The sequence below is a fragment of the Sphingomonas sandaracina genome (assembly GCF_036663695.1).
Lineage (GTDB): Bacteria > Pseudomonadota > Alphaproteobacteria > Sphingomonadales > Sphingomonadaceae > Sphingomonas.
Genome location: NZ_JAXOJK010000003.1, coordinates 220745 through 332503, shown reverse-complemented (window position 1 = coordinate 332503; position 111759 = coordinate 220745). Strand labels below are relative to the sequence as shown.

The 111759-nt window shown below is 66.5% G+C and carries 113 protein-coding genes, 2 tRNA genes and 1 riboswitch (2 of these 116 only partly in view); of the genes, 57 read left to right on the top strand and 58 right to left on the bottom strand.

Annotated features, from left to right (window positions below; all coding sequences use genetic code 11):
* Positions 1 to 62 carry the 5' portion of a ribose-phosphate pyrophosphokinase gene (locus U1707_RS11025; protein ID WP_093398251.1) on the bottom strand. 877 nt of this gene lie to the left of the window's left edge, so the window shows 62 of its 939 coding nt (coding positions 1-62); its start codon is at positions 60 to 62; the stop codon falls past the left edge of the window.
* Between the two features lie 97 nt (positions 63 to 159).
* Between U1707_RS11025 and gltX the strand changes: the two genes are divergently transcribed.
* The 9 genes from gltX (at position 160) to U1707_RS10980 (ending at position 6827) form a co-directional block, all read left to right on the top strand.
* Positions 160 to 1485, top strand: coding sequence for a glutamate--tRNA ligase (gene gltX / locus U1707_RS11020; protein ID WP_332800116.1), 1326 nt, complete (start codon positions 160 to 162; stop codon positions 1483 to 1485).
* A 120-nt stretch (positions 1486 to 1605) separates the two neighbouring features.
* Positions 1606 to 1953: a hypothetical protein gene (locus U1707_RS11015; RefSeq protein ID WP_332800115.1), complete on the top strand. Its 348-nt coding sequence runs from the start codon at positions 1606 to 1608 to the stop codon at positions 1951 to 1953.
* Positions 1954 to 1976: 23 nt separating this feature from the next.
* The gene (gene ribD, locus U1707_RS11010) at positions 1977 to 2936 is read left to right on the top strand and encodes a bifunctional diaminohydroxyphosphoribosylaminopyrimidine deaminase/5-amino-6-(5-phosphoribosylamino)uracil reductase RibD (RefSeq protein ID WP_332800114.1); all 960 of its coding nucleotides are present in this window, start codon (positions 1977 to 1979) and stop codon (positions 2934 to 2936) included.
* The gene (locus tag U1707_RS11005) at positions 2936 to 3577 is read left to right on the top strand and encodes a riboflavin synthase (protein ID WP_332800113.1); all 642 of its coding nucleotides are present in this window, start codon (positions 2936 to 2938) and stop codon (positions 3575 to 3577) included. Before ribD ends, U1707_RS11005 begins: the two co-directional genes overlap by 1 nt.
* Complete coding sequence (gene ribB, locus U1707_RS11000) at positions 3459 to 4739, top strand: 3,4-dihydroxy-2-butanone-4-phosphate synthase (RefSeq protein ID WP_443025696.1); 1281 nt, start codon at positions 3459 to 3461, stop codon at positions 4737 to 4739. Before U1707_RS11005 ends, ribB begins: the two co-directional genes overlap by 119 nt.
* Positions 4739 to 5161, top strand: a complete 423-nt coding sequence (ribH, locus tag U1707_RS10995) for a 6,7-dimethyl-8-ribityllumazine synthase (RefSeq protein WP_332800112.1) — start codon at positions 4739 to 4741, stop codon at positions 5159 to 5161. The genes ribB and ribH overlap by 1 nt, the downstream gene beginning before the upstream one ends.
* 9 nt (positions 5162 to 5170) lie before the next feature.
* The gene (locus U1707_RS10990) at positions 5171 to 5371 is read left to right on the top strand and encodes a DUF4169 family protein (RefSeq protein ID WP_332800111.1); all 201 of its coding nucleotides are present in this window, start codon (positions 5171 to 5173) and stop codon (positions 5369 to 5371) included.
* 216 nt (positions 5372 to 5587) lie between these two features.
* Positions 5588 to 6403 (top strand): DUF1206 domain-containing protein, encoded by an 816-nt coding sequence (locus tag U1707_RS10985; RefSeq protein WP_332800110.1) that lies wholly within the window; start codon positions 5588 to 5590, stop codon positions 6401 to 6403.
* 25 nt (positions 6404 to 6428) lie between these two features.
* A complete protein-coding gene (locus U1707_RS10980) occupies positions 6429 to 6827 on the top strand; it encodes a hypothetical protein (RefSeq protein ID WP_332800109.1) in 399 nt (132 codons plus the stop codon).
* Positions 6828 to 6834: 7 nt separating this feature from the next.
* Here U1707_RS10980 and U1707_RS10975 read toward each other — a convergent pair whose 3' ends face one another.
* On the bottom strand, positions 6835 to 7323 hold the full coding sequence (locus U1707_RS10975; protein WP_332800108.1) for a hypothetical protein: 489 nt from the start codon (positions 7321 to 7323) through the stop codon (positions 6835 to 6837).
* Positions 7324 to 7406: 83 nt separating this feature from the next.
* Positions 7407 to 8495: an alkene reductase gene (locus U1707_RS10970; RefSeq protein ID WP_332800107.1), complete on the bottom strand. Its 1089-nt coding sequence runs from the start codon at positions 8493 to 8495 to the stop codon at positions 7407 to 7409.
* Between the two features lie 51 nt (positions 8496 to 8546).
* On the opposite strand from U1707_RS10970, the gene U1707_RS10965 reads away from it, so the two are divergent.
* The 6 genes from U1707_RS10965 (at position 8547) to U1707_RS10940 (ending at position 14673) form a co-directional block, all read left to right on the top strand.
* Positions 8547 to 9515 carry a DMT family transporter gene (locus tag U1707_RS10965; RefSeq protein ID WP_332800106.1) on the top strand — a complete coding sequence of 323 codons (969 nt, stop codon included), beginning with the start codon at positions 8547 to 8549 and terminating at the stop codon, positions 9513 to 9515.
* Positions 9512 to 10165: a COQ9 family protein gene (locus U1707_RS10960; RefSeq protein WP_332800105.1), complete on the top strand. Its 654-nt coding sequence runs from the start codon at positions 9512 to 9514 to the stop codon at positions 10163 to 10165. Before U1707_RS10965 ends, U1707_RS10960 begins: the two co-directional genes overlap by 4 nt.
* Before the next feature lie 183 nt (positions 10166 to 10348).
* Entirely contained in the window at positions 10349 to 10624 is a 276-nt protein-coding gene (locus U1707_RS10955; protein ID WP_332800104.1) for a FeoA family protein, read from the top strand.
* Positions 10625 to 10634: 10 nt separating this feature from the next.
* On the top strand, positions 10635 to 12509 hold the full coding sequence (gene feoB, locus U1707_RS10950) for a ferrous iron transporter B (RefSeq protein WP_332800103.1): 1875 nt from the start codon (positions 10635 to 10637) through the stop codon (positions 12507 to 12509).
* An 8-nt stretch (positions 12510 to 12517) separates the two neighbouring features.
* The gene (gene ssb, locus U1707_RS10945) at positions 12518 to 13120 is read left to right on the top strand and encodes a single-stranded DNA-binding protein (RefSeq protein ID WP_332800102.1); all 603 of its coding nucleotides are present in this window, start codon (positions 12518 to 12520) and stop codon (positions 13118 to 13120) included.
* A 14-nt stretch (positions 13121 to 13134) separates the two neighbouring features.
* A complete protein-coding gene (locus tag U1707_RS10940) occupies positions 13135 to 14673 on the top strand; it encodes a sensor histidine kinase (RefSeq protein ID WP_443025695.1) in 1539 nt (512 codons plus the stop codon).
* Here U1707_RS10940 and U1707_RS10935 read toward each other — a convergent pair.
* The 4 genes from U1707_RS10935 to metX form a co-directional block, all read right to left on the bottom strand.
* Positions 14663 to 15049, bottom strand: coding sequence for a response regulator (locus U1707_RS10935; RefSeq protein WP_332800489.1), 387 nt, complete (start codon positions 15047 to 15049; stop codon positions 14663 to 14665). The two genes, U1707_RS10940 and U1707_RS10935, sit on opposite strands and share 11 nt — an antisense overlap.
* A gap of 94 nt (positions 15050 to 15143) precedes the next feature.
* Complete coding sequence (gene metW, locus U1707_RS10930; protein WP_332800101.1) at positions 15144 to 15731, bottom strand: methionine biosynthesis protein MetW; 588 nt, start codon at positions 15729 to 15731, stop codon at positions 15144 to 15146.
* The gene (locus tag U1707_RS10925) at positions 15728 to 16162 is read right to left on the bottom strand and encodes a GNAT family N-acetyltransferase (protein WP_332800100.1); all 435 of its coding nucleotides are present in this window, start codon (positions 16160 to 16162) and stop codon (positions 15728 to 15730) included. Before U1707_RS10925 ends, metW begins: the two co-directional genes overlap by 4 nt.
* The gene (metX, locus tag U1707_RS10920) at positions 16159 to 17280 is read right to left on the bottom strand and encodes a homoserine O-acetyltransferase MetX (protein WP_332800488.1); all 1122 of its coding nucleotides are present in this window, start codon (positions 17278 to 17280) and stop codon (positions 16159 to 16161) included. The genes U1707_RS10925 and metX overlap by 4 nt, the downstream gene beginning before the upstream one ends.
* Before the next feature lie 295 nt (positions 17281 to 17575).
* Here metX and hisC point away from each other — a divergent pair, with 295 nt between their 5' ends.
* Positions 17576 to 18685 (top strand): histidinol-phosphate transaminase, encoded by a 1110-nt coding sequence (hisC, locus tag U1707_RS10915; RefSeq protein ID WP_332800099.1) that lies wholly within the window; start codon positions 17576 to 17578, stop codon positions 18683 to 18685.
* Positions 18685 to 19593: a prephenate/arogenate dehydrogenase family protein gene (locus U1707_RS10910; RefSeq protein ID WP_332800098.1), complete on the top strand. Its 909-nt coding sequence runs from the start codon at positions 18685 to 18687 to the stop codon at positions 19591 to 19593. The genes hisC and U1707_RS10910 overlap by 1 nt, the downstream gene beginning before the upstream one ends.
* Before the next feature lie 135 nt (positions 19594 to 19728).
* Here U1707_RS10910 and U1707_RS10905 read toward each other — a convergent pair whose 3' ends face one another.
* Genes U1707_RS10905 through ftsE form a run of 4 tightly spaced genes read right to left on the bottom strand, consistent with a single transcriptional unit; the run spans position 19729 to position 22536 of the window.
* A complete protein-coding gene (locus U1707_RS10905; protein ID WP_332800097.1) occupies positions 19729 to 20409 on the bottom strand; it encodes a lysophospholipid acyltransferase family protein in 681 nt (226 codons plus the stop codon).
* The gene (locus tag U1707_RS10900) at positions 20406 to 20942 is read right to left on the bottom strand and encodes a YdcF family protein (protein ID WP_443025685.1); all 537 of its coding nucleotides are present in this window, start codon (positions 20940 to 20942) and stop codon (positions 20406 to 20408) included. Before U1707_RS10900 ends, U1707_RS10905 begins: the two co-directional genes overlap by 4 nt.
* Positions 20939 to 21832, bottom strand: a complete 894-nt coding sequence (locus tag U1707_RS10895) for a cell division protein FtsX (protein ID WP_332800096.1) — start codon at positions 21830 to 21832, stop codon at positions 20939 to 20941. The genes U1707_RS10900 and U1707_RS10895 overlap by 4 nt, the downstream gene beginning before the upstream one ends.
* A complete protein-coding gene (gene ftsE / locus U1707_RS10890) occupies positions 21829 to 22536 on the bottom strand; it encodes a cell division ATP-binding protein FtsE (protein ID WP_332800486.1) in 708 nt (235 codons plus the stop codon). The genes U1707_RS10895 and ftsE overlap by 4 nt, the downstream gene beginning before the upstream one ends.
* Before the next feature lie 153 nt (positions 22537 to 22689).
* Between ftsE and U1707_RS10885 the strand changes: the two genes are divergently transcribed.
* The 3 genes from U1707_RS10885 (at position 22690) to U1707_RS10875 (ending at position 23945) form a co-directional block, all read left to right on the top strand.
* Positions 22690 to 23469, top strand: a complete 780-nt coding sequence (locus U1707_RS10885) for an MJ0042-type zinc finger domain-containing protein (RefSeq protein ID WP_332800095.1) — start codon at positions 22690 to 22692, stop codon at positions 23467 to 23469.
* A 159-nt stretch (positions 23470 to 23628) separates the two neighbouring features.
* Positions 23629 to 23715: transfer RNA gene (locus U1707_RS10880), tRNA-Leu, on the top strand.
* 77 nt (positions 23716 to 23792) lie between these two features.
* Positions 23793 to 23945, top strand: coding sequence for a hypothetical protein (locus tag U1707_RS10875; RefSeq protein ID WP_332800094.1), 153 nt, complete (start codon positions 23793 to 23795; stop codon positions 23943 to 23945).
* Between the two features lie 101 nt (positions 23946 to 24046).
* Here the strand turns inward: U1707_RS10875 and U1707_RS10870 are convergent, their stop codons facing one another.
* The 6 genes from U1707_RS10870 to U1707_RS10845 form a co-directional block, all read right to left on the bottom strand.
* Positions 24047 to 24295, bottom strand: coding sequence for a hypothetical protein (locus tag U1707_RS10870; protein ID WP_332800093.1), 249 nt, complete (start codon positions 24293 to 24295; stop codon positions 24047 to 24049).
* 21 nt (positions 24296 to 24316) lie between these two features.
* A complete protein-coding gene (locus tag U1707_RS10865) occupies positions 24317 to 29332 on the bottom strand; it encodes a hypothetical protein (RefSeq protein ID WP_332800092.1) in 5016 nt (1671 codons plus the stop codon).
* Between the two features lie 70 nt (positions 29333 to 29402).
* Positions 29403 to 30518, bottom strand: coding sequence for a hypothetical protein (locus tag U1707_RS10860; RefSeq protein WP_332800091.1), 1116 nt, complete (start codon positions 30516 to 30518; stop codon positions 29403 to 29405).
* 66 nt (positions 30519 to 30584) lie between these two features.
* Complete coding sequence (locus U1707_RS10855; RefSeq protein ID WP_332800090.1) at positions 30585 to 31058, bottom strand: hypothetical protein; 474 nt, start codon at positions 31056 to 31058, stop codon at positions 30585 to 30587.
* Between the two features lie 11 nt (positions 31059 to 31069).
* Entirely contained in the window at positions 31070 to 32071 is a 1002-nt protein-coding gene (locus U1707_RS10850) for a hypothetical protein (protein ID WP_332800089.1), read from the bottom strand.
* A 396-nt stretch (positions 32072 to 32467) separates the two neighbouring features.
* Entirely contained in the window at positions 32468 to 32929 is a 462-nt protein-coding gene (locus U1707_RS10845; protein ID WP_332800088.1) for a winged helix DNA-binding protein, read from the bottom strand.
* A 365-nt stretch (positions 32930 to 33294) separates the two neighbouring features.
* On the opposite strand from U1707_RS10845, the gene U1707_RS10840 reads away from it, so the two are divergent.
* The 6 genes from U1707_RS10840 (at position 33295) to U1707_RS10815 (ending at position 39175) form a co-directional block, all read left to right on the top strand.
* A complete protein-coding gene (locus U1707_RS10840) occupies positions 33295 to 33468 on the top strand; it encodes a hypothetical protein (protein ID WP_332800087.1) in 174 nt (57 codons plus the stop codon).
* Between the two features lie 128 nt (positions 33469 to 33596).
* Positions 33597 to 34697: a type III polyketide synthase gene (locus U1707_RS10835; protein ID WP_443025684.1), complete on the top strand. Its 1101-nt coding sequence runs from the start codon at positions 33597 to 33599 to the stop codon at positions 34695 to 34697.
* On the top strand, positions 34694 to 35389 hold the full coding sequence (locus U1707_RS10830; RefSeq protein ID WP_332800085.1) for a methyltransferase domain-containing protein: 696 nt from the start codon (positions 34694 to 34696) through the stop codon (positions 35387 to 35389). The genes U1707_RS10835 and U1707_RS10830 overlap by 4 nt, the downstream gene beginning before the upstream one ends.
* The gene (locus tag U1707_RS10825; protein ID WP_332800084.1) at positions 35368 to 36465 is read left to right on the top strand and encodes an NAD(P)/FAD-dependent oxidoreductase; all 1098 of its coding nucleotides are present in this window, start codon (positions 35368 to 35370) and stop codon (positions 36463 to 36465) included. The genes U1707_RS10830 and U1707_RS10825 overlap by 22 nt, the downstream gene beginning before the upstream one ends.
* A gap of 31 nt (positions 36466 to 36496) precedes the next feature.
* The gene (gene msrB, locus U1707_RS10820; RefSeq protein ID WP_332800485.1) at positions 36497 to 36907 is read left to right on the top strand and encodes a peptide-methionine (R)-S-oxide reductase MsrB; all 411 of its coding nucleotides are present in this window, start codon (positions 36497 to 36499) and stop codon (positions 36905 to 36907) included.
* A gap of 45 nt (positions 36908 to 36952) precedes the next feature.
* Entirely contained in the window at positions 36953 to 39175 is a 2223-nt protein-coding gene (locus U1707_RS10815; protein WP_443025683.1) for a transglycosylase domain-containing protein, read from the top strand.
* On the opposite strand, the gene U1707_RS10810 is transcribed toward U1707_RS10815, so the two are convergent.
* Genes U1707_RS10810 through U1707_RS10800 form a run of 3 tightly spaced genes read right to left on the bottom strand, consistent with a single transcriptional unit; the run spans position 39151 to position 40860 of the window.
* A complete protein-coding gene (locus U1707_RS10810) occupies positions 39151 to 39825 on the bottom strand; it encodes a M48 family metallopeptidase (RefSeq protein WP_332800083.1) in 675 nt (224 codons plus the stop codon). The genes U1707_RS10815 and U1707_RS10810 overlap by 25 nt on opposite strands.
* Positions 39826 to 39835: 10 nt before the next feature.
* Positions 39836 to 40279: a YcgN family cysteine cluster protein gene (locus tag U1707_RS10805; protein WP_332800483.1), complete on the bottom strand. Its 444-nt coding sequence runs from the start codon at positions 40277 to 40279 to the stop codon at positions 39836 to 39838.
* Positions 40267 to 40860 (bottom strand): SCO family protein, encoded by a 594-nt coding sequence (locus U1707_RS10800; RefSeq protein ID WP_332800082.1) that lies wholly within the window; start codon positions 40858 to 40860, stop codon positions 40267 to 40269. The genes U1707_RS10805 and U1707_RS10800 overlap by 13 nt, the downstream gene beginning before the upstream one ends.
* A 78-nt stretch (positions 40861 to 40938) precedes the next feature.
* Here U1707_RS10800 and U1707_RS10795 point away from each other — a divergent pair, with 78 nt between their 5' ends.
* Positions 40939 to 41544 (top strand): ankyrin repeat domain-containing protein, encoded by a 606-nt coding sequence (locus U1707_RS10795; protein WP_332800081.1) that lies wholly within the window; start codon positions 40939 to 40941, stop codon positions 41542 to 41544.
* Positions 41545 to 41704: 160 nt separating this feature from the next.
* Here the strand turns inward: U1707_RS10795 and U1707_RS10790 are convergent, their stop codons facing one another.
* From U1707_RS10790 to U1707_RS10740, 11 genes are all read right to left on the bottom strand, one after another.
* Positions 41705 to 42202, bottom strand: a complete 498-nt coding sequence (locus U1707_RS10790) for an MmcB family DNA repair protein (protein WP_332800080.1) — start codon at positions 42200 to 42202, stop codon at positions 41705 to 41707.
* Between the two features lie 112 nt (positions 42203 to 42314).
* A complete protein-coding gene (locus tag U1707_RS10785; protein ID WP_332800079.1) occupies positions 42315 to 42929 on the bottom strand; it encodes a cell wall hydrolase in 615 nt (204 codons plus the stop codon).
* A 189-nt stretch (positions 42930 to 43118) separates the two neighbouring features.
* Positions 43119 to 43445 (bottom strand): DUF1491 family protein, encoded by a 327-nt coding sequence (locus U1707_RS10780; protein WP_332800078.1) that lies wholly within the window; start codon positions 43443 to 43445, stop codon positions 43119 to 43121.
* Entirely contained in the window at positions 43442 to 43918 is a 477-nt protein-coding gene (locus U1707_RS10775; protein WP_332800077.1) for a PaaI family thioesterase, read from the bottom strand. The genes U1707_RS10780 and U1707_RS10775 overlap by 4 nt, the downstream gene beginning before the upstream one ends.
* Before the next feature lie 125 nt (positions 43919 to 44043).
* Positions 44044 to 44511 carry a PTS sugar transporter subunit IIA gene (locus U1707_RS10770; protein WP_332800076.1) on the bottom strand — a complete coding sequence of 156 codons (468 nt, stop codon included), beginning with the start codon at positions 44509 to 44511 and terminating at the stop codon, positions 44044 to 44046.
* 100 nt (positions 44512 to 44611) lie between these two features.
* A complete protein-coding gene (gene hpf, locus U1707_RS10765; RefSeq protein ID WP_332800075.1) occupies positions 44612 to 45235 on the bottom strand; it encodes a ribosome hibernation-promoting factor, HPF/YfiA family in 624 nt (207 codons plus the stop codon).
* Positions 45236 to 45295: 60 nt separating this feature from the next.
* A complete protein-coding gene (gene dnaQ / locus U1707_RS10760; protein ID WP_332800074.1) occupies positions 45296 to 45988 on the bottom strand; it encodes a DNA polymerase III subunit epsilon in 693 nt (230 codons plus the stop codon).
* Positions 45989 to 46003: 15 nt separating this feature from the next.
* A complete protein-coding gene (gene coaE, locus U1707_RS10755; protein WP_332800073.1) occupies positions 46004 to 46579 on the bottom strand; it encodes a dephospho-CoA kinase in 576 nt (191 codons plus the stop codon).
* A complete protein-coding gene (locus U1707_RS10750) occupies positions 46576 to 47397 on the bottom strand; it encodes a shikimate dehydrogenase family protein (RefSeq protein ID WP_332800072.1) in 822 nt (273 codons plus the stop codon). The genes coaE and U1707_RS10750 overlap by 4 nt, the downstream gene beginning before the upstream one ends.
* Positions 47398 to 47757: 360 nt before the next feature.
* A complete protein-coding gene (locus tag U1707_RS10745) occupies positions 47758 to 48348 on the bottom strand; it encodes a Maf family protein (RefSeq protein WP_332800071.1) in 591 nt (196 codons plus the stop codon).
* The gene (locus U1707_RS10740; RefSeq protein ID WP_332800070.1) at positions 48345 to 49178 is read right to left on the bottom strand and encodes a pyruvate, water dikinase regulatory protein; all 834 of its coding nucleotides are present in this window, start codon (positions 49176 to 49178) and stop codon (positions 48345 to 48347) included. Before U1707_RS10740 ends, U1707_RS10745 begins: the two co-directional genes overlap by 4 nt.
* Before the next feature lie 352 nt (positions 49179 to 49530).
* Here U1707_RS10740 and hemE point away from each other — a divergent pair, with 352 nt between their 5' ends.
* From hemE to U1707_RS10715, 5 genes are all read left to right on the top strand, one after another.
* Positions 49531 to 50556 carry a uroporphyrinogen decarboxylase gene (hemE, locus tag U1707_RS10735; RefSeq protein ID WP_332800482.1) on the top strand — a complete coding sequence of 342 codons (1026 nt, stop codon included), beginning with the start codon at positions 49531 to 49533 and terminating at the stop codon, positions 50554 to 50556.
* On the top strand, positions 50553 to 51014 hold the full coding sequence (locus U1707_RS10730; protein ID WP_332800069.1) for a HemJ family protein: 462 nt from the start codon (positions 50553 to 50555) through the stop codon (positions 51012 to 51014). The genes hemE and U1707_RS10730 overlap by 4 nt, the downstream gene beginning before the upstream one ends.
* A 266-nt stretch (positions 51015 to 51280) precedes the next feature.
* Positions 51281 to 52537 (top strand): transcription termination factor Rho, encoded by a 1257-nt coding sequence (gene rho, locus U1707_RS10725; RefSeq protein WP_031395107.1) that lies wholly within the window; start codon positions 51281 to 51283, stop codon positions 52535 to 52537.
* Between the two features lie 105 nt (positions 52538 to 52642).
* Positions 52643 to 52771: a hypothetical protein gene (locus U1707_RS10720; RefSeq protein ID WP_332800068.1), complete on the top strand. Its 129-nt coding sequence runs from the start codon at positions 52643 to 52645 to the stop codon at positions 52769 to 52771.
* Between the two features lie 19 nt (positions 52772 to 52790).
* Positions 52791 to 53510 carry a TerC family protein gene (locus U1707_RS10715; RefSeq protein ID WP_332800481.1) on the top strand — a complete coding sequence of 240 codons (720 nt, stop codon included), beginning with the start codon at positions 52791 to 52793 and terminating at the stop codon, positions 53508 to 53510.
* 212 nt (positions 53511 to 53722) lie between these two features.
* On the opposite strand, the gene U1707_RS10710 is transcribed toward U1707_RS10715, so the two are convergent.
* Both U1707_RS10710 and U1707_RS10705 read right to left on the bottom strand, forming a co-directional pair.
* The gene (locus U1707_RS10710) at positions 53723 to 54424 is read right to left on the bottom strand and encodes a dienelactone hydrolase family protein (RefSeq protein ID WP_332800067.1); all 702 of its coding nucleotides are present in this window, start codon (positions 54422 to 54424) and stop codon (positions 53723 to 53725) included.
* Positions 54421 to 54894: a methylated-DNA--[protein]-cysteine S-methyltransferase gene (locus U1707_RS10705; protein WP_332800066.1), complete on the bottom strand. Its 474-nt coding sequence runs from the start codon at positions 54892 to 54894 to the stop codon at positions 54421 to 54423. Before U1707_RS10705 ends, U1707_RS10710 begins: the two co-directional genes overlap by 4 nt.
* A gap of 56 nt (positions 54895 to 54950) precedes the next feature.
* On the opposite strand from U1707_RS10705, the gene U1707_RS10700 reads away from it, so the two are divergent.
* Genes U1707_RS10700 through U1707_RS10675 form a run of 6 tightly spaced genes read left to right on the top strand, consistent with a single transcriptional unit; the run spans position 54951 to position 60651 of the window.
* A complete protein-coding gene (locus U1707_RS10700; RefSeq protein ID WP_332800065.1) occupies positions 54951 to 55184 on the top strand; it encodes a DUF6489 family protein in 234 nt (77 codons plus the stop codon).
* A gap of 7 nt (positions 55185 to 55191) precedes the next feature.
* Positions 55192 to 56469 (top strand): tRNA uridine-5-carboxymethylaminomethyl(34) synthesis GTPase MnmE, encoded by a 1278-nt coding sequence (gene mnmE / locus U1707_RS10695; protein WP_332800064.1) that lies wholly within the window; start codon positions 55192 to 55194, stop codon positions 56467 to 56469.
* Positions 56470 to 56523: 54 nt separating this feature from the next.
* On the top strand, positions 56524 to 58359 hold the full coding sequence (gene mnmG / locus U1707_RS10690) for a tRNA uridine-5-carboxymethylaminomethyl(34) synthesis enzyme MnmG (protein WP_332800063.1): 1836 nt from the start codon (positions 56524 to 56526) through the stop codon (positions 58357 to 58359).
* Positions 58356 to 58976: a 16S rRNA (guanine(527)-N(7))-methyltransferase RsmG gene (gene rsmG, locus U1707_RS10685; RefSeq protein ID WP_332800062.1), complete on the top strand. Its 621-nt coding sequence runs from the start codon at positions 58356 to 58358 to the stop codon at positions 58974 to 58976. The genes mnmG and rsmG overlap by 4 nt, the downstream gene beginning before the upstream one ends.
* Positions 58973 to 59755 carry a ParA family protein gene (locus U1707_RS10680; RefSeq protein ID WP_332800061.1) on the top strand — a complete coding sequence of 261 codons (783 nt, stop codon included), beginning with the start codon at positions 58973 to 58975 and terminating at the stop codon, positions 59753 to 59755. Before rsmG ends, U1707_RS10680 begins: the two co-directional genes overlap by 4 nt.
* Positions 59752 to 60651: a ParB/RepB/Spo0J family partition protein gene (locus U1707_RS10675; RefSeq protein ID WP_332800060.1), complete on the top strand. Its 900-nt coding sequence runs from the start codon at positions 59752 to 59754 to the stop codon at positions 60649 to 60651. The genes U1707_RS10680 and U1707_RS10675 overlap by 4 nt, the downstream gene beginning before the upstream one ends.
* Before the next feature lie 284 nt (positions 60652 to 60935).
* On the opposite strand, the gene holA is transcribed toward U1707_RS10675, so the two are convergent.
* Genes holA through U1707_RS10655 form a run of 4 tightly spaced genes read right to left on the bottom strand, consistent with a single transcriptional unit; the run spans position 60936 to position 65599 of the window.
* Complete coding sequence (gene holA / locus U1707_RS10670; RefSeq protein WP_332800059.1) at positions 60936 to 61955, bottom strand: DNA polymerase III subunit delta; 1020 nt, start codon at positions 61953 to 61955, stop codon at positions 60936 to 60938.
* Positions 61952 to 62482 (bottom strand): LPS assembly lipoprotein LptE, encoded by a 531-nt coding sequence (lptE, locus tag U1707_RS10665; RefSeq protein ID WP_332800058.1) that lies wholly within the window; start codon positions 62480 to 62482, stop codon positions 61952 to 61954. The genes holA and lptE overlap by 4 nt, the downstream gene beginning before the upstream one ends.
* Entirely contained in the window at positions 62479 to 65157 is a 2679-nt protein-coding gene (gene leuS, locus U1707_RS10660) for a leucine--tRNA ligase (protein WP_332800057.1), read from the bottom strand. The genes lptE and leuS overlap by 4 nt, the downstream gene beginning before the upstream one ends.
* A gap of 10 nt (positions 65158 to 65167) precedes the next feature.
* Positions 65168 to 65599 carry a DUF3576 domain-containing protein gene (locus tag U1707_RS10655; RefSeq protein WP_056053843.1) on the bottom strand — a complete coding sequence of 144 codons (432 nt, stop codon included), beginning with the start codon at positions 65597 to 65599 and terminating at the stop codon, positions 65168 to 65170.
* Between the two features lie 291 nt (positions 65600 to 65890).
* Between U1707_RS10655 and U1707_RS10650 the strand changes: the two genes are divergently transcribed.
* The gene (locus U1707_RS10650; protein WP_332800056.1) at positions 65891 to 66598 is read left to right on the top strand and encodes a hypothetical protein; all 708 of its coding nucleotides are present in this window, start codon (positions 65891 to 65893) and stop codon (positions 66596 to 66598) included.
* Positions 66599 to 66644: 46 nt separating this feature from the next.
* Here U1707_RS10650 and U1707_RS10645 read toward each other — a convergent pair whose 3' ends face one another.
* A complete protein-coding gene (locus U1707_RS10645) occupies positions 66645 to 67235 on the bottom strand; it encodes a thiamine phosphate synthase (protein WP_332800055.1) in 591 nt (196 codons plus the stop codon).
* 22 nt (positions 67236 to 67257) lie between these two features.
* Between U1707_RS10645 and U1707_RS10640 the strand changes: the two genes are divergently transcribed.
* Positions 67258 to 67932, top strand: a complete 675-nt coding sequence (locus tag U1707_RS10640) for a YggS family pyridoxal phosphate-dependent enzyme (RefSeq protein ID WP_332800054.1) — start codon at positions 67258 to 67260, stop codon at positions 67930 to 67932.
* A 2-nt stretch (positions 67933 to 67934) separates the two neighbouring features.
* The gene (locus tag U1707_RS10635; protein ID WP_332800480.1) at positions 67935 to 68603 is read left to right on the top strand and encodes an HAD family hydrolase; all 669 of its coding nucleotides are present in this window, start codon (positions 67935 to 67937) and stop codon (positions 68601 to 68603) included.
* Positions 68604 to 68800: 197 nt separating this feature from the next.
* Here the strand turns inward: U1707_RS10635 and U1707_RS10630 are convergent, their stop codons facing one another.
* The 5 genes from U1707_RS10630 to U1707_RS10610 all read right to left on the bottom strand — a co-directional run bounded on the left by U1707_RS10630 (position 68801) and on the right by U1707_RS10610 (position 74797).
* Complete coding sequence (locus U1707_RS10630; protein WP_332800053.1) at positions 68801 to 69280, bottom strand: YdcF family protein; 480 nt, start codon at positions 69278 to 69280, stop codon at positions 68801 to 68803.
* Positions 69281 to 69327: 47 nt separating this feature from the next.
* Complete coding sequence (ribA, locus tag U1707_RS10625) at positions 69328 to 70344, bottom strand: GTP cyclohydrolase II (protein ID WP_332800479.1); 1017 nt, start codon at positions 70342 to 70344, stop codon at positions 69328 to 69330.
* Positions 70345 to 70418: 74 nt separating this feature from the next.
* Positions 70419 to 71201, bottom strand: a complete 783-nt coding sequence (locus U1707_RS10620; RefSeq protein WP_332800478.1) for an exodeoxyribonuclease III — start codon at positions 71199 to 71201, stop codon at positions 70419 to 70421.
* A 414-nt stretch (positions 71202 to 71615) separates the two neighbouring features.
* Positions 71616 to 72245: a LolA family protein gene (locus U1707_RS10615; protein ID WP_332800052.1), complete on the bottom strand. Its 630-nt coding sequence runs from the start codon at positions 72243 to 72245 to the stop codon at positions 71616 to 71618.
* A 236-nt stretch (positions 72246 to 72481) separates the two neighbouring features.
* Complete coding sequence (locus tag U1707_RS10610) at positions 72482 to 74797, bottom strand: DNA translocase FtsK (protein WP_332800051.1); 2316 nt, start codon at positions 74795 to 74797, stop codon at positions 72482 to 72484.
* A gap of 141 nt (positions 74798 to 74938) precedes the next feature.
* On the opposite strand from U1707_RS10610, the gene U1707_RS10605 reads away from it, so the two are divergent.
* Both U1707_RS10605 and bluB read left to right on the top strand, forming a co-directional pair.
* A complete protein-coding gene (locus U1707_RS10605; RefSeq protein ID WP_332800050.1) occupies positions 74939 to 76153 on the top strand; it encodes a UbiH/UbiF/VisC/COQ6 family ubiquinone biosynthesis hydroxylase in 1215 nt (404 codons plus the stop codon).
* An 8-nt stretch (positions 76154 to 76161) separates the two neighbouring features.
* Positions 76162 to 76824 carry a 5,6-dimethylbenzimidazole synthase gene (gene bluB / locus U1707_RS10600; RefSeq protein ID WP_332800049.1) on the top strand — a complete coding sequence of 221 codons (663 nt, stop codon included), beginning with the start codon at positions 76162 to 76164 and terminating at the stop codon, positions 76822 to 76824.
* A 16-nt stretch (positions 76825 to 76840) separates the two neighbouring features.
* Here bluB and U1707_RS10595 read toward each other — a convergent pair whose 3' ends face one another.
* The 7 genes from U1707_RS10595 to U1707_RS10565 all read right to left on the bottom strand — a co-directional run bounded on the left by U1707_RS10595 (position 76841) and on the right by U1707_RS10565 (position 85449).
* Positions 76841 to 77455, bottom strand: a complete 615-nt coding sequence (locus U1707_RS10595; RefSeq protein ID WP_332800048.1) for a DUF2238 domain-containing protein — start codon at positions 77453 to 77455, stop codon at positions 76841 to 76843.
* The gene (locus tag U1707_RS10590) at positions 77452 to 77643 is read right to left on the bottom strand and encodes a Trm112 family protein (RefSeq protein WP_332800047.1); all 192 of its coding nucleotides are present in this window, start codon (positions 77641 to 77643) and stop codon (positions 77452 to 77454) included. Before U1707_RS10590 ends, U1707_RS10595 begins: the two co-directional genes overlap by 4 nt.
* Positions 77640 to 78284: an LON peptidase substrate-binding domain-containing protein gene (locus U1707_RS10585; RefSeq protein WP_332800046.1), complete on the bottom strand. Its 645-nt coding sequence runs from the start codon at positions 78282 to 78284 to the stop codon at positions 77640 to 77642. Before U1707_RS10585 ends, U1707_RS10590 begins: the two co-directional genes overlap by 4 nt.
* Complete coding sequence (locus U1707_RS10580) at positions 78281 to 79177, bottom strand: tetratricopeptide repeat protein (RefSeq protein WP_332800477.1); 897 nt, start codon at positions 79175 to 79177, stop codon at positions 78281 to 78283. The genes U1707_RS10585 and U1707_RS10580 overlap by 4 nt, the downstream gene beginning before the upstream one ends.
* Positions 79178 to 79673: 496 nt before the next feature.
* Positions 79674 to 83186 carry an error-prone DNA polymerase gene (locus tag U1707_RS10575; protein ID WP_332800045.1) on the bottom strand — a complete coding sequence of 1171 codons (3513 nt, stop codon included), beginning with the start codon at positions 83184 to 83186 and terminating at the stop codon, positions 79674 to 79676.
* A gap of 42 nt (positions 83187 to 83228) precedes the next feature.
* On the bottom strand, positions 83229 to 84698 hold the full coding sequence (locus U1707_RS10570) for a Y-family DNA polymerase (protein ID WP_332800476.1): 1470 nt from the start codon (positions 84696 to 84698) through the stop codon (positions 83229 to 83231).
* Positions 84667 to 85449: an ImuA family protein gene (locus tag U1707_RS10565; RefSeq protein ID WP_332800044.1), complete on the bottom strand. Its 783-nt coding sequence runs from the start codon at positions 85447 to 85449 to the stop codon at positions 84667 to 84669. The genes U1707_RS10570 and U1707_RS10565 overlap by 32 nt, the downstream gene beginning before the upstream one ends.
* A 362-nt stretch (positions 85450 to 85811) precedes the next feature.
* Here U1707_RS10565 and U1707_RS10560 point away from each other — a divergent pair, with 362 nt between their 5' ends.
* From U1707_RS10560 to U1707_RS10545, 4 genes are all read left to right on the top strand, one after another.
* Entirely contained in the window at positions 85812 to 88793 is a 2982-nt protein-coding gene (locus U1707_RS10560; RefSeq protein WP_332800043.1) for a TonB-dependent receptor domain-containing protein, read from the top strand.
* Positions 88794 to 88984: 191 nt separating this feature from the next.
* A tRNA-Gly gene (locus U1707_RS10555) sits at positions 88985 to 89059 on the top strand.
* Between the two features lie 123 nt (positions 89060 to 89182).
* Complete coding sequence (locus U1707_RS10550; protein WP_332800042.1) at positions 89183 to 89977, top strand: DUF72 domain-containing protein; 795 nt, start codon at positions 89183 to 89185, stop codon at positions 89975 to 89977.
* A gap of 542 nt (positions 89978 to 90519) precedes the next feature.
* Positions 90520 to 90601: riboswitch (ZMP/ZTP riboswitch) on the top strand.
* Positions 90602 to 90615: 14 nt separating this feature from the next.
* On the top strand, positions 90616 to 91248 hold the full coding sequence (locus tag U1707_RS10545) for a DJ-1/PfpI family protein (RefSeq protein WP_332800041.1): 633 nt from the start codon (positions 90616 to 90618) through the stop codon (positions 91246 to 91248).
* A gap of 320 nt (positions 91249 to 91568) precedes the next feature.
* On the opposite strand, the gene U1707_RS10540 is transcribed toward U1707_RS10545, so the two are convergent.
* Together U1707_RS10540 and hemC are read right to left on the bottom strand one after the other, a co-directional pair.
* On the bottom strand, positions 91569 to 93257 hold the full coding sequence (locus U1707_RS10540; protein ID WP_332800040.1) for a uroporphyrinogen-III synthase: 1689 nt from the start codon (positions 93255 to 93257) through the stop codon (positions 91569 to 91571).
* A 7-nt stretch (positions 93258 to 93264) separates the two neighbouring features.
* Positions 93265 to 94170, bottom strand: a complete 906-nt coding sequence (gene hemC / locus U1707_RS10535; protein WP_332800039.1) for a hydroxymethylbilane synthase — start codon at positions 94168 to 94170, stop codon at positions 93265 to 93267.
* Between the two features lie 64 nt (positions 94171 to 94234).
* Between hemC and tsaD the strand changes: the two genes are divergently transcribed.
* Both tsaD and U1707_RS10525 read left to right on the top strand, forming a co-directional pair.
* Positions 94235 to 95353 (top strand): tRNA (adenosine(37)-N6)-threonylcarbamoyltransferase complex transferase subunit TsaD, encoded by a 1119-nt coding sequence (gene tsaD / locus U1707_RS10530; RefSeq protein WP_332800038.1) that lies wholly within the window; start codon positions 94235 to 94237, stop codon positions 95351 to 95353.
* Complete coding sequence (locus U1707_RS10525) at positions 95350 to 96327, top strand: NAD(P)H-dependent glycerol-3-phosphate dehydrogenase (protein ID WP_332800037.1); 978 nt, start codon at positions 95350 to 95352, stop codon at positions 96325 to 96327. The genes tsaD and U1707_RS10525 overlap by 4 nt, the downstream gene beginning before the upstream one ends.
* A gap of 250 nt (positions 96328 to 96577) precedes the next feature.
* Here U1707_RS10525 and U1707_RS10520 read toward each other — a convergent pair whose 3' ends face one another.
* Together U1707_RS10520 and U1707_RS10515 are read right to left on the bottom strand one after the other, a co-directional pair.
* The gene (locus tag U1707_RS10520) at positions 96578 to 98434 is read right to left on the bottom strand and encodes an AsmA family protein (protein WP_332800036.1); all 1857 of its coding nucleotides are present in this window, start codon (positions 98432 to 98434) and stop codon (positions 96578 to 96580) included.
* Between the two features lie 208 nt (positions 98435 to 98642).
* Positions 98643 to 98801 carry a DUF1674 domain-containing protein gene (locus tag U1707_RS10515; RefSeq protein WP_332800035.1) on the bottom strand — a complete coding sequence of 53 codons (159 nt, stop codon included), beginning with the start codon at positions 98799 to 98801 and terminating at the stop codon, positions 98643 to 98645.
* Between the two features lie 104 nt (positions 98802 to 98905).
* Between U1707_RS10515 and U1707_RS10510 the strand changes: the two genes are divergently transcribed.
* From U1707_RS10510 to U1707_RS10485, 6 genes are all read left to right on the top strand, one after another.
* Positions 98906 to 100183 carry an RsmB/NOP family class I SAM-dependent RNA methyltransferase gene (locus U1707_RS10510; protein WP_332800034.1) on the top strand — a complete coding sequence of 426 codons (1278 nt, stop codon included), beginning with the start codon at positions 98906 to 98908 and terminating at the stop codon, positions 100181 to 100183.
* Positions 100184 to 100351: 168 nt separating this feature from the next.
* Complete coding sequence (rpe, locus tag U1707_RS10505; protein ID WP_332800033.1) at positions 100352 to 101008, top strand: ribulose-phosphate 3-epimerase; 657 nt, start codon at positions 100352 to 100354, stop codon at positions 101006 to 101008.
* 29 nt (positions 101009 to 101037) lie between these two features.
* On the top strand, positions 101038 to 102753 hold the full coding sequence (locus U1707_RS10500) for a heparinase II/III family protein (RefSeq protein ID WP_332800032.1): 1716 nt from the start codon (positions 101038 to 101040) through the stop codon (positions 102751 to 102753).
* A 231-nt stretch (positions 102754 to 102984) separates the two neighbouring features.
* Positions 102985 to 104547, top strand: coding sequence for a bifunctional phosphoribosylaminoimidazolecarboxamide formyltransferase/IMP cyclohydrolase (gene purH / locus U1707_RS10495; RefSeq protein ID WP_332800031.1), 1563 nt, complete (start codon positions 102985 to 102987; stop codon positions 104545 to 104547).
* A 268-nt stretch (positions 104548 to 104815) separates the two neighbouring features.
* Positions 104816 to 105154, top strand: coding sequence for a P-II family nitrogen regulator (locus U1707_RS10490; RefSeq protein WP_056053652.1), 339 nt, complete (start codon positions 104816 to 104818; stop codon positions 105152 to 105154).
* Between the two features lie 38 nt (positions 105155 to 105192).
* Positions 105193 to 106539 carry an ammonium transporter gene (locus U1707_RS10485; RefSeq protein WP_332800030.1) on the top strand — a complete coding sequence of 449 codons (1347 nt, stop codon included), beginning with the start codon at positions 105193 to 105195 and terminating at the stop codon, positions 106537 to 106539.
* Positions 106540 to 107218: 679 nt separating this feature from the next.
* On the opposite strand, the gene U1707_RS10480 is transcribed toward U1707_RS10485, so the two are convergent.
* The 3 genes from U1707_RS10480 to recQ are packed head-to-tail and all read right to left on the bottom strand — an operon-like array spanning position 107219 to position 109808.
* Complete coding sequence (locus tag U1707_RS10480) at positions 107219 to 107617, bottom strand: hypothetical protein (protein ID WP_332800029.1); 399 nt, start codon at positions 107615 to 107617, stop codon at positions 107219 to 107221.
* Positions 107614 to 108042, bottom strand: a complete 429-nt coding sequence (locus U1707_RS10475) for a protein tyrosine phosphatase family protein (RefSeq protein WP_332800028.1) — start codon at positions 108040 to 108042, stop codon at positions 107614 to 107616. The genes U1707_RS10480 and U1707_RS10475 overlap by 4 nt, the downstream gene beginning before the upstream one ends.
* Positions 108039 to 109808, bottom strand: coding sequence for a DNA helicase RecQ (recQ, locus tag U1707_RS10470; protein WP_332800027.1), 1770 nt, complete (start codon positions 109806 to 109808; stop codon positions 108039 to 108041). The genes U1707_RS10475 and recQ overlap by 4 nt, the downstream gene beginning before the upstream one ends.
* Before the next feature lie 126 nt (positions 109809 to 109934).
* On the opposite strand from recQ, the gene U1707_RS10465 reads away from it, so the two are divergent.
* Positions 109935 to 110921 carry a hypothetical protein gene (locus U1707_RS10465; RefSeq protein ID WP_332800026.1) on the top strand — a complete coding sequence of 329 codons (987 nt, stop codon included), beginning with the start codon at positions 109935 to 109937 and terminating at the stop codon, positions 110919 to 110921.
* Positions 110922 to 111011: 90 nt separating this feature from the next.
* On the top strand, positions 111012 to 111164 hold the full coding sequence (locus U1707_RS10460) for a hypothetical protein (protein WP_332800025.1): 153 nt from the start codon (positions 111012 to 111014) through the stop codon (positions 111162 to 111164).
* A gap of 457 nt (positions 111165 to 111621) precedes the next feature.
* Here the strand turns inward: U1707_RS10460 and U1707_RS10455 are convergent, their stop codons facing one another.
* A protein-coding gene (locus U1707_RS10455) for an ABCB family ABC transporter ATP-binding protein/permease (RefSeq protein ID WP_332800024.1) crosses the window boundary here: on the bottom strand, positions 111622 to 111759 show its final stretch. It continues 1692 nt past the right edge of the window; only the last 138 of its 1830 coding nucleotides appear in the window; the start codon falls outside the window, past its right edge; the stop codon is at positions 111622 to 111624.

Below are 111759 nucleotides of genomic sequence, written 5' to 3'. Positions count from 1 at the left end.
TCCAGATAGGCCGAGATTTCCTGCGCCAGCGGCAGGTTCGAATTGCCGGTCATCAGTTTCATGAAGCTATTTCCCGCTCGATAGTGCGCACCCCTTAGGCCCAGGTTCCGATTGGTGGAAGGGTTTGCCCGTCGGCGCGCGGCTACGTACAGCGGCTGCATGACCGTGATCACCCGTTTCGCCCCCTCCCCCACCGGCCGGCTGCACGTCGGCAACATCCGCACCGCGCTCCACAACTGGATGTTCGCGCGGGCCAATGGCGGCACGTTCGTGCTGCGGATCGACGATACCGATCCCGAACGCAGCGAAGAACGCTTCGTCGACGCGATCCGTGCCGATCTCGACTGGCTCGGCATGACGCCCGACGCAGAGGAGCGGCAGTCGGCGCGGTTCGCGCTGTACGAGGCGCGGTTCGCGGCACTGGTCGCGAGCGGCCACGTCTATCCGGCGTACGAGACGACGCAGGAGCTCGACCTGAAGCGCAAGATCCAGGCCGGGCGCGGCTTGCCGCCGATCTACGACCGCGCGGCGCTGGCGCTGGACGAGGACGCGCGGGCGAAGCTGGAGACGGACGGCGTGCAGCCGCACTGGCGGTTCAAGCTCGATCACGACTCGGCGATCGATTGGGACGATTTGATCCGCGGACCGCAGCATTTCGAGGCGAAGACGATGAGCGACCCGGTGATCCGGCGCGCGGACGGATCGTGGCTGTATATGCTGCCGTCGGCGATCGACGATGCCGAGATGGGCGTCACGCACGTGGTGCGCGGCGAGGATCATGTATCGAACACCGCGCTCCAGTTGCAGATGTTCACGGCACTCGGCGTGACACCGCCGCGGTTCGCGCACGAGGCGTTGCTGACAGGCGCGGAAGGCAAGCTGTCGAAGCGACTTGGCTCACTCGGCGTCGACCATTTTCGCGAGGTGGGGATCGAGCCTCAGGCGGTACGCGCGCTGCTAGCACGGATCGGGACGAGCGATCCGGTCGAACCGATCGCCGACGCCGCGCCGCTGATCGCGGGGTTCGACTTCGCACGGTTCGGGCGCGCGCCGGCACGGTTCGACGAGACTGAACTGGCGCAGTTGAACGCGCGGATCCTGCATGCGCTGCCGTTCGAAGAGGTGGCCGAGCGGTTGCCCGAGGGGATGGACATGGCCGCTTGGGAGGCGGTGCGCCCAAATTTGGTGACGTTGGCCGATGCGGCAGACTGGTGGGGCGTAATCGAGGGGCCCATAGCTGTCCCGGACGACGTCGAGGCGGACTATCTCGATCGGGCGCTGGCCGCGGCGGGGGCGATCGACTGGTCGAGCGATCCCTGGCACGCGCTGACCGCGCGACTGAAGGCCGAGACGGGGCGGAAGGGCAAAGCGCTGTTCCTGCCGTTGCGTCGCGCACTGACCGGACGTGATCATGGCCCGGACATGGCCGCGCTACTGCCGTTGATCGGTCGTGAGCGGGCATTGGAGCGGTTGGCGGCGCGCTGAGAGGCAGGTCGCGTGGAGCGGGCGAAACCCGGGGCGATGTCGCTGAGGTTTGCGCGCCAGAACCAAAGCTAGGTCTTGCGGGGCTGGCCTAGCCGGCTCCGCCCCCCTATCTTGCGCAACATGGGCTTTTTCAGTCGTTTCTCGCCGATCGTCGCCTATCGCGACCTGCGGCTTTTCTTCAGCCAGCGCCGGCCGTACGAGCTCGTGTTCCTCGTGGCCGCGCTCGGCGTCACCAGCTTCCTGATCTACGCGTTCATGAAGGACTCGTACGTCGAGAAGGAATACCGCCCGAAAATCATCTATGTCGAGCAATGGCCGGCGGATCGCACCGATGCGCAGATCATCGCGCAGCAGAAGATCGACGCGCCGATCAAGGCCAAGGCGCTTGCCGAGCAGAAGGCGCGCGAGGACGAGACGCGCGCGTCATTCAAGCGATTGGACGACAAGCTGAAGGCCATGGGGATCTGACCCAGGCTGCGGACGCACGCTGGATGGGCGTCGCACTGGCGCTTGCCGAGCGAAGCCGCGGACGGACCGCGCCCAATCCCAATGTCGGCTGCGTGATCGTCGGCAACGGCCGTGTCGTCGGACGCGGCTGGACGCAGGCGGGTGGACGTCCGCATGCCGAAGCGATGGCGTTGGCCCAGGCCGGGGCGAACGCGCGAGGGGCCATCGCCTACGTCACGCTCGAACCGTGTGCGCACCGGTCGCCGCGCGGACCGGCGTGCAGCGACCTCCTGATCGAAGCAGGCGTATCGCGAGTCGTCGCGAGCCTTCAAGATCCCGACGCACGAACCGCAGGCCAGGGGTTCGCCCGACTGGAGGCCGCGGGCATCGCCGTGACGCACGGCATTCGTTCGGACGAAGCCCGCCGTTCGATGGCCGGCTTCCTGACGCGGCAGGCGGTCGACCGCCCTCACGTTACCTTGAAACTCGCGACATCGCTCGACGGCTGCATCGGGATGGCGGACGGTTCGAGTCGCTGGATCACCGGTCCTCGAGCGCGCGCCCATGCGCATCTCGAGCGGAGTCGGCACGAGGCCATCCTCGTCGGTCGCGGCACGTATGACGCGGATGCACCGCGACTCGATGTGCGGTTGCCGGGCTTGGCCGCACGCGCACCGCAGCGCGTGCTTTTATCTTCGACGGTCCGGGACATGTCGGGCTGGACCGTGATCGCCGCGCCGCACGACATCGCCACGCTGTCGGGCGTCGACCACATCCTGGTCGAAGGCGGCGCGGCCGTAGCGTCGGCGTTCCTGGCGGCCGATCTCGTCGACCGCCTTCTCCTGTACCGCGCACCGATCCTGATCGGCGGCGGCACGCCTGCCCTGCGCGATATCGGCCTTGCCGACCTGGCCGAAGCGCATGGCCGGTGGGCGATCGTCGATGCGCGACAACTTGGCAGCGACCGGCTCGAGGTCTACGAGCGCGAACGAAACGAGGCATAATGTTTACCGGAATCGTCACCGACATCGGCACCGTCACTAGCGTGGAATCGCCCGGCGATACGCGCGTGATCGTGAGTACCGCTTACGACACCGCCAGCATCGACCTCGGTGCGTCGATCTCGTGCTCGGGTGTTTGCCTGACCGTCGTCGACAAATCGGCTGAAGAGGGCGGCGCGAACTGGTTCGCCGTCGATGTCTCGGGAGAGACGATCAGCCGCACCGCGAAGGATCAGTGGACCGAGGGACGCAAGTTCAATCTCGAACGCGCGATGAAGCTCGGCGATGAACTTGGCGGCCATATCGTCACCGGGCATGTCGACGGTCTCGGCACCGTCGTCGCCGTGGCGGAGGAAGGCGGCTCGCACCGCCTCACCATCCGCGCAGGCGAAGACATCGCGCCGTTCATCGCGCCCAAGGGTTCGGTCACGATCGACGGGGTCTCGCTTACCGTGAACAGCGTTCGCGACGTCGATGGCCCGGATGGGCAAAGGTCGGTCGAATTCGGCCTCAACATCATTCCGCATACCTGGGGCGTTACGACGCTCGGTACGATCCACGTGGAACAATCGGTCAATATCGAGATCGACGTTCTCGCCCGCTACCTCCAAAGAATGGAGCATTACCGTGCCTTTGCCCGCTGATCGTACCGCCGAACGGACTGGCGAACTCTCGCGCCTGAAGCACGGCTATCTGTCGACCCCCGAAGAGATCATCGACGAAGCGCGCAACGGCCGGATGTTCATCCTGGTCGACGACGAGGATCGCGAGAACGAAGGCGACCTCGTCATCCCCGCGCAAATGGCGACGCCGGAAAAGATCAACTTCATGGCGAAGTTCGGTCGCGGCCTGATCTGCCTCGCGCTGACCAGGGACCGCACCGAGGAACTCGGCCTCGAACTGATGAGCCGCAACAACGGCACGCGGCATGAGACCGCGTTCACCGTCTCGATCGAGGCGCTCGAAGGCGTGACGACCGGCATTTCCGCCGCCGACCGCGCGCGGACCATCGCGGTAGCGATCGACGCGACCAAGCAGAAGGCGGACATCGTCACCCCCGGCCACGTCTTCCCGCTGGTCGCGCGCGACGGTGGCGTGCTGATCCGTGCCGGCCACACCGAAGCGGCAGTCGACGTCGCGCGGCTTGCCGGCCTCAACCCCTCGGGCGTGATCTGCGAGATCATGAACGAGGATGGCACGATGGCGCGGATGGACGACCTCGTCACCTTCGCGCAGTTCCACAACGTCAAGATCGGCACGATCCGCGACCTGATCGCATACCGCCGCCGCTACGATCATCTCGTCGAGAAGCGTGCGGAAGCGAAGTTCACCTCCGAATGGGGCGGCGACTGGAGCGCGCTGACGTTCTGGAACAAGGCGACCGGCACCGAGCAGGTTGCGCTGGTCAAGGGCAGGATCGACCCCGCCAAGCCGACGCTCGTCCGCATGCACGCGCTGTCGCCGTTCGCCGACATCTTCGGCGAATCGGGCGATCGCGGGCGCATCCTCGCGCGTTCGATGCAGATGATCGCGGACGAGGGCGCCGGCGTGATCGTCGTCATCAACCGCCCGCGCGGCAACGCGTTCACCTCCGCGGTGATGAAGAAGGCCGGTGCGGAAATCACCCCGGACATGGAGGAATTGCGCGACTACGGCGTCGGCGCGATGATCCTGACCGAACTCGGCGTCCAGGACATGGTGCTGATCACCAACACGCATCACACGCTGGTCGGACTCGACGGCTATGGCCTGTCGATCGTCGGCGAGCGGCCGATCGCTTCCCTGAACGCAGAAAGCCCGAACTGATGGCCCATCTCCTCATCGTCGAAGCCCGGTTCTACGATCACCTGAACGACCTGCTGGTCGAGGGCGCGAAGGCTGCGATCGAAGCCGCCGGTCACACGCACGAGACGATCACCGTCCCCGGCGCGCTCGAAGTCCCCGGTGCGATCGCGCTGGCGGCCGAAAGCGAGACGTTCGACGCCTATGTCGCGCTCGGCGTGGTAATCCGCGGCGAGACCTATCATTTCGAGATCGTCGCCGGCGAGAGCGCCCGCGGGATCATGCAGCTGACGATGGACGGCCTGGCGATCGGCAACGGCATCCTGACGACCGAGAACGAGGCGCAGGCGTTGGCGCGGGCGCGTCCGACCGAGGGCGACAAGGGCGGCGGCGCGGCGAACGCGGCGCTGGCGATGCTGGCGCTGAAGGATCGCTTCCTCGCGTGAGCCACGCACGTGGGTGAGGTGATCAACCTGCGGCTCGTACGGAAGCAGCGGGCGCGCGCCGAGGCTTCGGTACGGGCGGACCAGAACCGGCGGCTGTTTGGCCGGACCGCGGCGGAGAAGGCGGTCGAGGCGACTTCCAAAGCTCGGATCGACAAGACGCTCGACGGCGCTCGGCTCGATATTCCCACGATCGACACACCTGGCAAATAGCCTCCCCCTGACCCTGCCCGTGGCGAGGACTTCGCGGGCCGTTCCCTCCCATCGAGGGACGACAAAGGCAAAGACGCAGGAGGATGCGGCAGAGGGTTTTGCCGGTCTGCAGGCGCCGCCGTCATAATAACCCGCATCGAGCAACGGCATGCCGTCCACCTCCCAGGAACGTCCAGCCTTCCGCACCGTTATGGCCTGCGTAACAGGGGGGCTGTCATGATTTCGGACGTGAATGCGACGTGGCTCGCCAAGCTCGGCTTTGCCGCGCGCGGCGTGGTATATATCCTGGTCGGGTGGTTCGCCGTCGACGCGGCACTACGCGGCGGCAAGATCGCCGACAACCAGGGCGCGATCGGCTCGATCGCGGACGAGGCGTTCGGCCCGGTCCTGCTGGCGATCGTCGCCGCCGGCCTGCTCGGCTATGCGATCTGGCGGCTGACAGAGGCGGCAGCGAACCCCGAGCAGATCGGCAGCGACGTCAAGGGCAGCTTCAAGCGGATCGGCCATGTCATCAGCGGGATCGCGCATCTGATCCTCGCCTGGACCGCCGCCAAGCTTGCCATGAAGACCGGATCGCGCGACGCCGCCGTCTCGCCAGGCGACGACAGCGCACGCGACTGGACCGCCTTGCTGCTCGACCAACCGGCCGGACGTGTGCTGGTCGGCGCGGTCGCGGTCGGCGTGCTGGTCGCTGCATTCCAGCAGGCGCAAAAGGCGTGGCGTGGCGATTTCATCCACGACCTGCGCGGTGATGCCCCCGCCCCCGGCTATGTCTGCACGATGGGTCGTATCGGCTATGGCGCGCGCGCGCTCGTCTTCCTGATCGTCGCCGGACTGTTCGCACTGGCCGCCTGGACAGCGCATGCCAGCGATGCCGGCGGCGTGGCCGAGGCGCTGCAGCGGTTGCAATCGCAACCGGGCGGCAAGTGGCTGCTCGTGCTTACCGGAATCGGCCTCGCGCTGTTCGGCGCGTACAGCCTGATCGAGGCGCGGTTCCGGCGGATTCACGTCGACTTGCCCGGTACGGATTGAACATCAGTGACAGCATATCGTTAAGATGCCGATGCTAGCGGACGGCGGCATGTACACGATCAGCTTCGACGCCCCGACCAAGACGCTCACTATCGTCACCGAAGGGTTCTGGTCGGTGGCGACGGCGGCGGCATTCTCCGCCGAGCTGCTCGCGCGCGGCGCGGCGGCGCGCCTGTATCACGGCCGGTTCGTCGTTCTGGCCGACCTGCGCAAGGCCGCGATCCAGCCAGTGAAGGTGATCGAGGCGCTCGAAGCGATGATGCCCAAGGCGCTGAAAATGACTTCCGCACCGATCGCCGCGGTCGTCGCGTCGCATTTGGCCAAGCTGCAGACCGAACGCTATCTGAAGGCCGACACCTGCCGGACTTTCCTCGATATCGACGCAGCAAAAGCCTGGCTAGCCGAGGATCGCGGGGCGAACTGAGCGACTGTCAGGTCTCGGCTGCCGTTTCGAGCAACGCCGCCTCGACCTCCTCGACGCTGATACCGAACGCCCCCGCCAGCGCAGCCAGCGACGCACCGCGATCCGCCAATGTCCGTATCCGCTGGGGGTCGACGATCGTCGTGTAGCTTCGCGTATCACGCTCTTTCTTCGTTTCCTCCCCGCTGCGAGCAAGTGCGCCCGAGCGGCGGCGTTTGGAGATTTTCAGCGCTTCGACGTCGTTGGTGGGCGGCGCGTTCAGGCGCGTCTCGTGCCGCGCGGTTTCCTCGATGCGACGAGATTCGCGCGCGCGTTCGCGTTCCTGCGACAAGGCGTCGCGTTGGGCGATCCGCGACTCGGATCGCTGTTCGGCTGCTGCCAAGCGTTCCTGCGCGCGGCGCTCGCGATCCTCCGCACGGCGGGCGGCGCGGTCGGAGGTATCGGACAGCGGCGTACCGGCCAGTCGGTCGCTTTTCGGCCAGCCCCAGCCGTCGGTCATGGATAATCCTGTCGTCACCGGTGCGCCATCAGCGGCGCGGAAGCGCGCTGCTAGGCGATGGCGTCACCGGTGACAATCAACGCTTACGCGTTGGCAGTCTCGAGCGCGGGGTAGTCGACATAGCCCTCTGGGCCCTGGCTGTACCACGTCTTCGCATCGTCCTTCGCGAGCGGCGCACCGTCGCGCAGGCGCTCGGGCAGGTCGGGGTTCGCGATGAACGGCCGGCCGAAGCTGATCGCGTCGGCATTGCCGGTGTCGAGTTCGGCCTGCGCCTTCTCCAGCGTGTCGTAATCCGAGTTCACGACCAGCACGCCCTTGAACACCTTGCGGATCGCCGGGCTGAGCTTGGGCACGTCGGTCTTGCCGAACGTACCGTCGGGGCCGGGTTCACGCAGTTCGAGGAACGCGATGCCGAGATCGGACAGCGCCTTAGCGGCGGCCGTGAACAGCGGCTCGGGGTTGCTGTCGTCGACACCCTGCGAATCGCCGTTGGGCGACAGGCGAACGCTGACGCGGTCGGCACCGGCGACCGAGACGACGCGCTCGGCGACTTCGCGCAGCAGGCGGACGCGGTTCTCGATCGAGCCACCATATTCGTCGGTGCGCAGGTTGGCGTTATCGCGCAGGAACTGGTCGATCAGATAGCCATTGGCTGCATGGATCTGCACGCCGTCGAAACCCGCGGCGAGCGCGTTCTTCGTCGCCAGCTCATAGTCGTTCAACAGGCGCGGGATTTCGTTCAGTTCGAGCGGACGCGCGACCTCGAAGTCCTTCTTGCCCTCGAACGTATGCGCCTGGCCTTCGGTCTTGGTGGCCGACGACGAGACCGGCTGCGTCTCGTACACCGACGAATGGCCCTGACGACCCATGTGCCACAGCTGCGCGACGATCCGGCCGCCGGCTGCGTGGACCGAGTCGGTGACGGGCTTCCAGGCGGCGACCTGCGCATCGGTCCACAGACCCGGCGCGAACGGCCAGCCAAGGCCTTCGCGGCTGACGCCGGTGGCCTCCGAGATGATCAGGCCGGCGCTTGCACGCTGCGTGTAATACTCGACCATCATGTCGGTGGGGACGGCATCCCTGTCGGCACGCCCGCGGGTGAGTGGCGCCATGAGGATGCGGTTCGGCGCGTCGACGGCGCCAAGGGTAATCGGATCGAAAAGGCTAGGCATGGAAGCTCCTTATTGGCCTGACGGGCGCAAGATAGGAGGCTACAGCGCGGCATGCATCGCCGCGACCCGCAAAGATTATCTAGCGTGCCCGATACGGCACCCGATGCGGCATCGCCCACTGCGCCGGGTTTGATCGCGTTCGCAGCGCTGGTGGTGGCAAACGTCGCGCTCGCGTTCGGGCCGTGGTTCGTGCGCGCGACCGAGGTCGGACCAGTCGCGGCAGGGTTCTGGCGGCTCACGCTGGCGGTACCGTTCCTGATCGTGTTGGCGGTCCAGCAGGGCGCGCGGCCGATGCGGCTCGGGTGGAAGCTATGGGCCGGGTTGCTCGCGGGCGGGGTGTGCTTCGCGGCGGACCTGGGCACCTGGCATCTGGGGATCCTGCGAACGACGCTCGCCAACGCGACGCTGTTCGGCAATGTCGCGACGCTGATCTTCCCAATTTATGGCTTCCTGATCGTGCGAAGCTGGCCGACGCGGACGCAAGGGTTCGCATTGGCCTTGGCGGCGGCGGGCGGCGCATTGCTGCTCGGACAGTCGTACCAGCTTGATCCGAAGAACCTGGCGGGTGATCTGTTCTGCCTGCTCGCGGGGCTGCTCTACACGGTCTATTTCATCCTGATGGCGCGCGCGCGGGCGACGCTCGCCCCGGTTTCCGCGCTGACGCTGTCGACGCTAGCCGGCATCGTGCCGCTGCTCGTGTTCGCGATGGCGATGGGCGAGCGGGTATGGCCGACGCACTGGGGGCCGCTGGTCGGGCTTGCCTTGTGCAGCCAGGTGCTCGGGCAAGGACTGATGATCTATGCGCTCGGCCGCTTCACGCCGCTGGTGATCGGGATCGCGCTGCTGATCCAGCCGGTGGTGGCGGGCATTGTCGGTTGGTTGGTGTATGGCGAGCACCTCGGCGTGGCGGATCTGGTCGGTGTGGTGATGGTCGCGATCGCACTGGTGCTCGTCCGGCAGGGCCCCCCTCTTGAAGACGCGCTTGATACGCCTGATTTTGAACGGCAGGAGACGGTATGACCCAGGACCTTACGCTCGACGAAATTCGCGCCTTGCTGGCGCCCGGCATCGCCGCCAACGCGGCCTTCGACGGCTGGAGCGACGCCGCGCGCGACATGGCCGCAGACGCGGCGGGCATCGACAAGGACGTCGCGGCACTGGCGTTCAAGGACGGCCCGGTCGACATGATCGATGCGTGGTTCGCGCATATCGATGACGTGATGCTTGACGCCGTGCCGCCCGAGCGGCTCGCCGTCATGAAGGTTCGCGCGAAAATCACCGCGCTGGTCGAGGCGCGGCTCGATGCGACCGCGGCGGACCGCGAATCGCTGCGCCGCGCGCTGGCGATCCTCGCGCTCCCGCAGAACCTGGCGAAGACGACGCGGCTCGGCTGGCGGACGGTCGACACGATCTGGCGTGCAGCCGGGGACGTCACGACCGACTATAATTACTACACCAAGCGGACCATCCTGCTCGGCGTCTATGCGTCGACGGTCACAGTGTTCCTCGACGACGAGAGCGAAGGGCACGCCGATACCCGCGCGTTCCTCGGCCGCCGCATCGATGGGATCATGCAGTTCGAAAAGGCCAAGGCCGGCTTCCTCAAGCGAACCGAGCATGGTTTCAGCCTGTCGCGATTTGTTGGCCGGCTACGCTACCCGACTGCTTGAAGATTTGAGCGCGGGGCGATCACCAACCTCCCGTCATCCTGGGCTCGACCCAGGATCCAGAGCCGCGGACGGTGACTTACGTGGCTCTGGATCCTGACTTTCGTCAGGATGACGGGGCGTTATCGATCAGTTGATCGGCTTTGGGCTTTCCTTGCGGATCGGTTACTGATAATCAGTCGCATCATGGACACTCGCTACGATCGTTCCGTCAGCCTCGAAACGCTGCCCCGCAAGCAGCATGGCATCGTTGCCACGATCGATTGGGCGCGACTTGCCGATCCCGAGGCGCGGCGCCTGCGCGAACTGGGCTTCGACGAGGGTGTCGATGTCGAGGTCCTGCACCGCGCGACGCTCGGCCAGGGGCCGATCGCCTGCCGGATCGGCCGCATGACCGTTGCGCTCCGCCGTGCGGTCGCGGGCGCGATCCACGTTTCGCCAATGCCTGCCGCGGCCGAATAATCCTTCTGAAATGAACGCAGCACCGCTGGTCGCGCTGGTCGGCAATCCCAATGCCGGCAAGAGCGCGCTGTTCAACGCGCTCACGGGTGCGCGCCAGAAGGTCGGTAATTATCCGGGCGTCACGGTCGAGCGCAAGGTAGGCCGGCTTATGCTCGACGACGGGCGACCGATCGAACTGGTCGACCTGCCCGGCGCGTACAGCCTCGAACCCTCCTCCCCCGACGAGCGCGTCACGCGCGACGTCGTCACCGGCACGCAGGACGGCGAGCGCCTTCCCGACGCGCTGGTCGTCGTCGTCGATGCCGCCAATCTCGACAATCACCTCCGCTTCACGCTCCAGCTGATCGCGCTCGGCCTGCCGGTCGTCGTCGCGCTCAACATGGTCGATCTCGCCGAACGCGACGGCCTGAAACTCGACCCCAAGGTGCTCGAACGCGAACTCGGCGTGCCGGTCATCCCGACCGTCGCGGTGCGCAAGCGTGGCCTAGACGAGCTGAGGGCCGCGCTGTCCGGCATCGTCGTCAACGGCCCGATGCGGCTTCGCAAATCCGACGGAAGCGTCCAGGACGACATCGTCACGCTCCAGCGCCGCGCCCGCGTTATCGCCACTTCGGCGACCGTATCGGAGACGCAAGTCCGCCGCTGGACGCACATGCTCGACGCGGTTGCGCTGCACCCCGTTGCGGGCCCGATCCTGCTGCTCGCGATCATGTTCCTGATGTTCCAGGCGGTGTTCAGCTGGGCGCAGCCGTTCATGGACGCGATCGATGCGGGCTTCACCGCGTTGCAGGCGTTCCTGACCGCCGAACTGCCCGATTCGCTGCTCCGCTCGCTGCTCGTCGACGGCGTGATCGCCGGCGTCGGCGCGGTGATCGTGTTCCTGCCGCAGATCCTGATCCTGTTCCTCTTCATCCTCGTTCTCGAGGCGAGCGGCTACATGGTCCGCGCGGCGTTCCTGATGGACCGGGTGATGGCGAGCGTCGGGCTGTCCGGCCGCGCGTTCATCCCGCTGCTGTCGAGCTTCGCATGCGCGATCCCCGGCATCATGGCGACGCGGACGATCGACGACGAGAAGGACCGGCTGACCACGATCCTGATCGCGCCGCTGATGACGTGTTCCGCGCGCCTGCCGGTCTACACGCTGATCATCGGCGCGTTCATCCCGAACACGCAGGTGCTGCCGTTCGTTGGGTTGCAGGGGCTGGTGATGCTCGGGCTGTACGTGATGGGCATCGTCGGTGCGTTCGTCGCCGCGCTGGTACTGCGCCGGACAGTGACCAAGGGCGTGTCGTCGGGCTTCATGATGGAGATGCCGAAATACCAGTGGCCGCAGTGGCGCGATGTCGCCATCGGCCTGTGGAGTCGCGCGCAGATCTTCCTGAAGCGCGCCGGCGGCATCATCCTCACCTCGACGATCATCCTGTGGGTGTTGCTGAGTTTCCCCAAGCCGCCCGAGCAGCCAGCCGGTGCGCCAAAGATCTCCGCGGTCGATTATTCGGTCGCGGGGCGCATCGCCAACGGCATCGCGCCGGTGTTCGCGCCGATCGGGTTCAACCGCGACATCGTGCTCGCGCTGATCCCGGCGATGGCCGCGCGCGAAGTCGCGGTCGCCGCGATCGGCACGGTCTACGCGATCGACGATCCCGCCAGCAATCAGGGCGGCAAGGCGATGGTCGAGAACCTGCGCGGCCGCTGGAGCCTGCCGACTGCACTCGCCTTCCTCATGTGGTTCGTGTTCGCACCGCAGTGCATTTCTACGATCGCCGTGACCCGTCGCGAGACCAACGGGTGGAAATGGCCGGCCTTCATGGTTGGCTATTTGTTCGCCGCCGCCTACATCATGGCCGGAATCACATATTGGCTGGCGATGTTCGCCGGCCTCTGAGGGGCATCATGGCAGGCAGCGTCAACAAGGTCATCATCGTCGGCAATCTGGGTCGCGACCCGGAGAGCAAGGCGTTCCAGAACGGCGGCAAGGTCGTCAACCTGCGCATCGCGACGTCGGAGTCCTGGAAGGACAAGATGTCGGGCGAGCGCAAGGAAAAGACCGAATGGCACTCGGTCGCGATCTTCAACGAAGGTCTGGCGAACGTCGCCGAAAAGTATCTCCGCAAGGGCTCTAAGGTCTATATCGAGGGCGCGCTCCAGACCCGGAAGTGGCAGGACGCGCAGGGCCAGGACAAATATTCGACCGAGATCGTGCTGCAGGGCTTCAACAGCGTCCTGACGATGCTCGACGGTCCGAACGGCGGCGCAGGCGGTGGTGCAGGCGGCGGCGGTGGTAGCCGCGGCGGTGGCGACGACTGGGCCGGCGGCGGTGGCGGTGGCAACGACTTCGGCGGTGGTTCGTCGGGCGGCGGCGGCGGTTACGGCGGCGGCGGTGGCAGCCGCGGCGGCAGCGCGCCTTCCGGCGGTGGCGGTGGTGGTGCGCGAGGCGGCAGCTTCGGCCAGACCGGCGGCTTCTCGGACGATCTCGACGACGACGTACCGTTCTAAGCGCCGTGACGACGCTGAGCCCTGTTCCGACCGCTACCGGCCCGACCGCAACCGGCTTCGACGAGGCCGAGCGGTCGCGCGTGATCTCGGCCTACGACGTCGCCGGGGCGCGTGCGAAGGGGCAGCTCGACGATATCGTGGCGTTCGCAGCCGAGTTGTGCGGCGCCCCGGTCGCGTTGCTGAGCCTGGTCGAGGAGGAATTTCAGCGTTTTCTGGCGCGGACCGGCTTCGAGCTGGAGCAGACGCCGCGCAGCATGTCGTTCTGCGCGCACGCCATGCATCATCACGAGGTGATGGAAGTCCCCGATGCGCAGGCCGATCCGCGCTTCGCCGACAACCCGCTGGTGACGGGCGAGCCCTATGTGCGGTTCTACGCGGGCGCGCCGCTCGTCTCCAGCGAGGGCGTGCCGCTGGGCGCGCTTTGCGTACTCGCGAACAAGCCTCGCGAAGGGCTGACACGGTTCCAGCGCGACGGTCTCACGCTCCTTGCCAAGGCCGCGATGGGACGGCTCGACGACCGTCGCACGGCGCGCGAACAGGCCTTTGCCGAGGCCGAGGCACGCCGTACGCTGGAGGCGAGCGATCGGAAGTTCCGCACGCTTGCCGATACGATGCCGCAAATGGTGTGGTCGACGCTGCCGGACGGGTTCCACGATTATTTCAATGCGCGCTGGTACGAGTTTACCGGGGCACCTGCCGGCACGACCGATGGCGAGGGCTGGAACGACATGTTCCACCCCGAGGACCAGGATCGCGCATGGGCCATCTGGAACCACTCGCTCGACACCGGCGAGCCGTACAACATCGAGTACCGGCTACGGCATTTCGACAATACCTACCGCTGGGTATTGGGCCGCGCGCTGCCGATACGTGCTGAGGACGGCACGATCACCCGCTGGTTCGGAACCTGCACCGACATTCACGAACAAAAGCTCGCCTATGAGGAACGGGAGGTCATCAGCCAGGAGCTGAGCCACCGTATCAAGAACATCTTCGCGGTGATCGCCGGGCTGATCGCCTTCTCCGCGCGCGGCAAGCCCGAGTTTACGGGCATCGCAACCGACCTGCGCCACCGGATCAATGCCCTTGGTCGCGCCCACGACTTCGTCCGCCCGCACAGCGCCAACTCGCGTCCGACTGCCGCGCAGAACAGCCTGCACGGTCTGTTAAAGGAACTGTTCGAGCCTTATCAGCGGATCGACGGTGCCCGTCTCAGCGTGACCGGCGACGATGTGGCGATCGACGACCGCTCGGCCACGCCGCTCGCCTTGCTGTTCCACGAGCTTGCCACGAACGCGACCAAATACGGTGCGCTGGCGACCGAGCTTGGATCTGTCCAGATCACGATAACCGCTGTCGACAACGCCGTGACGCTGAACTGGCGTGAAGAGGGCGGTCCGCCCGTCACCGAGCCGGCCACGCCGGCGGGCTTCGGTACGCAACTGATCGAAATGAGCGCCGTGCGTCAGTTGGGCGGCAGCGTGAAACGGACGTGGGACGATTCGGGGCTGGTCGTCGACCTGACCATACCGAAGGCTGCGTTCAGCCGCTGACGACCTTTACGACATCGTCGTTGACGATCGGCTCTTCGTTACAGGCCAGGGCCGCGGCGGCCAGAATTGCCGCATCGCTGAACGGCTTGCGGATGTAGCCGAGGCATTCGGCGTCGCCGATCTGGGAGGGATTGGCGGTCACGAACACGACCTTGATGCCGTGTTCCTTCGCCATCCGCTTGGCGATCTCCGGCCCGGTCGGTCCGTCGCGCAGATTGATGTCGACGAACGCAAAGCTGCACCCAGGTGCGGCCGCGATGGCGCTGTCACGATCCGCCGCGATCCCCACGACGCCGTATCCGGCATCGGTGAGGATTCTCTCCAGGTCGAGCGCGACGAAAATCTCGTCTTCGACAATGAGGGCGGTCTTGGTCATCGGCGGAGTAACCAGCCGCCCGCCGATCGGTTCCGCTTCCCTACTGATCTTCATCAATATCGCGTGACATAGTGTTACATTTGTCGCGGTGCCGTCACCGGCGCAGCAGGAATACCGCGTGCTCGGCGATCAGGTTGGCGCCTCCCGCGCCGGTGCGTTTGTCGCCCGACAGGAACCACGCGTCCTCGACGGTAATCCCGCGCGATTTCACGAAGGCGCGGAAATCGTCGATCGTGACGTGGTGGATGTTCGGCGTGTCGTACCAGCTCTCGGGCAATTGCCGCGTCACCGGCATCCGCCCGCCCCACAGCAACGACAGCCGCACGCGCCAATGCGCGAAATTGGGAAAGCTGACGAAGGCGCGCCGGCCGATCCGCAGCAGGTGATCGAGCACGAGATCGGGCGCGCGGGCGGTCTGCAACGTCTGGCTGAGGATCGCATAGTCGAAGCTGCCGTCGGGATAGCCCGCGAGATCGATGTCCGCGTCGCCCTGGATCACCGACAGGCCGCGCGCAACCGCCGATGCGACGTTGTGCGCGTCGATCTCCAGCCCGCGCGCATCGACGTCGCGGGTATCGCGAAGTGCCGCCATCAGCGCACCGTCGCCGCAACCGACGTCGAGCACCCGGCTGCCCTGCGCGACGTTCTCGGCGATGACGGCCAGGTCGGTTCGCAGGATCATGGCGCGGTCCGCAATTGTTCGGCGAGGCCCGGCGCCAAGCGCTCCATGTAGCGATCGGCCCGGACCAGCGGATGGAAACCGAGCCCCGCATAGACGCCGTGCGCATCCGCAGTGACCAGGCCTATGCGCCGCAGCCCGGCGAACGACGGGTGATCCAGGAACCAGCTCACCATCTGCCGTCCGAGCCCCTGCCCTCGCACCGACTCGTCGACCCAGACATCGGCTAGCCACGCGAACGTCGCGTGATCGGTGATCATCCGCGCGAACCCCATTTGAATGTCGCCCTGATAGGCACCGAGGCAGTGCGAGCCCGCGATCGCGCGCTCGACCAACGTCCGCTCGATACCCGGCGACCAGTAACTGCTCGCCAGCCAGCCGTGGATGCGATCGATCTGCAACCGGCTCGCGTCGTCCGAAAGGGTGATCGTCATCGCCCGGCCCTCAGGAAGCCGTCGACCACGCGGTTCAGATCGGGCGCCTCGAGCAGGAACGCGTCATGGCCGTAAGGGCTAGACAGTTCGACGAAGCTTACCGGCGCGCCGGCGGCGTTGAGGGCCTGCACGATCGCGCGCGACTCTGCGGTCGGGTAGAGCCAGTCGGTATCGAAACTGACGAGGCAGAATCGCGATCTGGTCGCACGGAAGGCGTTGGCGAGCAGGCCGCCATGCTCCTCGGCCAAGTCGAAATAGTCCATGGCTCGCGTAATGTAGAGGTACGAGTTCGCGTCGAACCGATCGGTGAAGGCCAAGCCTTGATGGCGAAGATAGCTTTCGACCTGAAAATCCGCGTCGAACCCGAACGACTTCGCGTCACGCGCCTGGAGGCGCCGGCCGAACTTCTCGGTCAGCCCCGCTTCCGACAGATAGGTGATGTGCGCCGCCATCCGCGCGACTGCGAGGCCTGCGGTGGGCGCGGCATCGTCGTGATACTCGCCGCCACGCCAGTTCGGATCGGCCATCACCGCCTGCCGCCCGACCTCGTGGAAGGCGATGTTCTGCGCCGTGTGCCGCGCGGTCGAGGCGATCACGACGCACGCCTTGACGCGGTCGGGGAAGGTCGCGGGCCAGCTGAGCGCCTGCATGCCACCCATCGAGCCGCCGACCACCGCGCTCAACATGCCGACGCCGAGATGGTCGAGCAGCATCGCCTGCGCGCGCACCATGTCGCGGATCGTGATGACCGGAAACCCCATTGCCCAGGGCCGCCCGGTCGCCGGGTTGATCGTCGCGGGACCGGACGAGCCCATGCAGCTGCCGAGCACGTTGGCGCAGACGATGAAGTGGCGCGCCGGATCGATCGGCTTGCCCTCGCCGACCATCCGCGTCCACCAGCCGGGCTTGCCGGTGCGGGGGTGATGCGACGCGACATGCTGATCGCCGGTCAGCGCGTGACAGATGAGAACGGCGTTCGACGCGTCGGCGTCGAGCGTCCCATAGGTCTCGTACGCGATGTCGACCGGCGATAGCAGCACGCCGCCGTCGAGCCTGAGCGGCCCCGGCAACGTGACGCGCCGCGCAAGGCCGAAGCGCTGGTCGGTCTTGGGGTCCATGGTCGCGGGGTCGAGCATGGCGCGCGCTACCATAAGCCGCGGCCGTCATGCCAGCGTAGTGGTTGGGCCGTCCCCAATCCTTCCCCGCCAGGGGGAGGATCGTTCGGCCACTTCCGTCATCCTGACGAAAGTCAGGACCCAGAGCCACGGACGCCAGAGCCTGTAACCCTGGGTCCTGACTTTCGTCAGGATGACGCAGAGAAAGGCGCGGGCACCGATCTTTGCGAGTAAGCGGCGCGCGTATCCCCCACAAATATTTGCCACCGCGCCACCGCGACCGCTATGTCCCGCGACCATGACAAACATCACGCCCGCCCCTGCGCCGAAGCCCTGGATCATGGGGATCGCGCCGTACACGCCCGGCCGCTCGACGACCGACGATGGCCGCACGGTGATCAAGCTGTCGTCGAACGAGAATCCGCTCGGCACCAGCCCCGCCGCGAAGGCCGCGTTCGATGCCGCAGACCGCACGCTGGAACGCTATCCGGATGCAGGCGCGGTCGCCTTGCGCGAGGCGCTGGCGGGGCATTACGACCTCGATCCGGCGCGCATCATCTACGGCACCGGGTCGGACGAGATCCTGCATCTGGTCGCCGGCGCCTATGCGGGGCCTGGCGACGAGATCATCCAGGTCCGCTACGGCTTCGCGGTGTACGAGATCGCGACGCGCCGCGTCGGTGCCGAGCTCGTCATCGTCGACGACCGCGACTATGCGACCGACATCGACGCGATCCTCGCCGCGGTGACCGAGCGTACCCGTATCGTCTTCGTCGCCAATCCGAACAACCCGACCGGCACCTTCACGCCGCGTGCCGAGATCGCACGGCTGCATGCGAACCTGCCGAAGTCGGTGCTGCTGGTGCTCGACCAAGCCTATGCCGAATATCTGTCGCCCGAGGAGGACGATGCCGGCCTCGCGCTGGCGATGACCGAGGCGAACGTGCTCGTCACGCGGACCTTCTCCAAGATCCACGGGCTGGCGGCCGAGCGGATCGGCTGGGGCTATGCCTGCGCGCCGATCATCGACGCGATGCACCGCATCCGCGCGCCGTTCAACGTGACCACCGCGGGCCAGGCGGCAGCCGTCGCCGCAATCGCCGACACCGGCTTCGTCGACGCGACGCGCGCGCACAACGACATGTGGCGCGGCTGGTTCGTCGAACAGATCGAGCAGATGGGCAATGCCGGCCTGCGTTGCGTGCCGTCGAAGGCGAACTTCGTACTGATACTGTTCGAGGGCGAATTGACCGCGGACGCGGCGTATCACGGGCTGATGGACGCGGGCTACATCGTCCGCTGGCTGCCGGGCCAGGGCCTGCCCAACGCGTTGCGCATCACGATCGGCACCGAAGAGGAAACGCGGGGCGTCACCGCGGCGCTACGTACGCTGGTCGAACACGCCTGATGCTGCCGTTCGCGCGCGTCACGATCATCGGGCTGGGACTGATCGGCTCGTCGGTGGCGCGCGCGGTGCAGGCGACGATGCCAACGGTCCGCGTCACCGGCTACGACGCCGATGCCAGCGTCCGCGAAACGGCGGACCGGCTGCAATTCTGCGACGACGTCGCGGATTCGGCCGGGGCAGCGGTGATCGACGCGGACCTCGTGATTCTCTGCGTACCGGTCGGCATCATGGGCATCGTCGCCGCCGAGTTCGCGGCCGAACTGCCGGCGGACGCGGTCGTCAGCGACGTCGGCAGTTGCAAAGCCGAGATCGTCCGCGCGCTCACCGAGGCGCTGCCGAACGCGATCGTCATCCCCGCACATCCGGTCGCTGGCACCGAGCGAAGCGGTCCCGAAGCCGGTTTCGCAACCCTCTTCCGTCACCGCTGGTGCATCGTCACGCCGCCCGAAGGTGCCGACCCGGTCGCGGTCGAGCGCGTCGCCGAGTTCTGGCGGCGCCTCGGCGCGCAGGTCGAGACGATGGCCCCCGAGCATCACGACCGCGTCCTTGCCGTCACCAGCCACCTGCCGCATCTGATCGCCTACACGATCGTCGGCACCGCGGGCGATCTGGAGGAAGTGACCCAGTCCGAGGTCATCAAATACTCCGCCGGCGGCTTTCGCGACTTCACGCGCATCGCCGCGTCCGACCCGACGATGTGGCGCGATATCTTCCTCAACAACCGCGAGGCGGTGCTGGAAATGCTCCAGCGCTTTTCGGAAGACCTGAGCCACCTCCAGCGCGCGATCCGATGGGGCGACGGCGATGCGCTGTTCGACCTGTTCACGCGGACCAGGGCGATCCGGCGGAGTATCGTCGAGCAGGGGCAGGACGACGACGTGCAGGATTTCGGCCGCACGCACGGGTGAGGCCCACCACCCCCTAACCCAAACACCACCCCGGCGAAGGCCGGGGCCCAATTGGGGGACGTCGCTAACCTGCGTTGCGCGTCGTTACTCTAGCCTACCCAATTGGGCCCCGGCCTTCGCCGGGGTGGTAGAACGCTAATCCAGCGCGTTCATCGCAGCATGGACCCGCTGCTCGGCCTCCTCGCGCGGCAGGCCCGGCGGCACGACATCACCGAAGCGGAACGTGATCACCCCCGGCAGCTTCGGCCCTTTTTTCGGCCACACCAGTCCGCTGTCGCACGCGATCGGCACCGTCGGCATCTTCAGCGCGCGGTACAGCCCGGCAAACCCGGGCTTGAGCGGCGGATGCTCGCCCGGCGATACCCGCGTCCCCTCCGGAAAAATGAGGATCGACCGCCCGGTCGCCTTGGCCGCAGTCGCCTCGCGCATCATGTTGCGCATCGCCTTCGCCGACGCCTCGCGGTCGACCACGATCGCCCCATACCGCCGTGCGGCCCAGCCCCAGGCCGGGATATCCGCCAGTTCGCGCTTCAACACGATCGCCGGGCCATCGAGCAGCGCCTGCAACTCGAGCGTCTCGAACATCGCCTGGTGCTTGCACGCGTAGAAGGCCGGTTCGGTCGGCCGCGTCCCCTCGATCCGAATATCCACGCCTAGAATCACCCGCGCGCACCAGCGATGGAAGCGCGTCCAGATCGTCGAATGCACGATCACCGCGCGTGAGCCGAACAGCGCCGAGATCGGCACGGTCGTCACGATCGGCACCGAGATCGTGTAGAAAACGAGCATGAACGCCCAGTTGCGCAGCCAGATCATCCGCCAAATCCAATCCACAATGCGATCCGGCGAAGGATCAACTTGTTATATTCGTTGACCAAGGTCCCGAGGCGCGGCGTGCCGGGCACGCCGTCGCCCAGGATCACGACGTTCTTGTCGAGCGCCGCCGCCAGTTCCATCCGCGCCCGCGCGACATGCCAGTCCGACGTCACCAATCGCACCGACCGGTATTTGTGCACCCGCACCCACCGCGCGGTCTCCTCCGCATTCGAGCGCGTATCGACCGCGTCGGCGCCGAGATCGATGCAGCATGCGAACAACGCGGGCGACGTCCGGTACTCCAGCGCGAGATCGATCGGCCGCACCCCCGGCGCGACACCCGTCACCAGCATCCGCTTCGCCTGGTGATCGCGGAGCAGCGCGATACCACGGTCGATCCGCCCTGCCCCGCCGGTCGGCACGACGATCGCGTCCGACGTGAAGCCGTCGAGCGGCTGGGGCAGCAGCAGCATGAACACCGCGAACCCAAAGGCCCAGGCAAGGCCCAGGATGCCGAAGAACCGCACGATCACAGGACATGCCTCAGCGCGCGGACGATCGTCACGCGGGCGGCGAGCGTAGCCAGGACGACGAACGCAATCGGCAGCAGCGCAAGGACCACCCAGTCGACCCCGCCGAGCGTCACCCCACCGAGCAGTTCCGAGCCCAGTTCGTGCAGGCGGATGCCGATGAACGCGACCACGAGCAGCGCCGCGACGCCACCGCCGACGCCGCCGATCGTGGCGTCGAGCGCGATCCGCCGCTGGAACAGCCGCGCGACCTGAAGATCGGTCGCGCCGAGCATGTGCATCACCGCGATCGTCTCGCGGTGCGTCTCCAGTCCCGCGCGCGCCGCCAGCATGACGACGGCAGCGGTCGCGCTCGCCATCAGCAGCACGAGCGCCAGCGCAAGGAACGTCAGCGACCGCATCACGTCGTTGACCGGCGACATCCAGCTTTCGTGGCGATCGACACGGACCACCGGGCTCAGACGTCGAACCGCAGCGGCAACACGCGAAGCGGCCGCCTCGTCGTGATCGGCGAGGTCGACGTCGATCATCGCCGGTACCGGCAGTTGCGGATCCGCGCCGTCGGACCCGAGCCAGGGTTGCAGCAAGCGGGTCAGCGCGGCGCGATCGACCGGCGTCGCGGCCCCGACCGCCGGCATCGCCCGCAACGCGACCAGGACTCGCGCCGCCACCACATCGCGGCGCACCGGATCGCCGTCGACGATCTGCACCGTCAACCGCCCCGCCAATTGTCGATCGAGCAACCGCGCCGCCCCCGCCGTTGCCAGTCCCAAGGCGGCGGCGAGCATCGTCAGGAACAGCATGATCGCCATTACCCATGTCATCGCGCGCAGGCCGCCCGCTTCGTCGAGGACGCGTCGTTCGGCCGAAGATCGGGCTCGGGAGGCGATCATGAATCGGGCCGCGTCGGCGGATAGCGCAGCGAACCCGTCGGATCGAGCAGCCGCCCGTGATCCAGCCGCATCATCTGCGCACCCGGTATCCGCCCCAGCAAATGGAAGTCGTGCGTCGCGACCACCACCGTCGTGCCGAGCTTGTTGAGCGATTCGAACAGATGCAGCAGCCGCTCCGCCATGTCCGGGTCGACATTGCCGGTGGGCTCGTCCGCGACGAGAATCTCGGGCCGGGCGATCACCGCGCGTGCGATCGCGACACGCTGTTGCTCGCCCCCCGACAGCGTTGCCGGGCGCGCATCCGCACGGTCCGCCAATCCCACCCAGGCGAGCATCTCGCGCACCGGCTGTTCGATATTGCTCTCGGGCATGCCCGCCACGCGCAACGGCAGCGCGATATTGTCCCAGGTCGACAGATGCGGGACCAGTCTAAAGTCTTGGAACACCACACCGATCCGGCGGCGAAACCCCGGCAGGCGATCCCGCGACAACACTACCGCATCCTCGCCGAACAGCCGGATCGCGCCGCGCGTCGGGCGCTGCGCCAGATACAGCAGCTTCAGCAAAGACGTCTTCCCCGCCCCGCTCGCGCCCGTCAGGAAATAGAACGCACCGCTGCGCAGCGTAAAGCTCAGGTCGGCCAGCGTCTCTGGCCCGGTGCCGTATCTCAGGCCGACATTTTCGAATTGGACGATATTCGCCATGACGTTGTTGCGCCCGCTCTCGCCCGCTTGATGCCCGTATTGGCGCTTTCGCATGAAAGCGCGCGCCGCTTCAAGCTTGCCACATATGCGGGCAGCGTGCTTATTCGCGAGCAAGAACGGTCGCGCTCCGGCGGCCGCTGGTGAAGCGTATCCATGATCCTCCAATGCCCCGAGTGCAGCACCCGCTATCTGGTGCCCGACAGCGCGATCGGGACCGACGGACGGACCGTACGATGCGCCAATTGCAAGCATAGCTGGTTCCAGACGCCCGCGGCCCCCGCCGATCTCGTCATCGACCTGCCCGAACCGACTCCGCTTCCCCCCGAGCCTGCGCCGCTCGCGCCGCTGCCGCGCGCGCCGATCGCAGACGCGTCCGCGCGATTCGCCCCGCTCGCAGCCGCACCGGTCGCCGCGGCTCCGGCCCCTGCCCCGACCGAAGCCGAGCCCGCATTCGTCGCCCCGACCTACTCCGCCATTGCCGAGCAGCCGCCGTTCCGTCCGCGCCGTAACACGACGCGCCGCTGGACGATCGTTGCGGTGATTGCCGGGTTGCTGATGCTCGTTGCGGCAGCCGCGATCGTGTATCTCGGCGCGCCCGGCGTTGCCGCCAAGCTGGGTATCGGGGTCGCGACCGACGAGAGCCCGCTGCGGCTTCGCGACAATCCAATCGAGCGGCGCGAGCTCGACAATGGCTCGGAACTGTTCGCGGTGAGCGGTCAGGTGACCAACCCGTCGGACCAGCGCCAGCGCGTGCCCGATATCCGTGCCGAGCTCCGCGATGCGCAGGGGCGGCTCGTCTATAGCTGGACGATCACGCCACAGCAGCGGACCTTGGCCCCAGGCGGGGCGATCGATTTCAATTCGGCGACGCTGAACGTTCCTGCGAACTCGAAGCGGCTAGAGCTAAGTTTCGTCGGCGAGGCGACCCGCTAGGCGCAATCGCGGGCGGTGTGGTGGGTCTCGAAAATCGCTGCGGCCATCGTTTGCGGGACCGGATCGCGACTTTGTTGCAAATCCCGTTGCGCAGCGTTCAAACCCTTGCTAGTGGCGCTCGCCTACCAGATGCCGGGTCCGCCCGGTGATGTTTCATGGGCGGCCATGGCGGAACTGGTAGACGCGCAACGTTGAGGTCGTTGTGGGCGAAAGCCCGTGGAAGTTCGAGTCTTCTTGGCCGCACCATTTCTCCTGTAGCTCCGGATCATCCCTTTTTGGGGACCCAACATCTTGCCGGGCGTTGAGCGCGGTGGAGGAATCACATGAACTCGATCGACGACACGATCATCGAAACGCCCGAAGGCCCGATGACGTTTGCGCAGTGGAAGAAGAAGAACCCCGTCCAGCTGCCTTCGCGTCGGACCAAGGGGAAGAAGCTCCCCAACAAGGTGAAGCTGACGACCGACGAGAAATAGGTATCGGCAGCGGGCGTTCGGACCGCGGCGCGACTGACCTCGCCCCCGCGACTGAACGAAGGGAGAAAACTACGCTTGGCGTCTGTCGGCCGTTCGTCGCCTCAGTGCCGCCCGGCCGTCGACCCCGCCTGTGCCCGGATCATCCGCGCCTGGAACTTGACCCTTTGCCAGAACGTCGCGTCGTCGAGCCGCCATTGCCGGATCGCCTGCGTCGCCAGCATCTCGATCAGCGCCTCGCTGCTCGCCGCATCCTGTCTGGCGAATTCGCGGGCGAGCTCTTCGACGCATGGACCGTGATCGGCGAAGTCACGCGGCGGCGTCATGGTTAGGGTCTGGCTCTGTATCGGCATGCTTCTCTCTCTCCCTGAGCGTTATCGACGTCCGCCGAACAGCGCGCGCGTCGCGCCGCCGATCGTCGTCTGGTCGAACTTCAGTCGCATCGTGACGTACGGCCCCTGCCGCGTGTAGCGGTCGTCCTCGAAATCCCGGTCGCGGTAGCCGGACACGTTGTAGCCGGCGCTGATCCACATGTTCTGCGCGGGCGACACGCCGACCGACGGCCCGCCGCTCCACGACCATGCGCCACGTTGCCATGCGTGCTGGACCGAGCCGCTCACGCCCACATCGAACCGCGTGCCGACATCCTGGCGCAGCTCGAACCCGGTCACGTCGATATACCCGTCATAGGTGTCCTCGGCGAAGCGCCCGGCGACGTATTTCGCACCGTAATACAGCGTCGCCTCGGTGCCATGGCCAAGCCCTTCGGGGCCGGTACGATAGTTGAGGGCGAGGTTGTTGATGATACGCGACGTAACCTGATCGCCGCCGCCAAAGGCCGGTACGCCGAGTGAATTCGAGTCGGTGAAGCCTGAATCCGCGCGCTCGTGCCGCAGTTCGAGCCGCTCGAGTACCGACCAGCGGCTGTCGAGCGGCCGGATGGCGAGCGCGACATCGGCGGTGGCATAGGTCGCGACCGCGCCGCTCTTGTCCTTGATCGTGTAGGCCTTGATGCTCGACGCGAGCGTCTTGCCCTGACCCAGCGTGCGCAGGAAGTTGGTCGTGATCCCCCAGCGATCGCCGCTGTCCGCAGCACGGTATTCCAGCCGCCCATTTACCGACCAGCGTGCCTGGCGGTAGGTCGCACCGAGCGTGACCGCGGCATAGTCGCCGTTGATCTGGTCCTGCCCGATAAAGCCACCCGAGGCGACCGGCTGGAACGCGTTGACGACGGCGCCTGTCGGGATTTCGCCCTTGAGCGTGTTGCTGGCATCGACCGTGCCGTCGACGGTCCAGTTCTTGCCGATCGGGACCGACTGGCTGAGACCATATTGGGCGAAGGTCCGTCCGCCATTCTCGCCGATCGCCTGCTGGTTCAGCGTGCTCATCAGCTTGGCACCGGTCCAGGGCGCAACGTCGACGCCGAACTGCTTGGTATGCGCGACATAGCCGTCGCCTTTCGCGATCTCGTAGCCGCCGATCAGGCGGATGCCGGGCTTGATGCGGTAGGCGAGCTGGATCTGATGACGGATCGGGAAGTCGACGCTGTCGCTGGCGCCGCCGGGGGCGAACTGAGTCTGCGCGGTGGCCGTGACCTTGCCGCCGAACAACAATTGTGTGCCCCCGACGGTGAGCAGGCGACTGTCGCGGTGCTTGCCGTCGACGCTGCGATCCGACGCGAACTGGCCGCCGACGAAGACCGTGCCGGCATCGCGGCGGTATTCGAGGCGTGCCTCGCCAGCGGCACGGGTGCCGGGGTTGCCGAGCTGCTGCTGGTACCACGCGACGCCGGTGACGCTCAGCCGCTCGGTCAGCCGCAGGCGCCCGTCGAGACCGAACTTGCGCGTCCCGGCCTCGACCAGATTCTGCTGGCCGACGCCGAATGCGGTATCCTGCTGCCGCGCATAGGCGAGCAGATCGAGCTTGGTGCCGCGGTGATCGACTTCGGCGAGATAGGCGAGCCCCTGCCCCAGCCCACCGCGGCCGCCCTTGGCGATCTCGCCGCGCGCTTCGGTTGTGGCATTCAGGCGCGCCTTGATATCGGCACCGACAACGGTGGCCTTGCCGACGGTCTCGTCGCGGATGACCGCCGCACCGACCTCGATCCGGCCGTTCGCCAGCTTGGTCGCGACCCGCGCCGCAGCCGCCAGCTTCGACGACCTGCCGCCCTCGACCTCGTAATCGGCGACGATGAAGACCGGGTTCAGGTTGTTGTCGCGGCTCAGGATCGGCTGGCGGAAGCGGACCGTGCCCATCGACGTATCGATGTCGTAGTCGATGTGGCGCGTCAGTTCGGTGGTCGCCACGATCAGTTCCGACCGGAAGCGGTTCCGCGTTTCGAGCCGCAGCTTGTCGCTGTTCGGAACGATGTTGCGCCCCGACAGGCGGTACGGACCGCTCAGGCCGTTGCCCTGGATCTCGTCGCGCGAATACAGCGTATCGGTGCGTGCGGCGAACCCGGTCGCGCGGACCCGCTTGCCCTCGTACGCGGCCTTCACGCCGTTCAATGTCCTGTTGTAGCGGGTCAGCTGCGTGTCGGTGAACCCGGTCTCGAAATCGCCGAACAGCGCGTAGAATTCGCGACGCTCAAGCCGCAGGTACAGCTTGCGCCGCGTCGCCGCATCGTAGCCCTGGCGCGAACCGTCGCCATAGACGGTGTAATAGCGATCGGGATCGATCGTCCCGAGCAGGCCGCGGTTCGGATCGTACTTCCGGTCGCTGTCATAGGCGATCGTGGCCAGCCACGAACCCCTGACGCGCCCCTTGGCATAGAAGGAAAGCTGGCCATCGGTGACGACGCTGTTGCGCTGTGCCCGCGGCAGGCCCGACTGGCGCTTGCTGAGCATGTCGTAGCCGACCGATCCTGCGCCGAACCCGACCACGACCCAGTCCTTGGCGGCGGCGGCGAGCCAGGCGCGAACGTCGTTGGCGTGAACGACCTTGTCCTCCGTCAGCGAGACCACGACGTGGACGGCGCCGGCCTGCGTGGTGGGCTGCAGCGCGATGAAGGCAAGCCCGTCGTCGCCGACCACCTGTGCGGTCGTCGCCGAGCGCTCGCGTCCGGCGAGTTGCCGGCCCTGTTCGAGTTCGGCCTCGATCGCCGCGGTGTAGGGCTGATCCACGGTGAAGGGGACCAGCGTGCCAGCGCGCACCGGGCGGCCGGTCTTGTCGGTCACGCGCACCGCGACCAGCGGCCGGGTCAGGCCGTCGGCGACCAGCCGGCTGCTGGCGGCATCGAAAACCGCGCGGACGCCAGCGCCGGAATACCGCACCATCCGGTCGAGCGTCTTCACGACGCTGCCATCGGCGGCGAGAATGCGCGCCTGGAGACGATTGTCGCCGTCGATCAGGGGGATGCCGGTCCACCGCGACACCGCGACCGCGCTACCGTCACGCTGCTCGGTGCCGTCGAACGCGAGCGGTTCGACCTGCTTGCCGTTGATCGTCATGGCGACGCGCTGGCCCGGCATGTGCTTGACGACCGCACGGACGATCGGAGCACGCGGATTATGGTCGGCGAGCGGAAACAGCCAGTCGATTCCGGCGGTCTGTTCGCCCGCCAGCCAGTCGCGACTGCCGGCGGCAGTGGCGTCGTCGAGGATGGCTACGGGGAGGCCGGCGTCGACAGCGGCGGCTTGACCGGTGGGCTTGAGCTGGAAATCGACGCGCTTCAGGAGGCCGCCGTCCCCTTCGACGAACCGCGAGATTGCGCTGTTCGCCTGGCGGGTATCGATGTCGCAGGCGACCGGTGCGTGCGTCGCGGGGATGCTGGCGGTATCGACCTGAACGACATGCCGCCCGGCGCGCACGCCCTCGAAATGGTACAGCCCGTCGCGATCGGTGACGACGAAGGTGCCGTCCTCCATCAGCAGGCGGATTCCGGCCACGCCCTTGCGCTTTTCGACCGGATCGCCGCAATTTCCCTCGGTTACGCGGCCGATGATCGTCATCGCGTCGGTGAACAGCAGCGGACGCAGGCGGACCGATGCCGCAGCCTCGTTGCTGGAGGTGACACCCTGCCCGACGACGCGGGCACGGTTCAGCGCCTCGCCGATGGGCGCCCCGGGGGCGATGCTGACGACGTATTTCAGTTCGGTCGATGCGCCCGCGGCAAGTTCCGGAATCACGAAGTCGAGGTTGCGGCCATCGGTCGACACGGTCGGCTCGTCGCCGCCGCGCGCGGAATTGCGCTCGTAGCGCAAGCCTCGCGGCAACGTGTCGGCGACGTGGAGTGCGCGCGCGGGGACCGAATCACGGTTGGTGATGCGCAGCAGATACTGCACGAAATCGCCCGGCGACGCCTCGCGCACCGACGCGGTCTTGGTCAGCAGCAGCCTGCCGGCGCCAGGGCCGTCGAGCGGGATGTCGGCGTTGAAGGGCTCCGGCGTCGACAGCGTGAACACGCGCCCGAAACTTGCATCCTTGAGGATGAACGGCGCGCCCTTGGCGTCCTTCAGCAGGGCCAGCGTCGCCCGATCGGCGGCCGACGGGGCGACATAATCGCCCGGCGGTGCGACCCGCAGCGCATAGCGGCCGGGCGTCGTCAGCGGAAACCGATAACGGCCGGTCTCACCGGGATAGACGCGCCCACTGGAGTCGGTGATGGTCTCGCCGGTCATCATCGTCGAGGGGTAGCTGCTGACGCCGTCGTCACCGAAGACGATCGCCGGCTGGCCGTTCTCGTCGACCAGCGACACGACGGCGCCATCGACCAGCGCACCGGTGCGCGAATCGAAGGTGTACCCCGCCGGATCGATCAATATCGACGCGGTCGAACCGAAGCTGAATTCATCCTCCGCGAAACGCAGCGTGATCGTCGAGCCGCGCGTACGGACTTCGCACTTTTCGAGATCGGGATATCGCCCCGTCTCGGTCGAGGGAACGGCGCCTGCGAAGACCCCGCTGTTGGCCGTGGTTTCGACCAGGGCCAGGGTTACGGCGTTCTGGCCGATATCGGCGGTAATCACCGATGTTTCCCGGACCTCGGGGTCGCGGTTGCCACCCTGGGCGTCGAGCACCAGGATCATGTCTTCCTTGATATCGAGCGCCGCCACCTTGGGCGCGGCCGCAAGGGTTGGCGCATCGACCGGCGCGGGAGTGAACTGATAGGTCGGGACGGTCTGACACGCCGCACCGGTGAAGGTGTAATTGATCGGGGCCAGACGGAATGAGAGCGTCGTCGGACGCTTGGCACGGTTCACGTCGAGCGAAACCGTGTTGGAGGGGACGGTCCGTACGCCGGAGTCGCTACCCGCGTCGTCGAACGACAGGGTTGCGGTATTCTGGACGCGGATCGTCTGCGCCGTCGCCGGTGCCGCGCCGAAGGCGAGCCCGAGCATGATCAGCGGATTAAGGGCGCAGAGGCGCAAGGAGCGGCGTGAGCTGGACATAAAGGGTCCTTTCCCGGCACGCGTCGCCACGCGCCGGGATCGGTCGTTCCTTTTTCGGGAGGGACGGTTTTTAGTTGATCGTCACGCGGAAGCTTGCTGCGACCGCGGTCCCGCCGAGCAGGGTCGGGATCGTCGCCGTTACGCGCCGCGCGGTCGCATCATACGAGCCGGTGTACGTCGTACCTGCGATCGCCCCCCCCAAGTCGTTCAAGACGAAGCTGCCGGGCAGCGTACAGATCGGCTGGATGCCGGGGATGCCGATCGTCAGCGAGCCAGCCTGATAGGTCGTGTTCGGGGGCACGATATCGGTCAGGTTGACGTTGGCGGCGGGCGTTCCCGCCGTCGCATTGGTGACGACCAGGCAGTATTGCACGACCGCGCCTGGAATCGCCTTCGGGGCGAGGAGGCCGCTGATGGGGTCGGAAACCACGATCTGCGACTTGTTCACGCTGAGCGCTACGTTGCGCGTCGTGATTTCGTAGGCCAGCGAGGCACGCCCCTGCCCGTTGTTGGAGATATCGAGGCCGAGCCCGTCCGAATCATTGTCGGCGAAGACCACGTCCACGACCGCATCGTCGTTCAGCGCGACGCTCGGCGCCAGCGGTGCGCCTTCCGCGGCGGCATTACCGCCGGCGGCGACCTGGACGATCAGCGTTACGCCGGCAAGCGAGGCTGCCTGATCGTTGGGCACGTCGCCGACGATGAACACGACCGCCGACTGATCGGCAGCGAGTTCGTTGATGTAGGTCGCCGTGTCGACACCGAGGTCATAGGTGCCGTTGTTGTTCCCATCGACGAAGACCTTGACGTTGGCGACGTCGAAATTGTCGCCGGCGAACAGGTTCTGGACCGGGAGCTGAGTCGGGAGCAGCACGAAATCCTGCGTGCCGTTGGTGTTGTTGGTGACCCTGAACGTCGTCACCGCCGCCGTCTGGCCGATGGCGACCTGCGTGTTGGCGGGCTGGTTGGTGGTGACGGTCAGGTTGACCTTGCGATCGACCACGAAGCTGACCGCGTTCGACGTCGTCGATTGTTGGACGCCGTTGACCGAATAGCTGGCCTGCGCGGTGTTGGTGACGGTCGTCCCGGCGGCGGTGCCGGCGGGCCCCGGCGCCTGCGCACTGGCCGTGTCCACCGCGATGCCGATCGATACGACTGCAGCCGTACCGGCCATCAGCGTGCGCATTATTCCCTTTAGATACATGTCGAAATTTGCCTTTTATGGGGGTTTGTCAGGTGTGGAGAGGACGAATCATTTGAGGACGGCCTGGAACGCGAATTGTCCTTGCGAACCGGCCGCTAAAGGGCTCGCAATGCGCCACCGGACGCTGGTGACATCGTTGGGGCTCGCCGGCCGCGTGCTGCCGTCACGGCTGCGGACGCGGAGCGTGTCGAGCGCGCCGAAATTGGTACCGTCGACCGACACATCGGGTGCGGGCGAACCGGGATTTGCCGATCGATAGGAGATCGCGGTCGGCAGCGGGTTCGCCAGCACGACGTTGGCCAGCGGCTGCTTGCCGGTGTTGCGATAGCTCAGGACGAAGATGACCTTGTCGCCCGGCGTCACCTTCGACGGCTTGACCAGGGTGATGCGCGTGGTGCCATCGGCCGCCGCGCTGCGGCTTTCGACCATGATGCTGCTCGTGACCTGTAACGGCCCTGCGGCAGCGGAGACGGAGGCTGCACTTGCCATCAAAATGGCGGCAATCATCGGACGCGTGATCATTCTTGGGCTCCTCATTGGATCTTGGTTTTGAACTGGACTGTGTGGACGGACGCGGCGGCGACCTGTCCGAGCGCGACGGCAATTGCCCCCCCACTTCCGGCACCACTTCCGCCGGGCGCCGACGCGCCGCTGTCGAAGCGGCCCGCATCGTCGTCGCTGCCATCGGTCAGCGCGGTGCCGTCGAGCGTAAGGCTGCCGGGGACGAACACCGTTCCTTCGGGGATCGGATCGACGATCCGCGCCCCCGTGACGGCGTCGGTGAAACGGGCTTCGAGCGTGTAGGTGATGACCGCATTGCGCACCGCGGTCTGCGATCCGTCCGCGGCAAGCACCGATTGGCTCTTGAGAAGAGCCGGCGCGGCGATGGCCGTCGTCAGCGGGACGGTGACGCGTGCGATCGCGCCGGTCGGGCCGACGACCGCATCGCCCCCGCCATCGCCCTGCCCGGCATAGGTGCTGCCCGTCTCACCCGATCCGGTGGTCGATTGCGCGGTGACGGTCAGCGTCGCGTTCGCGGCGCCGCTTGCCGCAGGATCGGTCGTGACAAGGATGGCCAGAAGCTTGATCGACTGGCCGGGCGACAGGACCGGGGTCTTGCCGTCGGCGGGCGCCACGTCGGTGGCCGGATCATAGAGGCCGTCGCCGTTCGCATCGATCACCAGCGCGCGGACGGTGAAGGCACCAGGCGATACGCTGGCCGCGATCGCAAAGGATTCGTTGCCATTGTCGCGATTGGTCAGCGTCAGCGGGACAACCGTCGGTTGCGACGTGACGACGACCGACCCCTGCCCGTTGCGGACCAGCGTTACGTCGAGCCGTTCGGCGACGATGATCGTCACGGTGTTGGACTCGGTCGACTGCGCGACGCCGTCCAGGTCGAAAACCAGTCCTGCGATGTTGACGATCGGCGTACCCGCGAGCGTCCCGCCTTCGGGAATCGGTGCTGGAGCGGCCTGGCTCCAGGCGGAAGCCGGGAGGAGCAAACCCGCTACCGCGGCGATCAATGCGCGCACGGCAACAGCGGCGGCCGAAGCCCACCGTCCTTTGCTTGCAAACGCTTGATTTTGCCGAACCAATTCAACCCCCTGATCTTTGCCGGGGGCCAAATTGCGTAACAGCGCTTAATCAAATCCTACAAAATCAAAACGGTAAACAGCTGTCGTATTTTTCGCTGTTTTCGAACGGAACCGGCGCGTAATTCGTTCTAGACTTACAGAAAATAGGGCCGTTAACCATCTAATGGTTTTATTCTCGCATTAGTAACTATCTCCGACGCGGATACATGATTCGGCCGGTTGCCATGACTACAGCCCCGGTGAACGCTGCTTGTGTAGGTGTATGGACCAAGCAGACCATGACTTCGGGCGTCGAGCTCTAGTGTCTCTTGCCGTGTAGCGACCGGTAACGGTTCAACGCCGCTTGAGCGCCCGCAGATACGTTCTCATCGCCTCATCGCCGGTATGGCTGAGCGAAATCTCGACCCGACGGCGATCGGTCGGATCGATGACGCGATCTATCAGCTTCAGTTTATGAAGATGTTCGATCCAGCGTTGCGACGTCGTCACCGGCGCATCCGACATGCTGACCAGCGCCTTGATGTTCATCGGCAGGCGTGTGTCGCGCGACACGAACAAGGCCAGCAACATATCCCATGCCGGTTCGTGGAACAGTTCGCCCGGCAGGAACTGGCGGCGCAGCCGACGCTCTTCGAGCACCATCGCGGCATGGTCGACGAGCGCCGCTTCGCTGGGCCCCTCGTCTGCGGGGGCGCTTTCGGCGGCATGCGCGACGCGCCCGTTGAATTCCTCCGCAACGGCCGACAGCTTCGCGGTAAGATCCTTGATCAGTTCAACTACGGACTCGTTCTTCACTCAAGGCTCCCGTCGTCGACCAACGATGCTCTCCGCCGCTCGGTCAACTCTATTCGCAGCAGGTCGGCGCCGCGGCAGGATTGATCGAACACCACCACATTGCCGCCTTCCCTCGCAACATTTCAACCTAATCCTTTGAGGATGGGTAACCATTCGTCAAATTTAGACACAAAAAGCACAATATAGATTGCATTTTGGATCTATCTATACTGTTCAGGATCAAACCATTTTGGTTTTACTGGCGTATTCTTGGATGTATGTTGTGAATCCAGGATATTATACAGTTCTGGCCGCACGCGCATTCCTGTGCTATCCGGATCCCCTCGTTCATCAGGGCGTCACGGCCCGGCATCGAAAGTCCGATCATGAATGCGTCCAGCGTCTACGCACTTTTGCAGGAAGCTTGCCGGGCTCTGGATGCTGCCGAGGATCATGCGATCGCCGCCTATGTCGGCTGCGCCATGACGCTGATCGAGGAGAAATACGATGTGGTCGCCGATCGATCGGATACGTTCGCAACGTCCGATATGACGCACTGACTCGAGATACCAGCGAGTCGTCCGGTCCGGCGTGCATTTCGAGGTATCTCGCTGGGGCACATGCGGATTATTGGCGGCGGCGACGTCTAAAATCGTCGACCATGCGTTGAGAGTGTGAATCGCGTGCCATGCCGCACGGACGAAAGGACGCCGTGCCTGCTTCTTCAGCCGCTTATCTGAACGCCGTCGGCACTGCCGTGCCCGATCACGACATCCACGCCGCGTTCATCGCCTGGGCGCGCGGACGGACCGATGCGCGCGCCACCAGGGTCTTCGACCGCATGGCGTCGCGGTCGGGGATCGGGCATCGCTGGTCGGTGCTGCCGCCGACCGCCGATGGCGGCTCGCCGGTCGACGACAGCGGTTTCTATGCGGCCGAACCGCATCCCGGCACCGCCGCCCGAATGACGTTGTACGCGGAACATGCCCCCGCGCTCGCGATCCGCGCCATCGACGCGTTGCGCGCGAAGATCGCCGTCGAGGGCATCACGCATCTGGTGGTGGCGAGCTGCACCGGCTTCGTCGCGCCCGGCATCGATCAGATCATCGCGCGACGGCTCGGCCTGTCGCCGAGCATCGAGCGGCTGCTGATCGGCTTCATGGGATGTTACGCCGCGGTCGTCGCCTTGCGCAGTGCCCGCCATATCGTCCGGTCCGAGCCTGAGGCCCGGGTGCTCGTCGTGACCGTCGAACTCTCGACGCTGCATCTGCAGCCGGCCAACGATATCGAGCCGTTGCTGGCGATGCTGCAATTCGGCGACGGGGCGGCGGCGGCACTGGTCACCGCAGACGCGACCGGGCTGGAGCTGGGCACGCCGTTCGCGGCGGCGCTGCCCGATACCGAAGCGCTGATCCGCTGGGACGTCACCGACGCGGGGTTCGCGATGCATCTGTCGGGCGAGGTGCCGGCGCGAATCGCCACGGCGCTCGCGGACACCGCGTTCCGGACGATCGTCAGCGACGGCCACCCGCCCGAGGCGATCGACGGCTGGGCGGTCCATGCCGGCGGACGATCGATCCTCGACGCGGTCGAACATGCCATGCAGTTGCAGCCCGAGGCGCTCGACGCGTCGCGGCGCGTATTGGCGGAGAACGGCAACATGTCGTCGGCGACGTTGATGTTCGTGTTCGAACGCTTGCTGGCCGGCCCGCCGATCGCGCACGGCGTAGCGCTCGCGTTCGGCCCCGGACTGGCGGCGGAAGGCTTCGGATTCCGGAGCGCGGCATGAGGCCCCCTTCCGCGAACCTGGCCGTCCGCTCGCAGACCGATGAACTGATGGACGCCGACGATCTCGATGCGGCGACCTATGCGGCCGTGGTCGGCGATCTCGCCACGGTGAATACGGTCACGATGGCACGGCGGCCGACGCTCGATTTCCTCGCGCGCGCGACCGAGGGGCGCAACCGCGTCCGGGTGCTCGACGTGGGCTTTGGCGACGGCGACATGCTCCGCCGGATCGCACGCTGGGCCGCCGCGAAAGGCATTGCGGCCGACCTGGTCGGGGTGGATCTGAACCCGCGCAGCGAACAGGCGGCGCGCGTGCATGGCGGCGACATCCGGTATGTCACCGGCGACTATGCCGATCTCGCCGACGAACCGTGGGACGTGATCCTCAGCAGCTTGGTCGCGCATCACATGACCCACGAGCAACTGGTCGCATTCCTCCGGTTCATGGAAACCCACGCTCGCGCGGGGTGGTTCGTCAACGATCTCCACCGTCATGGTTTCGCGCATTGGGGCTTCCCGATCCTTGCGACCGTCGCGCGCTGGCACCGAATCGTCCGGCATGACGGCACCGTGTCGATCGCGCGCAGCTATCGTCCCGACGAATGGCCGCCGATCCTGGCCGAAGCCGGCATTTCCGCAGCCACGGTGCGCCGCGTCTTCCCGTTTCGGCTATGCGTCGAACGCCTGCGCTGATCGTCGGCGGCGGGCTCGCAGGAGCCGCGACCGCGATCGGGCTGGCGCGCGCCGGCCTGCCGCATCTGCTCGTCGAGCGATCGCGCGAAACGGGCGATGCGATCTGTGGCGGCTTCCTGAGCTGGCGGACGCTGGAAACGCTCGCCGGTCTCGGTATCGATCCCGACCGCCTCAACCCCGAGCGGGTCACACGCGCACGGATTTTCGCCGGGACGCGGCGTGTCGAGGCCGCCCTGCCCCATTCGGCGGTGTCCGTATCGCGGCGGCGCCTGGACACGGTCTTGCTGGCCGAAGCCGCGCGACTCGGGACGCCGGTCGAGCGCAGCGTCACCGTGCGCGAGATCGACGGCACGACGATTCGTACCGCGGACGGTGCGTCGCTCGTCACCGATGCGCTGTTTCTCGCGAGCGGCAAGCACGACGTTCGCGGGACGGCGCGGCCCGAGGACGCGCGCGGCGCCGATCCGACGCTCGGGCTGCGGGTGCGCATAACCCCCTCGCCAGCACTTCGCCGATCGCTCGCCGGTGGTATCGAACTGCATCTGTTCGATCGCGGCTATGCCGGATTGGCGCTGCAGGAGGACGGCACCGCCAATCTGTGTCTCGCGGTGCATCGTTCGCGGCTTCAGGCGTCGGGATCGCCCGCGCAGTTACTGGCGGCGCTCGGCCGCGAGATGCCGGCGCTGGGCGAATGGGTCGCGTGGATGGACCGGGACGCAACGATCGATGCGATCGCCAACGTCCCCTATGGCTGGCGCCAGCGCACCGGTGTCGACGCCCTCTTCCGGCTCGGCGATCAGGCCGGCGTCATCCCGTCGCTAGCAGGCGAGGGGATGGGGATCGCGCTGGCCAGTGGGGTGGCCGCCGCCACCGCCTATGGTCGCGGTGGCGCCGCCGCTGCGTCCGGATGGCAGGAGGATTTTGCGCGCCGCCTGGCCCGACCGATCGGGGTCGCGGGTATCGTCCGTCGCGTCGCCGATAGCGAGCGGGCAGGGTGGTTGCTGCCGCTGGTCCGTCCCGCGATGATCCAGATGCTCGCCAACGCGACCCGCATGGGGCGTGGCGAACCATCTTGAATTTCGCCCCGTCGACACGAAATTCAACAGCATGGACCAGCTTAACCTTTCCGAAGCCGAGTGGCGCCAGCGCCTCACCCCCGAGCAGTATCACGTGCTGCGCGAGGCAGGCACCGAGCGCGCCTTTGCCGGCGTGCTCAACGACAACAAGGCCGACGGCATCTACCGGTGCGCGGCGTGCGGCAACGAGCTGTTCGACAGCGCCGACAAATATGATTCCGGGTCGGGCTGGCCGAGCTTCACGCAGCCGATCGGTCCCGATGCGGTGACCGACCATACCGATCGCAGCCACGGCATGACCCGCGTAGAGACGCGTTGCGCGCGCTGCGACAGCCATATGGGCCATCTGTTTCCCGACGGTCCGCCGCCGACCGGCCAGCGTTATTGCATGAATTCGCTGTCACTCGAATTCCGACCGCGCAAAGCGAACGTCGCGGCCTGATCCTGCTTGTAGGGTGCGGGCGGAACGCGTAATTCTGTCCGCTACATGGCCAGTACGCGTTCTGCTTCCCCGTCCCGTCGGCCCCCGTCCAACCCGGCGTCTCGCTGGCGTCGGCGGCTGGTCGTCTTCTTTCAGGTCTGTCTCGGTATCGGGCTGCTTGCGCTCGGTGCGCTGGCGATCGCGGTCTATGTCGCGATGTCGCAGCTGCCGAGTTTCGACAGTCTGAAGTCGTCGCCCAACGGCCAGATGATCCGCGTCCACGCTGCCGATGGCACGGTAATCGTGTCGATGGGGCCGAGCTTTGGCGAATGGCTGCCCTATTCGCAGATCCCCAAGGTGATGCGCGACGCGACCGTGTCGGTCGAGGATAGGCGCTTCCGGTCGCATATCGGTATCGATCCGATCGGCGTCGCGCGATCCGTGAAGGTGCGGTTCGATCGCGGGCATTGGACGCAGGGCGGCTCGACGATCACGCAACAGCTCGCGCGGACCGTCTTCCTCAACAACCAGAAGAAGTTCGGTCGCAAGTTCCGCGAGGGCATCCTGGCGTTCGCGCTCGAGTGGAAGTTCACCAAGGACGAGATTCTCGAGCTCTATCTGAACAAGGTCTATTATGGCGGCGGCGCGTACGGGATCGACGCCGCCAGCCGCAAGTTCTTCGGCCACGGCGCGGACCATTTGAGTCTCGCCGAAGCGGCGGTGATCGCCGGCCTGGTCAAGGCACCGTCTAACTATTCGCCGACCGCCGATGCGGAAGCCGCGGTCGGACGCGCCGGCGTGGTGCTGGAAACGATGCGCGAAAACGGCGCGATTACCGCCGAGCAAGCCGCCGATGCCGATGTGTCGGGGCTGAAACTCGCGCCCGAGCCCAAGCAGAACAGCGTGCGCTACTTCACCGACTGGGCGCTGCCGCAACTCGATACGCTGATCGACGAGACCACCGAACCGCTCGAAGTCTGGACCACGCTCGATCTCACCATGCAGCGCGAGGCCGACGATGCGATCCGTGCCAACGTGCCGGCGGGATCGCAGGGCGCGCTGGTCGCACTCGATCGCGGCGGCGAAGTCCGCGCCATGGTCGGCGGCAAGGATTACGTCTCGTCGATCTACAACCGGGCGACGCAGGCAGTCCGCCAGCCGGGTTCGTCGTTCAAGCTGTTCGTATACCTCGCCGCACTCGAAGCCGGTCACAAGCCCGAGGATTCGATCGTCGACGAACCGGTGACGATCAACGGCTGGAGCCCGCGCAACGACTCTCGTCGCAACTCCGGTGCCGTGTCGCTGCGCACGGCATTCGCCTATTCGCTGAACACGATCGCGGCCAAGCTCGGCCAGGAGGTCGGCTTCAACACCGTGGCGGACATGGCGCGGCGGTTCGGCATCACCACGCCGGTCAACGTGCACCCGTCGATGGTGCTGGGCACGTCCGAAGTCCGCGTGATCGACATGACGCGCGCGTTCGCCTCGGTCGCCAACAAGGGGGTCGCGGTGACCCCCTACGGGATCACGCGCGTGACCGCGAACGGCCAGACGATCTACACGCACGAGGTCGATCGCAGCCATGTGCTCGTCGCACCCTATGTCGCCGCCGAGATGACCGATCTGTTGCAGACCGCGGTCAATACCGGCACCGGCCGTGCAGCGCAGATCGGTCGGCCCGTCGCGGGCAAGACCGGCACCACCACCGCCTCGAAGGACGGCTGGTTCCTGGGCTTCTCCAGCGGCATCACCACTGGCGTGTGGATGGGTCGCGACGATGCCAAGCCGATCGCGGGCCTGCACGGCGGCACCGCGCCGGCAAAGGCCTGGGCAGCGTTCATGAAGCCCGCGACCGCAAGCCGGCCGATCGAGCAGTTCGACACGAAGGTGACATTGCCGGAATGGCAGCTGGAGCCCGACGAGGAGAGCTATTTCGGCCAGCCCGACAACGGCCAGATGGCGGTCGACCAGGACGGCAACCCGATCGAGCCGGGCGCGCCGCCGGTACCGACGGACGCGCAGACTGGCGATACGATACCGCGGCCCGATGCCGATCAGCTCGATGCCGCCCCCGCCGCGCCTGCGCCACCACCGCAGCAGATGAATCAGGACTGGATCAACCGCGTCACCGGCCGCGACCAGCCGCGTCAGGAACAGCCGGCGGGCCGTCAGCCGCTAACGCGCGACGTACCGCGGGATCGGTATCAGGACGGTCGGTATCAGGACGGCCGCAATCAAGATGGCCGCAATCAGGATGGCCGGTATCAGGACGAGCGTCCGAACCAGTGAAGTTCGGCGCCGTGCGTGCGGAGCCATGCACGCGCCGGGGTCGGATCCTCGCCGTAGAGCTGTTCGACCAGTGCGTGGAACACCGGGGCGTGGTTCATGTGGACGCGGTGTGCAACCTCGTGCGCGACCGTGGCACGGCGCACCCAGCTCGGCGCAAGGATCAGCCGCCAGCTATAGCGGATCACGCCACTCGACGCGCAACTACCCCAGCGGCCCTTCGCATCGCCGACCGCGACCTGTGCCACGCTTACCTTCGCCTTGGCGGCGTACTCGGCGGTTTCGGCTTCCAGCACGGCAAGCGCGGTCCGTTTGAGCCAGGCCTCGACACGCCGGGGAATGGTGTCGGGCGGCCCCGACAGCGAGAGCGTGGCGCCTTCGCGGATCACGGTGCGGCGACTACCCGGCGTCCACACGATCGTCAGCGGTTCGTCGGCGACGGTGAGGACCGCGCCGGGGACGAACGGGCGCGGCGCGGGGAGCAACGCCCGCTGCTCGGCGATCCACCCCGCCTTGTCCTCCGCCCATGCCAGCGCCTGCTTCAACGCTGCGCGTTTGGGGAGCACGAGCCTGGCGCGACCGCTCGCAGGATCGATCGACAGACGCGCGCGACGGGCGCGGGGGTGTCGGACGATCTCCAGGCCTTCGATCATCCGGCCCGGCTCACAGTTCGCGTTCGATCACATGATATTCCAGCTCGCCGGCCTCGTCCTCGCTGATGGTCCAGCCGCGCACCGACTGCTTGGCGCGGTGGACGGCCTCCCGGTCGCCGCAGACGAGGTAATGCCAGTCGGGCAGTTGCTCCCCAGCCGCGCGCAGCCGGTACGCGCACGTCGAGGGCAGCCAGTCGATCCCGCGCACGTTGCCGGTCGTCAGCCGTACGCATTCGGGCACATAGGCATGGCGATGGCGGTAATCGGAGCATTGCCCGCTGCGGCGATCGAGCAGCCGGCACGACACGTTGGTCGGTACGAGCTCGCCGGTATCCTCGTCCTCGAGCTTGTGGATGCAGCATTTGCCGCAGCCGTCGCACAAGGCTTCCCATTGGCCGCGGTCGAGCTGGTCGATCGGCGTATCTTCCCAGAAGCGCGTGCTCACCGCACCCAGCGCTTGATCTCTGCCGCCACCGCGTCGGGCCCTTGTTCCTGCGGCAGCAAAGCGAGGGGCTTGCCGTCCGGGTCCATCAGATAGGCTTGGCGGGAGTGGTTTACGAGGTAGCCGCCGCCCGGAGACGCGTCGCCCTTGCTCGAATACACCGCATATTCTGTCTTGATCCGGTCGATCGCCTCGGCGCTGCCGGTAAGGCCGACCATACGGGGGTGGAAGGCGGAGACGAACTGCTTGAGCACCGCGGGGGTATCACGCGCCGGATCGACCGTTACGAACACCGGGACGATCTTCGCGGCGATCGCGGGATCGCTTGACTCGAGCTTTTTCACCGCGGCGCCGATCGCCTGGACATCCGTCGGACACACATCGGGACAGAAGGTGTAGCCGAAATACATGATCCGGTACTTGCCCGCGAAGGTGCGCTCGGTGACGGCCTGCCCGTTCTGGTCGGTCAAGGCGAACGGACCGCCGATCCGCGCGCCTTCGAGGGGCGGTTTGGCGGGGGGTGCGGAGGTACCGCATGCCGAAAGCGCGCCCGTAAGCGTGAGGGCCCCGAAGAGGATGAAACGCATGGTCATGATGCCGCCAGCCTTGATCTGTTAGCCACCGCGGCGCAAGCGTCGCCCATAGTCAGGACGAACCAAGGAAGTCTCTCGATGCGTATTCGCCTGTTGCTCGCCGCTACTCTCCTGACGCCCGCGCTGGTCGGCGCAACGCCCGCAGCCGCGCAAGGCCAATCGGAGGGGTACAAGTTCCTGTCCGCCGTGCGCGACGCCAAGAACAACGACGTGCTCGAGATGCTCGGACGTCCGGGCAGCAACATCATCAACACGCGCGACGTGACGAGCGGGGAGGGCGCGCTCCACATCGTGATCAAGCGCGGCGACGAGGTGTATCTGCGCTTTCTGCTGCAAAAGGGCGCGGACGCGAACCTGCGCGACGGCAAGGGCAACACGCCGCTGCTGCTCGCCGTGACGCTCGGGCAGACCGGGATGATCCCGATCCTCACCGCAGCGGGGGCGAACCCCAACCTCGCCAATTCCGCCGGCGAGACCCCGCTGATCCGCGCAGTGCAACGCCGCGACGTGGGCATGATCCGGGTGCTGCTGGCCGAGAACGCCGATCCCGACCAGGCGGATATCATCGCGGGCATGTCCGCGCGCGCCTATGCCAAGCAGGATGGACGCAACCCGATCGTCAGCAAGCTGTTGGAAGACGCGCCGAAAAAGGTGCGCAAGGCCGTGTCGGGCCCGAAGTTCTGAACTTCTTCGGAGCGTATTGGGTCAACAGGGCCGCACCTTTCTCCCCTCCCTGGAAGGGAGGGGTCGGGGGTGGGTAGGCCAGCTTGTGAAGCAACGGCTGCACGATACGGAAGCCCACCCCCCCCCCCCCTCCCTTCCAGGGAGGGGATCCGCCAAGCTATCAGAACGCCAATCCGTCCGCATCCGGGTCCATCTGCGCGATCAACCGCCGCGCCGCCCGCCGTGCGAACGCCAGCGTGCCGCGTTTGCGGACATGCGCGGGCAGGGGGATGGTGTGGGCCTCGCGTACGATCGCCGCATCGTAGCGATCGGCGATGATGATCCCGGTTCGCTCGGGCAGGAATGCAGGTCCGGCCAGCGGCCCGACATCGAACCCTGCCGGCACCGCCCAGAAATACCGATCGCAATGCCCGAGATAATCCGGCCATTTGCCGTCACCGAGCAGGTCGGCGCGCGATACCTTGATCTCGACGATGACGATCTGGCCGCGCGCGTCCACCGCCATCAGATCGGCACGACGCCCGCCGTCCAGCGGCACTTCGGTCATCGCGGTAAGATCGTGACGCAACAACATCCGGATCACGCCACGCGCCACGTCGGCGGCGCATAAGGGCGATCCGGGTTCGTCGATGCAGGAGTCCGGCGGCATGTCGAGCATGCGCCGGAAATAGAACAATCCGCGAACGAGGCAAGCTCATTCACGGATTGTGGTCGTTAGTCTCGTCCGGTCGCCAACCGTTCGCTCAGCACGAACGGAGGGGGATATCGTCTCAGCGATAGAAGACGTGGTTGCCGATCGCGGCGACCTTGACCGCGCGAACCGAAGGGCGGCGATCGGGGGTGTTGAAATACAGCGCCTTCTCGGCAGGGCTGTTCCATGCGCTGGCAAGTGCGACCTTGGCGACGGCGATGGCGGTGCGATAGGCGGCACCGCCGGAGATGGTGGGGATCCGACCGCCGCGCACGAAGCTGAACTGGCCGCGCTGCTTGACGACGGCGCAGACGTCGGCCGGGAAACGACCCGACTTGGCGCGATTGATGATGACTTCGGCGACCGCGAGCTGGCCGGTCAGCGGCTCACCCTTGGACTCGAAATAGATCGCACCGGCAAGGCACTGGAGCGAGTCGTCGGCGGCGGCGCTATCCTGCGCGGCAACGGCCTGGGCAAGCGTATCGAATTCTTCGGCTTCGGTGGTCGCAGCGGGCTCGACGGCAGTCTGCTCGACAGGAGCAACGGGCGTTGCGGCTGGAGCGGTCTGCGGAACATTTTGCGGCGAGAGGGCGTTTAGATTTGCGAGAGCGGTAAGATTGACCGCCGGCTTATCGATGCCCGTAGCATGACCCGGAGCGCTGTTGCCCAGCAGGCCGGCGAGAGAGAATGTCATGGCCGCGATCGTCGCGGCCCGCTGAAGTATCGTCATTCAAACTTATTCAGATGCGGTTGGACCGTGGAGTCGATCGTACAAGCCGACCATCCAGGCATCCCCCCGACTGCGTAACTGATCCGGATCGCACCCGTCCCAGCACAACGCCAATCAATGTTGCAATTCCCCTCTATTGGGGGGGCTTTAGAGTCAATCGTCGAGGATCGTTTCAGCGGCGAACCGTTCCGCCGCTGCGATGTCCACCTCGATTACCCATAGATCCGCGTCGCTTGCGCGGCGTCGTCGCCAATAGCCGTCAAGGTCTTCGGCGGGGGTCGAGTCGATCAATGCGGTCCTTCCGTCGGGCCCGATGCCACGCTCCAGCAGGCGGGGAGGCGCCCCCTTGTCGATCGCGATGACCAGAATCGCGCCGCCCTGAGCGTCGCCCTTGGCCATCACCGCACCAAAGCCGCCGGCGTCATTGACGCGGCGAAGCAGGGCGCTGACCAATACGCCGCTGGGCAGCCGACCGCTCATGCCGGCGCGCGATATCCGGGAAGACCGGCAAGCGCGATCCGCGAGCGCATGAACGTGCCCGTTCCGCGCGCCGCCTCTTCGCCCTCTGCATCGATCAATCGCGCATCCGCGACGAACACCCGTCGCTTGCCGCTGATCCAGCGTCCTTCGGCGATCACCGGCCCGACTTTCAGCGGGCGGGTGAGCAGCAGGTTGAACGCGGTCGTCAGCAGGAAGCGATCGGTGACGAGGCTGTTCGACGCATAAAAGGCGGCATCGTCCAGCATCTTGAAATAGCTCGTGCCATGCGCCGCGCCGCCGGCGTGATAATGCCGCTCGTCGATCGTGAAATGGATCCGCGCGACACCCGCCTCGGGGATCTCCAGCGAGGATTCGAAGAACCGGTTGATCGGTGCCTGGGCGTAGAGAGACTCCAAAGCGCGGAAATGTGCGTCGGCGCCTGCTGTGTTGCCTGTGCTCGCGTTGTCAGACATCTGTTTTGCTCGCGAGCAGCCAACTACCGTCATCCTGACGAAAGTCAGGACCCAGGGTACCGAAGGACAGCCCTCCGTGTCTCTGGATCCTGACTTTCGTCAGGATGACGGGGGCGGGGTACAAATCACGCGGCATCCCGCACCTCGTCGGCCGTGAACAGCGCATAGAGCGCATCCGGCGAGCCTGCGCCCCGCAGTTTCTCCAGGAACGCCTTGTCACGCAGCCGACGCGACACGCGCGCGAGTGCTTTGAGATGCACGGCCCCGGCATCGGTCGGCGACAGCAGCATGAAGACCAGGTCGACCGGCAGATCGTCGACCGCCTGGAAGTCTACCGCTTGCGCCAGTCGCACGAACACACCGGTAACCTGTGTGATACCCTCCAGCTTGGTATGCGGGATCGCGACGCCGCCGCCGAACCCGGTCGAGCCGAGTTTCTCTCTCGCACCCAGTCGCTCGGCGATCGTCTTGGCGTCCGCGTCGACGATCTCGGCTGCGATCATCGCGATATGTTGGAACACCGCCTTCTTGTTGGTGGCGATCACGCCCGTCTGCACTGCGTCGGGACGCAGCAAATCGCTGAAATCGGTCATGGTCTTCAATGTCTCAAACGCCCCCGCGCGCGTCCGCCTTAGCGGGTTGCACCGGGGCGTAAAGGCGCGCCCGTCACACGCGCGCCTTTATGGACCTTTCTTACTGGGGAGAGGAGGCGGGGCCAGACGAAGCGGCGCGCTGTGGCTCGACCCAACCGATAGTGCCGTCGCCGCGGCGATAGACCATGTTGTGCGCGCCGGTACCCGCATTCATGAACAGCAGGGCGGCGGTGTTGCGCAGATCGAGCATCATCACGGCATCGGATACGCTCGCTTCGGGAATATCGACGCGGGTTTCGGCGATGATCAGCGGTGCGTCCGCAACATCGTCTTCCTCGACGCTCTCCTGGAACAGCGTGTAGCCGGCGTTTGTCCCCAAACTATCATACCCGTTGCTCTCGGCCATCGCCACGGCTTCGCCGGCATGGCGATCCTTCAGGCGGCGCATGTAGCGGCGGAGCTGCGTCTCGATCTTCGCGGCGGCACCGTCAAAGGCGGCGCGTGCGTCGTACGCGTCGGAATGGCCCTTGAGCACCAAGCCCTTCATGACGTGCGAAACGATGTCGCACTTGAAGCCGGCATCGTGCGGTCCCTTGCCAAACGTGACCTCGGCCGAGATGGCGCGCGAGAAATACTTGTCGGCGATACCCTGGAGTCGGTCTTCCACGTGGCTGTTGAGTGCTTCGCCAGTGTCAACCTGATGACCAGAAATCCGGATATCCATTATCGTCTCCTTGTCGGCGTTACAGTCTCGGGCGGTCCTGTTGGCTCCACCCTGCCAGCGTCATCCGGACGCCACGGCCCCCCAAATCGGATCCTTGATCCCCTTCATAAACGCCGCATGCGCCGCAAGGTCTCCCTCGCTCACTGCGAAAATGCGGGGTGGGCGAACCACCCGAGGCGCTTGTACGACGATCGGAGTCAAAGCGTTGCTGCCGGTGTCGCCGAGCAGGCCGAGGCCGATCTGGCGACCGCCCATCAGCTCGACATAGACCTGCGCCAACAGCTGCGCATCGAGCAGCGCGCCGTGCAGGACGCGGTGGCTGCGATCGATCCCGAAGCGCGAACACAGTGCGTCGAGCGAATGCTTGGCACCGGGATGGCGGCTGCGCGCGATCTGCAGCGTGTCGACCATCCGCTTCATATGGATGATCTGGCGCCCGCACTTGGTCAGCTCACCGTTGAGGAACGAGAAGTCGAAGCCGGCATTGTGCGCGATCATCGGCGCGTCGCCGACGAACTCCAGCAGATCCTCGACCGCATCGGCGAATTTCGGCTTGTCGGCAAGAAACGCCTGGCTGAGCCCGTGGACGTTGAACGCCTCGACCGGCATGTCGCGCTCGGGATGATAATAGGCGTGGAAGGTGCGCCCGGTCTCGACCCGGTTGACCATCTCGACGCAGCCGATTTCGACCATGCGGTCGCCGCCTGAAAAACTGAGGCCGGTGGTTTCGGTATCGAAGACAATCTCACGCATCGATATGGTATCGGCTCAGATTCCCAATGACGCAAGCACCGCCCGGACTTGCGCGCGGGTTTCATCGAAGCTCGTGTCGGTGTGGATGACGTGATCGGCGCGCGCGCGTTTCTCGGAATCGAGCGTCTGGCGGGCGAGGATCGCGGCAAACTTCTCCGCGGTCATGCCGGGGCGGGCGAGGACGCGGATGCGTTGCACATCGGGGGCGGCGGAGACGACGACGATCACGTCGACGTTGCGGTCGCCGCCCGTTTCGAACAGGAGCGGCACGTCGAACACGACTCGCTTGCCGGCATGGGCGGCAAGAAAAGCAGCGCGCTCTTCACCGACCGCCGGGTGGACGATCGCCTCGAGCCGCTTCATCGCCGCATCGTCGCCAAACACCGCAGCGCCGAGCCTGGCCCGGTCGACTGCGCCCTCGACCGTCGTACCGGGAAAGGCGGCTTCGATTGCAGGGACCAGTCGTCCGCCGACGCCCTGCAACAGGTGCACGCTGGCATCCGCATCGAACACAGGCACGCCCTCATCGGTAAACATCGCGGCGACGGCGGATTTGCCCATGCCGATCGAGCCGGTGAGCCCTATGATCATTTGACCAGCAACGCCCGAAGATCATCGTCACGGTCGCGCGGTGGTTCCACGTGGAACAATATCTCGAACGCGACGGCGGCCTGGCCGATCAGCATCTCCAGACCGTCGACGGTTTCCAGGTCGCGCGCGCGCGCGGCTTTCAGCAGACCGGTTTCGAGCGGGGAGTAAACGATGTCGTAGACTAGGGAGTTCGGATCGAGCGCGCCTAGATCGATGTCGAGGGGTGGCTGACCCGTCATGCCCAGCACGCTCGCATTCACAAGTAGTCGCGAGGGCGGGGCGGCAGGACCGATCGGCAGCGCCTGGCCCTTGAGCCCGAAGGTCGACAGCAACGCCGCGCCCTTCAGCGGATTGCGGTTGAGGATCGTCACCGGGCCGACACCCATCCGCGACAGCGCGAACAGGATCGCGCGCGCCGCACCGCCTGCGCCGATCACCGTGACGGGCTGGCCGGCGATGTCGAGGTCGTCGATCGGCGCCCAGAATCCGGCGGCATCGGTGTTGGTGCCGATACAGTCGCCCGCCTGGTTACGGAACACGGTGTTGATCGCGCCGATCGTCCCGCGGACGTCGCCCGGATCGGAGACATGATCGAGCGCGGCGAGCTTGTGCGGCATCGTGATGTTGCACCCGCGCCACGCCGGGTCGGCTTTCCGCTCAGTGAAATAGGCGGGGAGGGCGTCCGCGGTGACGTGTTTGTGGCGATACTCCGCGTCGATCCCGAGCGCGTCGAGCCAGAAGCCGTGGATCAGCGGCGATTTCGACTGCGCGATCGGATCGCCGATCACTTCTGCATAGGGACGGGCGGCTAGGGTCATTTAAAGCTCCATGTTTCCCCGCGAAGGCGGGGATCCAGTCTGGGCACCGGCCTTCGCGGGTGAACAGAGTTTAGTCTAGCGCTTCGGAATTGCCACGCACCGCAGTTACCTCCCACCCGTCATCCCTGCGAAATCTGGGATCTCCCCGTTTGTCGGACGTCACCCGCCCCGTGAGATACCCGCAGCTTCCGCTGGCGCGACGGTTGGGGGCTGGGTCGGGTTGCAACCCATTCCGTCACCCCGGACTTGTTCCGGAGTCCACCGTGCCGCGAACTCACGCCTCTCGATTTTGTGGAACCGTGGATGCCGGAACAAGGCTCTCCCGAGCTTGTCGAAGGGCCCGGCATGACGGGGGAGGGGTTACGTCGGGAGTTCGCCACGTACGCGAAGAAAGTCGAGCACGTTGAGCAGCGGCATGCCAAGTACCGTGAATTGACTCCCCTCGATCTTGGCGAACAGTTGCGCGCCGGGTCCTTCGATCCGGTAGCAGCCAACGCAGCCCGAGATCGCCGGCCATTCCGCATCCAGATACGTTTCGACGAACGCGTCGGACAGCGGGCGGACATGCATCTTGGCGCGCTCGACATGGCGCCATATCGCGTGGCCGTTCTCGGCGATGACCGCGGCGCTCCACAGGTCGTGGCGCTGGCCTGACATCAATCGCAGATGCGCGGCCGCGTCGGCGCGGTCGATCGGCTTGTCGAGGATCGTGCCGTCCTCCAGCGCCACCAGCGAGTCGCTGCCGAGGACGAGATACCCCGGCATCCTGGCCGATACCTTCAGCGCCTTCAGCTCGGCCAGCGCATCCGCGAGATCGCGGGGGGAGAGGTCACGCAACGCCGCCTTCGCCGCATCCTCGTCGACGCCCGCAAAAGTCGCCTCGAACGGTACACCCGCGGCGGCCAGCATCGCGCGACGTGACGCGCTTTGCGAGGCCAGGACCAGGCTCACGCCTCCACCACCGGGACGTCTTCGCTCCGCCGCTGGTTGCACAGCGCGATGATCGCCGCGGCGGTCTCCTCGATCGAGCGACGGGTCACGTCGATCACCGGCCAGCCATTGTCCGCGAACATCCGACGCGCAAACGCCAGTTCGCGCATCACCGCTTCCTCCTCGACATACGACGTGTCGGGCTGCTGGTTGAGCGACAGCAAGCGGTTGCGACGCACCTGAATCAGTCGGTCGGCGCTGGTCGTCAGCCCGACGATCAACGGGTTCTTGAGCCCGTACAGGATCCTCGGCGGTGGGCTTTCGACGACGATCGGTATGTTCGCGGTCTTGTACCCGCGGTTGGCGAGATAGATCGAGGTCGGCGTCTTCGATGAGCGCGATACCCCCGCGAGGACGATGTCGGCCTCTTCCCATTCCTCCCACGCGATCCCGTCGTCATGCGCGATCGTCCACTGGATCGCATCGACGCGCGCGAAATAGGCGGCATCCAGGACATGCTGACGCCCTGGTCGTGCCTTCGCCTGCTGCCCCAGCAACCCCGACAGGGCATCGTTGACCGGGTCGAGCGGCGCCACCGCGGGCAGGCCCAGCGCGATGCAGCGCTGCTCGAGAATCCGCCGCGTCGCCGGGTTCACCAGCGTGAAGATCACCAGCCCGGGGTTCTGCGCGACCTCCTGGAGGATGCGTTCGAGATGCGCTTCGGTACGGACCATCGGCCAGAAATGGCGGACGGTTTCGACGTCGTCATATTGCGCCAGCGCCGCCTTCGCGATGTTCTCCAGCGTCTCGCCGGTCGAGTCCGACAGGAGGTGCAGGTGGAGCCGTATCATCGGGGACTTATCCCCATCGGGCGGGCCGATGCGCGTAGATCTGTGGATAACATGGGGAGAAGGGCTAGCGTAACTCGTGCCCCTCGCCAAGCGACGGGTACGCCGTGGATAACGCCCATTCTATCCACATCCCCGCACACAGGAGCGGAATTTATCCACAGGCTGTGGGTAACGGGGAGCCTTGAATCGAATCAGCGCGTTTGTGCGGGTGCCGAGGGGTCAAGCTGTTGGCATTTCCGGGATCACCGCATAAGTCCCGGGTTCAACCGCCCAACCACTGCAACAACCTATTTCTAGAATCTTCTTATAGTAGAAGAAGGGTGCTCCGCTGACCGATCCGACCTCCAAGAAACTGCCCTCTAAGCCACTATTGGCGACGCTGCGTGGCGAACGTCAGGCCGTGCCGCCGTTGTGGCTCATGCGGCAGGCCGGGCGGTACCTTCCCGAGTATCGCGAACTGCGGGCCGAGAAGGGTGGCTTCCTCGCGCTGGCCACCGATCCCGACGCAGCCGCCGAGGTGACGCTGCAACCAATCCGCCGGTTCGGGTTCGACGGCTCGATCCTGTTTTCCGACATCCTGATGATCCCGTGGGCGCTCGGGCAGGACCTGAGCTTCGGGGTCGGCGAGGGGCCTCGGCTCGAGCCGGCGCTGGTCGACCATGCGCTCGATCGGTTGCAGCCGGTCCCGGATCGGCTGGAGCCGGTCTACGGCACCGTTGCGAAGGTCGCCGCGGCACTACCACCCGAGACGACGTTCCTGGGCTTTGCCGGGTCTCCCTGGACGGTCGCGACCTATATGGTGGCGGGGAAGGGGAGCAAGGACCAGTCCGAGACGCGGCGCTTCGCGTACGGCGACCCGGAGGCGTTCGGCAGGATCATCGATGCGATTGCCGACAACACCGTCGAATATCTCGCGCGACAGATCGAGGCTGGCGTCGACGCGGTGCAGCTGTTCGACAGCTGGTCGGGCTCGCTGTCGCCCGCGCAGTTCGAACGCTGGGTAATCGCGCCGACCGCATCGATCGTCGAGCGCCTGCATTCGCGCTGCCCCGGCGTGCCGATCATCGGCTTTCCGAAAGGGGCGGGGGGCAAGCTTCCGGCTTATGCGCGCGAGACGGGCGTCGATGCGATCGGGCTGGACGAGACGGTCGATCCGGTATGGGCCGATGCGTCGCTGCCAGCGGATATGCCGGTGCAGGGCAATCTCGATCCGCTGGCGCTGATCGCGGGCGGCGCTGATCTGGATGTGGCGGTCGACCGTATCCTGGCGGCGTTCACGGATCGCCCGCACGTCTTCAATCTTGGACACGGCATCCTGCCTGACACGCCGATCGCGCATGTCGAGCAGCTGATCGCCCGCGTTAGGAGCACGACATGAGTGGATTTCTCGGGGCGGCCTATGACTGGGTCAAGGCCGCGCATCTGATCTTCGTGATCTTCTGGATGGCGGGGCTGTTCATGCTCCCGCGCTATCTGGTGTATCATCAGGAGGCGCTGGCGGCCGGCAATGCGGGCGAGGCGGCGAACTGGGTCGAGCGCGAGGCCAAGATCCGTTCGATCATCCTGACGCCGGCGATGATCGTCGTCTGGGTGTTGGGGATCGCGCTGGCGCTGAACCTGGGGCTGGCGGACGGTGCGCCCGGGCTGGGGTGGCTGCACCTGAAGTTGCTGATCGTGTTTCTGCTGACCGGGTATCACGGCTGGACGGTCGGCTATGCGAAGAAGCTCGCCGCGGGGAAGCCCACGCTTACGGGCAAGCAGTTGCGGATGTTGAACGAGATCCCTGCGCTGGCGGTGACGCTGATCGTCGTGCTGGTGATCGTGAAGCCGTTCTGACCGCGTGTTCTCCTGCGAACGCAGGAGCCCAGGGTTACAAGCGATGGCATTCGTGATCCTGGGCCCCTGCGTTCGCAGGGGAACGGTAAGAGCGGTGCTCCCGTCCCCGCTTGACTAATCGCCCCCCCAATTCTAACCCCTTGTCCCAACACGGCCTCCTGGCGTCCTGCCCGGTCGTGACCTGCCAGACTCGTCTCGCCCAGTTCCGCTTCCCAAGCGCACCGCCGACCGAGCGTTCTCCCGTTGATTGCTATCCGGAAATCCCCATGCATCTCAAAGACCTGAAGAAGAAGAAACCCGCCGAGCTGGTCCAGCTGGCCGAGGAACTGGGGGTCGAGAGCGCCTCGACGCTGCGCAAGCAGGACCTGCTGTTCGCGATCCTGAAGGTCCAGGCGGACAATGGCGACCAGATCATGGGGCTCGGCACGATCGAAGTGCTGCCCGATGGCTTCGGCTTCCTGCGCAGCCCGGAGTCGAACTACCTCGCCGGTCCCGACGACATCTATATCTCGCCAAACCAGGTTCGGAAGTTTGGCCTGCGCACCGGCGACACGGTCGAGGGTGAGATCCGCGGGCCGAAGGATGGCGAGCGCTATTTCTCGCTGGTGAAGCTGACCGCGGTCAATTTCGACGATCCCGACGTCGTCCGCCACCGCGTTAATTTCGACAACCTCACGCCGCTCTACCCCGAGAGCAAGCTGACGCTCGATCCCGCCGACCCGACCGTCAAGGACAAGTCGGCGCGCGTGATCGACATCGTATCGCCGCAGGGCAAGGGCCAGCGCACGCTGATCGTCGCACCGCCGCGCGTCGGCAAGACCGTCATGTTGCAGAACATGGCCAAGGCGATCACTGACAACCACCCTGAGGTGTTCCTGATCGTCCTGCTGATCGACGAGCGCCCCGAGGAAGTCACCGACATGCAGCGCAGCGTGAAGGGCGAGGTGGTCAGCTCGACCTTCGACGAACCCGCACAGCGCCACGTGCAGGTCGCTGAAATGGTGATCGAAAAGGCCAAGCGCCTGGTCGAGCACAAGAAGGACGTGGTGATCCTGCTCGACTCGATCACGCGTCTCGGCCGTGCCTACAACACCGTCGTGCCGTCGTCGGGCAAGGTCCTGACCGGTGGTGTCGACGCAAACGCGCTGCAGCGCCCGAAGCGCTTCTTCGGTGCTGCGCGCAACATCGAGGAGGGCGGTTCGCTCTCGATCATCGCCACCGCGCTGATTGATACGGGCAGCCGCATGGACGAGGTGATCTTCGAGGAGTTCAAGGGCACCGGCAACTCGGAAATCGTGCTCGATCGCAAGGTCGCGGACAAGCGCATCTTCCCGGCGCTCGACGTCGGCAAGTCGGGCACCCGCAAGGAAGAGCTGCTGGTCGACAAGGCCAAGCTCAGCAAGATGTGGGTCCTGCGCCGCATCCTGATGCAGATGGGCACGATCGACGCGATGGAGTTCCTGCTCGACAAGATGAAGGATTCGAAGACCAACGAGAATTTCTTCGATTCCATGAATCAATAACCGAGTGCGGCCTGCTGCAAGCTGCAGCAGGACTCGCACCGGTTCGGCCGGCGGGGGCGCGAGCCTCCGACCGACGACATGGGCCCAACTTAATAGAGGGGGCCCATGTTCGCCAAGAAGACCGAAGCAAAAGCGGCACGCGAGAGCATGGCTTTCGCGTGCCGCTTTGCTATTAAACCCTACGTAAACCGTCACCACCGCTCGCCGCTGGTGACCCACGTCACCGGGAGCTGACATCTTGAGTATCATAGCCATGCTGGCCGCCGCCGCATCGGGAGTCGCCGGACCCGGCTCGCCGCTGGACATCTGGCATCACGTCGTCGCCGACTTCTCGAACCTCGGCGATCCGAAGGCGCTGGCCGCGTTCGGGTCGGTCCTGATGATCGATCTCGTCCTGGCGGGCGACAATGCGATCGTCGTCGGCGCACTCGCCGCCGGGCTTCCCGCCGAACAGCGCAAGAAGGTCATCCTGATCGGGATCGGCGCGGCGCTCGTGCTGCGTATCTTCTTCGCGCTGATCGTCACGTGGCTGATGGGCATCGTCGGGCTGATCTTTGCGGGTGGCCTGCTGCTGCTGTGGGTGTGCTGGAAATTCTGGCGTGAAATCCGCGAGGGCGCGCACAACGCAGGCTCCGAGGAGATCGAAGGCGACGAACGCTCGGGTCTCCGCTCGTCGAAGGGGTTTGCAAGCGCCGCGTGGGCGGTTGCCGTCGCCGACGTGTCGATGAGCCTCGACAACGTTCTGGCGGTCGCCGGTGCGGCACGCGAGCATCCCGGCATCCTCGTCATCGGCCTGCTGCTGTCGGTCGCGATGATGGGTCTCGCCGCGAACTACATCGCGCGTATCATCAACCGCTATCGCTGGATCGCGTATATCGGCCTCGCAGTGATCCTCGTGGTTGCGATCAAGATGATCTACGAAGGCTGGGTCGGCACCGGTGACACGCTCGGGATCATCACGCTGCTGCGCTGATCCGCTGATCGCGTCGCTGCGGTATAGAAAAGGCCTCGCCGGTATCGTCCGGCGAGGCCTTTTTCATGTCTCCGCGCATGCCCTCGTCATGCCGGGCCCTTCGACACGCTCAGGAGAGCCTTGTTCCGGCATCCACCGTTCCGCACGTTCGGTAGTCGTGAGTGCGCGGAACCGTGGACCCCGGAACAAGTCCGGGGTGACGATGGCGGGGGTTAGCTAAGGTTCTCCGCGAAGAACTTTGCCGTTCGTTCATCTGCCAGCTTCGCTGACGCGTCAGACCGGCGCTCGCCGAACTCGGTCGCGAAGCCGTGATCCTCGCGGGGGTAATCGTAGATCGTCACCTTGGGGTGATCGTCGAGCCCGGCATGCATTGCTGCCTGTGCGTCCTTGTCGACGAAGTGATCCTCCTCCGGCACGTGCAGCAGCACCGGGTGCGCGATCGCGTGCTTCTCGCCGAGCAGGCCGTCGATCCCGACGCCGTAATAACCGACGCTCGCATCCACATCGGTACGCGCCGCCGTCATGAACGCCAGCCGCCCGCCGAGGCAGTAGCCCACCACGCCAACCTTGCTGCTATCGCCGAGCTCGGCACGCGCGGCGCGGATCGTGGCCTCGATATCTGCCACGCCCTTGTCCTGATCGAACTGTCCCATCAGTCCGAGCGCGCGATCGAACTCCGGCTTGATATCCGGATCGAGCTCGATGCCGTGCTCCAGCCGCCAGAACAGGTCGGGCGCGATCGCCAGATAGCCGGCTTCGGCGAGCGTATCGCACTTGCGACGGATACCCGCGTTCACGCCAAAGATTTCCTGGATCACGATGATCGCTGCTTTGGGCGTGCCCGCCGGCGTGGCGCGATACGCCGTGAATTCGCCATCGCCCGCGAGCGTCGCGATACTGGTCGTGTTCGTCATAACAATCCTCCTTGCGGCCGTTCGTGGTCGAGCAGCCTGGATTTGGTGATGGGGCCGTTGCCCGCGGAATACGCACCAAGCGCCCCGCCGGCTCCGAGGATACGGTGACAGGGGACGACGATCGGAAACGGATTGCGCGCACACGCCTGGCCGATCGCACGCGGGCTGGACCCGATCGCCCTCGCAAGCGCACCGTAACTTGCGGTTTCGCCATACGCGATGTCGACGATCCCCTGACGCAGGACCGTGCCACGTTTGGTAGGCGAGGGGGACAGGGGCAGGTCGAACGCCGTCAGTCGCCCAGCGAAATAGGCTTCGAGCTGCTCGATCGCCTCCCGGATCGCCGGCGCATCACTCGAAACGACATCGCCCGTCGCCAGGATCTCGATCGCGTCGATCCGGTCCTCAGAGCCGGTCACGCGGACCAATCCGATTGGCGTTGCGATCGAGGCTGCATCGCGCGCATACATTGCCAAGCTATGCAGCGCGCGGATGGGCGGCTCAAGCGCCATCTGGGACGCAGTACATGAAGATGAATATCGAGATCGAATGCACCCCGGAAGAGGCGCGTCGCGCGGTGGGTCTGCCCGACCTGACGCCGATTCACGATCGCTATGTCGCGATGATGATGGACGCGATTCCGGACGGCCAGATGAAGCCCGAGATGCTCGAATCGATGATGCGCGGCTGGCAGCCGATGGGCGAGGCGGGGATGGCGATGTGGAAACGGATGTTCGACACTGCGACCAAGAACGGCTGAGTTTCACGTGGAAACGATCTTCGCGGTATCGAGCGGGCGCCCGCCCGCGGCGATCGCCGTCGTCCGGATAAGCGGACCGCAGGCGTTCGCCGCCGCCGAGGCTCTGGCGGGGCGGTTGCCTGAAGCCCGTCATGCAAGTCTCCGCGGACTGCGCGACGCTGATGGCGGGTTGCTCGACCGCGCGCTCGTGATCGTCTTCCCCGGCCCCGGGACCGCAACGGGCGAGGATCTGGTCGAGCTTCACTGCCACGGCGGTCGTGCGGTGATTGCCGCCGTCGAACGCGCACTGTCCGTGTTATCCGGTCTTCGTCATGCCGAACCCGGTGAGTTTACGCGCCGCGCGCTGACCAACGGCCGCATCGACCTGACCGAGGCGGAGGGTCTCGCCGACCTGCTCGAGGCCGAAACCGAAGGGCAGCGCGTCGCGGCGATGACGGCCGCCGAAGGGCGCGTCAGCCAAGCGGTGCGCGCGTGGATGGATTCCGTCGCGATGCTGTCCGCGCGTATCGAGGCGTTGCTCGACTTCGCGGACGAGGACGACGTGGCGAGCGATACCGCCGCGTTCGACGCGATCGTCGCGGAGATCGATGCGCTCGCCGTTGAGATCGAAGCGGTGGTCGATGCCCCGCCGGTCGAGCGCCTGAAGGACGGCTTGCGCGTCGTTATCGGCGGTCCGCCCAACAGCGGCAAGTCGACGCTGCTCAACCTGCTCGGCGAGCGCGATGCGGCGATCGTGTCGCCGATTTCCGGTACCACGCGCGATCGGATCGAGGTGCCGGTTATCCGGGACGGCATCGCCTATGTGCTGACGGATACCGCCGGCCTGATCGATACGCTGGACCCGGTCGAGGCCATCGGCGTGACTCGCGCCGAGGTTGCGCTCGCCGCGGCGGACATCGTCCTATGGCTGGCGGACGCGCCACCGCCCCGCGCCGACGCAATCTGGATACACGCGCGGGCGGACCTGGCGGGGCGGGGGGATACTCCCGCCGGGCGTGCGCTTGCGATAGCGCAAACCGATCGCAGTTCGCTTGACCGGCTCTGGGCGGCATTGCACCAGCGGGCGACGACGATGCTTCCCCGCAGCGATGGCATCGCCCTCAAGCAGCATCAACGGCGTCAGTGCGGGATGGCGGCCGATGCGCTGCGATACCGGAGTTCGGATGCGTTGATCGTCGCCGAGCATTTGCGCCAGGCCCGGGCGATCCTTGCCACCGTTTTGGGCCTTGATGCGACCGGCACCATGCTCGACGCCCTGTTCGGACGTTTCTGCATCGGTAAGTGATGTTCCACGTGGAACATCTTTGACGCACCCGTTGCGTCACTCTAGGGCGATGACATGTTCGATGTAGTGGTGGTTGGCGGTGGCCATGCCGGGACCGAAGCCGCAGCCGCGGCGGCGCGCAGGGGCGCGCGCACGGCGCTCGTGTCGTTCGACGCCGCGCATATCGGCGCGATGTCATGCAATCCGGCGATCGGTGGGCTTGGAAAAGGTCACATGGTTCGCGAGGTTGATGCGTTCGACGGGCTGATCGGTCGCGCTGCCGATGCGGCGGCGATCCACTATCGCATGCTCAATCGCAGCAAGGGCTCGGCGGTACAGGGGCCCCGCATTCAGGCGGACCGCCGTCTCTATTCGGGTGCGATCCGGACGATGCTGGGGCTGACCGAAGGGCTCGCGATCGTCGAAGGCGAGGCGACCGCGCTGCATCTCGACGGGGATCGCGTGGCCGGCGTCGTGCTTGCCGACGGCTCGATCATCGCGGCGCGAGCGGTCGTGCTCGCGACGGGCACGTTCCTCGGTGGCCGCATCTTCCGCGGCGACGATCGCGAGGAAGGCGGCAGGATCGGCGAGCGTGCGGCCAAGCCGTTGGCCGATCAGTTGCGCGCCCGCGACTTGCCGATGGCCCGGCTGAAGACGGGGACGCCGCCTCGCCTCGACGGTCGGACCATCGACTGGGGCGTCCTTGCCGAACAGCCGTCCGACCTCGATCCCTGGACGATGTCGCCGATGACGAAGGGCCGACCGCTTCCCCAGATCGCCTGCGCCATCACCCGGACGACCGATCGCACGCACGCCCTCATTCGCGAGGCCTTCCACCGATCGCCCTTGTTCACCGGCGCGATCGAGGCGGCGGGCCCGCGCTATTGTCCGTCGATCGAGGACAAGGTCCACCGCTTCGGCGATCGCGACGGGCATCAGGTGTTTCTCGAACCCGAGGGATTGGACGACGCGACGGTCTATCCCAACGGCTTGTCCACCTCGCTCCCGGTCGAGGTCCAGGCCGAGATGCTCGCCAGTATCCCCGGCCTCGAACGCGTGACGATGACGATGCCAGGCTATGCGGTCGAGTATGACTATATCGATCCGCGCGCACTCGACACGCGGCTGGCGCTCGGTGCCATCGAAGGCGTGTTCTGCGCAGGCCAGATCAACGGCACGACCGGCTATGAGGAAGCGGCAGGGCAGGGACTCGTCGCCGGCCTCAACGCCGCGGCCCATGCGTGTGATCTAGCGCCGGTGATTCTCGACCGCGCCTCCAGCTACCTCGGCGTGATGATCGACGACCTCACACTGCAGGGCGTGACCGAGCCGTATAGGATGCTGACCGCGCGGGCCGAGTTCCGCCTGTCGCTGCGAGCGGACAATGCCGAGACTCGACTGGGCGGCGTAGCTGAAGCGGCCGGGTGCCTCGGACCGGATCGTCTGGCCCACCAGCATGCTTTGGCGGAACATCGCGCGCGCTTCCGATCGGCACTCGACTGCGAGCGGACTGCTACCCACGTCGCCGATCAGGGCGTCGCAATCGGTCGTGACGGCGCAAGGCGGACGGCGTTCGATTGGCTTCGGTTCGAGGGTGTCAGGCTCGCGCATGTCGCGCCGGACGCAGCGGCGGGAATCCCGGCGGCGGTCGTTGACGAAGTGTTAGAGGACGCGCGCTACGCTCCTTATATCGAGCGGCAGGCGCAAGAGGTCGCGCGGCTGCGGACCGACGAGGCGATTCGCTTGCCGGAGGACTTCGCCTATGACCGCGTGCCGGGGCTGTCGAACGAGATGGTTGATCGCTTGAGCAGCGCGCGTCCGACCTCGCTCGCAGCGGCGGCGCGGGTGCGGGGGATTACGCCGGCGGCATTGTCGGCGGTGTTATTGCATACGAAACGAGTGCCAGCATGACCGAAGACGACGCACAGGCCTGGGTCACCGACCGGTTCGGCATCGAGGTTACCGAACGAGTTGCTGCGTTCGTCGCGATGGTCGTCGAGGAGGCACCGCATCAGAACCTGATCGCCCCCTCGACGATCCCGACGATCTGGGACCGGCACGTGGTGGATTCGCTTCAACTCGTGGCCCTCGCAGGGGCGGACACATCTGCGAAGCGCTGGCTCGATATCGGTACCGGCGGAGGTTTTCCCGGCATGGTTGTCGCGCTGGTTCGGGAGGGTCCGGTCGACCTAGTCGAGCCGCGCCGACGCCGTGCCGACTTTCTCCAGCTCTGCGTCGCGCGTCTGGGGCTGGGTGATCAGGTCCGCGTCCATGCTTCGAAAGTCGAGAACGCGACGGCGGACGCGGCGATCATTTCCGCGCGCGCGGTCGCATCGCTGCAAAACCTTTTGCGTGGTGCCGCGCACTGCGCCACAACGCAGACGCGGTGGCTTCTTCCTCGGGGGCGTTTCGATGAGGAAGAGTTGGCCGCGCTCAAGCAGAATTGGCGGTTTATGTTCCACGTGGAACAAAGCGTCACGAACCCGGAGTCGTCGATCGTGGTTCTGGATCGGGTAAGCGCGCGATGATCACCATCGCGGTCGCCAATCAGAAGGGCGGGGTGGGCAAGACCACCAGTGCCATCAACCTCGCGACCGCGCTGGCCGCCACAGGCATGCGCGTGCTGCTGGTCGATCTCGATCCGCAGGGCAACGCCTCGACCGGGCTTGGCATCGGCCATTCGCAGCGCGAGCGGTCGAGTTACGACGTGCTGATCGGCGAGACGTCGATCGACGATGCGGTCGTCCACACCCGCGTGCCGCGGCTCGATATCGTGCCGGCGACGGTGGACCTGTCGGGTGCGGAAATCGAGCTGGTCGATTTCGACGCGCGTACGCACCGCCTCGATCGCGCGATGAAGGTCGCACGCGGACCGTGGGATATCGCGCTGATCGATTGCCCACCGTCGCTCGGGCTTCTGACCATCAATGCGATGGTGGCCGCCGACTCGTTGCTCGTGCCGCTGCAATGCGAGTTTTTCGCGCTCGAAGGGCTGTCGCAATTGCTCAGCACGGTCGAGCGCATCCGCCAGCGCTTCAATCCTGGCCTGTCGATCCTCGGCGTGGCGCTGACGATGTTCGACCGGCGCAACCGTCTGACGGACCAGGTCTCGGCCGACGTTCGCGCCGTGCTGGGGAAAGTGGTGTTCGAGACCGTGATCCCGCGCAACGTGCGGCTGTCCGAGGCACCGAGCCACGGTCTGCCCGCGTTGATCTACGATCACCGGTGTTCGGGGTCGCAGGCGTATATCGCGCTCGCCCGCGAACTTATCGGCCGGCTCCCCGCGACCGCGCAGGCAGCGGCATGAGCGACGGTAACAAACGCGGTCGTCCGGGGCTGGGCAGGGGGCTCAACGCGCTGCTCGGCGAGATGGCGCGCGAGACCCCGGTATCGGCAGAGGGCAAGGCGCAGCAGTCGTCGGGCGTGCGGATGCTGCCGGTCAGTTCGCTGTCCCCGCATCCCGATCAGCCGCGACGCCATTTCGACGAGGCGATGCTCGACGAACTCGCGGCGTCGATCGCCTCGCGCGGATTGATCCAGCCGATCGTCGTTCGGCCGCATGGCCACGACTATCAGATCGTGGCGGGCGAGCGGCGCTGGCGGGCGGCGCAGCGTGCGCGGCTGCACGAGGTACCGGTCGTCGTCCGCGACTTCGACGATGCCGAGACGCTCGAGATCGCGCTGATCGAGAACATTCAGCGCGAGGACCTCAACGCAATCGAGGAAGCGCAGGCGTATCAGCGTCTGGCGGGCGAATATGGTCATACGCAGGAGGTCCTCGCCAAGATCGTCCACAAGTCACGCAGTCATGTCGCGAACCTGCTGCGGTTGCTGGAGCTACCGGCACAGGTGCAGTCGCAGGTGGTCGATGGATCGCTGTCGATGGGCCATGCGCGGGCTTTGCTGGGATCGCCCGACGTGGAATCGCTGGCCGATCAGGTCGTGTCGCGCGGGCTGTCGGTACGCGAGACGGAGAAGCTGGCGCGCGATGCCAAGCCTGGGCGGAACCGTAGTGGCGGTGGGTCATCGCAACCTCGGGTGCCGGATGCGGATATCGCAGCGCTGGAGCGGCAGTTGGCGGATCTGCTCGGGTTGCAGGTCCGCGTTGCGCATACCGAGACGGGGGGCACGTTGACGTTGAATTACTCGACGTTGGACCAGCTCGATATGGTCTGCCAGCGGCTTACGGGTGGGGCGATCTAGATCGCAGGGCACTTGCCCCAATTGCCCCGCCCGTTCGTGCTGAGCGAAGTCGAAGCACCTGCGCGCGGGACCATCCTTCGACTTCGCTCAGGACTAACGGGTGAAGGGAGAACTTAAGAGGGGGACCGCTCACACCCTCCGTCATCCCGGCGCACGCCGGGACCCATGGACAGGGCGTGCTCTCTCATGAGGCGGACCGCAACCATGGGTCCCGGCTTCCGCCGGGATGACGAGGGGTGGTGTTGGAAGAAGGACAACGGCGAGATTAAGCGCGTTGCCAGGAGTCAGTTTCGCCGTGCGATCGCCTGGGATAGCGCCACCACCGCCGCTTCTGCCACCACGCCGCCAGCATTCCCGGACGCCATGATCGCACGCTCGGCCGTCCGCACGCGCTGGATCGCGGTTGCAAGCATAGTCGGGGTCCAGCGGCGGAGCGACCGCGCGGTGCTGGCTTCTTCCTTGAAGAACACCCGGTGGCGTTTCATCACTGCGTCAACCGCTTCGCCCCGGTCGATCTCGCCGCGCATGTCGGCGAGCGCAATCAGCCGGCGGACAAGTTGGCGGAGCCACGGGATCGGCGAGGTGCCGGCCTCTTCGAGCACCGCGAGTTCGGCACCGAGATCATCGACCCGGCCTTCGATGACGGCGTCGATCGCGCGGCTCATTTCCGCATCGCCGAGGTCTGCGCCGACCGCATCGAGCGCGTGATGATCGAGGTCCGCGGGGCGATCGGGTGCGGCGTCGAGGTACAAAGCGAGCTTCTCGATCTCTTGCGAAATGACGGCGCGGTCGCCCCCGGTCGTATCGACCAGGCGGCGGGCGACGCCGGGGGCGGGGCGCAGGCCGTTCTCGCTCGCGATCGTCGTTGCGAGGCGTTCGGCGTCCTGCGCGGTCGGGGCGTAGCAGGCGAACGCCATTGCGCGCGGCGAGTCGATCGCGAGCTTGACGATCTTGGCGGTGGATTTGACGGTCGGGGCGATCGCGACGACCGGGTTGCCGACGCGCTCGGCCGCCAGGAGGTTGGTGAACGCTTCGAGGCTTTCCTCGCCGGCCGACGCGACGCGGACGAACCTTGCGCCGGCGAACAACGATAGCGAGGCGGCTTCGTCGGTCAGCCGGCCGGGGTCGCTCTTGAGTGTCGAGCCGTCGAGATCGACACGCTCGGCATCCGCGCCCATCGCCTTGGCGAGGACGCGGGCGAGGTCGCTTGCGCCTGCCTCGTCGGGGCCGTGGAGCAGGTACAGGCGGATGTCGCCGCCCGGCTTGGCCAGCGCACCGCGGATCTGGCCGGCGCTGGCCTTCACTTGGCGGGCGTAGTCGCCTGCGCCGCTGCGACCGCGGGCGTGTTGCGCGCATACAGCGCAACGCGGGCGACGATCTGGTCGGCGACGATCTGCGACAGGCGTTCGAGCGCGGTGTTCTCGGCGGCGATCGTCGCATATTCCGAGCGGACGACGTCAATGCCGGCGTCGGAGCCCGCAGTCGCGTCGAGCAACACCGAATTGTCGCCGATCCGCACGAGCTGATAGCGCGCGCGCAGCGTCCGGCGTTCGCGCGAGACGCTGTCATCGGTGCGGACGCCGAGGCCGCTGATCTGGTCGTCGAGGCGGATATCGATCCGGTAGAGCGCGGGCGCGCCGTTCGACGGCAGGCGATCGCGCAGAGCGGTGGCCATCAGCCAGCCGTTCTTGCCCGCGATCGGCGCGATCTCGACCTGTCCGAGCGCGCCCGCGACCGGTCCGCTGCTGCCGCCCGCATAGAGCGGGTGCAGGCCGCAGCCGGACAGCGCGGGGGCCAGCGCCAACGCGCTGAGGATCGCAAGGCGCTTCATGCGACGATGTTCACGAGACGGTCGGGCACGACGATCACTTTCCGGGGCGGCTTGCCCTCGAGCAGGCGGACGATCTTCTCGGAGGCGAGCGCGGCGGCTTCGACCTCGTCCTTAGGCGCGCCCTTGGGGAAGACGAGCGTGTCGCGCAGCTTGCCGTTGACCTGCACCGCGATCGTGACCTCGTCGTCGACCAGCATCGCCGGATCGACGATCGGCCAGGCGGCATCGGCAATCAGGCCGTCGTTTCCGGCGGTCGCCCAGGCTTCCTCGGCGACGTGCGGGACCATCGGGCTGACGAGCAGCAGCAACGTGCGAACCGCCTGTTCGCGATCCGCGGAGGGCGCTGCCTTTTCGATCGCGCTGCACAGTGAGTAGAGCCGCGCGACCGCCTTGTTGAACTGCAAGGCGTTGATATCGTTCTCGATACCTACGGTGGTGCGGTGACAGAGTTTGCGTAAGCCGATGTCTTTGCCCTCGGCCTTTGCTGCGTCATCGGACTCGATCAGGCGCCAGAGACGCTGGACGAACCGCCACGCGCCTTCGATGCCGGATTCACTCCAGGGGAGATCGCGTTCGGGCGGCGAGTCGGAGAGCACGAACCAGCGCACCGCGTCGGCGCCGTACTGGTCGACGATCGGCTCGGGATCGACGGTGTTCTTCTTCGACTTCGACATTTTCGTCACGCGACCGACCGTCACGGGGCCTCCGGTTGCGATCTCGATATACCCTGTATCGGTCTTGCGGACCTCATCCGGAGACAGCCACTTCGTCTTCACCGGCGCGTCGCTTGAATCGTCGTCGTCGGTGTCGGCCTCCGGCTGCGCGTCGCCGGCGTCGCCTCGGCTATACGTCTCGTGCGTGACCATGCCTTGCGTGAACAGCCCGGCGAACGGCTCGGCAATGTCGAGCATGCCGATATGCTTCAGCGCGCGGGTCCAGAACCGCGCGTAGAGCAGGTGCAGGATCGCATGCTCGACGCCGCCGATATACTGGTTGACCGGCAGCCACTTCTCCGCGCCGGTCCGGTCGAACGGCTTGGCGTCCGGCTGGCTGGCGAAGCGGATGAAATACCACGACGAATCGACGAACGTGTCGAGCGTATCGGTCTCGCGTCGCGCATCACCGCCGCAGGACGGGCAAGGGACGTGCTTCCAGGTCGGATGACGATCGAGCGGGTTGCCGGGGATGTCGAACGACACGTCCTCGGGCAGCACGATCGGCAGCTGGTCCTTGGGCACCGGCACTGCACCGCACGCGTCGCAATGGATGATCGGGATCGGCGTGCCCCAGTAACGCTGGCGGCTGACGCCCCAGTCGCGCAGGCGGAACACGGTCGTACCCTTGCCCCAGCCTTCGCCCTCGGCGCGCTCGATCACGGTGCGCTTGGCGTCCTCGATGTCTAGCCCATCGAGGAAGTGCGAGTTCACCAGATTGCCGGCGCCGGTCCAGGCGGTGTCGCCGACGAACACGGGGGCCTCGTCATCGCCTTCGCTGACGACGCGCTTGACGGGCAGGTCGTATTTGCGCGCGAAATCGAGATCGCGCTGGTCGTGGGCTGGCACGCCGAACACCGCGCCGGTGCCGTATTCCATCAGCACGAAGTTCGCGATGTAGACGGGAAGGTGCCAAGCCTTATCAAGCGGATGCACCGCACGCAGACCGGTGTCGAAGCCGAGCTTTTCCTGCGTGTCGAGTTCCGCCGCGGTGGTGCCGCCACGCTTGCAGAGTTCGATGAAGGCTGCGGCGTCGGGGTTCGTCTCGGCGATGGCGCGCGCGATCGGGTGATCGGCGGCGACCGCGACGAAGCTGGAGCCGAACATCGTGTCGGGGCGGGTGGTGAAGACCTCGACCGACTCGATTCCCATCCCTGAAAGGGAGGGGTTAGGGGTGGGTTGCTCTCGTAGGACTGCTGCGTCCGCCTCGGGCCGACCCACCCCCGGCCCCTCCCTTCCAGGGAGGGGGGAAGTCAGCGCGAACTTGAACTGCAGGCCCTGGCTGCGGCCGATCCAGTTTTCCTGCATCAGCTTGACCCTGTCCGGCCAATGCTCGAGCGCGCCGAGGCCGTCGACCAGCTCGTCGGCGAAGTCGGTGATCTTCAGAAACCACTGCGACAGTTTCCGCCGCTCGACCAGCGCGCCGGAGCGCCAGCCGCGACCATCGATCACCTGTTCGTTGGCAAGCACGGTCATGTCGACCGGGTCCCAGTTTACTGCCGATTCCTTGCGGTACACGAGTCCCGCCGCGAACAGGTCGAGGAACAGCGCCTGCTCGTGGCCGTAATATTCAGGCTCGCACGTCGCCAGCTCGCGCGTCCAGTCGAGCGCGAAACCGAGGCGCTTCAGCTGCGCCTTCATCGTCGCGATGTTGGCGCGCGTCCAGCTGCCCGGATGCACGCCCTTTTCCATCGCCGCGTTTTCGGCGGGCATGCCGAACGCGTCCCAGCCCATCGGATGAAGCACTTCCATGCCCTTCATCCGACGAAACCGCGCGAGCACGTCGCCCATCGTGTAGTTCCGGACATGCCCCATATGGATGCGCCCCGACGGATAGGGGAACATCTCGAGCACGTACGAGCGCGGCTTGGTCGACAGGTCGTCGGCGGCGAACGTCTTGCGCTCGTCCCAGACCTTCTGCCACGCCGCGTCCGCCTTCAACGCATTGAAACGCGACGCCATTATGTCGTCCTCAGCCCGCGATCGAGGCGCGGCGCAGGTCGCGGGCCTTGGTCAGGATGATATCCTCGAGCTTCTGCGTGGTCGCGGCCTGCACCGGCGACGACACCCACTGACCGTTGCGATTGACTTCGCGGAGCGCGGCCACGCGCAGCGCATCGGCGCGCAGATCCTGATCGAGGATCGACACCGTCACCTTCATACGCTCGGTCGGCGTCTGCGGGTTGATGTACCAGTCGGTGACGATCACGCCGCCATTCGAGTCGGTCTGGAGCAGCGGCATGAAGCCCAGCGTGTCGAGGCTCGCGCGCCACAGATAGCTGTTCACGCCGATCGTCGTGATCTTCGATGCGGCGAGATCCGCCTTGGGACGTGCCGAACCGCCGCCGCAGGCGACGAGGGGCAGGGCAAACAGCACGACTGCGATACGCGAGCGGCGGAACATGGGCATCATCCTGGCAAGAAAATCAGCCCTTGCTCTACAGGCGAGCCCGCGCCCCCGCAAGCAGACGCCCGCATGCGTAGGCCGTACGAGAGAGGTGGTCCCTCGGGAGTCGGATACGGCCGATCCGGTAGCGCTATCGCAGCGATATGTGTGCTGATTGCAACACTGTCTGACAATTCCACCCCGAAGAGGGCAATCGGTCGGGTCTGCGGCCTTTGCGGTGGATCAATTCATGATAGACGCAGTTTCACCAGGGTCCGATTGCTGGACTCGAAGGATAGATTCGTTGTGATGACGCGTGGGGGAATATTCGGGGTGGTTGCCGGGGCGCTTGTCGCTACCGCCGCAATCGTCGCGCCCGCCTTCGGCGCCAGCGAACAGGTCGCCCGTATCGCAAAGCATAACACCGTTGCCGCCCGTGGCATCGGCGCGTTCACGCCGGCCGCCGCCGATCCCCGCCTTGCTGCGATGTTCGCGCGCGGTGGTTTCGACGCCGGCAGCTTCCGTTTCACGCCTGCGGAAACGCGGCAGGACAATCGCGCCGTGACCGTTGCGGTCCGCGCGCAGACCAATCGCGGCATCGCCAACACCGCCAGCCTGGCATCGACCATGCCGACCGTGGGCATCGCGCCGATCGCCTACAATCTCGGCATGTCGGTCGGCTGGAAGCGATTCGCGGTTTCGGGCGACGTGAACAAGCTCGATCTCGGCGCCATGCCAGGTGGTCGCGAAGCGGCCGACCTGGCGGTAAGCTACAGCGCCAAGCGGTTCAGCGGCACCGTGAAGGCCGTGGCTGATCGCCCGCTCGCCAACGCACCGCACCTCGTCGAGGAGGCACCGAGCTATTCGGTAGACGTCGGCGGTTCCTACGCGTTGACCCGCAGCCTCGCCGTGACGGCCGGCGTGCGGTACCGTTCGGACCGCGAGCGCTTCGTGAAGGTCGACGACGATCGCCGCGACAGCCAGGCCGTGTATCTGGGTACCGCCTTCCGCTTCTGAGCATTCGACGGAGCGATGTTCGAATCCCCCGTCATCCCGACGAAAATCAAGATCCCGAGTTACTGATCGCCGCGTCTGATAGCACTGCATCCCGACTTTCGTCAGGATGACGGCGCAATCTAGGCAGCCAGGCATCGATCGCGGCCCAGCCGTGGAAGCCAAAACGTCGGATCCGCCGCCAGCGCGACGCGTTCATACCGCCCAGCGCGATCACCGGTATCCCAAGGCCTCGGCCTACCCGCATGGCCCGCGCCGGACCGATCCCGGCCGCATCCTCGTGTGATCGGGTAACGTGGATCGGCGACACGAACAGGGCATCAGCCCCGGCATGCTTCCCCGCCGACGCCTCGCGACGTGAATGCGCAGGCCAAGTCCTGATCCCACAAGTCCGCGCTCGACCATGCACGCCGTCCGCCGCGATCATTGCCTCGCCGGCAACCACGACGACCAGTCCACGCGAACGTGCAATGCGCATGACCCGCCGCACCATCGCCCGCCGTTCCCGCGCGGGCGTTGCATAATGTCGGAACACCACCCCCGATCCCGGCAGCAATCGCCGGAGCGCAGGCCACAACGCAGCGCCCATCCGCTCGTCGGTCATCAGCCAGCGTGTGGGAATGGGGTTACGACGCGCCACGCCGCTGCCTATAGCGCGCCGCATGATTGCTGACGACACCACCAAATTGCAGGCCATCCGCACCCGGATCGCCAAGGCCGCCGAGATCGCCGATCGCCGCGCGGACGCCGTGACGTTGATCGCGGTGTCCAAGACGCACCCGGTCGAGGCTATCGAACCGCTGCTGGTCGAAGGCCAACGTGCGTTCGGCGAGAACCGCGTGGCAGAGGCGTCCGAGAAATGGCCGGCGTTGCGCGAGAAGTATCCCGACGTCGAACTTCACCTGATCGGCCAGCTCCAGTCGAACAAGGCGGCCGAGGCCGTCGCGCTGTTCGACTGTATCCACGCGGTCGATCGCCCTTCGCTGGTCACCGCGCTGGGGAAGGCGATGGCCACGAGCGATCGGCGGCCGGACTGTTTCCTCCAGGTCAACATCGGCGACGAGCCGCAAAAGGGTGGATCCGCGATCACCGACCTGCCCGCGCTGGTGGAGCAGGCGCGTGCCGCCGGCCTGCCGATCGCCGGGCTGATGTGCCTGCCGCCCGCGGACATCGAACCAGCGCCATATTTCGCGCTGCTGGCCAAGCTCGCGCGCGATCACGGACTGACCGGACTCAGCATGGGCATGTCCGACGATTTCGAGACGGCGGTGACGATCGGCGCGACTCATGTCCGGATCGGCAGCGCGTTGTTCGGCGCGCGGGGGACGGGCGCGTGAGCATGTCGGTTCGGTTCGACGCCCTGCTGTTCGACTTCGACGGCGTGCTGATCGACAGCGAAGCCGTCGGCAACCGCCACATCGCCGAATGGCTCACAGCCGCCGGCCACCCGACCACTCCCGACGAATCGATGGCGAACTTCATGGGGCTTGCCGGTCCGCAGTTCATCGACGCGGTCGAGCGCTGGATCGACCGGCCGCTCACCGATGACTTCTACGCCGCGCGGGAGGCCGAGGACGCGCGCGTGATGGCGGCAGGCGTCGACGCGATCGATGGCGCGGTTGCGTTCGTCCGGTCGCTCCCCGCCGACCTGCCCAAGGCGATCGTCTCGTCGAGCCCGGTCAGCTGGATCGCGCGGCATCTGGAGCATATCGGCCTGCGCGACGCGTTCGGCGACCATCTCTACAGCGGCCGCGAACACGTGACGAACGGCAAGCCCGCACCCGACCTGTACCTGTTCGGTGCGCGCCAACTCGGCGTCGACATCGCCCGGACGGCGATCCTCGAAGACTCGCCCGTGGGGGCGACCGGCGCTGTGGCCTCGGGCGGCTACGTCATCGGCTTGTCGGCGGGATCGCATTGCAACGCGGAGCACGGTGCGCGTCTGAAGGCGATCGGCGTCGATGCGCTCGCGGAAAGCTTCGAAGACGTGGCGCGCCTACTCAGTTGAAGCGGGTCGACAGTCAGTCGGCCTATCCCCGAAAGGCGGACGGCTCCCCTCCCTGAAAGGGAGGGGCAGGGGGTGGGTAGGTCGGCTCTGGTCGCGACGGTGCGGGTGATACGGAACCCGACCCACCCCCGACCCCTCCCTTTCAGGGAGGGGAGAGAATTGGACACGTCGATTTCGCTCCTAATTTAGCAGGGCGGTCAGCCCTGCTTTCGCTGCCAGATCGCGCCGACGCCTGCGACCAGATCATACGGGATCGCCGCCGCCTCGCGCGCGCGCATCTTGAGTTGATACCGCCGGCTCCCGCCATGCGGCACATGGATCGCGCTCGCGGGCATGCCGAGCATCGCGAACAGCATGCGGATGCGCGGCTGGTGATAGCCATCGGTGCAGATCATGCACTGCGCATACTGCCCCGCGCGCGCGAACGCGGTCGCCGCGACCACGCTCTGCAACGTGTCCACGCTGACCTCGTCGAGATGGATCCGCGACCGATCGACCGTCTCGGCGAGCACGTCGGCCATCACCGATGCTTCTGATGGCCCATGCGTCCCCTTCGCGCCCGAGCAGAACAGGTCCGCATCGACATAGCGCGCCGCCGCCGCCGCCGCGAACGCGATGCGCCGGGCAAGCGTCGGGCTCGGGCTGCCATCGGGGCGAACCGCGGCACCGAACACCACGATCAGGCGCCGGGAAGGGGCGGGTGCGGGGGAGGGAGAAACCACGGTCAGAACTGATGCCCCGTGCGGTCGCGCTTGGTCGCGAGATACTGCGCATTGTGCGGGTTCGGCGGCAGGAAATGCCGCACCCGCTCGATCACCGTGACGCCCGCCGCCTCGAGTCCGGCCACCTTCGCCGGATTGTTGGTCAGCAGCCGCACCTCACGCTGCCCGATCAATGTGAGCATCCGTGCCGCCACGCCGAAATCGCGCGCATCGACCGCGAACCCGAGCCGTGTGTTCGCATCGACCGTGTCGTATCCCTGGTCCTGCAACGCATAGGCGCGCAGCTTGTTGACCAGCCCGATCCCGCGGCCCTCCTGGCGCAGATACAGCAGGATACCCCAGCCGCTGTCGCGAATCGCGTGGATCGCCGCGTGCAATTGCGGCCCGCAATCGCATTTGAGGCTGCCGAGCACGTCGCCCGTCAGGCATTCGCTATGCAGGCGCACCAGCGGCGGCGTTCCGTTGGGCTGGCCGATCAGTAGCGCGATATGCTCGTCCGCGCTTTCGGGGCTGCGGAACGCCACGATCTCGGCATCCTCCGCGCCCATGACGGGAAGCCGCGCACGCGCCGCGAGCTGCAGGCGGGTCGCGTCCTCATGCGCGTCGATATCGGCGAGGGTGATGTCGACCTCGGGTTCACCGATGCCGAGGAAGAACGCCGGTAGCAGCCCGGCGATCCGCGCGAGTCGCAACGCCGCCGCCGCCGCATCCGGATCGGCGATCGGGATCGTGTGGAACGGCCCCTTGAGCGGTGTCGCCAGGTCGAATTGCGGATCGGCCAGCGCGGTCGCTGCGGCGAAGTCGATCCACGGTGCGCGATCGACGAGCACCGGCTCGGTCGGGTCCGCCGCCGCCAGTTGGTTGGTGAGTTTCAACGTCGCCGCGCGTCCCGACGAGATCAGCACGCCGCCCGTCGCCGCCGGATCGAACGCCGCCAACCGATCCGCATCCGCCGTCTCGACCGCGAGCAGCACCAGCCCGTCGATCGCGATCGGCCAGCCGCGCCGGAGCGCATCGATGGCGCGTGCGGCCCCCCGTGGATTGGCGCGTGGATTAGCGCGGGGATTGGCGAGCGGATCGGTGCGGGGATCGGTCAAAACGCGAACTCGGTCATGATCGGAACGTGGTCGGACGGCTTCAGCCAGCTACGGCACCGCTCGTACACATGATGCGATACCGCGGCCTCGGCGGCAGCGCCGGTCGCCCACATGTGATCGAGCCGGCGGCCGCGATCGGACGCCGCCCAATCCTTTGCGCGGTAGCTCCACCATGTGAACAGCCGCGCGGGGGCAGGGTGGAAGCGTCGGCCGAGATCGACCCAGTCGCCCGCCGCCTGCAACCGGCCGAGTGCTTCGACCTCGATGGGCGTGTGGCTGACGACGTCGAGCAACTGCTTGTGGCTCCACACGTCCGATTCGAGCGGGGCGATGTTGAAGTCACCGACGAGGATGGTGGGGCCTGGCAGCGTTTCCGACCAGGTCGTCATGCGCTCGATGAAGTCGAGCTTCTGGCCGAATTTCGGGTTCACCTCGCGGTCGGGCACATCGCCGCCGGCGGGGACATAGACGTTCTCGAGCCGGACGCCGTTCTCCAGCCGGACGCCGACATGACGCGCCTCGCTGTTCGCCTGCCAGTCGAACCGGTCGTCCTCGACGATCGGCACCCGACTCAGGATCGCGACGCCGTGGTGCATGCGCTGGCCGTGCAGCACGATGTGGTCGTAGCCGAGCGCGCGGAACGCCTCCAACGGGAAGTCGCCGTCGATGACCTTGGTCTCTTGCAGGCACAGGATGTCGGGCTGCTCGTCGCGCAGAAACTGTTCGACGATGGCGATCCGGAAACGGACCGAGTTGATGTTCCAGGAGACGATCTTCACGGCCGCGATGTAGCGCCGCGTGGGGGTGGGGACAAGGAAGCGTCTGACGCGCAACGGTCTCCCATCCCTGAAAGGGAGAGGCAGGGGGTGGGTCGGCTTCCACTGACCTCAATGCTGGTTTTGCGCGGGGTATTGGAGGTGAGAAGGCGTCATGGGCAAAGCCCATGCCGTCGAACGAGCCAAGGCTCGTCGGCCGCGCTTGAGCGAGTCGGGCAAACTTGTTTGCCTGCCGCTCCACGCGAAAGACCCTCGCTCCGGGGGCATGGAGCGAGGGCCAACTCAGCGTTCGTCACGCAGGCAGGATGTGGGGAAACCATCCGGGCAACAGGGGGAAAAATCCCGAATGCCTCACATCCGCGAGCCACCCTCTAGAGATCGGAACCTGTCGCTTGCATGAATGAGCGCCAGGTTTTGTTACTTTCTTCCATTCGTGCGGCGCGGGTCGTTCCAGCGGAAGGTGTTGTCGCTGACCGCCTCGCCGAACTTCTGGTTGGTCAGGCGGATCGTCGTCCGGTTGTTCTGGCTGTCGAGTGCGACCCAGCCCTGCAGCATCAGCCCGCCCGGCGCGCTGGCATTGCGTACGAACACCAGCGTGATCCGGCCATATTCCGGGTGCTTGGGATCGTTCGCCTCGACCGACACGATCCGCTGGTCGTAACCGGGGACCAGCTTGGCATAGCGCGTGATGTCGCGCGTCGGGTCGAGCAGCACGCCCAGCGGCGAGTTCTTGATCGGCCAGCGCTGCACCTGCTTCACCGAATAATCGATGAACGTCAGTGCGCCGCCTTCCGCGACGATCAGGATCGGCACGCCCTTCTCATACTGGAAGCGCAGCTTGCCGGGCTTCTTCAGCGTCAGCACGCCGGTGAGCACCTTGCCGTTGCGATCCGCCTGCGAGAAATTCGCCGTCATCGTCTCGACCGATTGCAGATGTTTCTGCACGGCGGCCAGATCGCCGGTCGCCTGCGCTGCGATCGGCGCGGGCACGGCAGCGACCGAGAGGGCAGCGATCGTCGCGATCACCGCGGGGCGGGTATTGAACATCAAAATCTCCTTGAAGCCCGGCCTCTGCCGGACCGGGCTTGAACCCGCTGTGAACTGGCTGCTGGGAACTGGGGATTCGGATTAAACGCGCGCGCTGAGAGGTACGATCCGCAACGGGCAAAACCTCCGTCATCCTGGGCTCGACCCAGGATCCAGGGTCACAAGCGCCGGACTGCGTGGCTCTGGATCCCAGCCTTCGCTGGGATGACGGGCAGGGGAACCCCCACATCGCCCCCTCAGATCGCATGCCCCTCGGTATCGCGCAGCACCTCGCGCCGTCCGACATGATCCGGGCGGCCGACGATGCCGTCCTTCTCCATGCGCTCGATCAGCCGCGCCGCTGAGTTGTAGCCGATCCGCAACTGCCGCTGCAGCCACGAGGTCGACGCCTTTTGCGACTCGCAGACCAGCTGGATCGCCTGGCGGTATTGCTGGTCCTCGGCCGAGTCCTCACCGGTCGGCGAGCCCTCCAGCGTGAAGCTCTCCTCGGGCTCCTCGGTCACCGACGAGATGTAATCCGGCAGTCCCTGCGAGCGCCAGTGATCCGCCACCAGCCGCACTTCGTCGTCGGTCACGAACGGCCCGTGGACGCGGACGATGCCCTTGCCGCCGGGCATGTAGAGCATATCGCCCTTGCCGAGCAGTTGCTCCGCGCCCTGTTCGCCGAGGATGGTGCGCGAATCGATCTTCGACGTGACGTGGAAGCTGATCCGGGTCGGCAGATTGGCCTTGATGACGCCGGTGATGACGTCGACCGACGGCCGCTGCGTCGCCATGATCAGGTGGATACCCGCCGCGCGCGCCTTCTGCGCCAGCCGCTGGATGAGGAATTCGACTTCCTTGCCCGCGGTCATCATCAGGTCAGCCAGCTCGTCGACGATCACGACGATCTGCGGCAGCACGTCGTATTCGAGCTTCTCCTCCTCGTACATCGGCGCGCCGGTGTCGGGGTGATAGCCCGTCTGCACCTTCCGCCCGAGCGGCTGGCCCTTGGCCTTCGCGCCACGCACCTTGTCGTTGAAGCCGGCGAGACTGCGCACACCCACGGAGGACATCTGGCGATAACGATCCTCCATCGTCTCGACCGCCCATTTCAGCGCGCGGACCGCCTTGGCGGGATCGGTCACGACCGGCGACAACAGATGCGGAATGTCGTCGTACATGCTGAGTTCGAGCATCTTCGGATCGATCATGATCATCCGGCACTGGTTCGGCGTCAGCTTGTACAGCAGCGAAAGGATCATGCTGTTCAGGCCGACCGACTTGCCCGAGCCGGTCGTACCCGCGACCAGCAGATGCGGCATCGGCGCGAGATCGGCGATCACCGAATCGCCCGCGATGTTCTTGCCGAGGATGATCGGCAACTGCGCCGACTGGTCCTCGAACGTCTGGCTGCCGACGAGTTCGTGCAGGCTGACCGCCTCGCGCCGCGCATTCGGCAGCTCGATGCCGATCACGTTGCGTCCTGGAATCACCGCCACACGCGCGGAAATGGCGGACATGTTGCGTGCGATATCGTCGGCCAGCGCGATCACCCGGCTCGCCTTTACGCCCGGCGCAGGCTCCAGCTCGTACATCGTCACGACCGGACCCGGCCGCACCTCGATGATCGAGCCCGTAACCTTGAAATCGTCGAGCACGTTCTCGAGCAGCCGCGCGTTGCGTTCCAGCCCGGCCTTGTCGATCACATTGCCCTGGCTCGGCGGCGACGGCGTCAGCAGGTCGAGGCTCGGCAGCGTGAAATTGTCGCGCAGGTCGAGCGACGACTGGCGCTCCTTGGGTTTGGCCTGGCTTGGCGCATTCTGGCGGTCGGCGATCACCGGGGCAGGACGCGGGTCGGGCTCGGCGATCGCGCGCGGCTCGATCGGTTTGCGCGTCAGGGTCAGCGGCTCGTCGTCGGCGACGTCGTCCTGATCGTCATAGCCGTCGAACCCCAGCGCCTCGGTCCGCGTGCGACGGGGAAAGCGCCAGTTGCGCTCACCGAGTTCGATCTCGACGCTCTTGCCCCAGACGATCGCACCCGCGATCGCCGCGACCAGCCCAATCGCGCGGGCGGACCAGAGTTCGGCGACCGGCTGGCCGATGAAGCCCAGCGCCCAATGCACGCCGCTCACGACCGACAGCCCGATCACGCCGCCCCATCCCGCGGGCAGCGCGAGGACCGACGTGCCCGAGACGAACGCCAGCGCTGTCGCCATCAACGCAACGCCGATCGCAGCGCCGCGCACCATTCCGCCCCAGCGTCCGACCGGCAGGTTGCGCCATAGCCGCATGCCGAGGATCGGCCCGATCGGCAGCAGCAACGCCACCGCCGGCCCGAACAGCGTCAGCGCGATATCGGCGAACCATGCGCCCGGCGGTCCGACCAGATTGTCGGGATAGGCGCCCGATGCGGTGTTCAGCGCCGCGTCGCTGGCATGATAGCTGGCCAGCGCCAGTGCCATCAGCAGCGTGCCGACGAACAACGCGATCGCCGCGATCAGCGCGCCGCTGCGCACCGCCCCCGCCTTCACCGTTTCACGCCACAAGGCTGGCTGCGCGCGGCTGGCCATGACCCGTAATCTCCAGATTCAATATAATAGAGAATGCATCGCCCTCGGCAGGCTCAACGTCAAGGTAACCACGCGACAACACGGGTTAAGCTGCGCCCGGATCGTCGTTGGCAGCGACGGGCAGGCGAGATAAAGCGGGTCATGGACACAGATGTACTTATCCTCGGTGGCGGGCTGGTCGGCGCGACGCTCGCCGTGGCGCTCGACGTGCACGGTATTTCGTCGATCGTGATCGATCCGGCCGACCCCGCGGTGACGCTGGCACCCGGCTTCGACGGTCGCGCCTCGGCGGTGGCGAGCGCGAGCCACCGCATGCTCGATGCGATCGGTATCGGCGCGACGCTGGCGGGGCAGGGCTGTGCGATCCGCCAGATCCGCGTCAGCGACGGTCTCGAACCCGGCGCGCTCGATTTCGTCCCCGCGGCCGACGATGGCGCGCTCGGCACGATGTACGAGAACAAGTTGCTCCGCCGGACCCTGTTCGACGCCGCGACCGCCGCCCCGCATGTCGACCTCCGCATGACGACGCGCGCGACCTCGCTCGACCGCACCGAATCGGGTGTCACCGCCACGCTCGATTCGGGCGACACCGTCCGTGCCCCGCTGGTGATCGTCGCGGAGGGCCGCAATTCGCCGACGCGCGAGGCCGCCGGCATCACGATGGCACGCTGGTCCTACGATCATGCCGCGATCATCGGCGCGTTCCATCACGCGGTGCCGCACGGCAACGTCGCCTATGAAATCTTCTATGCGAGCGGCCCGTTTGCGCTGTTGCCGCTGCCCGACGATGCGGATGGCCACCGCTCGGCGATCGTCTGGACGGTCGATGCGAAGAACGCCGCCGGCATGCTGAAACTCGGCGACCGCGCATTCCTGGCGGAAGCGGAGAAGAGCATGGGCGGCTTCCTCGGCGCGCTGTCGATGGCGACACCCCGGTCGAGCTATCCGCTCGGCTTTCATCACGCCGCGCGCATCACCGACACGCGTCTCGCGCTGATCGGCGACGCCGCACACGGCATCCACCCGATCGCCGGGCAGGGTCTGAACCTCGGTTTCCGCGACGTCGCGACGCTCGCCGAAGTGCTGGTCGAGGGCAAGCGTCTCGGCCTAGACCTCGGCGATGCCGCGCTGCTCGCGCGCTACCAGCGCTGGCGCGGGCTCGACACGTTCATGACCGCGGCGGCCACCGACACGCTCACCCGCCTGTTCGGCCTCCCCGGCAAGACCGCCAGCGCCGTGCGTCGCTTCGGCATCAGCGCCGTCAACGCCATCCCGCCGCTCAAGAACCGCTTCATGGCGGAGGCGCGCGGCGAGTCGGGCGACCTGCCGAAGCTGCTGCAGGGCATGACGGTCTAGTCGGCAGCATGACGGCCGTGTCGGACTCCGACGATCACGCGCAGGCGTCGCCGGCCTTCGACGCGTTCGAAGATCAACTCGCCGAGTTGATCCGCTGGCGGCGCGATGTCCGGCATTTCCGGCGTGATCCGATCGATCCGGTACTGCTGCCTAAACTGCTCGATTTGGCAAACCTCGCGCCGTCGGTCGGGCTCAGCCAGCCATGGCGCTTCGTGACGGTGGACGCGCCCGATCGGCGCGCGGCGGTGCGCGAGATATTCGCGGCCTGCAACGCGCAAGCGCTGGCGGCGCAGTCGCCAACGCGGTCCGAGCGTTATGCGCACCTCAAGCTCGCCGGTCTGGACGACGCGCCCTGTCATCTCGCGGTGTTCGTCGATCCCGATCCGCGCCAGGGACACGGCTTGGGACGACGAACGATGCCCGAGACTGCGGCGTTTTCCGCCGTCATGGCGCTGCACACGGTGTGGCTCGCAGCGCGCTGTGTCGGTGTCGGTCTGGGCTGGGTGTCGATCCTCGACGCCGACCGCGTCCGCGCTGCGCTCGATCTGCCCGAAAACTGGCAACTGATCGGCTATGTCTGCATCGGCTATCCCGCGGTCGACAGCGACACGCCCGAACTCGAACGCGAAGGCTGGGAGCACCGGCGACCGGTCGAGATCACGCGCCGCTAGGCCGGATCCGGCAGCGCTAACCCTCGAGTCGTTCGATCTGCCGGTCGTGAACGCGCGACAATATAAGCAGCGCGACCGACGCACCGACAAGGCACATCAGCATGTCCCACTGCGTATCCCATGCGTCGCCTTGCGTTCCCAGGAAAGCATCCGCGCCCTGGCCCAGCGACACGGTGGCACCGAACTCGATCAATTCGTACAGCGCGCTCACGCTGAGACAATAGGCCAGCACGGTAACGGCCAATAGTCGCGGCGCGGTGATCGCCCCGGTCCGCATCAGAACCTCCCGCAACACGATCGCAGGCACGAAGCCCTGCATCAAATGGCCGAACCGATCATAGGGATTGCGCGCGAGTTGTAGCCAATCCTGCACGACAAAACCGATCGGTACGCGCGCATAGGTGTAGGCACCGCCGAGCATCAGAACCAACCCGTGGACCGCGATCAACACCAACGCCAGAGTCGAAAAGCGAAACCGGCGGCGGAGTGCGATCAGCACGGGAAACGCGATCAGGACGGGGGCGACTTCCATCCACCACGTCGCGCGGTCCGCTGGCGACCATCCCGACGCCAAGAGCCCGATTGCCCAGACCGCGCCCAGTATCGGCAGGCGGCGGTCGGTCGACGTCATGCGTGGGAAGAGGGCCCGTCGATATGCCGAGCCTCTTCCACCAGCATTACGGGCACGCCGTCACGGATCGGATAGGCCAGGCCCGCCGAGTCCGAGATCAGTTCCTGCGCCGCTTCGTCATAGCGCAGCGGCGTCCGAGTCATCGGGCAGACCAGCCGTTCGAGCAGCCAGGGATCGAGCGCGCTCACTGCAACGTCACCGATTCGTCGCCGTCGTGCCGTCCGAAGAACTGCATCAACTGGATGATCAGTTCGGCGCGCTGTTCGATGTCCGGCGCCTCCAGCAGCGCCTGCTTGGCGGCCGCATCGAACGGCGCGATCTGCGCGATGCCGTTGACCAGGCTCTCGTCGTCGAGCCGCCCGACCGCATCCCAATCGACCGCATAGCCCTGCATGTCGGCGAACCGCCGCGATTCCAGTTCCAGCGACGAGCGCCGCCCGAGCGACAGCGAATCGTCCTCGATCAGCGGCAGCAATTCCGCCTCGACCTGGCGGAACGCGGTCGTCACGTCGAGTTCGCGGACGATCCGGAACAGCGCGATGCCCTCCAGCACGACGTTGTAGCGCCCGTCGTCGAGCGCCTCGACCTCGGCGATCTTGCCGACGCAACCGATGTCGTACAGCGCATCGGCGTCGTCATGCGGTCCGCTCCGCGGCTGGATCATCCCGATCCGCCGGTCGCGCGCCATCGCATCGCTGATCATCGCCCGATAGCGCGGCTCGAACATGTGCAGCGGCAGGTGCATGCCGGGGAACAGCAGCGCCCCCGGCAACGGGAAGATCGATAGCCGCGTGGTGGTGGCGCGAGGGGGGGCGGACTCGGTGGTCATCCGAACAGGATCGCAGACAGACGCCGTCGCTGTCCAGACACCCACGGGTCTTCGAGCCCGACGACTTCGAACAATTTCAGCAACTGCGTCCGCGCCGCGCCCTCGTTCCAGTCGCGCTCGGTCGCGATGATGCCGAGGAACGTGTCGGCGGCGGCGTCGCGATCGTTCGCCGCCATCTGCCCGTTGGCGAGCGCGAACCGCGCATGCAGATCGTCGGGGTTCGCTTCGACGGCCGCCACCAGCGGCGACAGATCTTCGACCGGGGGCGCCGACTGCGCAAGGGCGAGGGCCGCCTGCGCGCGGTGGATCGCGGGATCCTTGGCGATCGCCGGATCGAGGTTCGCCAGCCAGTCGGTCGCCTCGTCGAGCTGCCCGGTCGCGACCAGTGCACGGACAAAGCCGGCATGGACCTGCGGATGCTCGGGTGCGATCTCGGCGATCTCGCGGAACAGGCCGAGCGCACGCTCGCCGTCGCCCGCGGCCAACGCCTCTTCGCCCATCGCGATCAACGGCTCGATTTCGGCGACCGTGTCCGCCGCTTCGGATTCGATCGGCAGCTGCTTGAGCAACTGGTCCAGGATCACGCGCAGCTGCGATTCGGTGCGCGCGCTGGTCATGTCGGCGACCAGCTGACCCTGGAACATCGCATAGACGGTCGGGATCGACTTGATCTGGAATTGCGCGGCGATGAACTGGTTCTTGTCGGTATCGACCTTCGCCAGCACGACGCCCTTGTCGGCATAATCCGCCGCGACCTTCTCCAGCGTCGGCGTCAGCGCCTTGCACGGGCCGCACCATTCCGCCCAGAAATCGATGATCACGAGGCTAGTCATCGACGGTTCGACGACATCGCGACGGAACGCTTCGACGGCGTCCTTCTCCGCGGGGGACATTCCAAGCGTGGCCAAGTTCAACTCCCGTGTAATCCAGACGCGCTATCTGGGGCGCGCCCGCGGCGAATGCCACCTCTAGGATGGATCGGGATGCACGACAAACGCGGCGGCCTCGCGATGACGGTCATCCGCGTTCCCTCGGTGTTCGTTAGACTCGCCGATGGATTACGGCATGTGCGGCGATGACAGGGGTTTGAGGAATGCAGCGGATAGAGGAGCCGATAGATAGTCGATCTGAAGCTCCCAACTCCTATCCGTCATGCGCTCTTCCGTCATGCCGGACTGGTTCCGGCATCCACGGCTCCGCGAAACCGACAGATTGGGTTTGGGGTAGGAGGGCACCGGAACCGGTCCGCATCAAAACCCTACGTATAAGCACCTCCCCGGCGGAGGCCGGGGTCCAGTTGGGAACCGGTACTGACGAGGGTTGCGCCCGTTACTCCGACCGTTCCAACTGGACCCCGGCCTCCGCCGGGGGGCTGAAGGTCGATCGCCCTCAGTGAAAGTCGCGCGACTTGGGGAGCACGCGGACGTCGTGCGGATGCATCGCGCGCGGCGTGCGTCCGTCCGGACCGCGCGGGAGGACGGGGCGGATCACCTCGTCGACGCGTGCCAGCGGCGGCTCCAGCGCGTGATCCTCCGACAATAGCCGCAGCATGTCGCTGCGATCCTGCACCCGCGACGTCATCAGATGCGTCACGCCTTCCTCGCTGCGCTGGATCACGCCCTCCAGCACCATCAGCCGCGACGCCATCACCGCGCGGCGGTTCGCCTCGAAGTCGCGCGCCCACATCAGCCCGTTGGTGATCCCGGTCTCGTCCTCGATCGTGACGAAGATCGCATTGCCCTTGCCCGGCCGCTGGCGGACCAGAACGACGCCCGCGACCTTTGCGCGCCGCCCGTCCTTGGTCGCATTCGCCTGCGCGCTTGACAGGATTCCTTCGGCGGCGAAGCGCGTCCGCAGGAACGCCATCGGGTGCCCCTTCAGCGACAGCCGCGTGGTCTGGTAATCCGCCGCCACCTGCTCGGAGAGCGGCATCGCCGGCAGATGAGCATCGGGCTCGGCGCCAAGCTCGGGCACCTCTGCCGCCGCGAACAGCGCAAGCTGCTTGGGCGGCGTCCGGCGCACATCCCACAACGCCTCGCGCCGTTCCTTCGCCACCGACCGGAACGCATCCGCATCGGCCAGCAGGTTCATCGCCCGCTGCGGCAGGTTGGCGCGACGGGCCAGATCCTCGATCCCGGCGAACGGCCCGATCGCCCGCGCCTTGGCGATCTCGTCCGCCCAATCCTCCCGAAACCCATCGACCTGTCGAAACCCGAGCCGTAAATCCTCCCCGGCACGGGGAGGGGGACCATCCGCAGGATGGTGGAGGGGGTGCGCCGCAAACGTCCTACCTGGAAGGGGCGACGACCTATGCGTGCCGCCCGTAACAGGCGCATCCGCAAGCGATACGTTCGCGGAAGCCCCCCTCCACCCCGCTTCGCGCGGTCCCCCTCCCCGTGCCGGGGAGGATTCCAGCGTATTATCCCAACCGCTCGCATTCACATCGACCGGCAGCACGATCACCCCGTGCTCGACCGCATCACGCACCAGCTGCGCCGGCGCGTAAAACCCCATCGGCTGCGAATTGAGGAGCGCGCAGCAGAACACCGCGGGATGAAAGCATTTGATCCACGACGACACATACACGAGCCGCGCAAACGACAACGCATGGCTCTCGGGAAAACCGTAGGACCCGAACCCCTCGATCTGCTTGAAACAGCGCTCGGCGAACTCGGCTTCATACCCACGCGCAACCATCCCGCCGATGAGCTTCGCCTGGAAATTGTTCATGCCGCCCACCTTGCGGAAGGTCGCCATCGACTTGCGCAACTGGTTCGCTTCGTTCGGCGTGAACCCCGCCGCGACGATCGCCAGCTTCATCGCCTGTTCCTGGAACAGCGGCACGCCGTAGGTGAAGCGCAGCAATTGCTGCAATTCATCAGGTGGCCCGAACTTCGGGTCGGGTGAAGGATAGTCGACGACCTCCTTGCCACTGCGCCGCCTGAGATACGGGTGTACCATGTCGCCCTCGATCGGCCCCGGCCGGACGATCGCGACCTGCACGACCAGATCGTACAGCACGCGCGGGCGCAGCCTCGGCAGCATGTTGATCTGCGCGCGGCTCTCGACCTGGAACACGCCGATGCTGTCGCCCTTGCAGAGCATGTCGTAGACCCGCGGGTCCTCCGCCACAGCGATCGTATCGAGCAGGTGATCGCCGTGGCCGTGCACCCGCATCAGGTCGAACGCCTTGCGGATGCACGTCAGCATCCCGAGCGCGAGGATATCGACCTTCATTAGTCCGAGCGCGTCGATATCGTCCTTGTCCCATTCGATGAAGGTGCGATCCTCCATCGCGCCGTTGTGGATCGGCACCATCTCGTCGAGCCGCCCCTGGGTGAGCACGAAGCCGCCGACATGCTGTGAAAGATGACGCGGAAATTCGAGCAGCCGGTCGACCATCTCGCGCAGCCGCGCGATCTCCGGATTATCGACATCGAAACCGGTCTCGGCAAAACGCTGTTCCTGGAACCGGTTCGAGAAACTGCCCCAGACCGTGCTGGTCAGCCGCTGCGTCACGTCCTCGGTCAGCCCCAGCGCCTTGCCGACCTCGCGCACCGTGCTCTTCGGGCGATAATGGATCACCGTCGCGGCGATCGCGGCGCGCTCGCGGCCATAGCGGCGATAGATATACTGCATCACCTCCTCGCGCCGCTCATGCTCGAAATCGACGTCGATATCCGGCGGCTCGTCGCGCTCGCTCGACACGAACCGCGAGAAGAGCAGGTCGTACTTCATCGGATCCACCGAGGTGACGCCGAGCAGATAGCAGACGACGGAATTGGCCGCAGAGCCCCGCCCCTGGCACAGGATCGGCGGATCCTGCGCGCGCGCGAACCGGACGATGTCGTGCACCGTCAGGAAATAATAGGCGTAGTTGCGCTCGCGGATCAGCGGAAATTCCTCGTCGAGCAGCGTGTGCATTTTCGCAGGGATGCCGTCCGGGTATTTCGCCCGCGCCGCCTCAAGGACGAGGTGTTCGAGCCAGTCCTGCGCAGTCCAACCTTCCGGTACTGGCTCATGCGGATATTCGTATTTCAGATCGTCGAGCGTGAAGGCGATCCGCGACAGCAACCGCGCGCTCTGCGCCACCGCATCGGGGCGATCGCGGAACAGCCGGGCGATCTCGGCTTCGGGCTTCAAATGCCGCTCGCCGTTCGCGGCGAGCAACCGCCCGGCCTTGTGGATCGTCGTGCGCTCGCGGATGCAGGTGACGACGTCGTGCAGGTCGCGGTCGTCGGAATAGGCATAGAGCGCGTCGGTGGTCGCGAGCACCGGAACGCCCGCCGCATCGGCGATCCGGCCGAGCCGTGCCAGCCGCCGCCGATCGCGACCGCCACGCGGCATCGTCACGCCGAACCACACCGAATCCGCGCCCAGCCGCTTCACCGCCTGCAGGATCGTCGGCAGATCGCGCGCGTGGCTTTGTGGAAGTGTATCCCCCTCCGGCAGCGGCGACACCGGCGTCGCACCACGCGCGCTGCTTTCGGGCATCACCACCAGCATCATGTCGGCATGATGCGCGATCAGGTCGCCCAACCCTAGGATGCAGCCGCCCTTTTCGGCCCGCCGATTGCCGACCGTCAGCAACCGCGTCAGCCGCCCCCAGCCGCGCCGCGTCGCGGGAAAGGCGACGATGTCTGGCGTACCGTCTTCGAAGACCAGCCGCGTACCGACCACCAGGCGAAAATCGATCGGCGGCATCGCCATGCCGAGCAGACCGTCGCGTGCCTTCTTCAACGCCTGGTGCGCGCGGACTACGCCCGCCACGGTGTTGCGGTCGGCGATCCCGATACCGGCAAGACCCAGTTCCACCGCGCGCCCGACCATCGCGCCGGCATCGCTCGCGCCGTCGAGGAACGAGAAATTGGTCGCCGCGACCAGTTCTGCGAACCCCGTCATGACGCCCCCCCCGCTCATGCGAAACCGCTCATGCGGACCTGCTCACGCGAACACGCCATGGAGATACCAGCGCGGCGCTTCCATCTCGGAATACAGGCCGTGGCGGAAGATCCAGAAGCGGCGGCCGCGGCGGTCCTCGATGCGGTAGTAATCGCGCGTCGGGATATCCTGGCGTCGCCACCATTCGCCGGCGATCCGCTCCGGGCCTTCGCTATGCGCCACATCGTGGACGGTGCGGCGCCAGCGGAAGCGGTGCGGCGGGCCATCGGGAACCTCGGCCATCATCGATTCGATCGGCTGCGGCGGATCGAACAGATAGATCGGGCGCAGCGGCGGCTCACCGGTCTCGGGCGCAGTCCACGGCGTCGGGGCAGGGGCTTCGGCGGCGGGCAGCATCAGCTCGGCCTGTTCGGGAATATGACTGTCGCGCGCCGAGAACCGGCGCACGCGCGCCCGGCCCAGTCGCGTGCCGAGCTGGTCGACGAGCTGCGCGACCTCCCCCTTCTGCGCTTCGCCGCCCTCCAGCTTCAATTGCGACGCGTCGAGCTTTTCGGCCAGCGCGACGTCGAGCTGGACTAGATCGTATCCGAACCCCGGATCGAGCGGATCGGCGAGGCTGTCGATCCGCTCGCGGAACAGCCGCATCAACAGCGCCACGTCGCGGGTCGGCTGACCGGTCTCGATCCGCAATCGCTGGACCAGGCCGTCGGCTCGGAAGAGGCGCGCCTCCCACCGTCGGCCGCCTTCATGCCGTTCGGTCAGCTGAGCCGCAGCTTCGGTGGCGAGTTCGGCCAGCATCTCCAGCGCGTATTCGGTACGCGCGATCGGTTCGGCGAAACGGCGTTCGACGCCGATCTTGGGCACCGTGCGCCGCGCGACGATCGGTCCCTTTATCGACCCGTCGAGGCGGCGGATCATCATCGCCGCCTCCTCGCCGAACCGCGCGGCGATCGTCGCGAGCGGCCGCGCCATCACGTCGCCGACCGTCTTCAGCCCCGCCCGCGACAAGGCCGTGGTCGCATCCTCGTCGAGGCCCAGCGCGGCCACCGGCAACCGCTTCACCGCACGCTTTTCATCCGGCGCAGGCGCCCCTGCGTACCGTGCGAGCGCGCGTGCCGTGTCGGGCGTGTCGCCGAATGCATGGCGGACAAGCAGCCCGCGTCGCGCGAGACGCTCCTCCAGATCGGCGGCAAGGCGGCGCTCGCCCTCGAACTCATGCACGCATCCGGCGATATCGAGGATCAGCCCATCGGGTTCGTCGAGCGCGACCGACGGCGTATACCGCTGGCATCCGTCCGCGAGCCGCTCGAGCCATTCGTGATCCGCATGCGCGTCATGCTCGTACACTTCGAGTTCGGGAACGCGCGCCCGCGCATCGGCGAGCGTTAGACCGGGGGTGAGCCCGGCGCGCATCGCTTCGCGATCGAGCGCCTTCAGCCGGATTCCGCCCGACACCGTCTCGACGAAGGCGATCGGCGTCTCAGCCCGTCCGACGAACAAATGCGGCCGCATCGTCCGCAGTCGCTCGATCGGCAGCCACGGAAACACCAGCGCCAGGTAGCGCCGCGGGATCACTAAAGGCGAAGGCGGTTTGGTCGAAGATGTACGCGTCACGGTCCCACTCCACACGCCAGCGAAGCCCGGCCTGGCCTCCGCGTCGACGCAGCAATTCGATGTCGAAGGCAGGTTTGCCCGGTGCGTCGGCCTCCAGCGGCCGCGAGCGACACGCAGCGACCTGCCAGCGCGATGCAGCCGCACTCGGCACCGGTTCGGCACCGATGCGTAAACTCAGGATCGTGACGCCCGATGCTTCGGCGGCCAGCATCAGCCGGCGCGTCGCAGTCAGGTCGATACCGGGTGCGCGGCCCCAGGACTCCATCACCAAAGTCCCGAGCCCGTGACACCGCGCGGCATCGGCGGCGGCGCGTAGCAAGTCCGCCTCGTCGTCGACCAGACCCAGCACCAGCGAGGTCACGTCGAGCCCCATCTCGACCAGACCGGTCGCATGCAGCCGTCCGCCCTGACGCTCGCTCGCCTCGGTCCGCAGCCACATCACAGGCGCCGCGCGGGCCGCCAGAACCGAGGCCACGGCGAACCCCGCGCCGCTCGCCGCATCGTCGATCGTCGCGAAAACCTCGTGCAACTGCGCCTTTGCCATTCCCTGCGTCAGCCACGCATCGTCGGCGCGCCCATCACCCTGGGTCGGCATCCCCGTCGTGGCGATCCGCTTCAGGCGGGCAATCAGGGCGGACGACTCGTTCACAACTGTTCTTGTAATGTTCTACTGGGTGAGTCGCCAAGCGGAATCTTTTTCTAGGCATCGATCCAGGGTGCGATCGATGCCGGTTAAATCAGGCCTGACAGGGCGTTTCAGCCCCTCGCGGATGATGCACGCTTCGTCATCGACCATGACGCAACGATGAAAAATGCGTCAGGAACAGTGTCTATATTGCGACACGATCGCGCGGAAAATGCCGCAGTTTTCCGCCAGTGTTTACAGTTTTGAGACATGGCCGCAGTCCTGTCCCAGCGCCGCTTTCCCCCCGGATGACGCGGCCATGACGGAACGCGCTCGCGCCATCCCCAAAGGGGGGAGGGGACGGGCCTTGTGAGAGATTGCTTATCATGACCATCATCGCTTCCCGGCCGACCCTGCTTCGGAGTTCGGCGTTGTCGGCGCTCGTCCTCGCCGGGCTGATCGGCACCGCGCCTGCCTTCGCACAGGATGCCCAGGTCCAGCCTAGCACTTCGGTTTCGACGCCGCCCCAGGGCGACGTTTCCGCTGCACCGGCCCCCGCGCCAACCGCCGCTCCGACCGCGACGCCGGCACCGGCCCCGGCCCCGGCACCGGCCACCGCCGCCGCCGATCAGCCGCAGGACATCGTCGTCACCGGCACGCTGTTCCGTCGCACCGATACCGAGACGCCGTCGCCGGTCACCGTGCTGACCTCGGACTCGCTGGCCAAGGCCGGCATCAACAACGTGTCCGACGCGGTGCGCTCTATCTCGGCCGACAGCAGCGGCTCGGTCCCGACCTCGTTCACCGGTGGCTTCGGCGCGGGCTCGTCGGGCGTGTCGCTGCGCGGCCTGTCGGTGAACTCGACGCTCACCCTGATCGACGGCGTGCGCACCGCCAACTATCCGCTCGCGGATGACGGCCAGCGTTCGTTCGTCGACCTGAACACCATCCCGAACGCGATCGTCGACCGCGTCGAAGTGCTGAAAGACGGTGCCTCGTCGAGCTATGGCGCGGATGCGATCGGCGGCGTCGTCAACATCATCATGAAGAAGGAGATCGTCGGCGCGTACGGCACGGTCGAGGGCGGCGTGACGCAGCGCGGCGACGGCGGCAACCAGCGCGCGACGCTGACGCTCGGCACCGGACGCCTGAAGGAGCAGGGCTTCAACTTCTACGTCAGCGGCGAATATCAGCACAACGACGCGATCTACAATCGCGATCGCGGCTTCCCGTACAACACCAAGGATCTGACCTCGATCGGCGGCGACAACAACAATGAGGGCTCGGTCGCGCCGGGCCAGTCCACCAGCGCGGTCGTCGCCCCCACCACGCAGACCATTCCCGGCAACATCCTGTCGGGCACCGGCCTCGCCACCGGTCCGTTCCAGGTGCTCAACCCCAATGGGTGCGCCGCCGGCCAGACGCTCGTGACGACGCCGCGCTCGGGCACCGCATTCATCGACCAGGGCTGCGAGCAGAACCTCGTTTCCGACTATGGCCAGATCCAGCCCGAACAGACCCGGTTCGGCGTCACCGTCCACGGCACCGCACAGGTCAACGACAAGACGCAGGCCTATCTGATCGCGTCGTATTTCCAGAACGACGTGAAGTCGCAGGGCAACCCGTCGCTGATCCGCTTGGCCAACCCGGTCAACACGCAGAACATCGTCCTACCGGCGACCTTGGCGAACGGCGCCGACAATCCCAACAACCCGTTCCCCAACGACCCGGCCGCCATCCGCTACCGGTTCGGCGACATCGCTAGCTCGTCAGAGTACAAGAACCACGTGATCCGCGCGGCCGCCGGCATCGACGGTCAGTTCGGCGAGGGCTGGGGCTATTCGGCGTCGATCACCGCGGCGCATTCGTGGCTCGACATCACGCAGAACGGCTATTTGAACCTCGCCGGGCTGCAGACCGCGATCACCACCGGCAGCTATAACTTCGTCAATCCCGATCAGAACACCGCCGCGGTCCGCGCATCGATCTCGCCGACCGTCCGCACGCAGGCGACCAGCGATCTCGACATGGTCCAGGGCGTCATCACCAAGGATCTGTTCCAGCTTCCGGGCGGTCCGCTGCAGGTCGGTGTCGGCGGCTCGGTCCGCTACGAGGCGCAGAACGATCCGAGCCAGAACCCGGATTTCACGACGATCGGCCTCAACCAGTTCACGGCAGTCGGCAATCGCACCGTCGAATCGGCCTATTTCGAGGTCAACGCGCCGATCCTGACGAGCCTGGAGATCGACGGCTCGGGCCGCTTCGATCATTATTCGGAAGGGTTCAGCCACTTCTCGCCCAAGATCGGGGTGAAGTTCACGCCGATCCGCCAGGTCGCGCTGCGCGGCACCTTCTCGAAGGGTTTCCGTGCGCCGAGCTTTGCCGAGACGTCGGGATCGGTGATCGGCTTCACCACCGCCGTGCCGCCCTGCTCGCTCCAGGCGCAGCACGGCGCCACGGTGACCGGCACGACCTGCTCGGGCGGCAGTGCGTATAACCAGTCCTATTCGATCGGCTTCAACACCGCCGGCAACCCGGACATCAAGCCCGAGCTGTCGCGCAGCTTCACCGGCGGCGTGGTCGTCCAGCCGCTGCGCTGGCTGAGCTTCACCGCCGATTACTACAACATCAAGAAGACTCGCGTCATCACCGGCGGTCCGCTCTCGAACCAGGCGCTCGCCGCCTATTATGCGGGCACCGCGCTGCCGACCGGCTACAGCGTGACGCCGGACTCGATCGATCCCTCGTTCCCGAACGCTCCCGCCCGCGCGCTGTTCGTCAACTCGCCTTATGCCAATGCGGCCGCGCTCAAGACCTCGGGGCTCGATTTCTCGGCCCTCGTCCAGCTGAAGCCGAGCGACGATTTCCACTTCACCAGCCGTGCGGAGGCGACCTACATCCTCCATTACGACTTCAAGCAGAGCGATGCGGATCCGTTCGTCGACTATGTCGGCACGCAGGCGCCCTACATCACCTCGTCGGGCGCGGGCACGCCGGCGTGGCGCGGCAACTGGCAGAACAGCATCGACTACAAGGCGTACACGCTCACCGCGACGGCATACTACACGTCGGGGTACAAGGCGGTCGCGTACGACCAGTTCGGCACCACCGAGTGCGACGGCGGCAGCACCTATGGCGGCACGGACCCCAACTTCAACTGCAAGGTGAAGCACTTCGTCGACGTCGACCTGACAGGCAACGTGAAGGTCAACGACAAGTTCGACCTGTATTTCAACGTCGTCAACGTGCTCGACCAGAAGGCGCCGCTGAACGCCGGCAACTATGCCGCGGTCAACTACAACCCGACCTACACGCAGATCGGCGCGGTCGGCCGGACGCTCCGGGTAGGCGCGAACTTCCAGTTCTGATCGGCCTCGTCCGATCGAACGCCTGGGGGCGGACGGCAACGTCCGCCCCTTTTTCGTGCGTTACAAATCCACGCCGGACATATTTTTACCCCTCAGAAGGCAGAAGGCGCTTGCCGTTCCCGAAACACCGGGCTAACAGCGCGCCTCACCCAGTCACCGTGTCGCTTCAGACCGGAGACTACGGCGCCAGAGCGGGCGTAGCTCAGGGGTAGAGCACAACCTTGCCAAGGTTGGGGTCGAGGGTTCGAATCCCTTCGCCCGCTCCAGTCGCTGCCATGACGGCAGCGACTTTGCCGATGCGGTCTGCACTAATCACATCGTCGATTTCCCGATATGGCCACCCGATTGGACCATCGCCAAACCGGCTTCGCGCGCGCTACACTTCGCCGATGAGCGACATCAGAATCGGTATTGGCGGCTGGACCTACGAGCCGTGGCGCGGGACGTTCTACCCCGAGAAATGGCCGCAGAAACGCGAGCTCGACTATGCCGCCGCCCACGTCACCGCGATCGAGATCAACGGCACCTATTATGGCAGCCAGAAGCCCGCCACGTTCGCGTCCTGGGCCAAGGCGGTCCCCGACGGCTTCGTGTTCAGCCTGAAGGCGTCGCGCTACTGCACCAACCGCAAGGTCCTGGCCGAGGCGGGGGAGTCGATCGCCAAGTTCACCGGGCAGGGCATCGTCGAGCTCGGCGACCGGCTCGGGCCGATCCTGTGGCAGTTCATGGCGACCAAGCGGTTCGACGCAGACGATTTCGCCGCCTTCCTGGCGCTGTTGCCCGCCAGACAGGATGGCCTCGCGCTACGCCACGCGGTCCACGTCCGGCACGAGAGCTTTGCGGTGCCCGAGTTCGTCGCGATGTGCCGCGCGGCGGGCGTGACGATCGTCTACGCCCACTCCGCCGACTATCCCGCGATCGCGGACCTGACCGGCGACTTCGTCTATGCGCGGCTGGAGGACGCCGAGGAGCGCTTCACCGCCGGCTACGCACCGGCCGCGCTCGACGACTGGGCCGGCAAGGCACGGCGCTGGGCGCAAGGCGGCCGGCCCGAGGGACTGCCCTATGTCGACGATGCGATACCGGCCAACCACCCCCGCGAGACGTTCATATTCTTCATCAACGGCGCCAAGGTCAGGGCACCCCACGGCGCAATGGCGCTGATCGAACGCGTGTCTTCATAAGCGACGACCGGCTGCCAGCACTCTAGTCACGGACGTTCGCCAGATCGACATGCGAGCCCGATACCGGCTGTTTCTTTCGAGGATCGTTTCACCAGCCGTTCATTTAATTTTAGGTGCCGGTGCGTAGTGTGAGGACGGTTATATTTCAGGAATATTTATTTGTCGGTAAAGCCCGAAAACGAAGAGATAGAATTTGTGCCGGCTTGGGCGGTAGCCAAGATACTGACGCTGTCCGTTATGTTTATAGCGACGCTCGAATGGTGGATCCGGCGCTCGCCGCAAATGCTAGCCATTGATCTACTTTTACTCGGACTGTGGCTGGCTATCGGACGATTGAAGCCAGCGGATTATGATCCCGCATGGCCGCGCAAACTGAAGAATGACATTTAGATCTGTACGTTACCGAACAAGCAGCGATGAGAATCAGTGGAGCCAGTTTCCACCCAAACCTCGTAATTCGTCAGCGATCCGGCATCTCATATCCGGATCCCATGGGCAGGCTGCGCTTTGTACTTGCAATCCATGAACAGGCAGGCAGACTTCTCATGCTGCGTGACTGGCGACACAGGTGGTCAACCACCGGGGAGCGCGGCATACATTAGGCCGCTCGCCTGGGCCGCTTCATAAAAGGAAGCGGTATGAAAATAGCTATACTCTTGTTCGATGGCATCACGGCGCTCGACGCGATCGGTGCCTATGACCCTCTTGCTCGCCTGCCAGATACCGAAATCACATTTGTTAGTGAGACCGGCAAGCCGTGTCGGACGGGTGACGGTTTCCTCTCGCTGGCACCGTCAGCCGCGATAAGCGAAGTAGGATCCGCTGAAATCCTTCTGATCCCCGGCGGCAGTACCGAGGGTCTCCGGCGATGTATGGGCAGCGAAGCTTTACGTTCGAGCATCACCCGGCTCGACCAGACTACGATCATTACCGCGTCAGTTTGCACGGGGTCATTGATCCTCGGCGCCTCGGGCCTGCTTCGTGAGCGAAAAGCGACAACTAACTGGAGGGCAAAGGATTATCTCGCCCGGTTCGGAGCGGAATATACAGGCGAGAGGGTGACCAGAGCCGGGAAATATTGGACCTCGGCCGGTGTCTCAGCGGGGATCGATCTCGGTCTCGCGCTATGCGGCCACATCGCAGGCGATGAAATGGCCGCTGCGGTCGAACTGGCGATGGAATATGATCCAAAGCCGCCGTTCGGCACGGGCAACCCGCGTAACGCGCCGGCTAAACGCCAGAAGATCGTGATGGAAGTCCTACGGGGATAGTTCGAACGATCTGGTAGCTTCGCTTCGTATAATGGAAGCTACGTGGCCGTTGCCCCGGAAACTAACTTATCCTCAAATTCGATCGATTTTTCAGGATAGCCGGTATTGAGGTGGGACAGCTATCGCCTGTTTCAGCGCCTAAAGTCGACCGTCCGTTTCGCGGCACCTACCTGCACTGGCGTAAGGTAAATGGCTAAACCGCGTCCGCTTGTCGGACGTGGTGGCCGACGAAGATTAACAGCGGCAAGATCCGTGTGCGGTGTGCCGCAGCGACGCAGTTGAACCGACTTCAGTATCGCCGGGCCGCTACCGGCTGGCTATTACTGGTCGGTCTGCTTCTGGGCCGGAGCTTGCGCCCCCGCCGGCATCCCTGCGCTCTCGTCGGTGACCGTAGACGTCTCCGTGACGGGCGAGGGCATGACTACCGGCGCAGGCTGAGGCTGCCCGGCTTGACCGATCAGGGCGGCGTTCTCGATGACGTCGAGTGCGCGCCGCGCCTGGACGTAGCGACCTGCGGCCTCCATCCAGTTGCTCGCCTGGTTCGCGCCCGGCAGTCGTGCGACTTCCGCGCGGGCCGCTTCGACCTGGTCCGCTTCCAGCAGACGCCGGACCCGCGCGAGCCGGTCGGCCGGTATCGTTGACGGCGTCCCGGCCTTGCGCAGCACGATCAGCGAGTCGATCTGATGCTGGATCGTGTCCAGCCAGCCGTCGCCGGTCGTGGACGTGATGTCCGGCGCGATCGTATCGAGCCCCTGACGGAGATCCTCGAGCGTCACCGGCTGGCGCGCCGCCTGGATCAGCGCAGTCGTCGCTCGCGGTTGTGCCTGGCCGAACCGCAACCGCAATTGTTCCTCGAGATATCCGAGCGTCACGCCCCGATCGAGCGCACGCCGCGCGGCGAACGCGACCAGCAGGCCCTCCGCCCGCGTCGCCTGGCCGGCCGCGGCGGAGGCATCGCTGGCGATCGTCGCCGTGCGCGTCTCCAACGCCGTCAACTGGCCCGCCAGCGTCGCCTCGCGGGTCGCGAGCACAGCGGTATCGATCGGCGCGGCGGCCTGTGGCTCGCCGTTCGGGCCGAGCGGTTGCGATGGGATATACCCGGAATTGCCCGCTGCCGCCTTTTGCGCGGCGGCGGCCGACCCGGCGGTCGTCGCCTGTCCGCCGAACCAGGGCAGCCTTCTGGCAGCATAGCCCATCAGGCCCAGCCCGGCGACGAACGCAAGGCCGACAAGGGCGATGATCACGCCCATCTTGGGTCCGCGTGCCCGTGGGCGTTCGGTCGGCACGTAGTCGCTCATGGCATGCTTATCCCCGCCGCGCGACGGATGGTCAATCGCGCGTGTGCGCGCGTCCGCCGCGGCAAGTTCCACCACCGCGGAATCGGTCGGTTGCGACGCGATCGAGACGGCGGCCCAGCCGGGCCCCGCCGCGTCGCCGACCGCGCGGCTGATCGCGACGATCGCGATCCTGTCGCGGCGCGCGCCCGCCCTGTCGACGAGTTCGCCCAGCCGTTGCGCGGCGCGTACCGAATGGACCAGCACGATCCCATCCTCGAACGATAGCGCGATGCCGTCGTCGATCTGGGCGACGTCGCTGGCATAGACGGTGATCGCCGTCACGCCGTCCCCCGTTTCGCTCCGGTCGCGTCCGCCGAGGTGGAGCAGCCGCGCAAAGCCGCGGTCGCGCGCTTCCGCCACCGCCGCCCGGGCATCGTCCGTCCCGGTCACCGCGACCGCGAAGCCGGCCTTCGTCGCCGCCTCTGCGGTTGCGGCGCCGACCGCGACGACCGGCATGCGTCTGACCGAGTCCAGCGCGGCACCACCATGCCGCACGGCGTTCGCGCTGGTCAGCAACAGCCCGTCGAATGTCGTGAGATCGGGCGGCGTCCAGTCGACCGGCACGACCGCGAACAGCGGAACCTGCCGTACCTCCAGTCCCAGCGCGCGCAGGGCCGCCGCGGTGCGCGTGTTGCCGGGCTCCGGCCGCAGCACCACGACCATTCGGATCATGGCGTCGTCATGCGGCGAACAACCGTCTCACGCTGGCCGGTGCGCGTGCGAGCAGGTCCTCGGCAAGCGCCGTCCCGAGATCGTCGTCGATCGTACCCTCGATCGATCCGTCGACATCGCACGCGCCATCCTCGGCAATCAGCTCGGCGCGCAACGTCAACGTCTCGCCCGCCAGCGACGCCAGCGCCGCGACCGGCGAATGACAATCCGCCCCGAGCCGCGCGAGCAAGGCGCGCTCGGTCAGCACGCAGGCACTCGTATCGTGGTGGTCGATCGCCGCGACGATCTCGCCGGCCGTGCTTCCCGTGAGCACCTCGACCCCGACCGCACCTTGAGCCGGTGCCGGCAGCATCACGTCGGTAGGGATCGCATGGCCGTCGTCGCGCCCGAGCCGGTCGAGCCCCGCGGCGGCGAGCAAGGTCGCGTCCATCTCGCCGCTCGCCACCCGGCCGAGGCGTGTGTCGACGTTGCCGCGGATCAGCACGATCTCCAGGTCGGGTCGCAGCCGCAGCATCTGCGCACGGCGCCGCGGCGAACTCGTGCCCACCACCGCGCCCTGGCGCAGATCGGCCAGCGTCTCGGCGCCGATCAGCCGGTCGCGCACGTCGGCGCGCGGCAGCATCGCCGCGATCCTCAGAGTCTGGGGCCGGATAGTCTCGACGTCCTTCATCGAATGCACCGCGCCGTCGATATCGCCGTCGTGCAGCGCGCGATCGAGTTCCTTGGTCCACAACGCCTTGCCGCCGATCTCGGCCAGTGCGCGATCCTGCACGCGGTCGCCGGTGGTACGGATCACGACGATCTCGATCCGCTCGGGCGACCAGCGATGCGCCGCGCACAGCGCATCGCGCACCAGGCCTGCCTGGGTGAGAGCGAGCGGAGACCCCCGCGTACCGAGCCGAAAACGAGTCATCCTGCGCGCCATGCAGAAAGGCGCCCCCTTCGACAAGCTTCGCGCGCGCCTATAGAGACGGGGGATGATCATTCTCGGCATCGAATCCTCCTGCGACGAAACCGCCGCTGCGCTCGTGACGGGCGATCGTCAGATCCTCGCGCACCGGCTGTTGGGGCAGGAGGCGGCGCACGCTCCGTTCGGGGGCGTCGTCCCGGAGATCGCCGCGCGCGCGCATGTCGAGGCGCTCGAGCCGCTGATCGTCGCCGCCCTGGCCGATGCGAAGCTGACGCTGGCCGATGTCGATGCGATCGCCGCGACCGCCGGGCCGGGGCTGATCGGCGGCGTCATGGTCGGGCTCGTCACCGGCAAGGCGCTCGCGCACGCGGCGGGGAAGCCGTTGATCGCGGTGAACCACCTCGAAGGCCACGCACTGTCGCCGCGGCTGTCCGACCCCGATCTCGAATTTCCGTACCTGCTGCTGCTGGTCTCCGGCGGCCATTGCCAGTTGCTGCTCGTTGAAGGCGTCGGCGCATATCGCCGCCTCGCCACGACGATCGACGACGCAGCCGGCGAGGCGTTCGACAAGACCGCCAAACTCTTGGGGTTAGGCTTCCCCGGCGGCCCCGCGGTGGAACGCGCGGCTGCGCTCGGCAACCCGAAGGCGGTCCCGCTGCCCCGCCCGCTCAAGGGTTCGGCCGAACCGCATTTCTCGTTTGCCGGCCTGAAGAGCGCGGTCGCGCGCGTCGTCGGCCAGTATTCGCCCGAAGACATCGCCGCCTCGTTCCAGGCCGCGGTCGTCGATTGCCTGATCGACCGCACGACCAAGGCGCTGCAAAAATTACCGTTCGTGTCGAGCGAAGTCGAGACACCGATCCCAAGCGGCGACTTCTCGACTGCGCTCGAAGCGAACGGGGGTAGGGATGGCGCACACACCCGCCGCCCCACCGCGCTCGTCGTCGCCGGCGGCGTCGCGGCAAACACCGCGGTCCGCACCGCGTTGCATACCCTCGCCAGCGCGCACGGCCTCCGCTTCGTCGCGCCGCCGCTGTGGCTCTGCACCGACAACGCCGCGATGATCGGCTGGGCCGGTGCCGAGCGTTTCGCCGCCGGCCTCACCGACCCCCTCGACGTCGCCGCACGCCCGCGCTGGCCGCTCGATCCCAACGCCGAAGCGGTGCGTGGCGCAGGAGTGAAGGCATGAAAATAGGCGTCATCGGCGGCGGCGCCTGGGGCACTGCACTCGCACAGGTCGCAGCGCATGAAGGTCGCGACGTGATCCTCTGGGCGCGCGAAACCGCGGTCGTCGAGTCGATCAACGCGCACCACGAAAACACGCTGTTCCTCGCGGGTGTCGCGCTCTCCCCGACTATCCGCGCGACCGACAACCTCGCCGAACTCGCCGACATGGACGCGATCCTCGTCGTCGCGCCCGCGCAGCACGTCGGCAGCGTCCTCGCCGCCGCCCCGGTCGGTCGCATCCCGCTCGTCCTGTGCGCCAAGGGTATCGAGGCCGGCAGCAAGCGCCTCGTCGGCGAAGTCGCCCGCGCGGTGCATCCCGACGCACCGATCGCCGTCCTCTCCGGCCCCACCTTTGCGCACGAGGTCGCCGCCGGACTGCCCACCGCCGTCACGCTCGCCTGCGAGGATGAAGCGCTCGGCGAACGCCTGGCCATGCGCTTGGCCGCCCGCCATTTCCGCACCTATGCCTCGACCGACGTCGCCGGCGCGGAGATCGGCGGCGCGGTGAAGAACGTCCTCGCGATCGGCTGCGGCGTCGTCGAAGGGGCAGGGCTCGGTCAGAACGCCCGCGCGGCGTTGATTGCGCGCGGGTTCGCCGAAATGACCCGCTTCGGCCTAGCCCGCGGCGCGCGTGCCGAAACGCTCGCCGGTCTCTCGGGTCTGGGCGACCTCGTCCTCACCTGCTCCTCGACCAGCTCGCGCAATTTCTCGCTAGGCGTCGGTTTGGGGAGAGGCGACTCCGCCGCGACGCTCTTGTCCGACCGCCGCACCGTAGCAGAGGGCGCCTTCACCGCCCCCGTCCTCCGCGAAGCCGCGCGCGATGCCGGCGTCGACATGCCGATCACGGAGGCCGTCTGCCGCCTGTTGGAAGGTGCACCCGTAGGCGACGTGATCGGCGACCTCCTTGCCCGCCCGCTGAAAGGCGAGGCGGGCTGACCCCCCCGTCATGCCGGGCTCGTTCCGGCATCCACCGTTCCGCACACTCGGACAGCGTCGGTTCGCGGCACGGTGGACCCCGGAACAAGTCCGGGGTGACGGAGCGGGGACTAACCTAATCCTCCCCCGCCAGGGGGAGGTGGCTGGCGCTTGCCAGACGGAGGGGGCGGTAAGGGGTAACCTCTGCATCGTGTCCTCCCCCTCCGTCACCTTCGGCGACACCTCCCCCTGGCGGGGGAGGATCAAGCGGTCACCGCAAGACCCGCGCCGCCAACCCCGAGCAATCCGCATCCCCCGCCGTCGGCCCCTGGTCCCCCGTGATTGCCCGCCCGATCGCCTTGAAGATATTCCCTACCGACTTCACCTCCGGCGGGATCGTCACGTTCGGCCGCTCGATCGTCCCGGTCATGTACGCCGACCCCGGCAACCGCAGTAGAGCGTGCTGCTTAGGCGTACCGGTCAGCCGGATGTTCAGCGTCTCGGCCGGAAACACCACGCTGCCTTCGCCGCGCAACTGGCTGGCGGTCGTGTCGACGATCATCGGATCGAGCCGCCCCCGACCGCGCGTCACGTCCATTTCCAGCACCACGCAGCGAAGCCCCGCACGTTCGCCGTCCCTGGCCAGCAACGCCCGCGCCGCATCGAAGCCCAGCGCGGCGGCGATCCCCTGCGGCAACTGCCCGTCCCGCGCGACGAACCCGATCGTCCCGTTCGACCGCGCGACTGCCGCGCGGATCGTCTCGCCCGGCCCCTTCAGCCGCACCCGCGCGCTGACATTGCCGCTGAAATCGCCGCCGCCGCCCGCCAGCGCCTGCACGCTGCTGCCCCGCAACCGCAGGTCGATATCGACGATCGGCACCGGCCGGTCGCCACGCTGGTCGACCGTCACCTTGCCCGTGACGGTCCCGTGCGACAGCCGCGCGACCAGGTCGCTCAGCGTCAGATACTGGTGATCGATCGCCAGCACGCCCTTCGCGGACCGGATCGGCGACGCCCCCTTGCCGCTGACGATCCGCCCGATCCGAAAGCCCATCCGCGCGTCGGTCGTGTCGATCTTGCCGATATCGATCCGCGTGTTCGGCACCAGCCGCGGCCCGATCGCGCGCTCCAGCGCGGCACCTTTCGCCTTGCCTTCGTCCGATGCGAGATCGCCGAAATCGAACTGCCGCGATACGATATCGCCATCGACCTTGCTGCGCCCCGCCTGTTTGTCGACGGTAACGTGCCCCGCGAAATCGGAGCGCCCGACCACGCCCTTCAACTGCGTCACCGTCCATTTCGGCTGGTCGTGCCGGACATGTGCGCTGAAAGATACCGGCTGCGTTCGGAACAGCCCCGCCTCGATCACCGCATCGATCAGCTTCAGGTCGGCCGCGCGTGCGGTCACGTCGAGGCTCATCGCATCGGTGTCGAGCGGCCGATCCATTAGCCCCTTGGCCGAGATCGAAAGAGCATCGCCATCGATCGAAGCGGTGAACGGCCAAGGCTTGCCGTGAAACCGCTCCACCGAGGGCCCCGCGACCGCGATCCGCACGGCAGCACCGCGGATCGTGCCGCTACCGTTTGCCCGAATGCCATGCACCGGATCGGACACGAACCGCGCCGTGACGAAGCGGTCCTGCTTGTCGTCGCGATACTCGATCACGCTGTCGCTGATCGTCAGCCCGTCGAGATCGGTCGAACTGTTGCCGCCCCTGGGCTTGCCTGGCCGGTCCCAGTTGGTCCGGCCGTTCCTGTGGCGCACCAGCACGATGTGCAGCCCGCGCGCCTTAACGTCGCGCGGCCCGAACGCGCCCTTGAGCAGCCCGAGCCCCGAAAACGTCGCCTCCGCCTCGCGCAGATCGACGAAATCGCCTTTGCCCGCCCATGCGGCTTGCGGGATACGCACGTCGGTGATGCGGATCGTCGGATTGAACCCGAACGAGTCGACGCGCTCGATTCCGCCGATCGTCACCGGCCGCCCGAACCTTGCGGTCAATTGCTGCTGGATAATCCCCTTCAGCGATCCCCAGGGAAACGCGGCAATCCCGACCAGTCCGAACACGAGTACGCTCGCGACGACGATGCCGGTGACCCTGACCCAGCGCTTCTCGAAGTATCCCCTCATCGTACCGCGACGCGCCGCCACGGCAATCGTTCCGCCTGCGTCAGGACCGCTGCCGCAGATTACGCCGTCATTCTGACGAAATCCGCCATTCCGACTCTTCTCCCGTGATCCTGACACTTCTCCCGTCATCCTGACGAAAGTCAGGATCCAGAGCCAGTTACGGCACCGTTCGTAACCCTGGATCCTGACTTTCGTCAGGATGACGCGATCAGAAATCGATCGCCATGCCCTTCAGCTCCCAGTCCCCGTACCGCGTAGGATCGCGCGGCTCGGGATCCTTGTCCGGCACGATCGCCTCGGGTTTCGGCACCGGCGTCATCTTTGCCAGATATTCGGGTGGCTTCACATGATCGGGGCGCTGGCCCATCGTCGCTCTCCGGATTTGCGTGTTGGCGTCGTAACCGCCACATGGGCCCTGTCGCGCCGCTTTGCCACAAGCCGCGCAACAAACCGAACGCGAAGGACCTTGATATGCCTGATTATACCCACGCCCCCGAGCCGCTCGGCGTCCCGACCCGCCGCGCCGCGCTCCGTCTGCTCGACGCCGTCCTGCGTCGCGGCGAGTCGCTCGAATCCGCACTCCCCGCCGCGACCCGCGCGATCCACGGACCCGACCGCGGGCTCGCGCATGCGATCGCCGCCGAGACGCTGCGCCGCCTCCCCGATCTCGATGCGATGATCGATTCGGTCACCAAGACCAACCTGCCCGACGATGCCAAGGCGCGGATGGCGCTGCGGATCGCGCTGGTCCAGGTGCTGATCCTCGGCACCCCCTCGCACGCCGCGATCTCGACCGTGTTGCCGCTGGTCGATGGCGGCCCGCGCAAACTCGTCCACGGCGTGTTCGGCACGCTGTTCCGCGCCAACATGCTGCTCCCCGAAGTGCCGACGCTGCCGGCCCCGGTCGAACTGCGCTGGGAAGCCGCGTGGGGCGAGGAAATGGTCGACGCCGCCGGCCGCGCGATCGCACAAGTGCCGCCGCTCGACCTGACGATCGCCGACCCATCCGAGACCGAAGGCTGGCGCGAGAAGCTCGGCGGCGAGAGCTTCATGCCCGGGCACCTGCGCTTGGGCGACCACGACTCGGTTCCCGACATGGCAGGGTTCGGCGACGGCGCTTGGTGGGTGCAGGACATCGCCGCCTCGCTCCCCGCACGGCTGCTTGGGAAAGGGGGGGGCCATGTCCTCGATCTCTGCGCAGCCCCAGGCGGCAAGACGCTGCAACTCGCCGCGGCAGGCTGGACCGTCACCTCGGTCGACAATTCACAAAGCCGCATCAAGCGCCTCCGCGAAAACCTCTACCGCACGCATCTGAAGGCCGAGGTCGTCAACGCCGACATCCTCGAATGGGCGCCGAGCGAGCCCGCCGACGCGATCCTGATCGACGCCCCGTGCAGCGCGACCGGCATCTTCCGCCGCCACCCCGACGTCCTCCACCGCGTCCGCCCCTCAATCATCGCCGAAACCGCGGCGTTGCAGGCCCGTATCTTCGCCCGCGCCGCGGATTGGGTGAAGCCCGGCGGCACGCTCGTCTACGCCACCTGCTCGCTAGAACCATCGGAAGGCGAAGCGCAGCTCGACGCATTCCTGTCCGCCCGCAGCGATTACACGATCGCCCCGGTCGACCAGTCCGAACTCCCCGCCGGCATCACCCCCACGGAAACCGGCACGATCCGCACGCTCCCCGGCATGCTGGCCGACCAAGGCGGCTGCGACGGCTTCTTCATCACCCGCCTGAAGCGCAGCTGACCGTCTGCTTCTCCCCTCCCTGGAAGGGAGGGGCCGGGGGTGGGTAGGCCAGCTCGAGCCGCAACGGTTCGAACACGCGGAACCCGACCCACCCCCAACCTCTCCCTTCCAGGGAGGAGTAAAAACCAAACCCTTCGCATCAACGGAATCCCGCGCTAGGACAATCTCATGCAACCCGTCCGCATCGCCCCCTCGATCCTCTCCGCCGATTTCTCGAAACTCGGCGACGAAGTCCGCGCCATTGACGCCGCCGGCGCCGACTGGATCCACATCGACGTGATGGACGGCCATTTCGTCCCCAACATCTCGTTCGGTCCCGCCGTCATGAAGTCGGTCCGCGGCGTGACCACCAAGCCGTTCGACGTCCACCTCATGATCTCCCCCGTCGACGCGTATCTCGATGCGTTCGCGGAGGCCGGCGCCGACTGCATCACCGTGCATTACGAGGCCGGCCCGCACATCCATCGCTCGCTCCAGCACATCAAGGGCCTCGGCAAGCGCGCCGGAATCGTCATCTGCCCCGGCACCCCCGCCAAGATGCTCGACTACCTCATCGACATGGTCGACCTCGTGCTGGTGATGAGCGTCAACCCGGGCTTCGGCGGCCAGAGCTTCATCCCCAGCCAGCTCAAGAAGATCACCGCGATCCGCACGATGATCGAAAAGAGCGGCCGCGCGATCGACCTCGAAGTCGATGGCGGCGTCGACGCGGAATGGGCGAAACGCTGCATAGAGGCCGGCGCCGACGCGCTGGTCGCGGGCACCTCGGTCTTCCGCGGCGGCCCCGATCATTACGCCGCCAACATCGCCGCGTTGCGGGGGTGAACGACACCCCGAATCTGACAGGCGATCCCGTGACCGATCCCGCCCCCGACGGGATCGACGAAGGTCGCCGCCTGATCCGTCTCGGCGGCGACACGGGGCTGTCGCTCGCCGATCGCCTGGCCGAGCGCTTCCACCGGCTGACCTGGCGCACGCCGCTCCACACGCTGCGCCTCAAGGGCCGCTACCCGCTGAAGCTGATCGCGGTCCCCGACGACCCCATCCTCGGCGACATTGCGCGCGGCACGATGCTGCTGGAGGGTGTGCTCTCGTTCCGCGGCGAAGCGCGCGATATCGAGACGCTCGATCTCGCCAAGCCGCTCCCCAAACCCTTCGCCGAATATCTCCACAGTTTCGCCTGGCTGCGCGACCTGTCGACCGTCGCGACCCGTTCGCGCGGCGCACCGATCGCCGAATATCTCATGGGCCTCTGGCTCACCGCGCATGCGGACAAGCCCGGCGGGATCGCGTGGCGCCCGGACATGTGGGGCCGCCGCATCCTCGCCTGGACCGCGCACGCCCCGCTGATCCTGTCGTCGTCGGATCAGATCTATCGCTCGAAGGTGTTGAACGCGCTCGCTAAAGGCGCGCTGCACCTCGATCGCAACGCCGACAAGGCCCCGGCCGGCGCGCCGCGCATCGCCGCGTGGTGCGGCATGATCGCCGCCGGCCTCCTCATCCCCGGCGGCGAGCCACGTCAGGCGTTCGGCGAGGCCGGCCTGTTCCGTGCGCTCGGCACCGGCCTGTTCGACGATGGCGGCTCGGTCTCGCGCAGCCCGGCAATGCTGCTCGATTCGATCCAGCTGCTGACGTTGCTTCAGGAAAGCTATGTCGCGCGGGGTGCCGAGTTGCCGGAAACGGTCGCGGTCACGCTCACCCGAATGGTCGCAGCCCTGCTCGGCGTCGCACACGCCGATCGCGGGCTGTCGAGCTGGCAGGGCGGCGGTCCTGCCACCGAAACGCAGGTCGCCGCGGTCATCGAAGCCAGCGGCGTGCGCACCCGTCCGCTCCGCCAGGCCCGCGACTGGGGCTATCAACGCCTCGCCGCCGGCACCGCTGTCCTGATCGTCGATGCCGCCCCCCCGCCGATCGCGCGCCTCGTCGAAGGCGGCTGCGCCTCGACGCTCGCCTTCGAGTTCTCCGATGGCCCCGCGCGCCTCGTCGTCAATTGCGGCGGCGCCCGCGCCGGCATCGCCCAACTTCCGCCCGCGATGGTCGAAGGCCTGCGCTCCACTGCTGCCCACTCCACGCTGACGATCGCCGACAGCAATTCGACCGCGATCCTCGCCGACGGCACGCTCGGCAAAGGCGTCGGCGAAGTCGAGCTCAGCCGCCAGGAATCTGACGCCGCCAGCCGGATCGAGGCGAGCCACGACGGCTATGTCCGTCGCTGGGGCTTCCTCCACCGCCGCCAGCTGATGCTGACCGGCGACGGCCGCGAACTCCGCGGCGAGGACGCGCTGCTGCCGCAAGGCCGCAAGCGCCGCGTCGGGTTGTCGTTGTTCGCAATCCGCTTCCACCTCGGCGAAGGCGTCCAGGTTTCCCCCACGGCGGACGGCCTCGGCGCGATCCTCCGCCTCCCCGGCGGCGCGCTCTGGCAATTCCGCTGCCGCGGCGGCGCGCTGGTGGTTGAGGACAGCGTCTGGATCGACGCCGACGGCCGCCCGGTCGCGACACAGCAGCTGATGATTACCGGCGAAGCTGCGGCCGGTGGCGCAAGCGTAAGCTGGGCGCTGAAGAAGGCCTGACAGCCATATCATCGAGATTAACGCGCCACCCCGGCGAAGGCCGGGGCCCAATTGGGAAACGTCGCTAACCGGGGACAGCACTCCGTTATTGCCGCCTTTCCACTTGGACCCCGGCCTCCGCCGGGGAGGTGCTACCTTTGTTGAGTGGCGGGACAGAGCAAAGGAGCCTGTTCCCAAGCCCTAACCAACGCTAAGGCACCGCCGCACGGCGACTCCCGACGAAAGATCCTCATGACCAGCATCCCGATCAAGCGCGCGCTCCTGTCCGTCTCCGACAAGACCGGGATCGTCGATCTCGGCAAGGCGCTCGCGAGCCACGGCGTAGAACTCGTCTCCACCGGCGGCACCGCCACCGCGCTCCGCGCCGCCGGCCTGGAAGTCCGCGATGTGTCAGAACTCACCGGCTTCCCCGAAATGATGGACGGCCGCGTCAAGACGCTCCACCCGATGGTCCACGGCGGCCTGCTCGCGGTCCGCGACGATTCCGGCCACGCCGCCTCGATGGCCGAGCACAAGATCGGCGCGATCGACCTCGTCATCGTCAACCTCTACCCGTTCGAAGCGACCGTCGCGAAGGGTGCCGACCGCGACACCGTGATCGAGAACATCGACATCGGCGGCCCCAGCATGGTGCGCTCGGCCGCCAAGAACCACGCCTATGTCGCGATCGTCACCGACCCCGCCGACTATGCGCTCGTCTCGGGCGGCACCACGACGCTCGAAGACCGCAAGAAACTCGCCGCGAAAGCCTTCGCCACCACCGCAGCCTATGATTCGGCGATCGCGACCTGGTTCGGCACGGTCGATCAGGCCGAGGAATTCCCCGCCACGCTGCCGATCACGCTCAAGCGCGGCGACACGCTGCGCTACGGCGAGAACCCGCACCAGTCCGCCGCCTTCTACACGGCGACAGGCTCGGTCCGCGGCATCGGCCAAGCCCGCCAGCTCCAGGGCAAGGCGCTCAGCTACAACAACCTCAACGACGCCGACGCCGCGCTCGAGCTGATCGCCGAATTCCGCGACGCCGCCCCCTCGGTCGTGATCGTCAAGCACGCCAACCCCTGCGGCGTCGCCACCGGCGCCACGCTCGCCGACGCCTATGCCGCAGCGTTCGCCTGCGATACGGTCTCCGCATTCGGCGGCATCATCGCCGTCAACCGCACGCTCGACGCCGAGACCGCGCGCGCAATCACCGGCATTTTCACCGAAGTCGTCGTCGCCCCCGATGCCGACGAGGAGGCGATCGCGCTGTTCGCGGCCAAGAAGAACCTCCGCCTGCTCCTCACCGGCGACCTCCCCGATCCCGCCCGCGCGGGTTTGACGGCCAAGTCGATCGCCGGCGGCTGGCTCGTCCAGGGCCGCGACAACGGCACCCCCGGCGAGTTGAAGGTGGTCACCAAGCGCCAACCCACCGAGCAGGAACTGATCGACTGCCGCTTCGCCTGGACCGTCGCCAAGCACACCAAGTCCAACGCGATCGTCTACGCCAAGGACGGCAGCACCGCGGGCATCGGCGCCGGCCAGATGAACCGCCTCGAATCCGCGCGCATCGCCGCGTGGAAGGCGAAGGACGCCGCCGAAAAGGCCGGCTGGTCCACCCCGCGTACGATCGGCTCGGCCGTCGCGTCGGATGCGTTCTTCCCGTTCGCCGACGGCCTGCTGGCGGCAGTGGAAGCGGGCGCGACGGCGGTGATCCAGCCCGGCGGCTCGATCCGCGACGCCGACGTCATCGCCGCGGCGGACGAAGCCGGCCTCGCCATGGTCTTCACCGGCATGCGCCACTTCCGGCACTGAGTTCGCCGCGCCGGACGCTCACTAACCGTTCCCCCGCGAAAGCGGGGGCCCAGGACCACAACGCCACCGCTCGTAACCCTGGGCTCCCGCCTTCGCGGGAGAACCGCAGGTGGGATGGGCTGCCCATAAAACAGGCACCTCCACCGCACTGCACAAGTTTTAACCCCAAACCCCCCGCTGCCCGCCCCGCAAGCACACCTCACCCCCTCCACACCCCAACTGGCACGCACATTGCGATGCACCTCCCGTAACAAGGGGAAGGGGCGCGATGAAACTCGTCATTGCCATCATCAAGCCGTTCAAGCTCGACGAGGTGCGCGAAGCGCTCACCACGATCGGCGTGGCGGGCATGACGGTCACCGAGGTCAAGGGGTTCGGCCGTCAGAAGGGTCAGACCGAGATCTATCGCGGGGCCGAGTACAGCACCAACATGGTGCCGAAGATCAAGATCGAGGTGGTTTGCGCCGCCAGCCTGTCCGACCGTGTGGTCGAGGCGATCCAGGCATCGGCGAACACCGGCGCGATCGGCGACGGCAAGATCTTCGTGCTCGACGTCGGCCAGGCGGTACGCATCCGCACCGGCGAGACCGATGATTCTGCCCTGTGAAGATGAACGACTTGAGGGGGGACGAGATGAAGCATGACATGAAGACAGCCGCCTCGGCGGTTCTGGGGTTCGGCGCGGCGATGATCGCCGCCGCACCCGCCTGGGCTCAGGACGTCGCGGCACCCGTAGCCCCGGTCGTCGCACCCGTGGTGGCGACCGTGAACAAGGGCGACACCGCCTGGATGATGACGTCGACGCTGCTGGTGTTGATGATGATCGTCCCCGGCCTCGCGCTGTTCTACGGCGGCCTCACCCGCGCCAAGAACATGCTGTCGACGATGACGCAGATCGGCGCGGTCGCGTGTCTCGCGATGCTGCTGTGGGTGATGTACGGCTACACGATGGCGTTCGGCGACGGCGGCGGCGAGTATATCTCGGGCTTCGGCAAGGCGCTGCTCCGCGGCATCACGCCGGATTCCACCGCAGCCACCTTCACCGCCGGCGTCGCGATCCCCGAATATGTCTTCATCTGCTTCCAGATGACGTTCGCGGCGATCACCGTCGCGCTCGTGCTCGGCTCGGTCGTCGAGCGGATGAAGTTCTCGGCGGTCATGGTCTTCGCCGCGGTGTGGCTGACGATCGTCTATTTCCCGATCGCGCACATGGTGTGGGCATCGGGCGGCAAGTTCTTCAAGATGGGCGCGCTCGATTTCGCCGGCGGCACTGTCGTCCACATCAACGCCGGTGTCTCGGCGCTGGTGGCTGCGCTGATCCTCGGCAAGCGGCTCGGCTATCCGACCGATCGCATGGCGCCGCACTCGCTGACGATGACCGGCATCGGCACCGGGTTGCTGTGGGTAGGCTGGTTCGGCTTCAACGCCGGCTCGGCACTCGAGGCCAACGGCTCGGCCGGGCTCGCAATGCTCAACACCTTCGTCGCCACCGCCTCGGCGGGCCTCGCCTGGATGCTGGTCGAGCGCGTCAACGGCCACAAGGGTTCGGCGCTCGGCTTCTGCTCGGGCATCATCGCCGGTCTCGTCGCGGTCACGCCTGCAGCCGGCAACTCCGGCCCGTTCGGTGCGATCATCCTCGGCGCGGTCGCGTCGGTGGTCTGCTATTACGCGGTGACGTTCCTGAAGCCGAAGCTCGGCTATGACGATGCGCTCGACGCGTTCGGGATCCACGGCGTCGGCGGCATGATCGGCGCGATCGGCACCGGCATCGTCTACGCCCCCGCGTTCGGCGGCCCCGGCAAGCCCGATTTCGACATGGGCCACCAGCTCTTCGTCCAGGTCGCAGCAGTTGCCACCACGATCGTCTGGGCGGCGATCGGCACCGTCATCGCGATCTTCATCGCCAAGGCGCTGACCGGCCTGCGGGTCTCCGAAGAGGTCGAGCGCGAAGGCCTCGATCTCGGCGAGCACGGCGAACGCGCCTACGACTAGTTCGGTAGCGGGCCGCACGAGCCCGCACCCACGACGTTCCTCCTGCGGACAACCTTGGCTCGGTGTGGCAACACACCGGGCCATTTTTTTTGGTATCGATCGAAGTGGTACTTCGATCGAGTTTAAGGGGGCAGGGGGCCACACCTACGATGTTCTCCCGCGAAGGCGGGAGCCCAGGACCAAGCAAAGCGACACGGGTTAAATCCCCCTCCCGCTTGCGGGAGGGGGCAGGGGAGGGGCCGACGTACGTACTGGCGTCCGGCCCATGGGGCTAACCCCTCCCCCGACCCCTCCCGCAAGCGGAAGGGGAGCAGAAGAGTGCCGTCTCCCCGCATCGGTTTACACTCAAGTCCTATGCGCCAGCACCACCCCGGCGAAGGCCGGGGCCCAATTGGGGGACGTCGATGACGACGGGCGGTCCTTCGTTACTGCAACCTCGCCAATTGGGCCCCGGCCTTCGCCGGGGTGGTGTGGAGCCCCGATACGACCAGCGCAAACACCCCCAACCCGTTCGCGCCGAGTAGCTCCGTCAGGAGCGTATCGAAGGCGCGTATTGAAGCACAGTCCCTCCTCCGACACGCCGCTTCGACAAAGCTCAGCAGCTATTCAGGACGAACGGAAGGGGGCGCGAGAGAGGGGCCGGGGACGCGTAAGCCGCGATCCCAGCGAAAGCGCGCCGCTAAACCCGAACGCCCTTCGGCGCCAACCGCCGGATATCCAGCACGTCGACCTTCGCCAGCATAACCGCTCCCAGCGCCCGGTCCCCGGTCTCCACCAGGATACCCTCATGCGTAGCGCGCACCGTCCGCCACGAGACCTCGCGCACCGCCAACCGCTTCCCGATCCGCTTCACCGCCGCGACGCGCCCATCATCGGCGATCGCCAGCGCCCCCTGGCCATCCGCACCCACAACAGCCCCCGCCACCGCAAACCCGGCAAGCTGCGCCTGCGCCGCGTCCGCCGCCTCTTCCGGAGTGTCGATCTTCACGACCCGCCGCATCCGCACGACGACCCAGCCCAGGCCGCCAAGCAGCACCACAACGACGGCCACGACACCGCCGACGATCGCAGGCGTCATCGCGGCCCTGCGAGCGCGTCCAGCATCGGGCGTATGCCGCGCAGGTCATACCCAGCGTCCTCGGCCTGCGCCAAAAGCAGGTTCGGGTTCCGCCCCGCCTTAGCCGCCGCCAGCGCCCACAAATTACAGCTCCGCGTCCCCGACCGGCAATACGCCAGCACCGGCCCGTCCGCATCGACCAAAGCCTGCGTCATCGCGTCGATCTGCGGATGCGAGAACCCCGCATGCGTCACCGGAATCGCAACGTACTTCAGCCCGGCCGCCTCCGCCGCCGCACGAATAGCGTCACCGGAGGGTTGCCCCGCATCCTCGTCGTCCGGCCGGTTGTTGACGATCGTCTTGAACCCCGCCGCCGCGATCTCCGCGACATGCTCGACCGCAATCTGCGGCGCGACCGAAATACTTTCGTTGATGTGCCGTATCATGCGGACTCGCGGATCACCTGGAGGAAGGCATCCCCATAGGCGTCGAGTTTCCGCGCGCCAATGCCTGAAAGCAGGCTGAGTTCGGCCCGCGACGCAGGCCGCTGCCGGGCGATGTCACGCAGCACCGAATCGTGGAAAATCACATACGGCGGAACGCCCGCCTCCTTCGCCAGATCGCGCCGCCGCACACGCAGAGCCTCGAACAACGGATCGTCCACAGGGTTCGGCACAGCGCCGACCGCACCCTTGCGCCGCCGCTCGCGCTTGGGCGGCACGACGATCGACACCGCCGCCTCGCCCTTGAGGATGGCCTTCGCCGCCGGCCCGAACTCCAGCCCCCCATGCGGATTGGTGCGCAACGCATCCTTTAGCATCAGCGCGCGCGACACGGGTTTGAGCAACGCAACCTCGTCGCCCTCGACGATCCCGTACACCGACAACGCCTCATGCCCGTTCATCAGGCTCCGCTCCGACGAAACCCCCGTCAGGATGCCCTCGATATACCCCACACCGTACATCTGCCCGGTCCGGAACACCGCCGACAGGAATTTCCGCGCCGTCTCGGTCGCGTCGACAGCATCGACGTTACCAAGGCAATTGTCGCAATTCCCGCAATCCTCCAGCCGCTCCTCGCCGAAATGCTTGAGCAGGATCCGCCGACGACATCCCGCCGTCTCGACCAGCCCGCCCATCGCGGTCAGCCGCTGCCGCTCGCCCGCCTGCCGCTCGGGCTCGACCTCGCCGATCCGCTGCCGAGCGCGCGCGAAATCCTCCGCACCCCAGAACAGATGCGCGATCGCCGGGTCGCCGTCACGCCCCGCGCGTCCCGTCTCCTGGTAATAGGCCTCGATCGATTTCGGCAGCCCGGCATGGCACACGAACCGCACGTCGGGCTTGTCGATCCCCATCCCGAACGCAACCGTCGCGCAGATCACCATGTCCTCGCTCGCGACGAAATCCGCCTGGTTCTTCGCGCGCACCTGCGGATCGAGCCCCGCATGATACGCCCGCGTCGGCCGCCCGCTCCGCCCCAGCGCCTCGGCCAGCTTCTCGGTCGCCGCCCGCGTCTGCGCATAGACGATCCCCGGCCCCGGAATCTTCTCCAGGATGTCCGCGATCTGCCGGTTGACGTTGTCGCGCCCCGAAATCGCATAGCGGATGTTCGGCCGGTCGAACCCCGACACGATCAGCCCCTCTTGCGAGATTCCCAGCTGCTCCAGAATGTCCGCCCGCGTATGCGCGTCCGCAGTCGCGGTAAGCGCCAGCCGCGGCACATCCGGAAAGCTGTCAAGCAACGGCCGCAGCAACCGATAGTCCGGCCGGAAATCATGCCCCCACTCACTGACGCAATGCGCCTCGTCGATCGCGAACAGGCTGATCCGCGCCTGGCCGAGCAGGTTCCGAAAACTCTCGTTCGAAGCCCGCTCAGGGGCGACGTACAGCAGGTCCAGATCGCCCGCCCGGAACCGGGCGATCGTCTCCTCGCGATTGGTATCGACCGACGTCAGCGTCGCAGCCTTGATCCCGACCGCGGTGGCGGCCCGCAACTGGTCGTGCATCAACGCGATCAGCGGCGACACGACCACGCACGTCCCCTCCAGCATCGTCGCCGGCAACTGGTAACACAACGACTTGCCCGCCCCCGTCGGCATCACCGCCAGCGTCCGCCGTCCCGCGAGCACCCGATCGACGACATCGCGCTGCACGCCGCGAAAATCAGGAAAGCCAAAGATGCGCTGGAGATCGGGAAGGGGGTCGAGTGCCATTGCCATGCGATCTAGGCGCGGCATGCCGCCCCGTCGAGAGCGCGCATACATTCATTCCCGCCCGGAAAATCGTTGCGACCACGGCACGATGTGCGACATCTTTCGCGTCGGTTCGGGGGGGATGGCATGACAGGCTCTGTTTTGCGCGGCGTTCTACGCGGAGTTGTCGCGGCATTCGTCTCGGTCGTGCTACTCTCTATCGGAAGTCCGGCTTCTGCTGCGGACAAGGAAGCGCCGGTTCGCGACGTACCGGTCGGCGGCATGATCGCCGCGACGATCGACGGCACGCCGGTCACGTTGCGCGTCGATCCCGGCGCACCCGGGCTCGTCCTGATGACCACCGCCGGCGCCGACCGGCTCGGGTTGAAAGGCGGCATGATGGAGCTCGGCTATTCGGTGGGCGGGCAGGGCGCGATGCAGGCCACGACCGTGCGGCCGATGACGTTCGACGCCACCCGCGTGAAACGCCGGATCGGCTTTCCCAGCCCCAAAAAGGGGTCTGCCGACGGTCGCTGGATCGGCCGTGCCTATGCAACCGTCGGCGATGGCAGCATCGGGCCGGGATCGCTCCCCGAACCCGTCGTGCGCATCGCCCTCAACGCGCCACGCGCAGGCGAACGGACCATCGCGCTGCCGATGGTCGATGGCGGCGGCCTGTTCGGGCGGCTGTCGGGCGAGTTCGCGCAGATCATGATCGGCGGCCAGCCCGTCCGCGTCCGCTTCGACCCCTATCACCCGCGCACCACGGTCACCGCCAACGCCGCATCGCTGATCGCCGCAGCGCAGGGTGGCACGCTCACCGGCGGTGCCGAGCCGGTCGAGATCGCCTTCGGTATCGCGCGCCCGGTGCGCACAATGACGCTTGCCAAGCCGCTCGCGGTCGGACCGTTGACGCTATCGACGCTCGGCGTCCGCACCAGCGACGTCGGCAGCGCCGCCGCGATCCCCGAAGCCGACGCCGCGCCACCCGATCCGGACGAGATCGTCGTCACCGCCAAGGGCAAACGCGACCCCAAGCGCGACCGCCTGACGCTGGGCGCAGACCTGCTCGACCGCTGCTCTACCATCGTCTTCGACGAGCCGGCGAAACAGGTTCGGCTGACGTGCGGATAGCCTGATCGACCCAAACTCCGTGATCGTCCGCGACGCGAGTCGTATTGCGCGATCCTGCTCGACGACAACAACCGCAAGACGGTCGCGCGGATGCATTTCAACGGGATCACGACCAAGTATCTCGGCATGTTCGCCGGCAAGGACGAGACGCGGCACCTGCTGTCCGACCTGACGCACATCTATCAATACTCAGCCGCAATCGAGGCGCGGTTGCGCGAACTGGACCCGTCGATCCCGGCGTAGGGGCGCCGTCGGTCTCGCTCTTCCGTTCCCCCGCGAAAGCGGGGGCCCAGGACCAAGCATGCCATCGCTTGTGATTCCTGGACCCCCGCATTCGCGAGGGAACTGGAAGGGCGGCGCATACCGCTAAGCTATCGCCTCGGGCTCCATCCATCACCCAAACACCAACCACCCCGGCGCAGGCCGGGGTCCAATTGGGGAACGTTGCTAACGGATGGGGGCGCGTCGTTATTACCACCTTTCCAGTTGGGCCCCGGCCTACGCCGGGGTGGTTCACCCAGTCGAGCGTGGTCGTGAACTCGCCACCACTCCCCCGTCATGCCGGGCTCGTTCCGGCATCCACCCGTCCCCAAAAGCAAAACGTGAGAGTTTGCGGAACGGTGGACCCCGGAACAGGTCCGGGGTGACGGCGTGTGGTCTGGCGAGGGTTCACGGTTCCACCAAGCGGCAGAAGCCCAACCTACTCCGCCGCCAACGCACCCGCATCATCCCCAGCGCGCTCCTGCGCCTGCCGGTTCCACATCTCCGCATACACGCCGCCCTGCCGCAACAGGTCCGCATGCGTGCCCTTCTCGACGATCCGCCCCGCCTCCAGCAC

Bases quoted from the DNA above. Each gene is read 5' to 3' on its own strand.
- gltX (WP_332800116.1), top strand. From the start codon at position 160: ATGACCGTGATCACCCGTTTCGCCCCCTCCCCCACCGGCCGGCTGCAC.
- U1707_RS11015 (WP_332800115.1), top strand. From the start codon at position 1,606: ATGGGCTTTTTCAGTCGTTTCTCGCCGATCGTCGCCTATCGCGACCTG.
- ribD (WP_332800114.1), top strand. From the start codon at position 1,977: ATGGGCGTCGCACTGGCGCTTGCCGAGCGAAGCCGCGGACGGACCGCG.
- U1707_RS11005 (WP_332800113.1), top strand. From the start codon at position 2,936: ATGTTTACCGGAATCGTCACCGACATCGGCACCGTCACTAGCGTGGAA.
- ribH (WP_332800112.1), top strand. From the start codon at position 4,739: ATGGCCCATCTCCTCATCGTCGAAGCCCGGTTCTACGATCACCTGAAC.
- U1707_RS10985 (WP_332800110.1), top strand. From the start codon at position 5,588: ATGATTTCGGACGTGAATGCGACGTGGCTCGCCAAGCTCGGCTTTGCC.
- U1707_RS10980 (WP_332800109.1), top strand. From the start codon at position 6,429: ATGCCGATGCTAGCGGACGGCGGCATGTACACGATCAGCTTCGACGCC.
- U1707_RS10975 (WP_332800108.1), bottom strand. From the start codon at position 7,323: ATGACCGACGGCTGGGGCTGGCCGAAAAGCGACCGACTGGCCGGTACG.
- U1707_RS10970 (WP_332800107.1), bottom strand. From the start codon at position 8,495: ATGCCTAGCCTTTTCGATCCGATTACCCTTGGCGCCGTCGACGCGCCG.
- U1707_RS10965 (WP_332800106.1), top strand. From the start codon at position 8,547: ATGCATCGCCGCGACCCGCAAAGATTATCTAGCGTGCCCGATACGGCA.
- U1707_RS10960 (WP_332800105.1), top strand. From the start codon at position 9,512: ATGACCCAGGACCTTACGCTCGACGAAATTCGCGCCTTGCTGGCGCCC.
- U1707_RS10955 (WP_332800104.1), top strand. From the start codon at position 10,349: ATGGACACTCGCTACGATCGTTCCGTCAGCCTCGAAACGCTGCCCCGC.
- feoB (WP_332800103.1), top strand. From the start codon at position 10,635: ATGAACGCAGCACCGCTGGTCGCGCTGGTCGGCAATCCCAATGCCGGC.
- ssb (WP_332800102.1), top strand. From the start codon at position 12,518: ATGGCAGGCAGCGTCAACAAGGTCATCATCGTCGGCAATCTGGGTCGC.
- U1707_RS10935 (WP_332800489.1), bottom strand. From the start codon at position 15,049: ATGACCAAGACCGCCCTCATTGTCGAAGACGAGATTTTCGTCGCGCTC.
- metW (WP_332800101.1), bottom strand. From the start codon at position 15,731: ATGATCCTGCGAACCGACCTGGCCGTCATCGCCGAGAACGTCGCGCAG.
- U1707_RS10925 (WP_332800100.1), bottom strand. From the start codon at position 16,162: ATGACGATCACCCTTTCGGACGACGCGAGCCGGTTGCAGATCGATCGC.
- metX (WP_332800488.1), bottom strand. From the start codon at position 17,280: ATGGACCCCAAGACCGACCAGCGCTTCGGCCTTGCGCGGCGCGTCACG.
- hisC (WP_332800099.1), top strand. From the start codon at position 17,576: ATGACAAACATCACGCCCGCCCCTGCGCCGAAGCCCTGGATCATGGGG.
- U1707_RS10910 (WP_332800098.1), top strand. From the start codon at position 18,685: ATGCTGCCGTTCGCGCGCGTCACGATCATCGGGCTGGGACTGATCGGC.
- U1707_RS10905 (WP_332800097.1), bottom strand. From the start codon at position 20,409: ATGATCTGGCTGCGCAACTGGGCGTTCATGCTCGTTTTCTACACGATC.
- U1707_RS10895 (WP_332800096.1), bottom strand. From the start codon at position 21,832: ATGATCGCCTCCCGAGCCCGATCTTCGGCCGAACGACGCGTCCTCGAC.
- ftsE (WP_332800486.1), bottom strand. From the start codon at position 22,536: ATGGCGAATATCGTCCAATTCGAAAATGTCGGCCTGAGATACGGCACC.
- U1707_RS10885 (WP_332800095.1), top strand. From the start codon at position 22,690: ATGATCCTCCAATGCCCCGAGTGCAGCACCCGCTATCTGGTGCCCGAC.
- U1707_RS10875 (WP_332800094.1), top strand. From the start codon at position 23,793: ATGAACTCGATCGACGACACGATCATCGAAACGCCCGAAGGCCCGATG.
- U1707_RS10870 (WP_332800093.1), bottom strand. From the start codon at position 24,295: ATGCCGATACAGAGCCAGACCCTAACCATGACGCCGCCGCGTGACTTC.
- U1707_RS10865 (WP_332800092.1), bottom strand. From the start codon at position 29,332: ATGTCCAGCTCACGCCGCTCCTTGCGCCTCTGCGCCCTTAATCCGCTG.
- U1707_RS10860 (WP_332800091.1), bottom strand. From the start codon at position 30,518: ATGCGCACGCTGATGGCCGGTACGGCTGCAGTCGTATCGATCGGCATC.
- U1707_RS10855 (WP_332800090.1), bottom strand. From the start codon at position 31,058: ATGATCACGCGTCCGATGATTGCCGCCATTTTGATGGCAAGTGCAGCC.
- U1707_RS10840 (WP_332800087.1), top strand. From the start codon at position 33,295: ATGAATGCGTCCAGCGTCTACGCACTTTTGCAGGAAGCTTGCCGGGCT.
- U1707_RS10835 (WP_443025684.1), top strand. From the start codon at position 33,597: ATGCCGCACGGACGAAAGGACGCCGTGCCTGCTTCTTCAGCCGCTTAT.
- U1707_RS10830 (WP_332800085.1), top strand. From the start codon at position 34,694: ATGAGGCCCCCTTCCGCGAACCTGGCCGTCCGCTCGCAGACCGATGAA.
- U1707_RS10825 (WP_332800084.1), top strand. From the start codon at position 35,368: ATGCGTCGAACGCCTGCGCTGATCGTCGGCGGCGGGCTCGCAGGAGCC.
- msrB (WP_332800485.1), top strand. From the start codon at position 36,497: ATGGACCAGCTTAACCTTTCCGAAGCCGAGTGGCGCCAGCGCCTCACC.
- U1707_RS10815 (WP_443025683.1), top strand. From the start codon at position 36,953: ATGGCCAGTACGCGTTCTGCTTCCCCGTCCCGTCGGCCCCCGTCCAAC.
- U1707_RS10810 (WP_332800083.1), bottom strand. From the start codon at position 39,825: ATGATCGAAGGCCTGGAGATCGTCCGACACCCCCGCGCCCGTCGCGCG.
- U1707_RS10800 (WP_332800082.1), bottom strand. From the start codon at position 40,860: ATGACCATGCGTTTCATCCTCTTCGGGGCCCTCACGCTTACGGGCGCG.
- U1707_RS10795 (WP_332800081.1), top strand. From the start codon at position 40,939: ATGCGTATTCGCCTGTTGCTCGCCGCTACTCTCCTGACGCCCGCGCTG.
- U1707_RS10790 (WP_332800080.1), bottom strand. From the start codon at position 42,202: ATGCTCGACATGCCGCCGGACTCCTGCATCGACGAACCCGGATCGCCC.
- U1707_RS10785 (WP_332800079.1), bottom strand. From the start codon at position 42,929: ATGACATTCTCTCTCGCCGGCCTGCTGGGCAACAGCGCTCCGGGTCAT.
- U1707_RS10780 (WP_332800078.1), bottom strand. From the start codon at position 43,445: ATGAGCGGTCGGCTGCCCAGCGGCGTATTGGTCAGCGCCCTGCTTCGC.
- U1707_RS10775 (WP_332800077.1), bottom strand. From the start codon at position 43,918: ATGTCTGACAACGCGAGCACAGGCAACACAGCAGGCGCCGACGCACAT.
- U1707_RS10770 (WP_332800076.1), bottom strand. From the start codon at position 44,511: ATGACCGATTTCAGCGATTTGCTGCGTCCCGACGCAGTGCAGACGGGC.
- hpf (WP_332800075.1), bottom strand. From the start codon at position 45,235: ATGGATATCCGGATTTCTGGTCATCAGGTTGACACTGGCGAAGCACTC.
- dnaQ (WP_332800074.1), bottom strand. From the start codon at position 45,988: ATGCGTGAGATTGTCTTCGATACCGAAACCACCGGCCTCAGTTTTTCA.
- coaE (WP_332800073.1), bottom strand. From the start codon at position 46,579: ATGATCATAGGGCTCACCGGCTCGATCGGCATGGGCAAATCCGCCGTC.
- U1707_RS10750 (WP_332800072.1), bottom strand. From the start codon at position 47,397: ATGACCCTAGCCGCCCGTCCCTATGCAGAAGTGATCGGCGATCCGATC.
- U1707_RS10740 (WP_332800070.1), bottom strand. From the start codon at position 49,178: ATGATACGGCTCCACCTGCACCTCCTGTCGGACTCGACCGGCGAGACG.
- U1707_RS10730 (WP_332800069.1), top strand. From the start codon at position 50,553: ATGAGTGGATTTCTCGGGGCGGCCTATGACTGGGTCAAGGCCGCGCAT.
- rho (WP_031395107.1), top strand. From the start codon at position 51,281: ATGCATCTCAAAGACCTGAAGAAGAAGAAACCCGCCGAGCTGGTCCAG.
- U1707_RS10720 (WP_332800068.1), top strand. From the start codon at position 52,643: ATGTTCGCCAAGAAGACCGAAGCAAAAGCGGCACGCGAGAGCATGGCT.
- U1707_RS10715 (WP_332800481.1), top strand. From the start codon at position 52,791: ATGCTGGCCGCCGCCGCATCGGGAGTCGCCGGACCCGGCTCGCCGCTG.
- U1707_RS10710 (WP_332800067.1), bottom strand. From the start codon at position 54,424: ATGACGAACACGACCAGTATCGCGACGCTCGCGGGCGATGGCGAATTC.
- U1707_RS10705 (WP_332800066.1), bottom strand. From the start codon at position 54,894: ATGTATGCGCGCGATGCAGCCTCGATCGCAACGCCAATCGGATTGGTC.
- U1707_RS10700 (WP_332800065.1), top strand. From the start codon at position 54,951: ATGAAGATGAATATCGAGATCGAATGCACCCCGGAAGAGGCGCGTCGC.
- mnmG (WP_332800063.1), top strand. From the start codon at position 56,524: ATGTTCGATGTAGTGGTGGTTGGCGGTGGCCATGCCGGGACCGAAGCC.
- rsmG (WP_332800062.1), top strand. From the start codon at position 58,356: ATGACCGAAGACGACGCACAGGCCTGGGTCACCGACCGGTTCGGCATC.
- U1707_RS10680 (WP_332800061.1), top strand. From the start codon at position 58,973: ATGATCACCATCGCGGTCGCCAATCAGAAGGGCGGGGTGGGCAAGACC.
- U1707_RS10675 (WP_332800060.1), top strand. From the start codon at position 59,752: ATGAGCGACGGTAACAAACGCGGTCGTCCGGGGCTGGGCAGGGGGCTC.
- lptE (WP_332800058.1), bottom strand. From the start codon at position 62,482: ATGAAGCGCCTTGCGATCCTCAGCGCGTTGGCGCTGGCCCCCGCGCTG.
- leuS (WP_332800057.1), bottom strand. From the start codon at position 65,157: ATGGCGTCGCGTTTCAATGCGTTGAAGGCGGACGCGGCGTGGCAGAAG.
- U1707_RS10655 (WP_056053843.1), bottom strand. From the start codon at position 65,599: ATGTTCCGCCGCTCGCGTATCGCAGTCGTGCTGTTTGCCCTGCCCCTC.
- U1707_RS10650 (WP_332800056.1), top strand. From the start codon at position 65,891: ATGACGCGTGGGGGAATATTCGGGGTGGTTGCCGGGGCGCTTGTCGCT.
- U1707_RS10640 (WP_332800054.1), top strand. From the start codon at position 67,258: ATGATTGCTGACGACACCACCAAATTGCAGGCCATCCGCACCCGGATC.
- U1707_RS10635 (WP_332800480.1), top strand. From the start codon at position 67,935: ATGTCGGTTCGGTTCGACGCCCTGCTGTTCGACTTCGACGGCGTGCTG.
- U1707_RS10615 (WP_332800052.1), bottom strand. From the start codon at position 72,245: ATGTTCAATACCCGCCCCGCGGTGATCGCGACGATCGCTGCCCTCTCG.
- U1707_RS10610 (WP_332800051.1), bottom strand. From the start codon at position 74,797: ATGGCCAGCCGCGCGCAGCCAGCCTTGTGGCGTGAAACGGTGAAGGCG.
- U1707_RS10605 (WP_332800050.1), top strand. From the start codon at position 74,939: ATGGACACAGATGTACTTATCCTCGGTGGCGGGCTGGTCGGCGCGACG.
- bluB (WP_332800049.1), top strand. From the start codon at position 76,162: ATGACGGCCGTGTCGGACTCCGACGATCACGCGCAGGCGTCGCCGGCC.
- U1707_RS10595 (WP_332800048.1), bottom strand. From the start codon at position 77,455: ATGACGTCGACCGACCGCCGCCTGCCGATACTGGGCGCGGTCTGGGCA.
- U1707_RS10585 (WP_332800046.1), bottom strand. From the start codon at position 78,284: ATGACCACCGAGTCCGCCCCCCCTCGCGCCACCACCACGCGGCTATCG.
- U1707_RS10580 (WP_332800477.1), bottom strand. From the start codon at position 79,177: ATGTCCCCCGCGGAGAAGGACGCCGTCGAAGCGTTCCGTCGCGATGTC.
- U1707_RS10575 (WP_332800045.1), bottom strand. From the start codon at position 83,186: ATGACGGGGTTCGCAGAACTGGTCGCGGCGACCAATTTCTCGTTCCTC.
- U1707_RS10570 (WP_332800476.1), bottom strand. From the start codon at position 84,698: ATGCGGCCGCATTTGTTCGTCGGACGGGCTGAGACGCCGATCGCCTTC.
- U1707_RS10560 (WP_332800043.1), top strand. From the start codon at position 85,812: ATGACCATCATCGCTTCCCGGCCGACCCTGCTTCGGAGTTCGGCGTTG.
- U1707_RS10550 (WP_332800042.1), top strand. From the start codon at position 89,183: ATGAGCGACATCAGAATCGGTATTGGCGGCTGGACCTACGAGCCGTGG.
- U1707_RS10545 (WP_332800041.1), top strand. From the start codon at position 90,616: ATGAAAATAGCTATACTCTTGTTCGATGGCATCACGGCGCTCGACGCG.
- U1707_RS10540 (WP_332800040.1), bottom strand. From the start codon at position 93,257: ATGATCCGAATGGTCGTGGTGCTGCGGCCGGAGCCCGGCAACACGCGC.
- hemC (WP_332800039.1), bottom strand. From the start codon at position 94,170: ATGACTCGTTTTCGGCTCGGTACGCGGGGGTCTCCGCTCGCTCTCACC.
- tsaD (WP_332800038.1), top strand. From the start codon at position 94,235: ATGATCATTCTCGGCATCGAATCCTCCTGCGACGAAACCGCCGCTGCG.
- U1707_RS10525 (WP_332800037.1), top strand. From the start codon at position 95,350: ATGAAAATAGGCGTCATCGGCGGCGGCGCCTGGGGCACTGCACTCGCA.
- U1707_RS10520 (WP_332800036.1), bottom strand. From the start codon at position 98,434: ATGAGGGGATACTTCGAGAAGCGCTGGGTCAGGGTCACCGGCATCGTC.
- U1707_RS10515 (WP_332800035.1), bottom strand. From the start codon at position 98,801: ATGGGCCAGCGCCCCGATCATGTGAAGCCACCCGAATATCTGGCAAAG.
- U1707_RS10510 (WP_332800034.1), top strand. From the start codon at position 98,906: ATGCCTGATTATACCCACGCCCCCGAGCCGCTCGGCGTCCCGACCCGC.
- rpe (WP_332800033.1), top strand. From the start codon at position 100,352: ATGCAACCCGTCCGCATCGCCCCCTCGATCCTCTCCGCCGATTTCTCG.
- purH (WP_332800031.1), top strand. From the start codon at position 102,985: ATGACCAGCATCCCGATCAAGCGCGCGCTCCTGTCCGTCTCCGACAAG.
- U1707_RS10490 (WP_056053652.1), top strand. From the start codon at position 104,816: ATGAAACTCGTCATTGCCATCATCAAGCCGTTCAAGCTCGACGAGGTG.
- U1707_RS10485 (WP_332800030.1), top strand. From the start codon at position 105,193: ATGAAGACAGCCGCCTCGGCGGTTCTGGGGTTCGGCGCGGCGATGATC.
- U1707_RS10480 (WP_332800029.1), bottom strand. From the start codon at position 107,617: ATGACGCCTGCGATCGTCGGCGGTGTCGTGGCCGTCGTTGTGGTGCTG.
- U1707_RS10475 (WP_332800028.1), bottom strand. From the start codon at position 108,042: ATGATACGGCACATCAACGAAAGTATTTCGGTCGCGCCGCAGATTGCG.
- recQ (WP_332800027.1), bottom strand. From the start codon at position 109,808: ATGGCACTCGACCCCCTTCCCGATCTCCAGCGCATCTTTGGCTTTCCT.
- U1707_RS10465 (WP_332800026.1), top strand. From the start codon at position 109,935: ATGACAGGCTCTGTTTTGCGCGGCGTTCTACGCGGAGTTGTCGCGGCA.
- U1707_RS10460 (WP_332800025.1), top strand. From the start codon at position 111,012: ATGCATTTCAACGGGATCACGACCAAGTATCTCGGCATGTTCGCCGGC.